The organism is Kocuria arenosa (assembly GCF_042879215.1).
In the GTDB taxonomy this organism is placed as follows: domain Bacteria; phylum Actinomycetota; class Actinomycetes; order Actinomycetales; family Micrococcaceae; genus Kocuria; species Kocuria arenosa.
Map to the genome: position 1 here is coordinate 169,601 of NZ_JBHZTA010000006.1, position 103,542 is coordinate 273,142.

Here is a 103,542-nt window from a genome sequence, read left to right on the forward strand (position 1 = left end):
TTCTGGCTCGTCAAGACCCTGATGCGCACCTCGCCCCTCGCGCTCATGACCGGTTCCCCCCTGACGACCTTCTACCTCCGGGCCATGGGCGCCAGGGTGGGCCGCAACGTGACGATCCTGACCACTCACCTGCCGGTCTGCACCGACATGCTCACGATCGGGGAGGGGACGGTGATCCGCAAGGACGTCTACGCCAACGGCTACCGGGCCCACGGCGGCGTCATCCAGATCGGTGCGGTGACGCTGGGCCGGGACGTGATCGTCGGCGAGGGCAGCGTCCTCGACGTCGACACGGCCATGGAAGACGGTTCCCAGCTGGGCCACCGTTCCACGCTGTACACCGGCCAGGTCGTGCCCGGGGGCGAGCACTGGCACGGTTCGCCGGGCAGGCGCACGGAGACGGACTTCGGCACGGTCGCCGCCGCGCCCTACCGCCCGGGGCGGCGCGCCGTGTATGCCGCGGCACAGCTCCTGGCCACGCTCGCGCTGGGCCGCGTCATGCTGGGACTGACGATGATCCTGGCCGTTCTGGCGTTTCCGCGCGTGGCCGCGCTCCTGGAATCGCATCCTGACGCGTTCACCAACTGGGTCTTCTACGCCGACGCCGTCGCCTTCGCCGGCGTCGGCGTCCTCGGCGGAACGATCGTGACTCTGCTCGTCACGACGACTGTGCCGCGGGTGCTCCAGCTCGCGCTGAAGCCCGACACGGTGTATCCGCTGTTCGGACTGCGGCACGCGGCAGAGCGAGCGGTGGAGAGACTGACCAACAGGCCCATGCTCGGGACACTGTTCGGCGACAGCTCGTACGTCGTGAACTACGTGCGGGCCCTCGGGTACGACCAGCCGCACGTCCAGCAGACCGGCTCGAACCTGGGCACGCTGTTCAAGCACGACAATCCGTACCTGTCGACGATCGGCACCGGCACGATGATCGCCGACGGGGTGTCGTTCATGAACACCGACTACTCGGCGACGTCGTTCACGGTCAGTCCGGTGGCGATCGGCGCGCACAGCTTCCTCGGCAACTTCGTGCTCTACCCGGCCGGGGCCAGGACCGGGGACAACTGTCTGCTCGCGACGAAGGTGATGGTCCCCGTCGACGGACCGGTGCGTCATGACGTGGGTCTGCTCGGATCACCGGCGTTCGAGATCCCCCGCTCGGTCCTGCGGGACGCCCCTCTCGAGGAGCATGCGGACCCAGCCCTCCTCCACCGGGCCCTCTCGGCCAAGAACAAGCACAACCTGCGCACGATGGCCCTCTTCCTGCTGGTGCGGTGGCTCAACGCCTCTCTGGCCATGGTGGTCGCGTTCGCCGCCCTCGAGGTGTCCGATCGGTTCGGTTTCCTCGCCTTCTCCGCGTCGTTCGTCGTGATGCTCCTGCTCGGTGTGCTGGTCCCCGTCGGCATCGAGCAGATCGTGACGCGGTCCCGGGCGCTCCGACCCCAGCTCTGCTCGATCTACAACCCCTACTTCTGGTGGCACGAGCGGTACTGGAAGCTGCAGATCGTGGCCTGGCGCATGACCATGCTCAACGGGACGCCGTTCAAGCCGCTGGTCTGGCGCCTGCTGGGCGTGCGGATCGGGAGCCGGGTCTTCGACGACGGCTGCTCCATCCCCGAGCGGAGCCTGGTGACCATCGGCTCCCGCTGCACGCTGAACATCGGCACCAACATCCAGTGCCATTCCCAGGAGGACGGAATGTTCAAGTCCGACCAGGACGTCATCGGTGACGACGTCACGCTCGGCGTCGCCGCACTCGTCCACTACGGTGCGACCGTCGAGGACGGCGTCGTCGTCGCCACGGACTCCTTCGTGATGAAGGGGACGACCCTCACCCGGGGCTCCCTGTGGGGCGGCAACCCGGCCGTCGAGGCCCGTGCCGTCACCACGTCCCCCGTCGCCCCGGAAAGGCCCATGTCATGACCACCACCCGTGCGCTCACCTGCCGGGCCGTCGCCGACCACTCGACGGATCCGGCCCGCGACCGTCCCGCCCGCCCGGGTACCGCACCGACGCAGATCCCCCGGTGGACGCAGGACCGCCGGCCGGGTCAGGCACAGGTCGAGGTGGAGGTGCCCGAGGACCTGCGCACCGCCGTGCGGTCCCTGGCCCAGGAATTGGAGGTGGCCCCGGGCTCGATCTGGCTGGCGGCCCACGCGAGGGTGCTCCAGGCCCTGTCGGGCGAACCGGAGATCACCACCGGCTGCACGGACACGACGGGCACCTGGCCGTGCCACCTCGCCCTGGGCCACCGGTCCTGGCGAGCCCTGGTCCGCGACGCGCACGCCCGGCAGGTCCAGGCCCGCGCCGAGCAGTCCGAGCGGGGGCAGGCTCCGCACCAGGAGGCTTCTGCGGGGTACGAGGTGGTCCTCGACACCCGCCACCACGCCGATTCCGAGCTGCCGGAGGGCGTCGTGCTCGGCGTCTCCCTCCAGCAGGTGACCGGGGGCGAGGTGCTCCGCCTGCGGTACCGACGGGACGTCCTCGACGCCGGTGCCGCCCTCAGGATCGCCGGATACCACCTGACCGCGCTCCGCCACCTGGTGACCGGCCCCGAGGCGGAGCCCGTGGACGCCGACCTGGTCGCTCCGGACGAGCGGCGCCTCCAGCTCGAGCAGCTGGCCGGGCCCGTGCGGCCCCGGCCCCGGAGACGCTTCCACGAGCTCTTCGAGGAGCGCGTCCGGCAGCATCCCGAGCGCCTCGCGGCCGTCCAGGACACGCGACAGTGGACGTACGCGGAGCTCAACGCCCGCGCCAACCAGCTCGCCCGAGCCCTGCTCGCGCGCGGACTGGAGGCGGAGGACGTCGTGGCGGTCGTCGCCGAGCGGGACCTGGAGTGGATGGCCGCCGTCATCGGCATCCTCAAGGCCGGAGGCGCCTACCTGCCGCTCGAACCGCACTTCCCCTCCGACCGGATCGCCAGGACGCTCACCCGAGCCGGGTGCCGGACCGTGCTGACCGAGGAGGGCAGTACCACCTCGCTGGACGGAGCGCTCGCCGGGATGCCGGCCGTGACGAAGCTCCTCGTCGAGGACGTCGAGGCCGAAGGACACGCCGCCCACGATATCGGCCTGGAGGTGCGTCCGGACCAGCTCGCCTACGTCTACTTCACCTCGGGCTCCACGGGTGAACCGAAGGGCGCGATGTGCGAGCACGACGGGATGCTGAACCACCTGTACGCCAAGATCGAGGACCTGGGGATCGGCCCCGGCGACGTCGTGGCCCAGAGCGCCCCCCAGTGCTTCGACATCTCCCTGTGGCAGCTGGTCTCGGCCCTGCTCGTCGGCGGCCGCACCCTCATCGTCGGCCAGGACCGGATCCTCGACGTCGAACGGTTCGTCGACACGGTGGAACAGGGCCAGGTCGCCGTCTTCCAGGTCGTCCCCTCGTACCTGGACGCGGTGGTGGCCTACCTGGAGAGCAGACCCCGCGCCCTGCCCCGTCTTCGCAGCGTCTCGGCGACCGGGGAGGCCCTGAAGCAGGAGCTGGTCCGCCGCTGGTTCGACGTGCTGCCCGACGTCACGCTCGTCAACGCCTACGGGCTGACGGAGACCTCGGACGACACGAACCACGAGGTGATGAGCGCGGCGCCGGCGGGCGATCACGTGCCACTGGGCCGGCCGGTCCCGAACGTCCGGATCCACATCCTCGACGAGCGGCAGCGGCTCGTGCCGCTCGGAGCACCCGGCGAGATCGCCTTCTCCGGAGTGTGCGTGGGCCGTGGGTACGTCAACGACCCGGAGCGGACGGCACAGGCGTACTCCACCGATCCCTACGTGGACGGCGCACGGCTCTACCGGGCGGGTGACTACGGTCGCTGGTCTCCGGACGGCAGACTGGAGTACCTGGGCCGGCGGGACAACCAGGTCAAGATCTCCGGGTTCCGCATCGAGATCGGCGACATCGAGAACGCCCTCCTGCGGGTTCCCGGAGTCCGCGACGGGGCGGTCGTCGTGGCGGAGCGACCGGACCGGGGCAAGCACCTGGTCGCCTTCTACCACGCGCCCGAGCCGCTGGACTCCGGCACGCTGCGCGAGCGCCTGGCGCGGTCGCTGCCCGGATACATGGTCCCGCAGGTGTTCCAGTGGCAGCCGGCCCTCCCGCTGACGGCCAACGGCAAGATCGACCGCAAGCGCCTCACCGCACTGGCTGCGGACGTCGAGCCCGAGGGCCGCTCGCTCGAGCCTCCGCGCACCCCCACCGAGCAGTGGCTGGCGGCGGCGTGGTCGCGCGTGCTCGCCGTGCCGGAGGACGGGATCGACCGTCGTGACCACTTCTTCGAGCGCGGCGGCACGTCGCTGACCGCTGTCAGGCTGGCCATCGCCCTGGATCGGAAGGTCTCGCTCAAGGACCTCCTCAGCCACCCGGTCCTCACCGACCTCGCCACGGAGCTGGACTCCAGGTCCGCCGCGGCCGGCTCACCCACCGCACCGTGATCCCACCGGAAGGAACCACCATGTCCGCCACATCCGCTCCTCCGGAGCTCGACGTCGACGCGCGCCCGGGTGCGCCGGCCACTGCCCTGGTCTCTCCACCGGGCGACCCGGTGTCCTGGGCCCAGCAGCACCGTGACGCGCTGCGGGCGACCGTCGCCCGGCACGGGGCCGTTCTCGTGCGCGGCCTCGGGCTGTCCCACCCCGAGCAGGTCGCGGCCGTCTTCCGGGCCGTCGGCTCCGAGCTGATGACCGAGCGGGAGGCCTTCGCCGCCCGCAGGTCCTACGAGCCGGGCGTGTACTCCTCCGCCACCTGGCCGGCGAACCAGCCCATGTGCATGCACCACGAGCTGAGCTACACGCTCCACGCCCCCGGACTGCTGCTCCTCGCCTGCCTCACCGCCCCGGCCGCCGGCGGCGTGACCGGTGTCGCGGACTCCCAGGCGGTGCTGCGCGCCCTTCCCGCGGACCTGGTCGCGCGATTCGAGCGCGACGGCTGGATGCTGATCCGCAGCTACAACGACGAGATCGGCGCCTCCGTCGCGGACGCCTTCGGCACGGACGACCGCGCAGCGGTCGAACGCTACTGCGCGGAGAACCGGATCGAGCTCGAGTGGCGGCCCGACGGCGGCCTGCGCACGCGTCAGCGCCGTGCCGCGATCGTCCGTCACCCCGTCACCGGGGAGCGCTGCTGGTTCAACCAGGTCGCCTTCCTCAGCGAGTGGACGATCGACCCGGAGGTCCGCGAGTACCTCATCGACATGTACGAGCACGACGGCCTCCCGTTCACGACGGCGTTCGGCAACGGCGACCCGATCGGCGAGGACGTCGTGGCCATGCTGAACGAGATCTACGAGGCGCACACGCTGCGCGAGCCATGGCGTGCCGGCGACCTGATGCTCGTGGACAACGTCCGGACGGCGCACAGCCGCGAGCCGTACGAGGGCGAACGGGAGATCCTCGTCGCCATGAGCGACCCGGTCCCGCTCCAGGGCGCGGCCCCGAAGGAGGAGGGACCATGGCACTGACAGCCAAGCCCGACACGGATCGGATGCAGGACGCCCCGGGTGGAGGGCCGGCCATCCCGTCCTTCGCGGTCGTCTCCGGCGCGGAGGTCGACCAGGCGCTGCAGGGACACCGGGCGGAGATCGTCGCGCTGGTGGAGGACACCTACCGGCTGCACGGCGCCGGACAGACGGTGAACCCGCCGTCGTACTTCCTGCGGTTCCCGGAGCGCCCGACAGGGCGGATCATCGCGCTGCCGGCCTCCCTGGGTGGGCCCGACGCCGTGGACGGACTGAAGTGGATCTCGAGTTTCCCCACCAACGTGGAGTACGGCATCCCGAGGGCCTCGGCCGTGCTGATCCTCAACGATCCCGACACGGGCTACCCCTTCGCCTGTCTGGAGAGCTCCATCATCAGTGCCTCCCGGACCGCCGCCTCCGCGGCCCTGGCGGCGGACTGGCTCAGCCGGAAGCGGGGCCGACCCACGCGGGTGGGCTTCTTCGGCGTCGGGCTCATCGCCCGCTTCGTCCACGCGTTCCTGGCGGACACGGGGTGGGACTTCGACGAGGTGGGGGTCTTCGACCTGCTGCCGGGCAGCTGCGAGGGCTTCCGCGGCTACCTCGAGCGTTCCGCGCCCGAGAGCACGGTCACCGTCCACGAGGACGCCGAGTCACTGGTCCGCTCGAGCGACCTGGTCGTGTTCGCGACCACGGCGGGAGAGCCGCACGTCACCGAGCCGTCGTGGTTCGAGCACCACCCGATCGTGCTCCACATCTCGCTGCGCGATCTCGGGCCCGAGGTGATCCTCGCCGCCACGAACATCGTCGACGACGTGGACCACTGCCTGAAGGCCCAGACGTCCGTGCACCTGACCGAGCAGCTCACGGGTTCGCGGGACTTCCTCGCCGGCACGCTGTACGACGTCATGACCGGGGCCGTGGAGGTGCCGGCGGACCGGCCGGTGGTCTTCTCGCCGTTCGGCCTGGGAGTGCTCGACCTCGCGGTGGGCAAGCACGTCTACGACACGGTCGCCGACACCGTCGGCCTGCACACGATCGACTCCTTCTTCCACGAAGTCCGTCGTTACGGGTGACGTCCGCTTCCCGGACGTCCACCGGCCGCGTCCGACCCAGCCGGTGGACGTCCGGAGGGGGCGTCGACGTCGAGTGCGTCCCTGACCTCACCGGCGTTCCAGGATGTGAGACGGGCCACCCGCCATGCGGATGGCCCGGCGTACTATCGGGATCTTGTCCCCGCCCACTGCTACGACCGAGGTTTCCCCATGTCCTCTTCGGTGACCGGGCAGGACGCCACCGGCGCGTCCTCCCCCTCGCTCCCCCTGTCCGACCGCGTGCCCCGCAGCCGGGTGATCCTGGCCTCCCTCGTGGGCACGACGATCGAGTTCTACGACTTCTACGTCTACGCCACCGCGGCCGTGGCCGTGTTCCCCGCCCTGTTCTTCACGGGCGAGGACGAGACGGCCAAGCTGCTGGCCTCCATGGCGACCTTCGCCGCGGCCTTCGTGGCCCGCCCGATCGGCTCCGTGATCTTCGGGCACTTCGGCGACCGGATCGGCCGCAAGGCCACCCTGATCGGCGCCCTGCTGACCATGGGCGTCGCCACGTTCCTCATCGGCCTGCTGCCCACCTACTACTCGATCGGCATCTGGGCCCCGCTCATCCTGACGATCCTGCGCTTCTGCCAGGGCCTGGGCCTGGGCGGCGAGTGGTCCGGCGCGGCCCTGCTGGCCACCGAGTACGCGGAGGAGGGCAAGCGGGCGCGCGCCGCCATGTGGCCGCAGCTCGGCGCCCCGTTCGGCTTCATCCTGGCCAACGGCTTCTTCCTGCTGCTGACCGTCGTGATGGGCTTCGTCTCGGTCGCCGAGCAGGGCGCCGACCACCCGTTCCTCACGTGGGGCTGGCGCGTGCCCTTCCTCGCCTCTGTGCTCATGGTGGTCGTCGGTCTGTACGTGCGGTTCAAGCTCGAGGAGACCCCGGTCTTCCAGAAGGCCCTGGACCAGGGCGAGAAGGTCCAGACCCCGCTCGTCGAGGCGTTCCGCGGCTCGTGGCTGCAGATGATCCAGGGCACGTTCATCATGCTGGCCACCTACATGCTCTTCTACCTGATGACCGCGTGGATCCTCTCCTACGGCATCGGCAGCCCGGCCAACGGCGGCCTCGGCATCCCCTACCGGGACTTCCTGGTGCTGCAGCTGCTGGCCGTGCTCCTGTTCGCCGCGATGGTGCCCGTCTCCGGATGGGTCGCCGACCGCTTCGGCCGGCGCAGCTCGCAGCTGGTGATCACCTCGGTGATCCTGCTCTTCGGGCTGAGCTTCGGGCTGCTCATGGACCCGGCCGCGGTCGGGACCGGGGAGGACGTCAGCACGGCCCGCGTGCTGTTCTTCCTCACGGTGGGCATGACCCTGATGGGCCTGACCTTCGGCTCGATGTCCGCGATCCTGCCCGAGCTGTTCCCCACGAACGTGCGCTACACCGGCTCCGGCGTCGCGTACAACACGGCCTCGATCCTCGGCGCCGCCATCACCCCGTACGTCGCCGTCACGCTCAACGCGAACTACGGCGTGGGCTCCGTGGGGCTCTACCTGGCGTTCGGCGCCGTGCTGACCCTCGTGGCGCTCTGGTTCTCCCCGGAGACCAAGGACGTCGACATGGAGAACGTCGTCACCCGCCGCTGACCCGTCTCCTCGGCACCGCACGCCAACGGCCGCATCCCCTTCCGGGATGCGGCCGTCCGCGTGCTCGGAGGACTCAGACGTGCACGTGCAGGCGCCGTGCCGCCTCCGAGATCGAGCCCGTGAGGGACGGGTAGATCGTGAAGGTGTCGGCGAGGTCGTCGACGTGCAGCTTGTGCGTGACGGCCAGGGAGATGGGGAAGATCAGCTCGGACGCGCGGGGGCCCACCACCACGCCGCCGATCACCGTGCCGGAGCCCTTGCGGGAGAAGATCTTCACGAAGCCGTCCTCGACCGCCATCATCTTGGCGCGCGGATTGGTGGACAGCTTCAGCATGATGGTGTCCGCCTGGTAGGTGCCGTCCTCGATGGCCTTCTCGCTCACGCCCACGGACGCGATCTCCGGCGAGGTGAAGATGTTGGAGGCCACCAGGTGGGTGCGCAGCGGCTTGACGGCGTCGCCCATGAGGTGCGCCACGGCGATCCGGCCCTGCATGGCCGCCACCGAGGCGAGCGGGAGCACGCCCGTGCAGTCGCCCACGGCGTAGATCCCCGGCACGGTGGTGCGGGAGACGCCGTCGACCCTGATGTGCCCGGACTCGGCGCGGGCCACCCCGACCTCCTCGAGGCCGAGGTCGTCGGTGGCCGGGATCGCGCCGACGGCGACGAGGCAGTGCGAGCCGGCGATCTTGCGCCCGTCGGAGAGCGTGGCGACCACCCCGTTGTCGGTGCGCTCGACGGAGTCGGCGCGGGAGCGGTTGAGCACGTTCATGCCGCGGCGCTCGAAGACGTTCTCGAGGACGGCCGCCGCGTCCTGGTCCTCGCCGGGCAGCACCTGGTCCCGGGAGGAGATCAGGGTGACCTCCGCCCCGAGGCCCCGGTAGGCCGAGGCGAACTCGGCGCCGGTGACGCCGGAGCCGACCACGATCATGTGCTCGGGGACCTCGGTGAGGTGGTAGACCTGCTTCCAGTTGAAGATCCGCTCCCCGTCCGGCTTCGCGGAGGGCAGCTCTCGCGGATAGGCCCCGACGGCGAGCAGCACGGCCTGCGCGTCCAGGGTGTACTCCAGCCCGTCGTCGGTGGTGACCTGCACGCTGGTGGGGCTGAGCAGCCGGCCGGTGCCCGCGATCACGCGCACCCCCACCCGCTCGAGCCCCCGCCTGATGTCCCGGGACTGGGTGGCCGCGAGGCGCAGGAGGCGGGTGTTGACCTTCTCCAGGTCCACGGCGAGGTCGTTGATCTCGTCGCCGTCCTTGCTGCCCCCGCGCACGTGCACCCCCAGGTCCGCGGCCTCGGCGAAGCGGGTCATCGCGTCGGCGGAGGCGATGAGCGTCTTGGAGGGCACCACGTCCGTCAGGACCGCGGAGCCGCCCAGGCCCTGGCGCTCGACGATGGTCACGTCCGCCCCGAGGCTGGCGGCGACCAGGGCGGCCTCGTAGCCGCCGGGACCGCCCCCGATGATGACGAGCTTCTGGATGGAGAATTCGCTGTGTGCAGTCACCCGGCCATTCTTGCAGAGGTGTCCGACGACGGGGTTCGCCACCACCCCGACGGCTGACCATGCGGTAGCTTGGGGCGGGTGGACACAGAGCACAGCGCCGACCGGGCCGACCCCTTCGAGCTGGCCCAGGAGGCCGCGGACGCCCTCCGCCGGGCCACCGGGGTCGACACGCACGAGATCGCCCTGACCCTCGGCTCCGGCTGGGGCCAGGCCGCCGAGCTGATCGGCGAGACCGTCGCCGAGATCCCGGCCGCGGAGATCCCCGGGTTCAGCCCCCCCGCCCTCGAGGGCCACGTCGGCACGCTGCGCTCCGTGCGCACCGCCGCGGGCCGGCACGCGCTGGTGATCGGCGCCCGCACCCACTACTACGAGGGCCGGGGCGTGCGCCCCGTGGTCCACGGCGTGCGCACCGCGGCCGCCGCGGGGGCACGCACCATGATCCTCACCAACGGCTGCGGCGGGCTGGACCCGTCCTGGGGCCCCGGCACCCCGGTGCTCATCAGCGATCACCTCAACCTCACGGGCCGGTCCCCGCTCGAGGGCGCCACGTTCGTGGACCTCACCGATCTGTACTCCCCGCGGCTGCGGGAGCTGGCCCGCGGGGTGGACCCCACCCTCGACGAGGGGGTCTACGCGCAGTTCCCCGGCCCGCACTACGAGACGCCGGCCGAGGTGCGGATGGCCGGGGTGCTGGGCGCCGACCTCGTCGGGATGTCCACCGCCCTGGAGGCCATCGCCGCCCGGCACGCGGGGATGGAGGTCTTCGGGATCTCCCTCGTCACCAACCAGGCGGCCGGGATCTCCGCGACCCCGCTATCCCACGAGGAGGTCCTCGAGGCCGGACGGGCCGCGGGCGCCCGGATCTCCGGACTGCTCGCCCGCATCGTCGCCCAGCTCTGACCGGCCCCGGGCCGGGACGGGATCCCGGCCCGGCACCCCGGCGCACCGGACACCCCCAGGAGACCGCGCCATGACCACCGACTCCCGCCCCGAGCCGCAGCTGCTCGACGCCGCGCGCGCGTGGGGGGCCGCCGACCCGGACCCCGTCACCCGCGCCGAGCTGGAAGCCCTCGTCGAGGCGGCCGCCACCGGCGACTCCGCCGCGCGGGCGGAGCTGGCCGACCGCTTCTCGGGCACCCTCCAGTTCGGCACCGCCGGGCTGCGGGCGGCCCTGGGCGCCGGACCGATGCGGATGAACCGGGTGGTGGTGCTGCGCGCCGCCGCGGGTCTGGCCGCCCACGTCCTGGCCGTGCAGACCCCGGCGGAGGACACCGCGGGCTCCGCCCGGCGCCCCCGCGCGGTGGTCGGCTACGACGCCCGGCACGGCTCCGCCGTCTTCGCCCGGGACACTGCCGCGGTGTTCACGGCCGCCGGCATCGAGACGCTGCTGATGCCCGCCCCGCTGCCCACCCCCGTCCTCGCCTGGGCGGTCCGGGCCCACGAGGCCGAGGTGGGCGTCATGGTCACGGCCAGCCACAACCCGCCGGCGGACAACGGCTACAAGGTCTACCTCGGCGGCCGGGCCGTGGAGCCGGAGGCCCGCGGCTGCCAGATCGTGGCCCCGCACGACCGGATGATCGCCGAGCGGATCGCGGCCGTCGGCCCCGTCGCGGACATCCCCCGGTCGCAGGACGGGTGGACCGTCCTGCCCGCCGACGTCGAGCAGGACTACCTCGACGCCGTCGTCCCCGCGGCCGCGGGCGCCGAGCGGAGCCTGCGGATCGTCCTCACCCCGTTGCACGGGGTGGGCGGGCGCACGACGACGGAGGCCCTGCGGCGGGCCGGTCTCGCCGACGTGCACGTGGTCCCGGAGCAGGCGGAGCCGGACCCGGACTTCCCCACCGTCGCGTTCCCCAACCCCGAGGAGCCCGGGGCCCTGGACCTGGCCCTGGCCACCGCCCGCGCCGTGGGCGCCGACCTCGTCCTGGCCAACGACCCCGATGCGGACCGGGTGGCCGTGGCCGTCCCGGTGCCCGGAGCCGGGGGCGACGCCGGGGGTACCGCGCAGGACTGGCGGATGCTGCGCGGCGACGAGGTCGGCGCGCTGCTCGGCCACGCCGCGGCGGGCCGGTGCGCGGACCGCGCCGGGGCCGTGTTCGCGAACTCCATCGTCTCCTCGCGCCTGCTGGGGCGGATCGCAGCCGCGGCGGGGATCGCGCACCAGGAGACGCTGACCGGTTTCAAATGGATCGCCCGCGTCCCCGGACTCGCGTTCGGCTACGAGGAGGCGCTGGGCTACTGCGTGGCGCCGGAGGTGGTCAAGGACAAGGACGGGATCAGCGCGGCCGTGGCGGTGGCGGTGCTCGCCGACGAGCTGCGCGCGCAGGGACGGACCCTGCTGGACGTGCTGGACGACCTCGCCGTGGCCCACGGGCTGTACGCGACCGACCAGCTGAGCATCCGGGTGGTGGACCTGGGCCGCATCCCGGTCATGGCGGCCGCCCTGCGGGACGCTCCTCCGGCGGCGCTGGGCGGCTCGGAGGTCGTCGAGGTCGCGGACCTCGCCGCCCCGGGGACCGGGCTGCCGCCCACCAAGGGCCTGCGCCTGCTCACCGCGGACGGCACCCGGGTGATCGTTCGCCCGTCCGGGACGGAGCCGAAGCTCAAGTGCTACCTCGAGGTGGTCGCCCCGGTGGCCGGCCGTGCTGCGCTGCCCGCCGCCCGCGCCGAGGCGCGGGAGCGGCTCGGGCGGATCCGCGCCGAGCTCGAGGCGGCGCTGGGGCTCTGACGCCGCAGACGACTGCGGCAGCGGCGCGGTCCTGACCGTGCGGGGCCTCCGACGTCGTCGGCTGCTACGGCCGGCCCCGTCCGCGCGGTGCGGACCAGGGGGCCGGCGGCCGCGCCTCGTCCCCGCCCCGGGCCATGACCCGCCGCGAGATGGCCCCGGTGGAGCGGGTGACCACCTTCTCCAGCGGGCCCTGGCCCAGGGCACGCTTCCACAGCAGGGCGAACACCGTGAACCCCACGATCTGCCCACAGGTCCAGACGGAGGGCGCGAGATCGTAGTACTCCGGCCAGAGGATCAGCAGGTGGGCCGTGTAGAGCGTGAACGTCATCGCGCCCGCCGCGGCGATGGGCGCGAGGACCCGGCCGGCCACGCGCTCCAGCAGCAGACAGATGCCGAGGACGGACAGCGCCAGGCCCACGTTGAGCGCCAGGAAGACCGGAGTGTTCGAGTGCGGCGTCGGGATGAGCAGCCACCACAGGGTGTCGGTCGGCAGTGCGGGGTCCCCGCCGAAGACCATCACCTCGTCGATCTCCGACTCGTCCATCCACGGCGTGCCCCGGGCGATCGCCTCGTAGCCGCCGAGCACTCGCAGCGCGATGACGGAGGCCGACCACACGAGCAGCGCGACGGCGGCCCCGACCGCCGCGAGCAGCGTCTGCACCTTCCGGCTCGTGAGGTCGGTGCGGCCCACGGCCAGGCCGGCCAGCAGGAACGCCATCCAGGGCAGAGCGGGGTAGACGCCGGTCAGCAGCAGCTGCGACAGGACGGTGCCCGGGTCGACGACCAGGTCGACGAGGCTGGGGTTCTCGTACTCGAGACCGGGCAGCACGTCGACGGACCACTGCATGAGGAAGGGTGCGACGAGCGCGAACAGCGCGGCGCACAGCAGGAGGGACCGCGTCCGCAGACGCAGGAAGGGCACGGCCAGCAGGAAGAGCATCCCGTAGTAGATGAGGATGTTGCTCACCGGCAGCTCGAGGAAGCCCAGGAGGAAGCCGACCAGCGCGATCAGCCCCGCCCGCCCTGCCAGCGCCCACCGGGAAGCCGTCATCCGCCGGCCCGTCCGGGGCGTGCGCCCGCCCGAGGAGAAGGCCAGGCTCACGCCGGCGAGCGTGGCGAACAGCGCGGCCGAGTGGCCCGCGAACAGGGTCCAGGACAGGTTCGCCTCGCCGGTCCGCTCGTCCCACGAGGGAAGCGTGTGCACGGCGACCATGCCGAACAGGGCCAGACCCCGGGCGGCGTCCACACCGATGAGGCGCCGGGTCGGCCGGGTGACTTCGGCGACGTCCTGTCCCGGTCCTCCGGTCACGGCCCCGGTGGCGGTGGCCGTCCCGGACGGCGGTGTGCGTTCTTCGGACATGTGGTTCCCCCAGGAATCGGTCGTTCAGTGCACCCGCGCCGAGGTCGGCCCCGTCCGCACCCCCGGTACGGCACCCGGTGCCCGCCCGGGCGTCGTGGTCGACCGCCGCGCGGAGCACTGGTGCACGCTCCAGCTTACTAGAGCAAACGCCCGGCAGGCCTCCGACCCGGGATTCGTGCCGGGCATCGGCCTAGGACTCGTCCTGGGAGTCCTCCGCCGCGGCGTCCAGGGCGCGTTCGAGGATGCGGGCGTACGGCAGCCCGAAGTGGTCCACGCCGTCCCGGTACCGGATCCGAGCGCGCTCGAAACCCTGCTCCTCGTACCACCGGTACCCGTTCCACGCCGCGGACAGGGCGTCGAAACGTGCCTGCGGGTCGTCCCCGTCGTCCTCCGTGCCCACGTCCCAGCGCAGTCGCAGGTCCTGGAGCTGCTCACGGGTGGGCTCCGCGGCGGGCGAGTCCGGGGCCTGTCCGCCGCCCATCATGATCGCGCCACCGCCCGGCACGAGGTCGATGTGGTCCGCCAGCAGCTTCTGGCTGATGAACTGGGCCCCGCCCGAGTACCCGGTCAGCCAGGTGCGGGAGCGGTCGATGTCGTACTCGGGCTCGAGGCGCTCCTCGACGAGCGCCAGGAACCACCGCGCGTTGAGGTCCCGCTCCTCCCACCAGGTGATCTCCCCCGCACGGTCGGGGGTCCGCGGGACCACCAGCAGCATGTTGTGCTCGCGCGCGACCTCCGCCAGGCAGGAGGCGGTGTACTGGGGGCTCTCGTACTCGAAGGCGCCGTCCCCGTGGAAGTGGTACACGACGCCCACCGGCCGGTCCCAGTCCAGGCCCTCGGCGAAGACGTGGTAGGAGCTGGTGATCCCGTCGTGCTCGTGGTCGAGCTGGAAGCGGTCCTGCCGCTCCGCCCCGGGGCCGAACACGCGGGCGTCCAGCACGGTCCCGTCCGTGGGCCCACCGGGCCCGCGTGCCGTCACGCGGACGCCGTCGAGACCGTAGCGGGCGCAGGAGACGGTCTCGGGGGCCTCGGCCTCCGGGGTCTCCTCGTCCCGGCCGAGCAGGAGGGACACGGTCGCGACGAGCAGGAGCACCAGCGCCAGGGCACCCGCCCCGAGCAGGCGCAGCCGTCGCCGTGCACGCCGGGACGTCTCGCCGCGGTGGCGGTGCCGGTGCGGCAGCCAGGACCACGGCCACCGGGGACCGCGCCGAGGGTGTTGTCGTGTCACCCGGTCATCTTACGGACGGGCTCCTGGGAGAACGCCGACGACGTGCCGTCAGCGGGGAAGGCCGACGAGCACCCGGCCGTCGCGCACCTCGGCCGGGTGCACCGGCAGCGCGGGGCCGTCCCCGGTGAGGCACCGCCCGGTCGCGAGGTCGTACACCTCCTTGTGCAGCGGCGAGGCGACCGTGACGGCCGGGCCGCGGGAGCCGAGGATGCCGCGGGCCATGACACAGGCCCCGGTCCGGGGGTCGCGGTGGTCGGCCGCGAGCACCGTGGTGGCGTCCACCCGGTACAGGGCCACCTGGCGGCCCGCCACCCGGGCGGCCTCGCCCCACAGGGGCTCGAGGTCCGCCAGGGCGCACACGTCGTGCCACGCCCTGCCGGCCGCCGGGATGGGGGTGTCCGCCGAGATCGTGGTCGTGGTGAGGGTCGTCGTCATGGGGGCCTCCTGCGGCTCGGGGGAACGTCGTGCTCGACGTTAGGCGCGGCCGGTGTCACGCGTGCTCCGGGGCGGTTTCGCGCCGGTCAAAGCTCGCTCACACGGGGCCGGGGCACCGGTGAGGGAAGCGAAAAGCGACCGGAACGGCGGGGCAACGGCAGGGCAATCCCGTCTTCCTAGAGTCGGGGGCAACGCCCCAGCCGCCCGCCAGCTCCCGGAGGTCCCCGTGCCGCGCTCCCCCTTCTCCTCGCAGTCCCCCCAGCACGTCGTCGTGGTCGGCGGCGGCCCCGCCGCCCACCGGTTCGCGGAGGCGGTGCTGTCCGCGGAGGACCACCACGTGCGCCTGACCGTGTTCGCCGACGAGCCGTGGGTCCCCTACGACCGCGTCCAGCTGTCCAAGGCGCTGACGGGCCCCGCCGGCGCCGTCGACCTGACCCTGGGCGGGGGCACCGTGTGGCAGGACCCTCGGGTGGATCTCCGCCTGGGCGTGAAGGCCCGGGAGATCGACCCCGCGGCCCGCACGGTCACCGCGGCGGACGGGACCGTGACCGGCTACGACGAGCTCGTCCTGGCCACCGGCTCCGACGCCGCCCGCCTGGACGTCCCCGGCGCCCACCACGCGTTCGTCTACCGCACCCTCGACGACGTCGCGGGCATCCGCGCCGAGGTCGAGCGGCTGCGCTCGCTCTACGGGCGCACCCCGCGCGGCGTGGTCATCGGCGGCGGCCTGCTGGGCCTCGAGGCCGCGGGCGGGCTCCAGGAGCTCGGCGCGGAGGCCACGGTGGTGCACTCCCGCAAGTGGCTGATGAACGCCCAGCTCGACGAGGGCGCCGGCCGCTCCCTCAACGCCCTCATCGCCGCGCGCGGCGTGCGCCTGCACCTGGGCGAGCGGCCCTCCGGCGTGGGGCTGCGCAAGTCCGACGGCGAGGTGTGCGCCGTCGAGTTCCGGGACTCCGCCGACCTCGAGGCGGACCTGGTCATCGTGGCCACCGGCATCCGGGCCCGGGACCGGCTGGCCTTCAACGCTGGCGTGGAGACCGCCCCGCGCGGCGGCGTGGTCATCGACGAGGCGTGCCGCACCTCCGCCGAGCGCGTGTGGGCCATCGGGGAGGTCGCCTCCTGGAACGGGGAGTGCCTCGGGCTCGTGGCTCCTGCGAACACCATGGCGGAGATCGTCGCGGACCGGCTGGCGGGCGGGCGCTCCACGTTCGACGGCTTCGACACCGCGACCAAGCTCAAGCTCTCCGGGGTGGACGTGGCGTCCTTCGGCGACGCCTACGGCGAGACCGAGGACTGCCTCGAGGTCGTCTACGCGGACCCCGCCCGCGGGATGTACCAGAAGGTCGTGGTGACCCAGGACGCGAGGACCTTGCTGGGCGGGGTGTTCGTGGGCGACGCCGAGCCGTACAACGCGCTGCGCCCGCTGCTGGGCCGCGAGCTGCCGGGCGAGCCCGGCGCCTACCTCTCCGCCTCCGGCGCGGACGCCCCCGCCGAGGACCTTCCCGACGACGCCGTCATCTGCTCCTGCAACAACGTGACGACCGGGGCCGTGCGGGAGCAGATCTCCTGCGGCGTGCACGAGATCGGCGAGCTCAAGACGTGCTCCCGGGCCGGCACGCAGTGCGGGTCCTGCCTGCCGATGCTCAAGAAGACCCTGGACCTGGAGCTGGCGAAGGCCGGCGTGGAGGTCTCCAGGGCGCTGTGCGAGCACTTCGAGCTCTCCCGCGCCGAGCTCTTCGAGGCCGTGCGCGCCCTCGACCTGTCCTCGTGGGACGAGGTGGTCGCCCGCTTCGGCACCGGGCTGGGCTGTGACATCTGCAAGCCCGTGGTCGCCTCCGTGCTCGCCTCGCAGCGCGACGAGTACGTGCTCGACGCCGGCCGGGGCGCCCTGCAGGACACCAACGACCGGGCGCTGGCCAACATGCAGAAGGACGGCACGTACTCCGTGGTCCCGCGCGTCCCGGCCGGGGAGATCACCCCGGAGAAGCTCATCGTGCTCGGCGAGGTGGCCCGCAGGTACGGGCTCTACACCAAGATCACCGGGGCCCTGCGCGTGGACATGTTCGGGGCCCGGCTCGAGCAGCTGCCGGAGATCTGGCGGGAGCTCGTGGACGCAGGCTTCGAGTCCGGTCAGGCCTACGGCAAGGCGCTGCGCAACGTGAAGTCCTGCGTGGGCTCCACGTGGTGCCGCTACGGGGTGCAGGATTCCGTGGGCATGGCCGTGCGGCTGGAGCTGCGCTACCGGGGGCTGCGCTCCCCCCACAAGTTCAAGATGGGCGTCTCCGGGTGCGCCCGCGAGTGCGCCGAGGCCCGCGGCAAGGACGTGGGCATCATCTCCACGACCGACGGCTGGAACCTCTACACCGGCGGCAACGGCGGCGCGAACCCGGCCCACGCCCAGCTGCTGGCCCAGGGCCTGGACGACGAGACCCTGGTCCGGTACATCGACCGATACCTCATGTATTACATCCGCACCGCGGACCGGATGCAGCGCACGGCCCGGTGGCAGGAGGAGCTCGACGGCGGGATCGACCACGCGCGCGCCGTCGTCGTCGAGGACTCCCTGGGCATCGGCGAGGAGCTCGAGGCCGCGATGGCCCGGCACGTGGACCGCTACGAGGACGAGTGGGCCGCGACGCTGAAGGACCCCGAGCGGCTGCGCCGCTTCCGCTCCTTCGTCAACGACGCCGCCCCGGACGACTCCCAGGACTACGTGCTGGAGCGCGGTCAGCGCCGCCCCGCGACCGACGCCGAGCGCGCCGCCGCCGAGGCCGGCGACGGCCCCGTGCTGCTGACCGGCCCGCGCATCCCGGTGCGCGAGGGCGCCGCGGCCCCCGGGTCCTGATCCGGCCCGGGACCGCCGGCGGGATGCGCCCGGGCCCGGATCGCGTTCCCGGAGGGAACCGGGCCGGAGGGGGCCGCAGCACCGGGGTTCACGTCCGTTGGTGCCACTGGAGCACGGTGCGGCGGGTGGCGTCCCCGCCGGCGCTGAGAACCCGCTCCAACGGCCCCTGGCCCAGTGCTCGTTGCCAGCCGACGGCGAACAGGACCGCCGCCCCCAGGTGGATGACGAACCCGATGACGGGGAGGTCGTACCGGACCTCGCAGGAGAGCGCCACCAGGTGGGCGGTGTACAGGCTCAGGGCCATCGCACCCATGGCCGACAGCCGCAGCACCCACCCCCCGGACGTCCGGGAGACCAGCATGAAGCTCCCCAGCACCAGCAGGGCCACGCCCAGGCCGGCGGCGATCGCCCACACGGTGTCGGTGGGCGGGGTGGTGACCGCAAGCCACCGAGCGGTGCCGGTGGGCCACGAGTCCGGGCCCCTCACCAGCACCTCCAGCTCGTCCGCGCCCGTCCCGCTGGTCGTCAGCACCCGGCCGTGCCCGCCGAAGGCGTAGGGCCCGAAGATGTCGGCGGTCCGGGCGAGGACGACCAGTCCCGCCCCCACCGCCAGCAGACGGACCTGGATCCCCGTGTCGCGCAGCTGCACCCGCCCCACCCCCAGCCCGACCAGCAGGCAGGTCATGTACGACAGGGCTGGGTAGGTGCCGGTCACCAGCAGCTGGGAGACCGTCCCACCCGGCTCGTCCACCACGTCGGCCCACGAGAGGTGGGAGGAGGAGTGTGCCGGGAGGACGTCCGTCAAGGCCGGCATCAGCAGCGGACCCACCATCCAGAAGACCGCCGCGCAGGCGAACAACGCCGTCGCGGACAGGTGCAGGAACGGGATGGCCAGCACGAAGAACACCCCGCAGTAGATCAGGATGTTGTCGGCCGGGGCGTCCTCGGGCATCAGCGCCCCGATCCCCAGACCCACCACGGCGATCAGCACCGCCCGCACGGCCACCCCCACCCGATCGGCAGCCAGCCATCTGCCCCGGTGCGGAAACCGCCCTCCGGAACCGAGCGCCAGTCCCACCCCGGCCAGCAGCGTGAACAGTACCGCCGACGCCTCCGAGAAGATGAGGTTCGTCCAGGTCGGTGCCTGGGTCCCGGGGTCGTGGTCGGGCAGGATCTGCACCGACATCAGCCCGACCAGCGCCAGCCCGCGGGCCGCGTCGATGCCCGCCCACCACCTCGGGGACCTGCCGGCACCGCCGGTCGCGTCGGCCGGGGCGAAGCTCTCCGTCCTGGACGTCCAACTCATGGTTCCCCCGACCTCCCGGACCCGCCCCGGCACTCCCAGGGTCCGGACCCGAGCCGCATCCGAGGTCCCAGCACTCCGGGACCGTTCCGGACTCAGGATCTCTGCTGCACCTGGCGCTCCCGTTGAGCGGACCTCAAGATTCCATGAAGGCCTGCGAGGCCCACCGTGCACGTCAGCGGGACATCCGCCGTGCTGAGGCAGATGGTGCAGAAACGGAAACACGGGGAAACACCGTGGTCACAGGACCGACCTACGCTCGGAGCATGACCGCCGCCCCCACCGCCCCCGCACCCGGTGAGCTCGGCACGCCCGGCGGGCTCGGCGAACTGACCGGGTTCCGCGTCGGCGTGACGGCCCACCGCCGCGCCACGGACTTCATCGCCGCCCTGGAGCGCCGCGGCGCGCAGGTGGTGCACGCGCCCGCCCTGATGATCTCGCCCGTGGCCGAGGACACCCGGGTGGTCGAGGACACCCGCACGCTGCTCGCCCACCGGCCCGAGATCGTCGTGGTGACCACGGCCTACGGGCTGCGCCGGTGGTTCGAGGCCGCCGACGCCGCGGGCCTCGGTGAGGACCTGCGGGACGCCTTCCGGGCCGCACGGGTCCTCACTCGCGGGGCGAAGGCCCGGGGCCAGGTGCTCTCCCTCGAGCTCGAGGACGCGGAGGTCTCCGAGGACGAGCGGACCTCCTCGGTGGTCGACCGGCTCCTGGCCGACGGGGTGACCGGCGCCCGCGTGGCCGTCCAGCTGCACGGGCTGACGGACCGGCTCCAGCTGGAGCGCCTGGTGGCCGCCGGGGCGCAGGTGGACACGGTCTCCCCCTACCGGTGGCTGTCCGCCGACGACGGCGAGCGCCTGCCCGCCCTGATCCGCGATGTGTGCGGACGCCGCCTGGACGTGCTGACGTTCACCGCCGCCCCGGCCGTGGACTCCCTGTTCAGCACCGCCCAGGAGCTGGGCTGCTACGACGACCTCGTGGATGCCCTGCGCACGGATGTCACGGCCGCCGCGGTGGGACCCGTGTGCGCCGGGCCCCTGCTGGAGGTCGGGGTGGAGCCGCTCGTCCCGGAGCGCTTCCGGCTCGGCGCCCTGGTCCGGGCGGTGTGCACCCACGCCGTCGAGGAGCGCACCCTGGTGGTGCCCACCCGGCACGGGACGCTGCGGCTGATGAGCACCGGCGCCGCTCTGGACGGCGCGTTCGTCCCGCTCTCCGACGCCCAGGTCGCGGTGCTGCGGGCGCTCGCGGCGCACCCCGGGGCGGTGGTCTCGCGGGGGCTGCTGCTGTCCGCGGTGCCCGGCCTCGAGACCGAGCACGCCCTGGAGATGGTGATCTCCCGGCTGCGCAGGATCCTGCCCGCTCCCCTGGTCGCCACCGTGATCAAGCGCGGTTACCGGCTGGACCGCTGAGCCACGGCCCGGCGGACCGGCCGGACCACCGCGTTCATCGCCCGCTCCAGCGGGCCCCTCCCGAAGGCCCGCTGCCAGGCGAGGGCGAACAGCACGGAGAGCACCAGGCTCGCGACCAGCCAGAGCATCGGGGCGGTGTGGAACACCTCGAAGGACAGGAGGACGAGGTGCGCCGTGTACAGGGTGAGGCTCATCGCCCCCAGCGCCGTCACGGGCAGCAGCCACGCGCTGTGCCGGCGGGCGAGGAGCAGGCACGTCCCGACGACGGCCAGGCTCACCCCGAGGCTCCACGCCACGGAGAACGGCGTGTTGACGTCCGGCGTGGTGAGCACGAGCCACCACGGCGAGGTCGTCGGCAGCCTCCCCTCGGGACCGTAGATCAGCACGCTCTCGAGCTGCGCCGCGGTGAGGTCCGGGTCGCTGAACAGCAGCCGCGTGTAGACGTCCCCGGCGTAGAGCAGCTGCCGCGAGACGAGCTTCGCGGTGACCGCGAGCGCCGCGCCCACCACGACCAGCCGGACCTGGACGTCGCGGCGGCGGAGGTTGAGCCGGCCGATGGCCAGGCCCGCCAGCAGGTAGGCCAGGTACGGCAGGGCGGGGTAGGTCCCCGTCAGGAGCAGCTGCCCGAGCACCGCGAGCGGTTCGGTGACCAGGGTGACGAAGGTCGGGTTGTACGAGGAGAACTCCGGCATCCAGTCCCCCGCGACGTGGAGCAGCAGCGGGCCGGCCACCAGGGCGACGGCCGCGCCGAGGAACAGGGCCCGGGGACCGAACCCCAGGACCGGCAGGGCGAGCACGAAGTACGCGGCGAAGTAGATCAGGATGTTGACCGCCGGGGGCTCCGGCGGCATGAGGTGGCCGATGAGCAGCCCGAGCACCAGGAGAAGCAGCGCGCGGACCGCGATGCCGGCCCGGGCGGCCGTCATCTCGCGGCCCCGGAACGGGCGGCGGCCGCCGGAGGTGAGTGCCAGCCCCGCGCCGGCCAGCAGGGCGAACAGGGCCGGGGAGTCACCGGGGAACAGGATCCACGTCACCGTGGGCCTGCCCGTGGCGGTGTAGGACATGGGCAGGATGTGCACGCACATGATGGCCACGAGCGCGAGTCCGCGGGCGGCGTCGAGACCCACCAGGCGTCTCGACGCACGTGGTGCGGCGCTGCGGGTCCCGGCCGCCGGGGGCCGGTTCTCGGTGGGGCGCTCCCTCATGGATGGTCGTCCTCTTCGTCGGGGCCGGCCCGCGGCGTCGGGCGGCGGGCGCGACCATCTTCGCACCCCGGGCCGCACCGGCCAACCGGAACGGGACGGTGACGGCGTCCACCCTTGTGCGGGAGCGCGCACCGCAGCGGTGGTCCTCCGGCGGTCGCCGGGTCGGGCGCCCGTCAGTCCGTGTGCAGGACGATGTTCTGCACGGCATCGGCCAGGACCCGGTAGCTGCGCAGCGGGTCCTCGCCGGTCGTCGAGCACCCGGTGTCCAGCTCGAAGGTGTTGTGGTGCAGGGGGCACATCACCACGCGCCGGTCGATCTGCCCGTCCGCGATCGGCCCGCCCCGGTGGGGGCAGATCGCGGACAGCGCCCGCAGCGTCCCGTCCCGCAGCCGGAACACGGCGATCTGCTCGCCGTCCACGGCGAAGGCCCGGCCCTCGCCGTGCGGGATCTGCTCCAGCGGCCCCAGGACGTGCTCCCGGGTGCCGGCGGCCCCGGCGGGGCCCGGCCTGACACTGTCCGGCTGGGCGCTCATCGGACCGGCACCTGCGGGCGGACCTCGAGCGGCAGCGAGGTGCGGAACTGTCCCGGGGTGAACGGGTCGTCGCGCTCCACCCAGGGGTCGCTGTACTCGTCGATCGAGGCCTGCATGGCCGCGTCGAGCCGCTCGCCGATCCCTTCGGCGTCGTCCACGACCACCGCACGGATGTGCTCCAGCCCCACCCGCGGGACGAAGGAGTATGTGCGCTCCAGCCAGTTGGCGTTCTCCCGGTAGTACTGCATGAACCGCCCGGCCAGCAGCTTGACCTGCTCCGGGTGGTCCACCGTGGCCAGGAGGTCGCCCTTGCGGATGTGCGCCCCGGCGGCCCCGCCCACGTAGATTTCCCAGCGCCCGCCCTCGACGGCCACCACCCCGACGTCCTTGACCAGTGACTCCGCGCAGTTGCGGGGACAGCCGGACACGGCCAGCTTCATCTTGGCCGGGGACTCGATGCCCTGGAACCGCTCCTCGATCTCGATGCCCAGCGTCGTAGAGTCGCCCGTGCCGAAGCGGCAGAACTCCTTGCCCACGCAGGTCTTGACCGTGCGGAAGCTCTTGCCGTACGCGTAGCCGGACGGCATGTCGAGGTCCGCCCACACCTTCGGCAGGTCCTCCTTGGGCACGCCGAGCAGGTCGATCCGCTGACCGCCGGTCAGCTTGATCATCGGGATGTCGTGCTTCTCCGCGACGTCCGCGATCCGGCGCAGCTGGTGCACGGACGTCACGCCGCCCTTCATCTGCGGGACCACGGAAAAGGTGCCGTCCCGCTGGATGTTGGCGTGCACCCGGTCGTTGATGAACCGGGCGTCGCGCTCGTCGACGTACTCGTCGGCCAGCATCATTTTCATGAGGGAGGCGAGACCCATCTTGGACTTCGCGTCGTCGGCCCGGTCCGGGACCAGCGCGGCGAAGACCTCCGACACGGAGCGCAGACCCTGCTCGCGGATGGCCGCCATCAGGGTCGGCTTGTCCATGGGGATGCCGGGCACGTACCAGTTCGCCGCCGGGTCCTCCTCGACGGCGCCGCCGGCCGCCCACTCGACCACCTGCCCGACCATCAGCTTGCACGAACCGCAGCCCTTCCCGGCGCGGGTCGCGTCCATGGCGCCGGCCACCGTGGTGCAGCCGCCCTCGACCGCGTCCACGAGGTCCTTCTTGCTGACGCCGTTGCAGTTGCAGACCTGGGCGTCGTCGTCGAGCTCCGCGACGCCAACCTCCTCGGTGGGGCCGCCGAGGTCGAAGAGCAGGGACGTGCGCTCCTCGGGCAGCGGCAGCCCGCGGTCGAAGGCCTGGGTCAGGAAGGCGACCTTCCGGCTGTCCCCGAGCAGCGTGGCGCCGATGATCTTCTCGTCCCGGATCACCACGGACTTGTAGACGCCGCGGCGGGGCTCGGAGAACATGACGTGCTCGTCCGTGTCCCGCTCCGGGCCCTGCACGCCCATCGACGCGACGTCGACCCCGGCCACCTTGAGCTTGGTCGCGGTCCGCGAGCCGTGGTACGCCGCCGAGGGGTTCCGGCCGGTCACCTGGTCGGCCAGCACCCCGGCCTGCTCCCACAGCGGCGCGACGAGACCGTACACCTGGCCGCGGTGCTGGACGCACTCGCCCACGGCGTAGATGCCGTCCACGTCCATGCCCTCCTCGTCGAGGACCCGCAGCTGGTCGTCGACGACGATGGCCCGCTCCACCGGCAGGCCGCTGGCGACGGCGACGTCGACGTTCGGCCGGATGCCGGCCGTCACGACGACCAGGTGGCAGGCGAGGTCCGGCGCGCCCTTGAGGCGGACCCCCTGCACCTTGTCGGTGCCGAGGACGTGGGTGGTGCGGCTGTTCAGGTGGACCCCGATACCCAGCGACTCGACGCTGCGCCGCAGGATCGCCCCCGCCTCGGGGCCCATCTGGGCGTTCATGAGGTGTCCGCCCGAGTGCACGACCTCGACCTGCAGGCCGTAGGCCTGCAGTCCGCGCGCCGCCTCGAGACCGAGCAGGCCGCCGCCGATCACCACGGCCTTCCGGTGGTGCTCGTGCTGGGCGTAGGAGACCATCTCGCGCGTGTCGTCAATGGTGCGGAAGGCGAAGACGCCGGGCAGGAGCGAGCCGTCCTCGGTGTGCAGCCCGTCGATGGGCGGCATGAAGGCCCGGCTGCCGGTGGCGATGATCAGCACGTCGTAGGGCGTCACCTGCCCGTCGTCGGAGTGGACCTCCTTCGCGAACCGGTCGATGCGCTCGGCCCGGACCCCCGCATGCAGGGTGATCTCGTTCTCCTCGTACCAGAGCATGGAGTTCAGGAAGATGTCCGCGTCGTCCTCCTCGCCGGAAAGGACGTGGCTGAGCATGATCCGGTTGTAGTTGCCGTACGGCTCGTCGCCGAACATGGTGATGTCGAACTGTGCGGCGCCACCGCGCTCGAGGATCTCCTCGACGGCGCGGGCCCCGGCCATGCCGTTGCCGATCACCACCAGGCGCCGGCGTGCTCCAGGGCGTCCGTCCGCGGGGACCGCCCGCTCGAGTGTGCTGCTCATCAGTGCTCCACCATCCCCAGGTCCACAACCACGCATCCGCTGACGCCGACCGGCGCGAGAAGCCCGAGCTCGATGCGGGACCCGCCGTCGATGTCCTCCACGACGCGCAGGGGGACGTTCACGTTGCCCTTGGCGGCCATCGGGAACCAGCGCATGGGCTTCCCGTCGCGCAGGAGGACGACGGTGACGAGCTCGGAGCACGTGTTGCCGCCCCGGAAGTACAGGGGCTGGTTGACCACACCGTCCGGGACGTCGTGCGCGAGGTCCTCGGAGATCGTGGCCGGCGCGTCCAGCCCGACGCCCTCGAACGGGTAGATGCCCTGCAGGAAGAGGTTCTTGGAGGTCACGGGGAATCCTTTCGCCGGTGTGCGCTGCACGCCGCCAGTCTGTGGTCGGGATGTTTCGGTGCGGGTGGCTGCCGGTTACGGTCCTGCAAAGCGCCTGACGGCAGGAGGCCCGGGGTCGTCACACGGCCACGCCGCGGTGGACCTCGATGATCCGGGCCACCGCGGCCTTGCAGCCGCCGCAGCCGGTGGAGGCCCGCGTGGCGCAGCTGACCTCCTCGACCGTCGCGGCGCCCTCCTCGACGACGTCCGTGATCCGGCCCATCGTGACGCCCGCGCAGTGGCAGACCGTCGACTCCGGGGTCATCTGGCTCTCCCCGCTCCCGGCGTCGGGCCCGTCGAGGCGCAGCAGGACGCTCGGGTCCTCGGGCACCGCTTCGCCGCGGTCGTACAGCAGCCCGATGCCCGCCGCGGAGCGGGGCAGGCCGAGCACGATGTAGCCCTCCAGCGTCCGGTCCGGGCCGAGCACGAGCTTCGCGTAGGTCCCGGCCCCACCGTCCGCCCACTGCACCACGGACCCGCCGTCCGGCCGGAACTCCCACGGCAGCCCGCCGACCGCCCCGGCGGCCGCGAGCTCCACCTGGTGCGCCTTGAGCCGCACCGCGCCGGCGGGCCCGCTGGTCAGCGGCGCGAGCACCGCCGTGCCGCCGTCGGCCACGGCCTCGAGCTCGGCGTGGAACCGGGCGGCCAGCCACTCCGCCTGCCGCCAGCCGGGACCGACGAGCCCGGACGGTCCCACGCCCTCCCGGCCCGGGCAGACCTGGCAGGACGGGTCCTTGCACAGCACCTCGGCGCAGTCCCCGATCGCGAACACCCGCTGCTCCACGTCGGCCTCGAGCTCGTGGTTGACCACCACTCCTCGAGCGGTGCGCAGACCGGCGCCCTCGGCGAGCTCGGTGCGGGCCGTGACCCCGATCGAGAGCAGCAGCAGCTCGCCGGGGACCTCGCGGCCGTCCTCCAGGAGGAGACCGCGGAAGCGCCGGTCCTCGTCCAGGAGCACCTCCCGCGCCTGGGTCCCGGACACCACCCCCACGCCAGCGTCCGCGAGCGCGCGGCCCAGCAGCGCACCACCGGCCGCGTCGAGGGAGCGGGTCATCACCCACGGGGCGTGGTGGACCACGGTCACGGGGCATCCGACCTCGCTCGCGGCGAGCGCGGCCTCGAGCCCGAGGACGCCGCCTCCCAGGACCACCACGCGGCCCCGCCGGTCGACGACTTCACGCACGGCCCGGGCGTCGCACAGGTCCCGCAGGGCCGTGACGCCGGCCGGGAGGTGCTCGTAGGCACGGGGATCGGGATTGATCCCGCGCAGCACGGGCAGGTTGGGGCGGGCGCCGGTGGCGAGGACCAGGCGGTCGTAGCCGAGCTCACGAGCCTCCCCCGTCGGTCCGCCCGTGAGGTGCAGGACACGGCGGGAGCGATCGATCCGGGTCACCTCCGTGCCGAGCAGGACGTCGATCCCGGACTGCGACAGCGACTCCGGGTCGGCCAGGCCCATCACGGCGAACTCGGTGCGGCCCATCGCGTGCTCGCCCACGAGCACCCGGTTGTAGGCGGGGTCGAGCTCCCCGCCGATCACGGTCAGCCGGATCGTGCCCGCGGCGGCGAGGTCGGCGACGTCGTCGACGAACCGCGCGGCCACGGGGCCGAAGCCGATCACGACCACGTGCTCGCCGGGCCGCATCGGGGTGCCGTGGGCACGGGTGGGACGGTGCACGGTCATCGGGTCGTCTCCTCGGGGTCGATCGCCCGGACGGTCACGGAGCCGGCCTTGAACTCGGGCATGGACGAGATCGGGTCCACGGCGTCCGAGGACACAAGCTTGTTGGCGGTCTGGTTCCCGGCGTAGTGGAAGGGCAGGAACACGGTGTCGGGACGGATGTCCGTGGTCAGCCGGGCGAGGGCCACGGCCTGGCTGCGGGCGCTCGTGAGCTCCACCGCGGCACCGTCGCGGATGCCGAGGGAGGCCGCCGTCGCGGGGTGGATCTGCATCATCGACTCGGGCCGGGCCTCGTGCAGCGAGTGCACGCGCCGGGTCTGGTTCCCGGACTGGTAGTGCTCCAGGTACCGGCCCGTCACGAGGGTCAGGGTCCCCGCCCGGTGCAGGGGCTCCCGGCGGTGCCCTCGCGGGCTCGGGTCCACGGCCCGGCCGGCGGCGCGCGTGCGCACGGGGACCAGCACGGCCCGGCCGTCCTCGTGGCCGAAGCGGTCGAGGAAGGCCCGGGGCGTGCCCGCGGAGCCGCCGGCGGGGTAGGGCCAGTAGCAGGCCTCATCGGCGTCCAGGGCGGCCCAGCTGATGCCCGAGTAGTCGGCCTTCCCGCCGGCGGAGGCGCGGCGCAGCTCCTCGAAGACCTCCTCCGGCTCGGGGCTGAACGTGCCGGGGGCCTCGAGCCGCCGGGCGAGCTCGGCCATGATCCACAGCTCGTCCCGGGCTCCGGGCGGCGGGTCCACCGCCCGGCGGCGGCGCAGCACCCGGCCCTCGAGGTTCGTCATGGTGCCCTCCTCCTCGGCCCACTGCAGGACGGGCAGGACGAGGTCGGCGAACTCGGCGGTCTCGGAGAAGAAGAAGTCGCAGACCACGAGGAAGTCCAGGGCCTGCAGGCCACGGGACACGGCGTCGGAGTCCGGGGCGCCGATCACCACGTTGGAGCCGTTGACCCACAGGCAGCGCACGCCGTGCCCGGTGCCCAGGGTGGTCAGCAGCTCCACGGCCGGGATCCCCGCGCCGGGCAGGTCCGTGGGGTCCACGCCCCACACGCCGGCCACGTGCTCGCGGGCGGCGGGGTCCGTGATCGTGCGGTAGCCGGGCAGCTGGTCCGCCTTCTGGCCGTGCTCGCGCCCGCCCTGTCCGTTGCCCTGCCCGGTGAGGGTGCCCCAGCCGGAGCCGGTGACGCCGGGCAGGCCGAGGAGCAGGGCGAGGTTGATCGCGGCCGTGGCGGTGTCCGTGCCGTCGACGTGCTGTTCGACGCCGCGCCCGGTGATGACGTAGGTCCCCCTGCGCTCGCGGGCCAGGAGGCGGGCGGCCCGGCGGATCCGCTCCGCCGGGACGCCGGTGACCTGTTCGACCCGCTCGGGCCACCACGCGTTGACGCTGGGCAGGAAGGAGTCGAGCCCGGTGGTGCGCCGCTCGAGGTACTCCCGGTCGGCGAGACCCTCGTGCAGGACCACGTGGGCCAGCCCCAGCAGCAGGACCAGGTCCGAACCGGGGGTGGGCTGCAGGTGCAGCCCGCCCCCGTCCTCGGTCATCCGCGCCGTGGCGGTGCGGCGGGGATCGACGACGACGAGGCCGCCGTGCCGCTGCGCGTGCTGCAGGTGCTGGACGAACGGCGGCATGGTCTCGGCGGGGTTGGTGCCCAGCAGCAGCACGGTGTGGGCGTCGTCGAGGTCCGTCACCGGGAACGGCAGGCCCCGGTCCATCCCCAGCGAGCGGTTCGCGGCGGCCGCCGCGGAGGACATGCAGAACCGGCCGTTGTAGTCGATCCTCGAGGTCCGCAGGGCCACCCGCGCGAACTTCCCCAGCTGGTAGGCCTTCTCGTTGGTCAGGCCCCCGCCGCCGAAGATCCCCACCCCGTCCCGGCCGTGGCGCTCCTGGGCGGCCCGGAACTCCCCCGCCATCCGGTCCAGGGCCGTTTCCCAGGAGACCTCCCGGAAGGCCCCGTCCGCTCCGCGCAGCAGCGGCGCCGTGAGCCGCGACGGGTGGGCCAGCAGCTCCGACGACGTCCAGCCCTTGCGGCACATCCCGCCCCGGTTCACCGGGAACTGCCGTCCCCGCACCTCCGGGAAGCCCTGCTCGGCAGCGGTGTCCGACTCCGTGTCCAGGGTCATCGCGCACTGCAGGGCGCAGTAGGGGCAGTGGGTCGCCGTCGTGCTCATGCGGGGAGATCCTCCTGGTGCCGTCCGGACGGGGTGGCGCGGGCTCAGATGTGGCTGTCGCCCATCTGGGTGCCCTTGCGCAGGTAGCAGAACCAGGTCGTGCCCAGGGCCACGAGGTAGAACGCCACGAAGCCGTAGAACGCGGCGCTGTAGGCGCCGGTGGTGCTGTTCGAGAGGTTGAGCGCCTGCGGGATCAGGAAGCCGCCGTACGCGCCGACCGCCCCGATCAGGCCGAGGGCCGCCGAGGCCCTGCGCTCGGTGGACACCGCGACGTCCTGCTGCTGCCGCAGCCCCAGCACCCGGTAGATCGAGGGGATCATCCGGTACGTGGAGCCGTTGCCCATGCCCGCCGCCGTGAACAGCAGCAGGAACAGGCCCAGGAACAGCCAGAAGTTCGCCAGGGGCAGGGTGAGCACCACGGCGAGCGCGAGCAGCGCCATCACCGCGAACACGGCGACCGTCATCGGGGCGCCGCCGAAGCGGTCCGCGAGCCGGCCGCCCCAGGGGCGGGAGACCGAGCCGACCAGGGGGCCGAGGAACGCGAGGGACAGGGCCGCGGCGCCCACGCTGAAGGACGAGAACTCGGGGAAGGTGTCGGCGATGAGCTTGGGGAACACGCTGGAGAAGCCGATGAAGGAGCCGAACGTGCCCACGTAGAGGAAGGACATGATCCAGAAGTGCGGCTCCTTGACCGTGGCCAGGGACCCTGCGACGTCCCCCTTGGCGTGGGAGAGGTTGTGCATGCACTTCTTCGCGCCCCAGGCGGCGAAGAGGATGAACGGCACCCAGATCCACCCGGCCACCGAGAGGCCGGTGGCGCCGAGGGCGACGAGCGAGACGGCGATCGGGACGACCAGCTGGGCCACGGCCGTGCCGAGGTTGCCGCCGGCCGCGTTGAGCCCGAGCGCCCAGCCCTTCTCCCGCACGGGATAGAAGAAGGTGATGTTGGCCATCGAGGAGGCGAAGTTGCCGCCGCCGAAGCCGGCGGAGGCGGCCAGCAGCAGCATCACCTCGAACGGGGTGTCCGGGTTGCCGACCGCCAGGGCCAGGCCCACCGTGGGGATCAGCAGCAGCAGGGCCGAGACGATGGTCCAGTTCCGCCCGCCGAACCGGCCCACCATGAAGGTGTACGGGATGCGCAGCGTGGCGCCCACGAGCGAGGGGATGGAGATCAGCCAGAAGATCTGGGAGTCGCTGAAGGTGAAGCCCGCGCCCGGCAGGAAGACCACGGTGATGGCCCAGAGCTGCCAGACGGCGAAGCCGAGGAACTCCGCGACGATGGACCACGTGAGGTTGGTGCGTGCGATCGGGCGGCCGGTGGACTCCCAGAACGCGGGGTCCTCGGGGCGGTAGCCGTCCAGCCAGCGGCCGGGCCGCTCGCGCAGCGCGAGCGGTGCGGGCGCGGTCGCCGCCGTCATGACGGGGTCGGGATGCAGTTCTGAGCTCACGGGTGACCTCCTGGGCGAGCGGGGCGGAGCACGGCGACGGCGGCGTGCGGTGCTCCCACGCTACGAACCCCGTGTTTCCGTGACCGACGGCAGGAGTAACGCCCCGATGCACTTTCACTCACACGACCTCGGCCCCCGTGTGAGGTGGCCCCGCCGCTGCGCCGAGTCCCCAGTCACCGGTGCCTCCACGCGGCGCGTCCCCAATTGCCGGCGCCCGTGGTGCGCCGAGTCCCCAGTCACCGGTGCCTCCACGCGGCGCGTCCCCAATTGTCGGCGCCTGTGGTGCGCCGAGTCCCCAGTCACCGGTGCCTCCACGCGTCGAGTCCCCAACCCGGTGGCAATCCCCCATGTCATTGCGTGGGGAATCGGCACCGGGTTGGGGACTCGGCGTCAGGTCAGGGGTCGGTGACCCGCTGGGAGATGCGCTTCGAGGTGCGGGCCACGAGCTTCTCGAGCGGTCCCTGGCCCACCGCGCGCTGCCACGCCACGGCCAGCAGGCCGAACGCGGCCACCTGCATCCAGAACCAGAACGCCGGGTGCAGGTCGTAGACCTCGGTGGCGAGGAACAGCAGGTGCAGGGTGTAGAGCGTGAACGTCATGGACCCGGCGGCCGCCAGCGGCGTGAGCGCCTTGCCGATCAGCCGGGCCAGGAGCAGGAACGCCCCGAGCGCGAACGCGGCCATGCCGAGGCTCAGGAGCAGCGCCACGGGCGTGTTGCTGTGCGGGGCGGGCACCATGAGCCACCACAGGGTGGTGGTCGGCAGGGACGGGTCCGGGCCGAAGACGAGGATCTCGTCGATCTGCGCCTCGGTCAGCCACGGCGTGGCCTCCCAGATCCGGTCGTAGACCCCGAGGGCCAGCAGCGCCGCCATGGACACGGTCCAGGAGAGCAGGGCCAGCGCCGCGCCGGCGCCCACGAGCCACAGCTGCACCCGCCGGCTCGTGAGGTTCATCCGGCCCAGGGCGATCCCCGCGCACAGGTAGGCCATGTACGGCAGCGCCGGGTAGGTGCCGGTCAGCAGCAGCTGGGAGAGCACGGTGACCGGCTCCGTGACGAGGTTCCACAGCGTGGGGTTGCCGTACACGTGCGCGGGCAGGACGTCCACGGCCCACTGCATGAGGAACGGGGCCAGCACGGTGAACGCCGCCGCGCTGATCAGCAGGTGCCGGATGCGCAGGCCCAGGAACGGGATGGCGAGCAGGAAGAACATCCCGTAGTAGATGAGGATGTTGTCCACCGGCGGGGCCACGAAGCCCACGAGGAACCCGACGAGGGCGATCACCGCGGCGCGGCCCACCAGCCCCGCCCGGTCCCCGGCCAGGCGCCGGCCGGTGTGCGGGGTTCGGCCCCCGGAGAGGAACGCGAGGCTCACTCCGGCCAGGGTCGCGAAGAGCGCGGCCGAGTGCCCGGCGAACAGGGACCAGCTCAGGGAGGCGCGCTCGTTCTCCGCGTCCCAGTAGGGCAGGGTGTGCACGGCGACCATCCCGAGCAGGGCGAAGCCCCGGGCGGCGTCCACGCCGACCAGCCGCCGCCGGGTGCGCCGGCCGGAGGCGCCGGGAACGTTGAGCACCGCGGTGCCCCCGCCACGCGTGGCGGCCGCGTGCTCAGCGCTCACGGGTCGTCCCTCCGGCGGGCACGGTTCCGAGAGCGTCGGCGGACACGGTCCCGAAGGCGTCTCCGGACACGGTCCCGAAGGCGTCTGCGGACACGGTCTCGGGAGCGCCGGCGGGCACGGTCTCGAAGGCGCCGGCGGGCAGCGGGTGGATCGGGTTGCCGCCCCAGGTGCTGCCGGCGGGCACGGTCTCCTGGGCCATGACCAGGGAGCCGGGGCCCACGGTGGCGCCGGCCTCCACGGTGGAGCCGGGCAGGACGAAGCTGTTGGGCCCCAGGGTGGAGCCCGCCTCCATCGACACGGGTTGGAGCCGCATGATGCGGTCGTGGAACAGGTGGGTCTGGAGCACGGTCCCGCGGTTGACGGACACGCCGCGGCCCAGGTGCACGAGGTCGAACTCGGGCAGCCACCAGGTCTCGCACCACACGCCGCGATCGATCCGGGCGCCCATGAGGCGGGCCCAGACGTTGAACACCGGGGAGCCGACGGCCAGCCGGATCAGTCCGGGCACGGCCAGGGACTCCGCGAAGGTGTCGGCGAGCTCGTTGCGCCACACGAAGGAGCTGAACAGCGGGCGCTCGCCCTCGCGGAAGCGGCCCATCAGGGCCCACTTGACCAGCACGGGGATCAGGGCGGCCACCACGCCGGCGGCCAGCACCACGGGCGTGGCCCACAGCAGGGCCGAGACGATGCCGTCGAGGCCTCCCCCGGCGCGCATGTACACGGTGGTGAGCACGAACACGATCGCGAGGTCGAGCCACGCGGTCACCATGAACGGCACGGCGCGCAGCGACTCGACGAGCGTGCGGGCCACGACCAGGCGCCGGCGGGGCCGGTAGGTGACGGCCTCGTCCGCGGTGTCGGTGACGCGGCTGATCGGCTCGGGCAGCCGGCCCAGCCAGGAGGTGCCGCGCTCGGCGTCGGCCGGGGCGGAGGAGAGCACGGCGACCAGGGAGTCCTCGGGGACGTCCCGGTCCGGGCCCACGATCGCGGAGTTGCCCACGAAGGAGCGCTCCCCCACGGTCGAGGGGCCCACGTGGATCCAGCCGAAGCCGATCCGGGCGGAGCTGACCATCGAGTGGTCGGCCATGAAGGAGCCGGACTCGAAGGTGGTGAGGTGCGGCAGGGTCTCCACGGTGGAGATCTCCACCTGGTTGCCCACGCGGGCGCCCAGCAGCCGCAGGAAGAACGGTGTGGCGATGGACGCGTAGACGGGGTAGGTGGAGACGAGGCTCTTCTGGAGCAGCACGCCCGTGAGCCACACGGCCCAGCCCACGGTCCCGTCGGCGGGGTGGTGGCCGGGACGGATCAGCAGGGCGAGCGCGCGCACGACGAGCACGATCAGGGCGAGGTAGACCAGGAAGGTGAGCACGGCGAAGACGGGCACCCACAGCGCCATGACGGGGAAGACGAGCTCGTAGAGCTCGAGCCCGCGCACCTGGGTGAAGACGATCAGCGCGCCGGGGATCACGGCCAGCACGGGCAGGATCCCCACCGTGCCGAGGCCCAGTGCGTACAGCAGCCCGGTCAGGAACCGGTTGCTGCGGCCGGGGGCCCACTCCAGCCAGGACTCCCCGGCGGCGCCCAGGTCCACGAGCGGGGAGCCGCCCTGCAGGCGGCCGGCGGGGACGGTGCCGGTGACGTGGGAGCCGGGGTCGACCTCCGCGCCGGCCTCGACCACCGCACCCGGGCTCAGGAGCGTGCGGGTGCCGACCCGGGCGATCTCGCCGACGGTCACGCCGCCGAGGTGGAGGACGTCGGCCTCGAGCCAGTAGCCGGAGAGGTCCACCTCGTGCTCGACGGCGGCGCCGTCGCCGATGCGGGCCATGCCGCTGACGGGAGGCATCGTGTCGAGGTGGGCGTGGTGCCCCACCCGGTTGCCGAGCAGCCGGAAGAGCAGCACCATCACGGGGGTGCCCATGAGGGGCTCGAACTTGTTGAAGATCAGGACCCGCTCGGCCATCCAGACCCGCAGGTGGGTCCAGGAGCCGCGGGCGTGGGCGCCGGGGCGCAGCCGGAGGGTCAGCAGCCGGATGACCAGGGCGGTGAACACCAGCCGGCCGGGCAGGGCGAAGAGCACGAGCCAGCCGACCACCAGCGGCAGCAGCGGCGGGTTCGGGACCCAGCCCGCGCCGAGCACGTTGAAGAGCAGCCAGACGACGATCGCGGCGCCGAGCACGTAGCGCAGCCCCGAGACGGCGTAGAGGCCCGCGAGGAAGGGGACCTGCACGAGGCCGTTCCAGCGGGGGACGTCCGCCACCCGGCGCTCGCGCGCGGCCTCCTGGGCGACGACGTCGACGGGCGCCAGCGCGGCCAGGTACTCGTGCATCCCGGCCAGCGTGGGGTGCCGGTAGATCTCGGCGATCGCGGCGTCCGGGTACGTGCGGCGGATCTCGGAGACGAGCTTGGCCACCGCCACGGACGTGCCGCCGAGGACGAAGAAGTCGCTGTCCTCGTCGATGGGCAGGGGGCCGAGCTGGTCGGCCCACAGGGCGGCGAGCCACTCGAGCTCGGCGTCGATCTGGGAGGCCTCCGCGGCGGCGCCGGCGGAGGGCAGCGGCCAGGGCAGGGCCTTGCGGTCCACCTTGCCGGAGGTCTTCAGGGGCAGCTCGTCCATCAGGGTCAGCGCGGGCACCATCTGGCCCGGCAGCCGGTCGGCGAGCAGGCGTCGGGCGTCGGCGAGGTCCACCGAGCCCGGGGCCTCGGCCACGAGGTAGCCCACGAGGACCTGGTTGCCGGCGGGGGTGGTGTGCACGGCGGCGGCACCGGCCTGCACGCCGGGCAGCCGCGACATCTGCTCGTCGATCTCGCCCATCTCCACACGCCGGCCGGAGATCTTGACCTGGTCGTCGGCGCGGCCCACGAAGACGATGCCCTCGGGGTCGGCGCGCACGAGGTCGCCGGAGCGGTAGGCCCGCTCCCAGCCCAGGGAGTCCATGGGCGCGAACTTCTCGGCGTCCTTGGCGGGGTCCAGGTAGCGTCCCAGCCCGACGCCGCCGATGATCAGCTCGCCCTCCTCGCCCCAGCGCACGGGGTTGCCGGAGGTGTCGACGATGGCCAGCTCCCACCCGGGCAGCGGCAGGCCGATGCGCACGGGCGGCTCGCCCGTGAGCACGGCACCGGTCGCGATGACCGTGGCCTCGGTGGGGCCGTAGGTGTTCCAGACCTCGCGGCCGGGGTGCACCAGGCGGGCGGCGAGCTCGTTGGGGCACGCCTCCCCGCCGAAGATGAGCAGGCGGATGCGGCTCAGCGCCTCCGCCGGCCACATCGACGCGAGCGTCGGCACCGTGGAGACGGCGGTGATGCCCCGCTCGACGAGCCACGGGCCGAGGTCGGTGCCTGAGCGCACGACGGCGCGCGGGGCCGGGACCAGGGCGGCGCCGGAGCGCCAGGCCAGCCACATCTCCTCGCACGAGGCGTCGAAGGCCACGGAGAGCCCCGCCATCACGCGGTCGCCCGGGCCCAGGGGGCGCCGGGGCAGGTAGAGATCGGCCTCGGCGTCCACGAGGGCGGCGGCCGAGCGGTGGCTGATCGCCACGCCCTTGGGCTTGCCGGTGGACCCGGACGTGAAGATGATCCAGGCGTCGTCGCCCGTGCCGGGCTGCCGGCAGTCCGCGCCCGCGCGGACGCCGCTGCGGGGCCGGAGGGACAGGCCGGTGCCGTAGACGGCGCACACCCCGGCCTCCTCCCAGACCGTGTCGGCCCGCTCGTCGGGGTCGTCGAAGTCGACCGGGACGTAGGCGGCGCCGGCGAAGATCGTGCCGAGCACGGCCACGTAGAGGTCCACGGTTCCGGAGGGGACGCGGATGCCCACGCGGTCCCCGCGGCCGATGTCGAGGTCCCACAGGCGCTGGGCCTGGGCCTCGACGCGCTCCAGGAACTCGGCGTAGCTGAGCACGGTGGTTTCGTCGTCGACGGCCACCGCGTCCGGGTGGCGCGAGACGGTGTCCATGACGATGTCCACGAGCGTGCGCGGGGCCGGCGCGGACGCGACGGGGAAGACGGCGCGGCCCGGGACCTGCGGCATGGGCTGCGTGTGCAGGGCGCGGTCGAGGACCTCGCTGTCCTCCATCGGATCCTGCTCCGGGTACCGGTCCTCGAGCAGGTGCCGACCGCCTCCCTGGCGGGTCGAGCCGCTGCGCGTGGTTGGGCGCACTGTCATTGATTCCCCCATCGACTTCACTGCCGCTGCGGATCTGCACAACGGCCGGTGCCGGCGGGAGGAACGGGCTCAGGGACCGGACGGACCGGCTGGAAGGCTCCCGGGAGCACGCGCGCGGATCAGCGCGGTGCCGAGAGTGATTGTTCGGCCGTGATGCCCCCGGCATCGGCCTTCCCCCTGAACCGGCTCCCCTGCCAGCTCTACTTACTGCACCGTACGGTCGGTGTTATTGCATGTGCAAGCCGAGAGGGAGGCGGCGGTCCGCTCCGGGAGCGCTCCCTCCCCCCGCTGGGCCGCGCCAATCCGCGGATCGATCGCTGACGAGGGACGACGACGAGAGATCAGTCACGTCCGGGTGCCGATGGCCCCGGCGAGGGGTCTGCCGGGAGGTCGGGCGAGAGCCCCGCCGCGGGCCCTGACGCGGACTCCCCGGCGGTCATCGCGGCGTCGAGCACCCGGGCCTCGGGCAGCTCGAAGTGGTCCACGCCCTCGCGGTAGCGCACGCTGGTCCGCGCCCAGCCGGCGTCCTCGTACCAGGCGCGCCCGGCCGCCGCCGCGGAGAGCGCGTCGAACGGTGCATAGGGGTCGGTGCCGTCGTCGTCGAGGCCCACGTCCCAGTGCAGGACCAGCTGCTCGAGCTGCTCGTCCGTCGGCTCCGAGGACCCGGTGGACGGCGCCCCGCCGCCGCCGGAGAGCACCGCGCCGCCGCCCGCCAGGAAGTCCGCGCGGTCCGCCAGCAGCTCGTAGCTGATGAACTCGGCGCCCCCGGAGTAGCCGTGCAGCCACGTGCGGGAGCGGTCGAGGTCGTACTCGGCGAAGATCCGCTGCTCGGCCAGGGCCACGAACCAGTCGGCGTTGCCGTCGAGGTCCTCCCACCACGTGGGCTCGCCCTGCCGGTCCGGGGTGCGGGGGGCCACGAGCACCGCGTTGTGCGAGCGCGCGACCTCCGCGAGGCACGAGACCTTGTGCTCCGGGTGGTGGTACTCGTAGGCCCCGTCCCCGTGCAGGCGGAAGACCACGCCGACCGGCTCGCTCCAGTCGATGCCGTCGGCGAAGACGTGGTAGCTGCTGGTCGTGCCGTCGTGCTCGAAGGCGACGTCGAGCCGGTCCGAAGGACCCTCCGCCCAGCGCAGCCCCCCTGTGAGCGCCGGGCCGGTGCTGAGCGGGCGGGCCGCGCCGCGCGGGGCGGTGCGCACGCCGTCGAGGCCGTAGGGGGCGCAGGAGACCTGCTCCTCCGGCCCCGGGGCCGGCGTCCACGACCACCGGACGGCGAGCGTCGCGGCGACCAGGGCCAGCAGGGCGCCGGTGAGAATGGCCACATCCACGACCCAGCGGGATCCGCGGCGCGGCGCGGCCTCGCCCGGATCCGCATGCGTTTTCACCCGTCCATCCTAGGCGGAAGCACGTGCAGCGGCCTCCTGCCGAATTTCGGTTTCGCAACCGTTCCCCCATAATCGGCCAGGACCGTTCGGGGGGACGGCGCCCCCCACTTCCTCCTTCCGTGGTCCGTCCACCGCACCAGAGGAGAAGATTCCGCGTGACCACCACCGCACGCCCTCGGGCCGAGCAGAGCCCTCCTGCGACCCAGGAGCAGCTGCAGTCCCAGCAGAAGCTGCGCCGCAGTCTCAAGCCGCGCCACCTGACCATGATCGCGATGGGCGGCGCCATCGGCACCGGCCTGTTCGTGGCCTCGGGCAACACCATCGCCACCGCCGGCCCCGGCGGGGCCCTGCTGGCCTACGTGGTCATCGGGTTCATGGTGTTCCTGCTCATGCAGTCCCTGGGCGAGATGGCCACCTACCTGCCCGTCTCCGGCGCCTTCGAGGAGTACTCCACCCGCTTCGTGAGCCCCTCCTTCGGCTTCGCCATCGGCTGGAACTACTGGTACAACTGGGCGATCACCGTCGCCGCCGAGCTCGTGGCCGCCGCGCTGATCATGCGCTACTGGTTCCCCGACGTGCCCTCGTGGATCTGGTCCGGGTCCTTCTTGGCGATCCTGTTCGCCCTCAACGCCCTGAGCGCCCGGGCCTACGGCGAGAGCGAGTTCTGGTTCTCCCTCGTGAAGGTCGTCACGATCGTGCTCTTCCTGGGGCTCGGCATCCTGATGATCGTCGGGGTCCTGGGCGGGGAGTCGCCCGGCTTCGAGAACTGGACCACCGGGGAGGCGCCCTTCGTGGGCGGCGGCCTCGGCATCCTGGCCATCTTCATGGTGGCCGGCTTCTCCTTCCAGGGCACCGAGCTCGTCGGTGTCGCCGCCGGCGAGGCGGAGAACCCGGAGAAGAACGTGCCCAAGGCCATCCGCACCGTGTTCGTGCGGATCCTGCTGTTCTACGTGGGCGCGATCACCGTGATCGGCTTCCTCATCCCCTACACCAGCCCCAACCTGCTCACGAGCGGCGTCGAGGACATCTCCATCTCCCCGTTCACCCTGGTCTTCCAGAACGCGGGCGTGCTGGCGGCGGCGTCGGTGATGAACGCGGTGATCCTCACCGCCATCCTCTCGGCCGGCAACTCCGGGCTCTACGCTTCCACCCGCATGCTCTGGGCCCTGGCCGAGGGCGGCAAGGCGCCGAAGTTCCTGGCGAAGGTCAACCGCCGCGGCGTGCCCATGAACGCGCTGATCGCCACCACCCTGGTGGGCGGGGCGTCCTTCCTCACCACGTTCATCGGGGACGGGGACGCCTACGTGTGGCTGGTCAGCGCCTCGGGGCTGGCCGGGTTCATCGTGTGGATGGGCATCGCCTGGAGCCACTACCGGTTCCGCAAGGCCTACACCGCCCAGGGCCACGACCTCGCGGACCTGCCCTATCGGGCACGGTTCTTCCCGCTCGGTCCCGTGGTGGCGCTCGTGCTGTGCGCCGTGGTGATCCTCGGGCAGAACTACCAGGCGTTCATCGGCGACATGGACCTCATGGCCGCCCTGACCGCCTACATCGGCCTGCCGCTGTTCCTGGCCCTGTGGTTCGGCCACAAGCTGGTCACCGGCTCGACGATGGTCCGCTACGAGGACGCCGACCTCACCCGCCCGCGCGACTGACCGCCCCGAGTCCCACGCTCCCGGATCCCCGCCGCCGAGTCCCCACAATCCGGGTGGCATTTCCGCCGGGTCCCCAGTGCCGTGGCATTTCCCCAAACTAAATCTGGGGATCTGCGATGGGACTGGGGACTCGGCGCAGAAGGGCGAGAGGAACTGGGGGCTCGGCGCACCACGTGGCCCGGACGAGTGCACCTGCACACCCGGCACACCCGGTGGGCTGGGCGGGCAGCGGGTCAGGCCACTGAGCGGTAGCGGGAGACCACCACGTCCACGAGCTCGGCGGGGACCTCGCCCTCCGGCACGGCCAGGGGGCCGGTGTCCACGTCCGCGCCGGCGGCCCGCGAGAGGTCCAGGAAGTAGCCGGGCGCCAGCAGGTAGTTGGCGACGACGACGCGCCCCCCGTCCGCCAGGCCGGCCCGGGCGCCGGACACCGCCTCGGCCACGCGGGGGCGAGCGGCGGCCAGGTAGGACACGGTCACGGGCCGAGCCAGCTCGCCGGCCAGCAGGTCCGCCACCGCGGCGCAGTCCGCCACCGCGCGGCGGTCCGAGGACCCGGCGGTGGCGAGCACCACGGCGTCGTGCTCCCCCAGCGGCGCCCCGGCGGCCGCGCACGCCTCGTGCACCCGCCGGGCGAGCAGCCGGGCCAGCGCCCGGTCCGGGCCCAGGGCGGCCGAGACCCGGTGGAGGTCGTCGGCGGCGACCGCCTCGGCCACGTCCACGTAGACGTGGTAGCCGGCGGAGAGCAGCAGCGGGACCACCACGGCGGGGCGCCCGGCGTACTGCTCGGTGCGCTCGGCCAGGTCGGGGGTCTGGACGTCCACCCACGTGGGCACCACCTCGACGTCCGGCAGCTCGGCGGCGACAGCGTCCACGAGTCGCTGCACGGCCGTGCGCCCGGCCGGGGAGCTGGTGCCGTGGGCGCAGGCGAGCAGGACGGGGGGCTCGGTTGTCGTCATGCATCCAGCCTACGATCGGGGCCCGGGCCGCGGCGCCGGCGTCACGCGGCGTCACGCGGGCAACCGTGCTGTAACACGCGTGCCTCATCCTGGTAGTGGTGGCCGGCCCGCCACGACCCCCGCTCGCCCCCTGGAGGACCGCATGCTGTTGACCGCCGACCTCACCGGAGTCCCGGTGCTCGTCCTCGGCGCCCCGGACGACACCCGGCGCGCCCGGCACCGCTACGAGGCGGCCGGTGCGGCCGTCCGCTCCGTGACCAGGCCGGATCTGCTCGGCCCGGCGGACCTCGCGGGCGTCGCGCTCGCCGTGGTCGTCGGCCCGGCGGCACCGCGCTGGCGCGAGGCCCTGGACGCGGCCGGCGCCCGCGTGCCCGTGGTGCAGGAGCCCGCCGCCCGCACCGGCGGCCGCGTGACGCTGGTCGGCGGCGGTCCCGGCGCCGACGACCTGCTCACCGTGCGCGCCGTGGCGGCCCTGCAGGACGCCGACGTCGTCTTCGTCGACCGGCTCGCCCCCGCGGGCGCGGTGGCGGCAGCCGCCCCGGGCGCCGAGATCGTCCCGGTGGGCAAGACCCCCGGCCACCACCCGGTCCCGCAGGCGAAGATCCAGGACCTCATGGTCGAGCACGCCCTGGCCGGCCGCTCGGTCGTCCGGCTCAAGGGCGGGGACCCCTACGTCTTCGGCCGCGGCGCCGAGGAGCTCGCCGCGTGCGCCGCCCACGGCATCCCCGTGGACGTGGTCCCGGGCATCACCAGCGCGGTCTCGGTGCCGGGCGCGGCCGGGATCCCGGTGACCTTCCGCGAGGTGTCCCGGATGTTTACGGTCGCCTCCGGGCACGTGCCGTTCTCCGAGGCGGAGCTCGCCCACTTCGCCGGACTCGGCGCCGGCGGCGGCACCCTCGTGGTGCTCATGGGCGTGGCGACCCTCCCCCACCTCGTGGCCGGCCTGGTCCGGGCCGGCGCCGATCCCAGGACCCCGCTCGCTGTCGTGGAACGCGGGTTCACCGACCGGCAGCGCTCCACGATCACCACGCTCGCGACCGCGGTCGCGGACACCGCGGCGGCAGGCTGCGGCTCGCCCGCCGTCGTCGTCGTCGGCCCCGTGGTCCGCCTGGCCACCGCCGAGCGGGACGCGTTCCTCGCGGAGGTGACCGCCCATGGCTGCTGAGGACCTGCCCCTGGCCGGGCGGGTGGTGGGCGTGACCGCGCACCGCCGCTCCGAGGACCAGATCGCGGCCCTCGAGCGCCGCGGGGCCCGCGTGCTGCACGCCCCCGCACTGCGCGTGGAGCCGGTCGGCGAGGACGCCGGTCTCGCCGCCGCCTCCCGGGCGATGTTCGAGGCCCGCCCGGACCTGGTGCTGCTGACCACGGGCTACGGTCTGCGCCGCTGGCACGACGCCGCCGTGGCCCAGGGCTTCGACGCGGACCTGCTGCTGTGCCTGCGCGAGGCCGCCGTCTACGTGCGCGGGCCCAAGGGACGGGGCGCGGTGCGCGGTCTGGGCCTCGAGGACGCCGGGATGTCCGCGGACGAGACCACCGCAGGGCTCGTGGACCTCGTCCTGGCCGAGCACGGCGGGGACCTCACCGGGCGCACGATCGGCCTGCAGCTGCACGGGATCGCCGACGTGGTCCAGCGCCGCCGGCTCACCGACGCCGGGGCCCGCGTGCTCACCGTGACCCCCTACCGGTGGGCCTCCGCCGACGACGCCGGGCAGGTGCCGGTGCTCGTGCGCGAGGCCGCCGCCGGGCGGGTGGACGCCGTGACGTTCACCGCCGCCCCCGCCGTGGACGCGCTGTTCAGCACGGCCGAGGAGCTGGGGCTGCACGAGGAGCTGCTGGCGGCGTTCCGCGGTGGGATGCTCGCCGCGACCGTGGGGCCGGTGACGGCCGCGCCGCTGCTGGAGCTCGGGATCGAGCCGCTCGTGCCCGAGCGGTTCCGGATGGGCGCGATGCTCAAGCAGCTCACGGACGCCCTGACCGGCGCGCAGTCCGACGACGACGGGCGGTAGCCGCACCCACTGCGGCCGCAACCGGTGACCGTGTGGAGGTGCAGGCGTGCCGCGGCAGGAGCACGCGGCGGGGACGACGCACCCAGCGGCAAACGCGTGTCGGCTCGGAGGGCGCGGGACGATTGCGGGGGCGCGCCAGGACGGGGGTCAGGGGAACCGGGGGTATCCCGACGCACCCCTGCGACCGCTCGGCAACCACCGGTGGACGCAGGTAAGGCAAACCTCAGTTCGCCATGACATTGAATGTAGCAGACCGACACAGATTAGCGAACACTTTCCTGATGTAATGGTGACGAAACGGTCACGGTTCACGGATCGGCGGTGCCTCCGGGACCTCCACGGGACCGTCCACAGTGCCTTCCGCCGGGTCTTCCGACGGTGGCCGGTAGGCTGGGCGCGACCCGCCCGAACGTCGAAAGGCCGCCCGTGACCACCCCCCAGCTCGCCCCCTACGTCGACCACACGCTGCTCAAGCCGGAGGCGTCCCGCGAGCAGATCGCCACCCTGTGCGCGGAGGCCAAGCAGTACGGCTTCGCCTCGGTGTGCACCAACCCGGTGTGGACCGGCTTCGTGCGGGAGCAGCTGGCGGGCAGCGACGTGCTGACCTGCGCGGTGGTCGGCTTCCCGCTGGGCGCGTCCGCCACGGAGGTCAAAGCGTTCGAGACCGCCACGGCCGTGGCCGCCGGGGCCGACGAGATCGACATGGTCATCGACATCGCCGCCGCCCGCGCCGGCGAGCGCGAGCGGGTCGAGGAGGACGTCCGGGCCGTCGCCGAGGCGGCCCACCAGGGCGGGGCCCGGCTCAAGGTGATCATCGAGACGTGCCTGCTCACCGACGAGCAGAAGGTCCTGGCCTGCGAGGCCGCCGTGGCCGCCGGCGCGGACTACGTGAAGACCTCCACGGGCTTCTCGACGGCCGGGGCCACCGTGGAGGACGTCCGGCTGATGCGGGAGACCGTGGGCCCGGAGATCGGCGTCAAGGCCTCCGGCGGAATCCGCACCCGTGAGGACGCCCTGGCGATGATCGAGGCCGGTGCCTCCCGGATCGGCGCCAGCAGCGGTCCCGCACTCCTCGACTGAGCCCGCCGCGCCCTCCGTGGGCTTACCCCTGCCCAGCTATAGCTGTCCGCCGCAGCCCCAGACATGCCGCACCTTCGTCTGGACTTCATTCCTGCGCGCAGAGCCCCGTAGCCCGGCAAGTCGGAGGCCTTCGTGGCGCATCTGCCACCAACATGGATTTGCATCCACTCCCGAGGTGCAGAGGAACTAGGCACACGCGTCCGCAGTGACTGCTTCGGCTAGTCAGGACGACAGCCCCTCGGTCATGTCTGCAATACACCGTCACGAAAGTGACCACACTTCACAGTCGCGCATAGCCAATTAGGGGACACCGAGGGGTCACCGTGTCCACAATTTGACCCACGTTTCGAGGCCAGTCGACGCCCTGGCCGCCCCGCCCTCCCCCCCAATCCAGTCATTGGCGATCCCAAATACATACTTCTGAATTGGCTGCCGCCAATGTGTCGCCAGGTGCCGGCCTATGACTACAAGCGCAGATACTGCATGCTCTCAGCAGGTTGGTTCTTCCGGGGGGACGGGCCAACCGACTCGCGAACGCGAGTCGGTAATGCTTCAAGGGGGCTAGCAATGAGTGTGTTAGAAAGATCCGTCATGCCTAAAGGCAAATTCATCGACACGCATATACGCGGGCTCACTGAGTTACCTGACATTCGCGAAAAATATCTCGAGCAAGATGCGTGATTCAAGCATGGAGCAGGCCGGAACTTCCGAGACACGCACTGCGGAGTTCCCCGGTGCCAGCTAGGACTCGGACCGACAAGATTGAAAGTCGACTTCCGGATATATTCTTGCACTATAGCATTCGGACACCTGAATTAAATAGCTCATATTGAATCCAGGGCTTTGGTGCGACGCCAATATTGCCGCTGAAGTTGATTCAGGCCAGCATTCTGGGTTACCCGCCTGCGGCAGTCACCGTTTGTTCATGGGTGAACAGAAGGCTACATCAGCACACCGTACGTTGCCTCTCGCGGGACAGCAATCGCCGCTCAAGAAAACTGGCAATGACGGCATGGGCGGGCAGTTCATGGATATCCGCAACTTTCAGCATGACGCGTTCCACTGCTTGCCGCGAAACATAAAAAGCATCATGAGCACCCGCTTCGCCATTACCTTCATGTCCTTTTCCTGAAAGGAGCCGATGATGGAAACCACAGACCAAGTGACCATCCCACTCATTGCGGTGCACACGGTCGACACTGGCACCTTTGCCTCGGTGCAGCCACGTTCGGCGGTGGATCTCGAAATCATAGTTCCCGCCTACAACGAAGCGGACCGAATCTCGAGCACATTGCTCCAGACTGTCGAATATTTGGAAACTCAGCCTTGGAGTTCCCGGGTTGTCGTCGTGGACAATGGGAGCTCAGACGACACCGGCAGTGTGGTCAGACGGTTTTCCCTCGATAGATCGGGGAGTGTTCCCATCATGGTCATAGGTTGCGGACGCCCCGGGAAAGGCGCGGCGGTTCGCCGAGGCATCCTGAGCGGCACGTCCGCATTCACCGGCTTTTTTGATGCGGACATGGCCACGCCGGTGGAGACTTTGAGCGTGGCCATGGGGCACTTGAAGCAGGGCGCCGCCGCGGTGATTGCTTCGCGGCATTGCCCTGGTTCCACTTTCGTCCGCCACCAGCCTTTGGGTCGACGCATAGGTGGGATGGCTTTTCGCGCGCTTACTCGATCGATGGTTCGAGAAATTCACGACACTCAGTGCGGATTCAAGTTCTTCGACCGCAGTGCAATTAACCAGGCCTTGGTCCAGTGCCGAACAACTGGTTTCGCATTTGACGTCGAACTGTTGCATCGAATGCAGTGCGAAGGAGGCCAGATTGTCGAGGTGCCCGTTGCTTGGACCGACAGCCCTTCATCGACGTTCCGACCTCTTCGGGATGGAGCAGCCAGTTTCGGCGCCGTTTTCCAGATGTACAAAGGATAGGCAGACAAATGTATTTGACATCGGTCGATGGTCTACGGGGCAAGCGAGTGCTGGTGCTCAACTGGCGGGACACGGAGCACCCGCTGGCAGGCGGCGCCGAAAGGTACATGCACGAGATTTCGCGTCGATGGGTCGCAGAGGGCGTTGATGTCACCTGGTTCACCGGCAGAGGCGATGTCCAAGGGTCCTCGGACAACATCGACGGGGTGAAGATCTTCCGCATGGGCGGGGCTTTGAGCCTGTACCCGCTGGCCGCGCTGAAGCTGGTAGGTCGTCGGGGAGACTTCGATGCCATTGTCGACTGTCAGAACGGCATTCCCTTTTTCTCACCGATGTTCGCGGGTACAGGCATTCCAGTCGTACAAGTCGTCCACCACGTGCATCAGGACCAGTTCAGTACGCGGTTCTCGGCGCCGATGGCTGCCGTCGGCAGGTTCTTGGAGGGCCCTGCCGCCCGATGGGTGTATGGAGAACGGCCGCTTGCAGCGGTATCTCCGTCCACACGGCGTGAGTTGCGCCGACAGCTGCGGTTTCCCGGACCGATCTTCGTCGTTCCGAATGGAACCGTGGACGTGCCAGAAACGGTCGGTCCGCGTGACCCGGATCCCACGATCACCGTCGTCACACGGTTGGTACCGCACAAGCGGGTCGATCTTTTGCTTGGACACCTTGCCGTGGCTGCGCAAAAGGTGCCCCGCCTCCGGGTCAACATTGTCGGGGATGGCCCTGACAGGGCACGACTGCAGCAGATCGCCGTGGATTTGGGGCTCCACTCGACTGTTAAATTCCACGGGTATCAGCCCAACTCGACTCGTGATCAGCTCCTGAACGGGTCGTGGCTGACGGCGATCACATCGGCCGCCGAGGGCTGGGGACTGTCAGTGATTGAGACTGCGGCGTGGGGCGTCCCCTGTCTGGCCTTGCGCGTTCCCGGGGTGCGGGATTCCGTCGTCGATGGTGAGACCGGATGGCTTGTCGACGATTCCAGGCAGTTTGGCGAGACCCTCGTCGAGAAACTTCGAGTGCTGTCTGATGAGAACTACGCGCGGGAAGTGGCCGAGGCGTGCCAGGCATGGGCTCGTTGCTTTGACTGGGATCGTAGCGCTTCCCTTCTTGCCGGAGTCGTGCAGGAAGCGGCTCTCCGAATCGACTGGTCTCTGGCGAAGAGCCGCGGCAGCCGGACGGATCTGTCCACCATGGCCAAGTTCGCAGTGCCCGCGGGCATGGATCTGCGTGCGAAGCTACGGCCCACCGACGAAGCAATCTTCGACGGCAATCGGGCAACTGTTCTCTTCAACGGGTGTGACGAGTTCGACACGGCGCAAGTGTTGGCGTCCATGGGCGTCGTAGACGCCGAGCTTCGCCCGGTCGAGACCAGCGATCTCCTGGCTGGACCGGCCGGGCGACGTTCGCACCGGCATTCTATCGATCATGGAGCAACGGAAATTCAATGACGTCATCAACCCTTCTTGGGGACGGCTGGGGATCGGCGACGTACTCGACAATCGCAGGAGACAAAGACGTCGTCGTCCCCGCGTCCGAAGCGGCGACGAAGTGCGCGACTGGCCATCCTGCGGCTGACACAGCAGTAATTTCCGAGAACAACGGACTGCTTTCCGTCTCGGCCGCCTTGGTGGGCGTGCTCAGCTACGCCTGTACGTTGCTGATGGTGAACAGTCTCGGCTCGGCTGATTACAGCGACTTCGCTGCGGCACAGATGCTGCTGGGCATTGCTGGCACCATTGCTGCAGCGCTGGTGCCCCTGCCTCTCTCGCATGCTGTTGCAACGAATCCCATCGGGTCACAAGCCAGGCGTGAAGGTCTGGCCTTTGCGCTACTGGTGTCGGTTATTGTCGGAACTGCTGCGGCAGTGATTGCCGGCACCCTGACGGCTGCCTTCGCATCACTGCCCATGGCCCTGGCTGTCGGGTTCGCCGCTTTGTTGTTTTTCGTGGTGTCTGCGTCTCAAGGCTGGCTTCAGGGCGAACTACGATTCAAGTGGTATGCCGTAGTGGCGGTGGCGGAAGTTGCGCTTCGGCTGGTCTTCAGCTTGATGGTCGTTGCCTTCGCTTGGGGCTCCACTGGCGCAGTGCTGGGGTTCGCACTCGGCGCTCTGGTGCTGTTGGTCGTTCCGCTGTCCTTCTATCGAGACCTCCGTCTTCTTCCGGCAATCGTCAAACAGCGGTGGCGCTGGTTGGAGACCGGAGACATAGCCATAGTCCTCTGCGTCGTTTCCGCGCTGGTCGGATTCGATGTCGTCGTCATCCCATTTCTCGATGACGGCTCGGATGCTGCGGCCGGGTTCCAAGCCCTCGCGACCATCGCCAAAGGACCGGTGTACATCGCCGCCGGAACAGCATTAGTGGCCTTCCCACTGCTTCGCAGCGCGACCGCGGACACTGACAGCATCGTCGCCCATGCACTCCGCGCGTTTGGTGGCCTAGCACTGCCCGCTGCCGCAGTGATTGCCACCGTTCCACCAACGTTGATGGCTCTTGTCCTGCCACAGAGATATCACTCCGCGCTGGACATGCTGCCCTGGCTGGCGGCCGCAGGTCTCGGCTACGCCGCAATCTCAGTGCTGGCCACTATTCTGCTTGGTCTACGCTGCTACCGGCGTTGCCAACTCGGCCTTGTAGCGACGGCATTGCTGATCTTGGCTGGCATTTTTGTTGGCTGGCACCTCGGCAGTGTGACAGGACTAGCAATCGGATCCGCAATCGGATCGTTGCTCGCCGCAGCAGTTCTGATAGCCATTTCGCTGCCCAGGCTACCCTCCTCCATGATCAGGATGACGCTCAAGGCAGTCATTGCCGTTGCAGCCCTCGCTGCACTTTTCACACTTGCCGCCAGCGTACCTGTCCTATGGCTCCTGGTCGCAGCAATGACCGGCCTTCTCGTTCTCACCCTGCAAAGGTGGGAACGAGGCAATGTGCTCCCAACCCTTGGCGATCTGGTCACGCGTCGCGAAGTCCTGCAGAATCTGCGCCACTCCTCGGCTGCCATCGCGATCGCCGGATTTGTAATTTCCACGTCCGCGGCGATAGGCATACGTGCAGTTGGTCTGGGTCGTTCCTTTGAACTCCAAGGAGACGAGCTACTTTACGCAGAGCTCGGCCGCTCCGTTAGCTTCGGCCAATTGCCCAATTTGGAATTACAAACATTGCCTGATGGCCCATTTTTTCTTCATCCCCCCGGGTTTTTCCTGATTGAGGGAATTGCAATCAAAACGCTCGGATTGTCAGGTAATACATTTGATCTCGTGTATGATCTCCGATGGTTGAACGCCATCATCGGCGCACTGTCGGTGGGACTGGGATTCCTATTAATACGCAAACTCACAAATACGTCAGTTGCCAGTGTCTCCGCGGTTGTGCTCGCATTCGAACCGTTTGTGTTACGCAACCACAGCCGCGTCTACATCGAAACCCTTGGCACCGCAATGGTCCTTGTCGGACTTCTGATTATCGTGTCCCTTATGCTACGTCAGTCCGACCGCATTTTTCCCCTGGGCACCGTATGCGGCGGTCTGGTTCTAGGGTATGGAGTTTTGACCAAAGACGTTTTCGTACTTTTCACAGTCGCACCTATAATTCTCGCTGTAATGTGGAAACAGACACTTCGTCCGCTCCAGGCCATCATTCTACTAATGTCGTCGGCCGCACCGTACGTCTTCTATCTTGTGGTTCTAGCTGCAAACAACGTGTTATTCGACTGGCTGTTGCAGAAAACCAATGGACTTCGACGGATGCTGGGCTTCGAACAAAGCACCGGATTCAATGCCGAAGGTGCCCCTAGCCTAGTGGGCCGCATGATCGACCAGATCACATCCTTCGGCACAAGCTATATCCTCCTGGGATTGGGACCTATCACAGCACTATATGTTTGCCGTAGCGCGCGCCCCGAACGGCGGCTGATTGGCCTCGCGGGAGTCGTTATGGGTTTTTTTGGTCTCTACAGCGCAGCATTTGGTACTTTCGAGGAACAGTACGGCTACCCGGTAATGATTGCCGGCATTCTTAGCATGTCAGTTTTCGCATTAGAGGTTTGTGAACGCAATAAAAACTTTATAAAAATGGTGACTGTAGCCGGCACCCTATTCGCAGTCGTGGTCGTATTGTTTGGGCTTCGAGCTGAGACCACTTCCGACGATGGCTATGCAAGATTTCGGCAATGGATGCCGTCCAATCTTCCGGCCAACGCCTCGGTAAGCGTCACCAATGTCACTGCCGAATTGGCGTTCGCAGACGATTCGCGTTTTGGCGCATGGCCGTCGCCGGAACTCATGGACCAGAACAACGTCGATTACATTTTGACGCACTCATTGCTTACGTTGCAGGGGTATGGCTACGCCAGCCCTGAAATGCTCGAGTGGCTAACTTATACAGCCACCGAGGTGGTCACCTTCGAAGGGCCCACGAACGGCGCCACAACGCTTTGGCGTGTCGACGAGAATGAGCTGCGGGAGGCTGCCGATGCGAGCATCGCCCCGCCAACTGAAAACTTCTATCTGGAAAGAGCTGGATAGACACATGACCAGTTTTTTTCGTCCGCTCCGCCAGCGACGTCTGAGCCGGAATATTGCCATCGTTGTCGGAGCAGTTCTACTAGTTACACTCGACCAGAACTCGACAGGAACGGTCGGACCGAAGTTAACATTTGGTGTGCTGGATTCTACCTGTGCCGCGGATCGTGTTGGCGCGTTGAGTCGAGCTGGAGTGGAATTGGCGCAAATGGACGTTCTTTGGGATCAACTCGAACCAATTCCCGGCCAAGTCGATCGGGAGTACGCCGACGATTTGGCCGCGGCTATTACCACTTGCCAAGACGCCGGAATCAAAGTCATATTGGGGCTGGGACTACAATACGCGCCTGAATGGGTGAGAGATTTGCCGAACGGCACATATTGGAACCAAGCTGGTGATCCTCATACCGGACAGGTGCCCAACATAGTGTTCAGCAAATACGTACGTCAAGCATTCGAGCAACACGCCGCCAACGTTCTAAGGATCGCCCCTCCCGCATCCATTCATGCCATCCGACTCGGTACGAGTGAAGGTGGAGAGCTTGGCTATCCTCTGGGCAAAAAACGCGCCGAACACTCAGTCCCTAACTTTTGGGCCTTCAATGAGGCTAATCCAGCGGTAAACAATGTTCCGCCCGACGTGGGCCAAGCCCCGCTTCCTGGATGGAGACCGGGAGACGGCACTTGGCGCGGGCAGGCAGTGACACCAGCTCAAATGAGGTCCTGGTTTGGCTGGTACTCCGAGGCGCCGGTAGCTGCCGTACTCTGGCAGGCGAATGTGCTCCGAGGACTCGGATTTTCAGGAAATTTCCATGTGCCGCTCGCCGGCGGGGGCGCATACCCCTCACAACTGCAGAAGGCCATCGCCTCTGAATTGGTCAACATAGAGGATCCAGACGGGAGCCTCGAAAGAGGTCTTTACTATCCGGACCAGCTGAGGGCCTTATCGAAAGGGGAGCACAAAGATGCTCTTATAGCGGACGTGACCGGCTTGGATGACGTGACTGCCGTTCAGGCAAGGTCCCGAACGCCAGCAACGGACTCTTGCAGCCCGGTCGACCATCTCATCGACTTGACTACGAATCCGGACGCAGAGCGCTGGTCCTCGTCGCGATGGACCATTGCCAATGCCCGAAAATTCGGCTTGAAGGTCATCGGGGAAAATCCGGGATCACCTCATGCCTCAAATACCGGCGGGCATTCGGAATCGGATGACTTGCAGGATCAAATGAAACATGCGCCTCGCTATGCGGCGGAATGCGGACTTTCGATGTTTCTGTGGGCTTTTGAGGACAATCTATTCAGTGAGCCGCAACACCCGCGGCTCGATGACTACCGAAAAAGCATCTCTACCTATCAATGAATCGCGCGGACAACGCGAACCCATAGCCGGCTATTTCTATACCCGGGAGTTTTAGGAGACACACCATGTCGGCGTCCAATAGCTACACATCATCGGTACCCGAGTCAACAGACCGGCGGCCTCAATGTGCGCACAACGGAACGGGCCAGATGCGAGTGCTGCACTTGGGATTTGAGGATCCTCGGATGCCCAGCGCAGGTGGGGGCTCTGTAAGAACTCATGAAATTAACAAGCGTCTTGCGGCAGAGGGCCACCACATTACCGTGCTGACAACAACCTACCCGGGCGCTGTCGAACGTTGGCAGGACGGTGTGCGCTATGTCCCCGTCGGATTCGGTGCGGGTCGTACACGCCTCGCGCGATTGCTCGGTTACATCGGTCGACTTCCCTGCGAGGTGCGTCGCCGACGTGGTGAATGCGATCTGGTTGTCGAAGACTTCTTTGCGCCTTTTTCTACCATGGCGGCCCCTCTTTGGACAAGCAAGCCCACTGTTGGAATGGTTCAGTGGCTGGATGCTGAGGAAAAGTGGCACCAGTACAAACTCCCCTTCCATCTCGTGGAACGGGCCGGAGTAAGGTCCCACAAACGACTGGTTACGGTGTCGCGCGGGACTGCAGAGGCCCTCCGCGAGCTTAATCACAGTGCTCATATCGATATTATTAGTAACGGACTGGACCCGCGAGCCCTGGAGGTGGAGCCGAGGCTCGGGAACGACGTTGTTTTCATTGGGCGGCTGGATATTCTGGACAAAGGAATTGATCTGCTGCTGGACGCTTGGGAAGGCGCCCACGAGAACGTTGACGGTGATTTGGTCATCATTGGATCAGGCCCGGACGAGAGCAAAGTATTGAGAATGGTCCGAGACAAAGGGCTCAACAAGCGGGTCCGATTCACGGGCTGGATGGAGGGTGCAGAGAAGTTCGAGTTACTTGGCAACGCACGATTGGTCGTCATAGCTTCACGAAAGGAGTCCTTTGGCCTCGTTGCGATTGAAGCTTCGGCAACGGGCACGCCGGTCATCGCCTTCGATATCCCTGGCCTGCGGGAGGTAGTGCCGCCTGGATCCGGTTGGCTTGTCAGGCCCTTTGATGCGACCGCACTGTCGACTGAAATCGCATTGCGTTACAACCGGACGGAGGATTTGGAGGAGGCCAGACAAGCGGGCCGAAACTTCGCATCGCGCTTCGACTGGGAAACTTCAGCTGTCAGGCAGGCGGCGGCCTACCGAGCGGCGATAAACCAATAGCACATCAATCCTAAGTTCCTCTCAATTTTATGGCGTTCCTTGCCCAAGCGCATTCCATTAGGCGTTAGGAGCTGTTCATCGAGACCGAACGGCATAAAGGACGCAGCCGGTTCGATGACACACCTAAGCAATTAGCAGTTGTATTCTTTGCGATTGGGTTTCACATTTTTAAAGGGACCTGGACAGGGGTTTCTACTTGAACGATTTTTATCGTCAACAGCATGACTTTCAGTCCACCGTGTCGAGCGCACGGGTAGCGGCTTCTCCGTGCATACTAACGACTCAACGATGGATGGGAACATAGTGAATCGGCAAGTGGTAACCGTGATTGCCATGTTGATTACTTTGAGCGATGAGTTCTGAGAAAATGTTTCAAGATCGCGTTAAAATGCATTGTCATATAACAGGGCCTCAAGCCCGCAATTGTCGCAAAAGTAAATTCATAGTTGGCCATTTTTGGACCATTTTGTAGTATGCCTAGAAATCTCGCGACTAGTGCCCTTAGAGTTGAGTTTGCAACAAGCTCAGTCGTTGCGTTCGCCAAGGGCCGGAGTGACTGCCGGGCGGCAAGATCCGGTGTGGTCGTTGACGAAAACTATTGCTGATTGCATAGAGCGCATGAGAAGCAAGAGCGTGTCAGGGCAGTGACAAAGTCGGGAGTACGTCTCTTGCGTAGGGGGCTGGAAGTTCATTTGGTTCTGGTGGAGGGAAAAATGCCAGATTGAATATCACGCGAATACCGTCCACTTTTCGAGTGAAGGCGAACATGCCGACTCCGCTGCCACAGAAAGGATGCGCACTGCCGTTGCGAGCGATCGACCTTAGGCTTACTTTCTGTCTTGAGATCGATTCAATGGTGGTTCGACCGGTTTCCGGTGATCACGCGTCGGTCATCAAAGAGCTGGCAATTCACTCGTCCACGTTGCAGGATTGCGTTTCACAGATTGGTACGTGTCAGATTTGGCAAGATCATGGGTCTTCACGACGTGATGTGAAGCCCGTTCATACCTTGCTTCTCTGGCTTTTTGAAGCCCTTTGAAGTCATTTCGGCTTCCAAACGGTTCACTTAATATTGGAAGTTTGTGCAGAGAGTAGGAATTCACTCGTGATGGAAAACCATTCTGGCGCCAGGAAAGTTTTGGTCCCCTCCCAGCCGACTTATCTGGCATGGCCCGGATATTTTGCAAGACTCATCCAGGCCGACCAGCTAGTCCTTATGGACGACGTTCAATTCGTCAAGCACGGATGGCAAAACCGTAACCATATTTGGGATTCTGTTGATGGGCGACGCATGCTGACCATTCCTGTGCGAATGAAGGGACGATTTGGACAGTTGATCGAAGATGTTGAAATCGCCGCCTCGGGATGGGAACGCAAGCACTTGAGTCAAATCACTCACGCTTATCCTAAGCTCGGTCAACGAGGCGAGGCTGGCGAACAGGTACTGCAGTACTATGGGCACACCTTTAGTCACCTTCGCGAGGCGAACGAGGCCTTTATCGACATGGTTATCCGCCTGCTGCGCTTGGAGGTTAAGGTGATAAGAAGCAGTTCTTTGAACGTTACAGGCCAGAAGACAGATCGTCTTCTCGACTTATGTGCGAAAACTGGATGCAATGTGATGCGGGTTGGCCCTGGCGCACTAGAATATTTGGACCTTCCGTTGATAGAGAATTCAGGAGTGGAACTAGAAATTGTCCGCACCGCATCCGGCGAATCAGATGCGGACACTGAAGTCGACCTCAGCAGGCTCTCGATTGTAGACACCTTGCTCCGGCACGGCTCCAATAGCCGCACGATGCTCGAACGCAAATACTGGTTCGACAAAGTTCTCGCGCCGCCCATGCTGGAGCGCGCGATTTAGCGGCGACGGTTGCATATAATTTTGGCGAATTGTACTGACGTGGTTCGATCAACCAGTGGTGAATAATGGAAAGATAAGTTTTTTAGGAGCTTCACTTCCGACACTTGTTCATTTTTCAGCCCAGCCATGAATATTTGGCCGGATACTCATGTTAAGTTTGATCACCACATTCGCGGTGCCAGATTAAGCGGTTGCGGAGTATTGCTCATCATTTTCACGAGCTTGCCTCGGGGGTGGCTGGGCGGCTTCGCGGTGGTTTGCGTTTTCTTCGACGCTGGATGTAGTTCGTGTCGGCCTCCACGTCGTAACCCCCGCGATCATGGGTGGTCATCCCAACGCTGGAACATTGACTAGATACGGAGTCGTCATGGGCCACGATCGTAAACATTCCCTTCGGGAAGCGGGGTCGCCGGCTTGTTGCTCCGATGGCACCCTCAATCGGTTTCTTTCTCCGCTGTGCTTGATTGCAGCTTTGGGTTGGCCTGTCATGCTCCTACCTTCACATGCCTTTGGTTTGTGGAATGCCTATCCCATCGTCCAGGTGCATGCCCTTCCCATGGTGGGGATCTTTATAATGGTTCTGTGCATCGTCTGTGCCGGAGTCGTGCTGCACCGCGCTTCCGCTACATGCGCTCTGCGTAGGACGGCTCTCACAGTGATGATTATTGTTCTCAGCACCGCTGTACTAGTCGAAGGGGCGGTGTTCTATCGCGCGGGAGGCTTTCTGTCGGCCGGATCCGCCGCGGTGGCGATCGGCAAAGGCGATCTGACGGTGCTTTCCTTCAATGCTCGAGACACCTCTGCGTCGGACCTGGCCCAGGTCACTGTGGAGACCACGGCTGATGCCGTGTTATTGGTGGAAACCAGCAGAGATGTCGCAGTAGAGCTGGTTCAGCGCTTGCATTGGCGGGGTATTCAGAGTCAGCTGTTTATGGGTAGCGGATCTTCCCTAGCAGGGGAGGAAGAGGTCGCGATCATCGTGACCGAACAGCTGGGGATATATCATGAGTCACCCGGCCCATCCTTGGCGTTTGGGGCGGTCACGGTGCAACCAGTCAGTAACACTCGCGCAGACACGGAGCCTCTCTGGTCCGAACGACCCGTTCTCAGCGCTGTGCATCCTCCGGCACCGCTCCCTGGAAAGGTGCCGGCATCCGTCTGGACGCAGCAACTGCAAGCGGCCGTTGCTCCTTGCCGACAGCAGGCCGCAATAGTTGGCGGGGACTTCAATGCATCCTCGACGCAGATTGCACAGGTGATGGGCCGTGATTGCATCCACGCCGGCACGCATCTGGGCAGGGGTTCGGTTGGCACTTGGCCTACGGTTGTGCCGTCTCCTCTTGGAGCAAGCATTGATCACCAGCTCGCAGATGGAAACCTCTGGGAACCCGTCCGCATCAGCTTCATGGACGTCGGCCGATCGGATCATCGCGCCGTGACTGTTTCCTATCGGGCCATCAACTCATGACCAACGGCCATTGAGGGTCTGCTCCCACCGAAATATCAACCGCCAATTGATTAAACCTGATCTGCCCGCAAGTTGGGCTATGCCGATTGCAGCTATATTGCGGCGCCGCGGAGTCCACTCACGAGCCGGGCTCGAGCCGAACCCCTTAGAATGAATCCGACTCCTTGCGGCTGCGCGACCGGCCGCTCCCACCGTCAGAAGGATTGGATCCATGGCCAACCGAGCCCAGTCGTCCACCAGCACCTCGGCGGACGCGACGCCCAGCGGCCGCAGCGGCGCCACCGTGCGTTCCCACTCGGGCCAGGGACGCACGGTCAACAACCTCGTGTTCCTCGTGGTCTGCATGGCCATCATGATCGGCAGCTTCATCGCCTTCGCCAGCTACCCCAACAGCCCGCTGATCTGGTTCATCGGCCTCGGCCTCTACACTCTGGCCCTGCTCATCCCGGTGACCATCCTGCACAACAGCACCGCCAAGAAGGCCGAGGGCGGGCGCACCCTGGCCATGGACGTCCCGCCGACCACGGAGGTCGCCGGCGAGCCCACCACCGCGGCGAGCTTCCCGGACGCTCCCCGCGACATCGGCACCCGGGACGCCCAGGTCCGCGCGGAGCACAAGGACGACGCCCTGGGCAGGGCCACCCAGTAGTCCATCCCGTACGGCGACCGACGGCCCCCTCCCGCACTCGCGGGCGGGGGCCGTCGCGGTTCCCGTGGGGCGGCCGCGCGGAACGTCCGGGGCCGCACGGGTGGGGTGGGGTCGGCGCGGGGCCGCCCGTCGTTGTCGTCCGGAGGTGGCCACGCGGAACGTCCGAGGCGTCGGTCCGTGGGACTAGACTGGACGCGAATGCTTCGCGGCCGCCCGTGACCGGCCGCCTCCCACCGCCAGAAGGGTTAGATCCATGGCCAACAGAGCCCAGTCGTCCACCAGCACCTCGGCGGACGCGTCGACCGGCCGCAGCGGTGGCGCCACCGTTCGCTCGCACTCGGGCCAGGGACGCACGGTCAACAACCTCGTGTTCCTCACGGTCTGCATGGCCATCATGATCGGCAGCTTCATCGCCTTCGCCAGCTACCCCAACAGCCCGCTGATCTGGTTCATCGGCCTCGGCCTCTACACCCTGGCCCTGCTCATCCCGGTGACCATCCTGCACAACAGCACCGCCAAGAAATCCGTGGGCGGGCGCGCCGTGGCCATGGACGTCCCCTCGTCCACCGAGGTGCCCCGGATGGGCAGGGGCGGCACCGCCGCCGAGTTCGACGACGGTCCCCGGGACATCCGTGAGCGCGACACCCACACCGCTGCCGTCCACCACGACGACAAGTACGGCAAGGCCACCGAGTAGGACCGTATCGGCCGGACCCCAGCTGACCGGGGTCCGGCGGCGACAGGTCCAGCGACGGCGCCGACGGATCGGACCGCAAAGGTCCCCTCCCGCAGCGGGAGGGGACCTTTTCCGTGCCCGGTGGACCGGGGCGGCTGCCGCGCTCTCGAGTCAGGCGGTGGCGGGCTCCTTGGCGAAGACCGCCTCGACCACGCCGCGCGCCCAGGCGAGCACCGCGCCGTCCACGAGGTCCTTGCCGCCGATCCGCTCGGTCTTGGGCTTGGGGATCAGCACCTGGAAGGTGTCGGTTCCGGGCACCGCCTTGACCTGGGCGCCCGGGTAGAGGCGGGTGAGCCGCATCTGCCGGGACTCGGGGAGGTCGGCCGGGGCGAAGCGGACCATGTTGCCCTGCGCCGCGACGTCGGTGAGGCCGGCGGCGCGGGCGGCCACCCGGAACCGGGCGACCTCGAGCAGGTTCTGCACCGGTTCGGGCACCTCGCCGTAGCGGTCGACGAGCTCGTCGGCGACCTCCTGGATCGCCTCCTCCGTGGCGGCGTTGGCGAGGTTGCGGTAGGCCTCCAGGCGCAGCCGCTCCCCTGGAACGTAGTCGTGCGGCAGGTAGGCGTTGACCGGCAGCTCGATCTTCATCTCGGTGGGCCGCTCGTCCTCCTCGCCGCGGTACTCGGCGACGGCCTCGCCGACCAGGCGCAGGTACATGTCGAAGCCCACCCCGGCGATGTGCCCGGACTGCTCCCCGCCCAGCAGGTTGCCGGCGCCGCGGATCTCGAGGTCCTTGACGGCCAGCTGCATGCCGGCGCCGAGCTCGTTGTGGGCGGCGACGGCCTTGAGCCGCTCCAGCGCCGTCTCGGAGAGCGGCTTCTCGGCCTGGTACAGGAAGTAGGCGTAGGCCCGCTCCCGGCCGCGGCCCACGCGACCGCGCAGCTGGTGGAGCTGCGAGAGGCCGTAGCGGTCCGCGCCGTCGACGATCAGGGTGTTGGCGTTGGCGATGTCCAGGCCGGTCTCCACGATCGTGGTGCAGACCAGGACGTCGAACTTCTTCTCCCAGAAGTCCACGATGATCTGCTCCAGCCGGGACTCGGACATCTGCCCGTGCGCCACGGCGATCCGCGCCTCGGGCACGAGCTCGGCGATCTCCTTGGCCTTGCGCTCGATCGAGGACACCCGGTTGTGGATGTAGAAGACCTGGCCCTCGCGCATCAGCTCGCGCCGGACGGCGGCGGAGACCTGCTTGTCGGTGTAGGCGCCCACGTAGGTGAGCACGGGGTGGCGCTCCTCCGGCGGGGTGGCCAGGGTGGAGGTCTCCCGGATCCCGGTCAGGGACATCTCGAGGGTGCGCGGGATCGGGGTCGCGGACATCGCCAGCACGTCCACGTTGGTGCGCATCGCCTTGAGCTTCTCCTTGTGCTCCACGCCGAAGCGCTGCTCCTCGTCGATGACCACGAGGCCGAGGTCCTTGAACTGGACCTCCTTGGACAGCAGCCGGTGGGTGCCGATCACCACGTCGATCGACCCGTCCTTGAGCCCGGCGAGCGTCTCCTTGGTCTCCTTGGCGGACTGGAACCGGGAGAGCGCGGCCAGGCGCACCGGGAAGCCGGAGAAGCGTTCGGTGAACGTCTCGGCGTGCTGCTGGGCGAGCAGCGTGGTGGGCACGAGGACGGCGGCCTGCTTGCCGTCCTGCACGGCCTTGAACGCCGCGCGCACCGCCACCTCGGTCTTGCCGTAGCCCACGTCCCCGGAGATCAGTCGGTCCATGGGGACCTCCCGCTCCATGTCCGCCTTGACCTCGTCGATGGTGGTCAGCTGGTCCGGCGTCTCGATGTAGGGGAAGGCCTCCTCGAGCTCGCGCTGCCACGGGGTGTCCTCCGCGAAGGCGTGCCCGCGGGAGGCCATCCGCGCCGAGTACAGGCGGATCAGCTCGTTGGCGATGTCCCGGACGGCCCGCTTCGCGGCGCGCTTGGTCTTGTTCCAGTCCGTCCCGCCCATCTTGGACAGCGTGGGCGCTTCACCGCCCACGTAGTTGGTGACCTGGTCGAGCTGGTCGGTGGGCACGAACAGGCGGTCCCGCGGGCCATTGCGCTTGGAGGGGGCGTACTCGAGCACCAGGTACTCGCGCACGGGCTTCGGCTGGCCGGGCTTGATCATCGCGCCGGCGATGGGCCGCTGGATGAGCTCCACGAACTGGCCGATGCCGTGCTGCTCGTGCACCACGAAGTCGCCCTGGCTCAGCGCCAGGGGGTCCACGGCGTTGCGCTTGCGCCGCACCGGGAGCTTGCGCATGTCCTTGGTGGTGTACGGGCTGGCCTTGCCCAGCAGGTCCGCCTCGGTGAGCAGCACGATCCGCGGCCCGTCCAGGGCGAAGCCCTTGCCGGCCACGGCCGTGGTGAGCTCCACGATCCCGGGCCGCGGCTCCTCGGCGAGGGTCTCGCGGCGGGCGGCGGGGATCCCGGCCTCGTGCAGCAGCTCCGCGATCCGGGCCAGCGGGCCCGGGCCCTCGGTGACGGCGACGACGCGCCAGCCGTCGGCCACCCGGCCCTGCAGAAACTCGAGCATGGCCTCGACGTCCCCGTGGAAGCCGAGCGGGTCCCGGGCGGCCACGGTGAGGGTGTCGGCGTCCGAGTCGATCAGCGCGATGTCCTCCGCGGCGGTGTCCGCGTCCACGTCCTGGCCGGCCACCGCGTTGACGTTGAGCGCGGTCACGGCCCACCAGCCGAGGCCGGTCTCCAGCGCAGTGGCCCGGGCCTCGGCGAGGGTCTGGAAGGACCCGGAGGCCAGGGTGCGGCCCTCGCCGTCGTCGTTCCGCACGACGTGCTCTGCGGAGGTGATGTCGATGGGCGCGGACTGCCCGTCCGAGGCGGACTCCCACGCGGCGAGGAGGAACTCCTCGTTGGTGGCCACGAGGTCGTGGGCGCGGGTGCGGACCTTCTCCGGCTCCATGACCACCACGAGCGAGCCGGGCGGGAGCAGGGACAGCATGGGCACCAGGCCGTCCACCAGCAGGGGCGCGAGGGACTCCATGCCCTCCACATAGATGCCGCCGGCGATCCGCTCGAGCATCGACTCCGCGCCGGGCAGGGTGTTCTTGAGCTTCGCGGCCCGGGACATCACGGACGGGGTGATGAGCACCTCCCGGCACGGCGGGGCCACGAGCCGCTCCGGGTGGTCCCCGGTGGTCAGGGTGCGCTGGTCGGCCACGGCGAACCAGCGCAGCTCGTCGACCTCGTCGCCGAAAAACTCGATGCGGACCGGGTGGTCCTCGACCGGGGAGAAGACGTCGATGATCCCGCCGCGAACGGCGAACTCCCCGCGCCGGGTGACCATGTCCACCCGGGCGTAGGCGGCCTCGGCGAGCGCGGTCACGGCGGCGTCGAAGTCGAGCTCCTCGCCCCGGGCGAAGCGCACCGGGGCCATGTCCCCCAAGCCTTCGACGACGGGCTGGAGCACGGAGCGGACCGGGGCCGTCACCACCCGCAGCGGGCGCTCGGTGTCCTTGCCTGCCAGCCGACGCAGCACGTCGAGGCGGCGGCCCACGGTGTCCGAGCGGGGCGAGAGCCGCTCGTGCGGCAGGGTCTCCCACGCCGGGAACTCCGCGACCTCCTCGGCCGGCAGGTACGCACCCAGGGCCGCGGCGAGGTCCTCGGACTCGCGGCCGGTCGCGGTCACGGCCAGCAGCACCGGGGGGCGGAAGTCGGCCGGGGCCGGGGCGTCGTCGAGGGCGCCGCGCAGCTGGGCCGTGAGCACCGCGCGCATCCCGTCCGGGGCGCTGATCACGGTCTCGGCGCTGCGCTCCCCCGGCGGCAGGCCGGCCTGGGTGCGGAGATTGGCGAAGGAGCGTTCCGCCCCGAGGGCGGCGAGCAGTCCGGACAAGGTCATGGGTGAGCAGTCTCCTGGGACGCTGAGTGAGGTGCTGGTGGAGCACAGAGGCTGTCGGAGCCAACGTTCGCGGGTCCCAGCTTACTCCCGGGCCCCGACAGGGCACCCAGCTAACCCAGCTTGCTCAGTGGGGCCTGCCGGTCAGAGGTCACCGATCGCGGAGCCGAGCAGGCGGACCGGCTCGAAGGCCTCCGCACTAGTGTGCTTGGCCTGCGCCCCGCGGAACGCGGCCATCCCGCGGACACGCCCGGGAGTCATGTAGGGCTTGCCGGCCTGGTCCCGGTGGGAGAGCACGGCCTCGACCTTGACTTCTAAATAACCGTCGATGTCCACGAACACGGACGGGTCGAAGTCGCGGGTCACCGACGGGGACTCGTAGCACAGGATCGAGTGGTGGGCCCGGGCGGCGCGCAGGGTGGCCTGGTGCACCGCGTAGTGGTCCTGGTGCTGGTCGTGGGCGGAGTGGGTGAAGATCACGTCCGGCTCGAACTCCCGGATCGCGGCCTCGATGGCCCGGACCATGTCGTTGCTGGCCGTCTCCAGCTCGGTGTCCGGGAAGTCGTGCACCCGCAGCCCCGTGAGGCCGAGGAACGAGGCACCGCGCTGGGCCTCGGCCGAGCGCAAGCTCTCGTTGCCGCCGACCTCCCCCGAGCTCATCACCAGGCCGCGGACCTCGTGACCGGCGTCGACCAGCTTGGCCAGGGTCGCCCCGCAGGCGAGTTCGAGGTCGTCCGGGTGCGCCCCCACGGCCAGAACCCTCCGTCTCTGTGCCAGAAGCACGGAGGGTAGACGGCGTTCACTAACCAGAAAACCGAAGGCCGCAGTCGCGGCCAAGGTTGCCACAGCGATTAGGTCGCGCCATAGCAAGCCGGGCATGGACGCCGCGCACCATAGGTTGAGCACAAGTAGTACTGAGTAGACGACGATCGCCGCCTGACGCAGCGGCCGGACACTGCGGATGCGCCGCTTATACGATACATAGCGATCATTGGGAAGGACGTAGACGAGCACCGCAAGGCTCAACAGTGCGCCCGACACTGACAACAACATGCTTCCCCCGAAAAACCGTCAAGTTGGCGAACAGACGTCCTGTCAACTGGTCATGCGTCACATCGCCCTGGATACGCTCGACGCCTTTTCGATCCGCATCGCCCTCTGCATCTCATCAGGAAGTGGCACCGTGGCGCTACTGGTCAAAGGATCCCACTCGGCAACTGATCGATCAATGATCACAACTGGTAACAAACTTCTCAACTGCAAATCAAGCGTCCGTCCCCGCCAAAGGTTCGACGATATTCGCTCATGCCTGCCGTCGCGCCGTGCATGCAGCTCCCCTGTCTGGGCTGACGAGGCGAACCCTAGGATGGAGTACACCCATATCCCGCCAGAGAGGAACTACCCATGACCGTCACCGCCTCCACCACCGTTCCAGCTCCCCTTGACCAGGTAGTGGTGACCTTCATCGACGAGGAGTTCATCCGGCACGTGACCCACCGCGCCGGTGCCACCCTGGAGTCGGTGGAGGTCATCGGGGACGTCGAGGCCCAGTTCGCCGTGACCACGGTCCGCAACATGGCCGCCGACCGGTTGCCGGAAATGGCCCGGAAGTTCGTAGGCTCCTCCGTGCAGCTCACCCAGGTGGACACCTACCACACCGCCGACGCCGACGGCATCCGGGTGGTGCGCACCGAGATCTCTGTGGGCGCGCTGCCGGTCTCCGGCTCCGCGACCCAGACCCTCACCCCGCAGGGCGAGTCCACCGACGTGCACGTGCACTGCGTGGTCAAGGCCAACATCCCGTTCGTGGGCAAGATGGTCGCCGAGGCCGCCGAGCCGTTCATCGGCAAGGCCCTGTCCCTGCAGTCCCAGGAGGCCGAGGCCTGGCTCGCGAGCCGCTGACGCCGCTGCGCCCACGGCACAGGCCCGTCCTTGAGGTGTTCGCGTTCTATCGAGGCTCCGCGCTCAATCGCACCGCTCTGACGAGCAGGAGCGTCATGGTCAGCAGCTTCACCGTGATCCGCACCAGCGCCGCGACCTCGCCCCAGGGGCCGTCGAAAAGCCCGGGGCGCAGGGCGCCCAACAGGACGTAGCCCACGGCGACGAGCACGAACGGCACCACGGTGGCCAGCAGCGCCCAAGACTGGAAGCGGGCCGTCGGCGCGCTCGCACGATGCAGCCGGATCAGCCCGCCCACCAGCACGAGTCCGGACACCGCCCAGAAGACGAGTCCGCCGAGCTCCTGGGCGGCGGTTGCGCCCAGCGAGGGCACCACCCGGTCCAGGCTGAGGCGGGCGCCCACCCGCTCGTGGATGCGGAAGAGGTCGTCGGCGATCAGCAGCAGGAAGACACCGCCCCACGCGGCCAGCACGCGGTGTGCCGCATCGCGCAGGCCCAGACGAAGGAGAAGTACTGCGGCGGCGCCGAGCTGGAGCAGCCCGAACAGCTCCATCAGCGAGCCGTCAGTTCCACCGTTCCAGAGCGCGCCCGAGCGGAAAGGTCGAAACGAGCTGCCGTCCGGGTCCAGCGCGAAGCCGCCGCGGTGGATGACGTGGGCGATCAGCATCAGCGCGTTGACCACCATGGCCGCACCTGCGATCCGCACAGGCCAGGGCACTGCGAGCTCCCGCGCCCACAGCTCGCGGGCGAGCGTCACCGGGCGTGGAACTTCTGCTGCGCCTCGAGCAGCCCGTTCTCGACGAGGTGCTCGACCGCGTCGGCGGCGTCGTCGAGCAGGAAGGGCAGCTCCTTGCCCTCGGTCGAGGAGAACGGCTTGAGCACGTAGGAGGCGGCGTCCATCCGACCGGGCGGACGGCCCACGCCCACGCGCACCCGGTAGTAGTCCTTGGTGGAAAGGGCCTTGGACATGTCCCGCAGGCCGTTGTGCCCGCCCTCTCCCCCGCCGATCTTGAGCTTGAGGGCGGCGAAGGGGATGTCGATCTCATCGTGCACGGCGATGACCCGCTCGGCCGGGATGTCGTAGAACCTGGCGAGCCCGGCCACGGGCCCGCCGGAGAGGTTCATGTAGGTCATGGGCTTGGCCAGCACCACCCGTGGCCCGCCGGGGCGCAACCGGGACTCGAGGACCTGGGCGCGGGCCTTGTGCACCTTGAACGCGCCGCCGAGGCGGGAGGCGAGCTCGTCGAGGACCATCTGCCCCACGTTGTGCCGGGTCCGGGCGTACTCGGGGCCGGGGTTGCCCAGTCCCACGACCAGCCATGCGTCGGACATCGGTGCCTCCATCGAAGTTGGGAAGAGTGCGGTCATGCGAAGTGCGGGGCGGCCGTAGCCGCCCCGCACTTCGGAGAATCGGTTGAGCGGTGAGGCTCAGGCCTCGTTCTCGGGGACGACGTCGCCCTCGGGGGTCTCGTCCTCGCCGCCGGCGGACTCCTCGCCGAGGTCCTGGGCCTGGGGCTCGGAGACGTTGATGACCAGCAGCTCCGGGTCGGAGACCATGGTCACGCCCTCGGGCAGGCGGACGTCGGCGGCGTAGACGTGGTCGCCCACGCCGTGGCCGTCGAGGTTGATGGTGACGGCGTCGGGCACGTTCAGGGCGTCGGCCTCGACCGTGAGGGTGTTCTCCTCGACGTTGTGCACGGCGGTCTGGTCGACCTCGCCGATGACGTGGACGGGGATCTCGACCTCGACCTTCTCACCGCGGCGCACGGCGAGCAGGTCCACGTGCAGGATCTCCGGGCGGGTGGCGTGGCGCTGGATGTCCTTGACCATGACCAGCTGGGTGGCGCCCTCGACGTCGAGCTCGAGCACGGCGTTGGAGTGGCGCACGGCGAGCATGGTCTCGTGGCCGGGGATGACCACGTGCTGCGGCTCGGCGCCGTGGCCGTAGACCACCGCGGGGATCTGGTTGTTGTTGCGGATGCGGCGGGCGTAGCCCTTGCCGAAGTCGCTGCGCGTGGTGGCGGGGATGCGGATGGTGTCAGCCATGGGAACTCCTCGAAGTCGGGTCTGTTGTCTGAATGGCCAGGCGATACCGGCCGCAGACCCTCCCCCGCGTTCTGGACGCTGTGCGGCACGCCTTGCCGGGCGCCGCACCGGTGGGGGCGGGAACGTTCAACCAGCCGTCGTCGATCACGGGACCCGCAGGGTCCCCTCGCCTTGGCAACCGGACAAGGCTAGCACGGCGGACAGGACCGCACCGGCCCGGATGGACGGTCCGGGCCCCGGCGAGGAGTCCACTCAGGCACCCGCGCCGGTGACCGCGTCACGCCGAACGGCCTTGGTCGCCAGCAGGTAGGCGAGGATCCACGGCTCGACGACGTACCGATGGCCCAGCCGCCGCGGCTGGGTCACCAATCGGTAGGCCCACTCGAGACCCATGGGTCCGAGCCACCGCGGCGGCGGCTTCTGGATGCCGGCGTACTCGTCGATCCCGCCGCCGACGGCGGCGTAGATCGCGGTGGGCAGCTCATCCCAGCGCCGGCTCAGGAACTCCTCCTGCAGCGGCATGCCCAGGCCCACGATGACGAAGTCCGGCCGGAACTCCTGGAGGGACCGGACGATGTGGTCCTCGAGCACGGGGTTCCAGCCCTCCCCGGGCCAGCCCTCGATCCGCCCAGCGGGCGCGTCCCGCCGGAGCATGTCCACAGTACGGGCGTTGCCCTCAGGAGTTGCGCCGACGACGGCGACGCGCCGCACCGGGCTGCGCCCCATCAGGTCGGGCAGCCAGTCCAGGGTGCCCAGGCGGTGCCGCTTGGCGCTGAGATCGCGCCCGGACCGCCACTTGGCCAGCTTCAGGACGGGGAAGCCGTCCGTCAGCACCACATCGGCCTTCTCGTAGAAGGCGCGGAAGGTCGGGTTGACCTCCCACGTGTAGAGACTGTGCAGGTTGTGGGCGAGGACGGCGGCCTTGCGCCGCTCCAGCCACGTGGCCGAGATCCACCGGTGCAGCTCCTCGGCGTCCATGGGCGTCACCCGGACACCGCTGACCGGGATCTCGATCGGGCCCGTGCTCTGGGCACGGGTCTGGTACTTCAACATGCGAACTCCCCCTGTGCTGCGCCTCTGCGGCGCCTCGCTCCCCCGCCGGGACCAGAGACCGGGCCGGCGTCTTCGCAGGACGTACCGTCCGTGGCGCCGCAGGATCCCCCCGGATCCCGCCGGCGGACCGGCACCCCCTGCAGCGCACGTCCCACGACCACCAGCCCTGGCGATCCACGAACATGCACCTGCATTTACGCTAGCAAAGACAGTGGAGCATCGACCCCCTCGGAACTGTCCCCTGTTAAGCACCTGTTTGCATCGATGTGCACTTGTAAAGTCATCGATGGGGGCCGGAACCACGCCGGGGGGCGTAGGAGGAGTGTTCCGGCCCCCGCACACTCGGGGGGAGTGACCAACGTGCTGAAGAAGAACATGTCCGTGCGCCCTGCCGCCTGGCGGGAGACCCACATCAGCAGCCTGCGCCGCGTGGACGCGGCGGCCCTGGCCGTGACGCTCGTGCTGACGCAGCTGGTGCGCTTCGGCTTCGAGCAGGAGGCGCTGGTGACCGACCAGCTCACCGTGCCGTACTGGCTGGTGGGCACCCTGCTCGGCGGGGCCTGGTGGGGCTGGCTGGAACTGCGGGGCGCCCGCGACGTCCGACTGATCGGCTACGCCGTCGAGGAGAACCGCCAGGTGGTCTCCGCCACGCTGGTGCTCTTCGGCGCCCTGGCGATCCTGTCCTACGTGCTCAACGTGCCGATGGCCCGCAGCTACGTGGTGATCGCCCTGCCGCTGGGCACGATCCTGCTGCTCGCAGGACGCGGCCTGGTGCGGCGGGGGCTGACCCGCCGCCGGCTGGCCGGCGAGGCGATGTCCCGGACCCTGGTGGTCGGGCGTGTGCCGGGGGTCGTGGAGATGCTCAAGTCCCTGCAGCAGAACCCTGCCGCGGGCTTCGACCCGGTGGCGGTCTACGCGCCGTCGTCGTCCCGGGTGCTGCCGCACCACCTGGCCCGGGTGCCGGTGCCCGAAAACATGCTGCCGGCCGGGGAGAAGCCGAGCGTGGAAGGCATCGTGGCCGCGTGCCACGCCCACCGCATCGAGACCCTGGTGATGGCCGCGAGCGCGCCGCTGAGCTCGGAGGAGGTCCGGCACCTGAGCTGGTACCTGGCCGACGAGCGGATCCGCCTGGTGCTGGACACCGGGCTCACCGACATCGCCGGCCCGCGCATCCACACCCAGCAGATGGCCGGGCTGCCGCTGATCCACGTCTCCACCCCGCGACTGAGCCGTTCCCGGCGGATGCTCAAGCGCCTGGTCGACATCGCCGGCGCGGTCACCGCACTGGTGGCCCTCTCCCCCGTCATGCTGGTGCTCGCCATGATCGTGAAAACGCACGACGGCGGGCCCGTGCTCTTCGCCCAGGAGCGGACCGGACTGGACGGCTCCACGTTCAGGATGCTGAAGTTCCGCTCCATGTACACCGACGCCGAGGAGCGCAAGGCCGAGCTGATGGCCGCCAACGATGCCAAGGGCGGGGTGCTGTTCTTCATGGCGAACGACCCCCGGGTCACCACCCCGGGCCGGTGGATGCGCAAGTACAGCCTCGACGAGCTGCCGCAGTTCCTCAACGTCCTCAAGGGCGAGATGTCGCTGGTGGGCCCGCGCCCGCCGCTGCCCTCCGAGGTCGCCCAGTACGAGAAGCACGTCCACCGCCGGCTGCGGGTCAAGCCGGGCATCACGGGGCTGTGGCAGGTCTCGGGCCGCGACGACCTGGACTGGGAGCAGGCCGTGCGCCTGGACCTCTACTACGTGGAGAACTGGTCCCCGGTCCAGGACTTCGTGATCCTGCTGCGCACCGTCAAGGCCGTGGTCGCCAAAGAGGGCGCGCACTGAAAGGTCGCCGGCAAGCCGGCCCGGTCCGGGTGAGCGCGTCGTCCCCACGCCGTGAAGGACGCCGGCACTCAGCCACGGCAACCCCGCCTATTCGTTCCACCGCAGACGTTCCTCGACCGGCGGCGAGCCGGTCTCGCAGCTCACCGCCCGCTCGCCCGCACCTGGCGCGAGGCAGAGATCGGCACCCGGGCCGCCGTCGTTGTTGTTGTGGCCGCCCCCGCCGTCGAGGTAGTCGTCGTCGACGCCACCGGCCAGGCGGTCGTCCCCGGCATCACCCAGCACGATGTCCACGCCGCGACCGCCCTCCAGGAAGTCGAAGGTCGGGCCACCGACCAGGACGTCGTCACCGGGTCCGCCACGGAGCCACCCGAACCCGTTGCCCCCGAAGATCTGGTCGTTGCCGTCCTCACCGTGCATGAAGTCGGGGCCTCCCTGGCCCTCCAGCCGGTCACGGTCCGCACCGCCCCAGACGACATCGACCCCGGCGCCGGCGCAGACCACGTCGGTGCCGTCACGGGCGTAGATGATGTCGTCGCCGCCGAAGCCGATGATGACGTCGGCGGCGTCCGTGCCGATCAGCACGTCGTCGCCGGCGGTCCCGGCGATGGTGGCCTCCGCACCGAAACAGAGCTCTTGAGCATGGGCCGGCGCCGCGCCCGCCAGGCAGGCGCCGGCGCTCAGCAGCACAGCGGAGACCGAAGCAGCCAGACGCTGATGGACCGTGGTTTTCATGGCGACCTCCTGCAGGGCCATGATCACCGCGACGACGTGACGGCGGTGTGACTACTCTTCCGTCGCCACGTCATTCGCGGGGCCCTCAGGACTTCTCGGACCCGCGGGCTGGGCCCGCGGGCGGAGACACCTGCCGCCCGCGGACGGTGCCGCCACGGCCCGACATTGACTACCGTGGGACGTGGGAACGAGCGCAGGGAGTGGACGCATGGCCGATCATCCGCAGTTGCAGACTACGGTGCTGGACGCGACGGACGTCCGGGAGCTGGCCGAGTTCTACCGGGAGCTGCTGGGCCTGCAGTACCGACCCGGGGACGAGCCCCCGGCGCACGGATCTGCCGACGATCACGACTGGCTGGTCCTCACTAACGCGCAGGGAGCACGACAACTGGCGTTCCAGGCCGTCCCCGTTCTGCCCCGGGTGACGTGGCCCGACCCTTCGGGGGTCGCGCAGCAGCTGCACCTGGACCTGACCGTCCCGGACCAGGAAGCGCTCGAGCTCCAGAGGGCACGAGCCCTCGAGCTCGGAGCCGAGCTGCTACTCGATCGCGCGGACGACCCGGAGGAACCGCTGTACGTGTTCGCCGATCCCGCCGGCCACCCGTTCTGCATCTTCGTCGCGTAGGCCCGCACAGAACTCCACCGCACAGCCCAGGCCGCACGGGTGCCGCACGCCGACGCGACAAGCACCGTCAGAGGCCGGGACGAGGAGCGTTCCTGGCGAGGGAGATCGCGGCGGCGGCCGCGAGGACCTCGTCGCGGTCGACGAACGGCACCCGGCTCCCCCGCGGGCCGATCTCCATCCACCACTCGTGCCCCCGGCCGTTGAGCACCACCGTGCCGTCCGGCCCGGCCGTCTCCAGGGCGAACCGGATGGCCTCCCGCCGGGTCGGCAGCTCGCGGACCTCGGGCACGGGCAGACCGGCCGATCGACGTGCGGCCACGGCGGAGCGGACTCCCCGCATCACCGCGGCGCGGATGGCTGCCGGGTCCTCCGACCGGGGGTTGTCGTCCGTCACCAGGACCACGTCGGCGCCGGACTCCACGGCCGCCACTCCGGCGGGTTCCCGCTTGCTGGGGTCGCGGTCCCCGCCGGAGCTCGCGGTCACCACGAGCCGCCCGGAAGTGCGCGCCCGCAGCGCGGCCGCCGAGGACGCGAGCGCGTCCGGGGTGTGGGCGAAGTCGACGACGACGCGGGGCCACCCCGGGCCGAGGTCGACGTGCTCCATCCGGCCCGGCACGCTCATCGGCCCGTCGAGCGCGGCCGCCACCTCAAAAGGAGGGACCCCGAGCTCGAGCAGCACGAGCGCGGCCACCGCGGTGTCGGTCCGGTTGTGCTCCCCGGGCAAGGGTGTGCGCAGCGCGAGGCTGCCGGCCGGGCCTCGTAGGAAGAAGGCGTCCTCGCCCCGCTCTCCCACGACGTGCCACGGCGCGTCCACCCCGGGATCGTTGGCCAGGCTCACCACGGGCACCCCGCGGCGGCCGGCCAGATCGCGGAGGCGGCGCCCGCCGTCGTCGTCGACCACGACCACCGCCCGGGACGCGAACCCGGGGGTGAAGAGACGAGCCTTGGCGGCGAAGTAGGACGCCATGTCCCCGTGGTAGTCCAGGTGCTCGTGAGAGAGATTGGTGAAGGCGACCACGTCGTAGTGGATGCCGTCCACCCGGTGCTGGTCCAGGGCGTGGCTGCTGACCTCCATGACGCACGCGTCGTTGCCCGCGTTCCGCATCTGCGCCAGCAGCTCCTGCAGCCGCGGAGCGGCGGGGGTGGTGACCACGCTGCGCAGGCGCCGGTCGCCCACCACGGTCTCCGGAGAGCTCAGCAGACCGGGGCGGCGGCCCAGGCGGAGCAGTGCCGCCTCGAGAAAATAGGCGGTGGTGGTCTTTCCGTTCGTGCCCGTGATCCCCAGCATCGTCAGGTCCCCGGCCGGGTGGCCGTGCAACCGGGCGGCCACCGGGCCCAGCGCGGCCCGCGGTTCGTCGACGACGACCACGGGCACTCTGATGCCCTGCTCCAGAAGCTGCGCACCCTGGCGGTCGGTGAGCACCGCGACCGCACCGGCACGGACCGCCGCCGCGGCGTGCTGGACGCCGTGGCCCCGACCGCCCTGCAGGGCGACGAAGAGGTCGCCCGGGCCGGCCTCGCGGTGGTCCTCCACCACCCGGCGCACCACCGGGTCAACAAGGACGTCTCCCGCAGCGATCGTCCCCCCGATGTCGTGCACCAGCTCGGCGAGGAGCACCGGTCCGGGCGACGACCGCCTGCCCCGCGCTCGCTCAGGAGGATTCACCGTTCCAGCGTATCCGCGCCCGGAAAGAAGTCAGCACACGTATGAATACACGCACGGTTGCCGCGTCAACAGCAATGCCTGTGTGGCCCCAGACACATCTTGGAAATCCGTACTGGACAATGGTCTACACCGAACCACTCTCCGCATAGGAACAAGGGCGTGACAATAGACTTTTGTCCGGTCCGATGGGGACCATGTGGGGACAGAATCGGCCCCCCACTAGGACTGTCACCCGGATACGCTCGGAGTACCCGAAGATCCGTACCCCTCGACGGACGAAAGAGAATCCGATGCGCACCACCCCCCTCGCCACCGACGTCCAGCACTACCTCGAGTCCTGCTCCCCCGCAGGCCTCACCCTCCTGGAGCTCGACATCGTCGAGGACGTCGCCGAACTCACCCTGGCCTTCACCCCCGAGGCCCTCGACCGCGTGCTGCGCATCCAGCTGCGCACGGCCGGCACCCCGAGCGACTGGGCCTGCCCGAAGGCGTCCATGGAGGTCGGCACCCCCACCTGGGCCTACGCCCTGGACCTGGCGTATCTCTTCAACGAGCACTACTTCGGCCACGTGCTCCTCGAGCGTCACGAGGCCGCCCTGGGCGAGATCCTCGCCACCCACGGTTACGAGGGCACGCCCGTCGTGTTCCGCCCGGCCTACGCCCCCAACTGCCTGGCGCTGAACCTCCGCCGCCTCAAGGCCGAGCACCTCCGCACCGCCGGCCACGCCGACTCACACGCTCGCGCCGCCTGAGCCGCACGCCCAAGGGCACCACAGTCCCCCGATTGGGGGACACGAGACGGCACCGTCCGCGTCGGGGCAGACTTCCCCGCCCGACGCCGTGACCCCCGTCACCACTAGGCACAATGCTGTTCCGCGAGTTCCCGGCGCAATCAAGTGCACGTGCAAACACCTTTCGTCATAGAGCCAGTTTCATCGATTTGCGCCACTAAACTGGCGACAAGTGCAATGCAGCGCGCGGTCCACCGTCTCCCCCACGGGCTGGGAAGAGACAACCCCAGGTGGCCGCGTGCTTTTTCGGGGAGGGAGCACCAGCATGCTCAAGGCCAACGAGATCAGCCGAGCGGACGACCACCAGCGTCCGCAGCTCAACGCCACCCGCACCACCGTTCGCGACGCCGCGTCCCCATCCGGCTGGCGATCCACCTACCTGACCCGCATGCGCTGGGCCGACGGCCTGGCGCTGATCGTCACCCTCCTCGGCGCTCACCTGCTCCGGTTCCAGCTGGAGAACGCCGGCCTGCACCTCGGCGGGGACTTCTCGGTCCCCTACTGGATCGTCGGTGTCGCCCTGGCCCTGGTCTGGTGGATGCACCTCGGCGCCCGCGGCGCCCGGGACGTCCGGCTCATCGGCCACGGCCTCGAGGAGACCCGGCAGGTGGTGCACTCGAGCCTCGTGCTGTTCGGCGCCATCGCGATCATCTCCTTCGGCTTCGACCTCCCCACGGCACGCAGCTATGTTTTGCTCGCCCTCCCCCTGGGACTGGGCTTCCTGATCCTCGGGCGCTTCATCGTGCGGGATGGACTGGTGAAGGACCGGTACCGGGGCGAGGCGCTGTCCAGGACCATGGTGGTGGGCCGGCTGGCCGGCACGTGCGACCTCATCAAGTCCCTGCGCCAGCACCCGACCTCCGGGCTCGACGCGGCCGCCATCTACGTCCCCGAGACCCGCAAGCCGGTCCCCGCCGAGCTGCAGCGCATGAACCTTCCCCCCAATGCACTGGCCCCGGGTGAGCGTCCCACGGTCGAGGGCATCGTCGACGCCTGCTACGAGCGCGACATCGAGACCGTCGTCCTGTCCTCCAACGTCCCCCTGGGCACCACTGAGATCCGCCACCTCAGCTGGCAGCTCGCCGACGCCCACATCCGCCTGGTCATGGACACCGGACTCACTGACATCGCGGGCCCCCGCATCCACATGCAACAGGTGGCTGGGCTTCCCCTCATCCACGTGGCCACCCCCAAGCTGAGCCGCAGCCGTGCCATGACGAAGCGCCTCATGGACATCCTCGGCTCGGGCGCCGCACTGCTCGTCCTCTCCCCCGTCCTGCTCGCCCTGACGCTGATTGTCAAGACCCACGACAAGGGCCCCGCCCTCTTCGCCCAGGAGCGCATCGGCCAGGACGGCTCGCGGTTCAAGATGCTGAAGTTCCGCAGCATGCGCACCGACGCCGAGGAAGTCCTGCAGCGCCTCAAGGAGCAGAACGAGGGCGCCGGCCTGCTGTTCAAGATGAAGGACGACCCCCGCGTCACCGCCCCCGGCAAGTGGATGCGCCGCTACAGCCTGGACGAGCTCCCTCAGTTCCTCAACGTTCTCAGGGGCGAGATGTCCCTGGTCGGTCCCCGCCCCCCGCTCCCCGCCGAGGTGGAGCAGTACGAGGACTACGTCCACCGCCGGCTGCGCGTGAAGCCCGGTATCACCGGTTTATGGCAGGTCTCCGGGAGGTCGAACTTGGACTGGGAACAGTCGGTTCGCCTTGACCTCTACTACGTGGAGAACTGGTCACCTGTACAAGACATGCTGATCCTGATTCGCACGTTTAAGGCCGTGGTCGCCAAGGAAGGTGCCTACTAAACAATCATTCCATGTCAGGATATTTACATACATTTTCGATGAGGCGGAGCAAACCCACCCACGGGCATTCGCTGTGAACTGCGAGAAAGACCGGCTAAGGTCGCGCCACAGCCACTAATAATAGTTAAATTAAGATGCGAACGAAGACTTCAGACCGATGGGTTAGAGGTTTGAATGCATGTAGCGAAGGCGCCCCAGAAAACCACGTACAACGCTAACTTTCGTGGCTGGAGGATTGCTTAGCAGATTCTGGCCTGCGATCTAGTTTTCCATAACACGCTAATTTAGAGTTCCATCGCGCACTAATGTGACTAAGCGCCTTTTAATTACGGGAAGGGTTTTCATTGCTCAGCCATGATGCCTACATGAAACGTAAGTATTTTGATGAACTTAATGGCCTAAGGGCCATTTCAGTGCTTTTAGTCTTCACTGTTCATCTGGAACCCAACTTTTGGCACCGACTGCATGGAGGCACAGGGGTTTCAATTTTTTTCGTCCTCAGTGGATACCTCATTACTACATTAGCCCTCCGTGAGGAAACGAAGGCCGGCAAAATCGATCTTAAGGCATTCTATTTGCGCCGCCTGTTCCGCATTTACCCGGTGTATTTTGCAGTCCTGGCTGCGTACTGCATTCTGTTACTAGTCGTCGGCTTGCAGGCTGATAAACGAGAAGTGTTCCTGGACAATCTTCCGTTCTATTTGTTCTTTTTCCCCGAAAGACCCATCATGCTATTTGGCCAAGCCACGGAGGTGCCGTTTTCAATCGCATGGTCGTTAGGCATTGAGGAAAAGTTCTACCTATTTTGGCCACTGCTCGGGTTTGTTATTTTATCCCGTCGCTTTCGGGCCAGAATGTTGTTCTTGGTCTTTTTTGTTGTTGCCTTCACCGTCACGGCTGTGCTCGGTGACGTTTCCATCATCTTACAACCTTACGCATTAATAGCTTTGGGTTGCATTATTGCCATGCTCCTCAATCACCCTTCTTGGTATAACCGGCTCAAAATTCTTGGGCACAGCCGGATCCTTTTGGCGACGACTCTAATCCTGGCGACGCTCCAAGTCTCCACCAATCAAATACTTCCCCAAGGGTCGCTTTACATACCATTTGGACTGCTTGTAGCCGTCATGCTGACCGGTGTCGTCACGACCACAAGTCCTAGTGTCGCATGGCTGGGCTCGCGACCCATGATGTTCCTAGGGCAAATTTCTTACGCTTTTTACCTTACTCACGGATTTGCCATTAATGCCGTTGAGCTGGCTTTGCCCTCTGGCGGTCCCGTTCTTGCAGGTCTGACGGCCGCGGCGGCTCTGGGGGTTGCCATTCTAACCGCCTGGCTAATGCGTTTGATAGTTGAGGAGCCAATGATAAAAATTGGCAAGACTTATCTGGGGCGTCGTAGCGCCGCTGTTGCCAGACCCACTTCAGGCTTCGGTGTTTGAGCCGTAAGACACACTGGCACAATCTGCCACTACGCAAAGTGGGCCTTTTGCAAATGCAATTGCATGTAGACCTTGGTCGTGTCGTCATCTTTCCGAAACCCTGGGACTTGGAACCAGTAGTTTGGAAGTGTGAGATGTTCGAGGGGCCTTCGCATTGTCTCGTGCGCGTCGCTAACGGCGGTTTCTGAATACCCCAGGAATGCTCGATGATTCTTCCCATCCGGTGGTTGTGGTCGCTGTAGCGGCCGTGGGGTGCCGGTAATCGTGCGGCGCAGGGTGTCGGCGCGGACTTGGTGGGCGCAGCTGGCAGTCGTTCCCATCGGAGTTGAAGACCATGGAGTGGTGCAGGAGCCGGTCGAGCAGGGCCGCGGCGACGGTGGTGTCACCCTGGATCTCGCCCCAGAAGCCCCGTTACCTTCTTCGTGACCCGTCCATCCAGCAGGATGGAGGGGTGCTGTGTCAACGCCGAGTGAATATTGACCCCTTATCGCCGACCGAAATCTGACCCCTCCTCGGTGGTGTAGCGGCGGGTGCGGTAGGAGGCTCCGTCCATGGTGAGCACGTGGGCGTGGTGGATGAAGCGGTCGATGGTGGCCGCGGCGATCACGTCGTCGCCGAGGGTGTGGCCCCACTGGGAGAAGGCCAGGTTCGAGGTCACGATGACCGATCCGTGCTCGTAGCGGTTGGCGATGAGCTGGAAGAAGAGATTGGCGGCCTCGGCTTCGAAGGGGATGTAGCCGACCTCGTCGATGATCAGCACCCGGTAGCGGCGCAGCCGGCGCAATTCCTTCTCCAGGGTGCCGGTGTTGTGGGCGGCGAGCAGGCGGGTGATCCATCCGGTGGCGGTGTCGAAGAACACCGGGTAGGAGTGGTTGGCCGCGCAGATACCCAGGGCGATCGCCAGGTGGGTCTTGCCGGTCCCTGGGGGCCCGAGCAGCACGACGTTTTCGGTCCGGGGCACGAAGGTCGTGGTCGCCAGGTGCGCCAGCAGCTCGTTCTCCCGGGCGGCCAGCACGCTGGGGTCGAAGTCCTCGAGGGTCTTCATCTGCGGGAAGTGGGCCCCGGCGATCCGCAGCCGGTCGGTTGCCGTTGGCGGTACGGGTGGCGACCTGCCGGCCCAGCACCGCGGCCAGGTACTGCTCGTAGGACCAGTGCTCGGTGCGGGCCTGGGCGGCCAGGGGGCCGGCCAGCTCGGCGATCTGCGGGGTCTTCATCGCCCGGCACAGGTAGCCGATCTCCTTGGCCGGGTCGGTGGTCGGGTTCATGAGGCTCTCCTGATCAGTTGGTCGTAGACGGCCAGATCCCGGGTGGGCACGGCGAACTCCCTAGGCCCTGCGGCCCGGGTCGGGCGCTGCTGGTAGGCCGCACGAGCTGCGGCGGCCGCGGCCACGTGCACCGGGTCGGTGACGGTGCCGGTGCCGGCCCACAGCCGGGAGTGGCAGGCCACCTCGCGCCCGGCGGTGGTGGCGGTAACGGTGTGGTGATCGGCGCGCACGTTCACGATCCGCCCGATCGCCTCTGGGTGGATGGAGTAGTCGACCCCGGCCAGGCGCAGGTGATAGTCCCGTCCCAGCCGGGTCGTGCTGCTCAGGCCCGTGGCCGGGGCCACCGGCGGCAGCACCCCCATCGCGGCCTGATCGGCATCGAGCACCTCGATCGGGCGGGCGCCCACGGCGCGCACCTTCCGCCGGTTGACCACCTCGTCCAGCCAGTCCTGCAGCTGAGTGTTGAAGTCGGCCGGGGAGGTGAACGTGCGTCCGGGCAGGAACGAGGTGCGCTGGTAGCCGTGGGCGCGCTCGACCATGCCCTTGGTCTCGGGGTCGTAGGGGCGGGCCTGCCAGATCCGGGTACCCAAGGTCCCGGCGAAAGCGGTCGTGGCCGGGGCCAGGCGCCGGTGGGCGCCGAGGCCGGCCTCGTTGTCCCACAGCAGCATCTTCGGCACCGCCCCCAGATCCCCGAGCAGCACGCGCATGCCCTCGAGGATGTCCCCGCCGGCCCGCGAGGGGAGCATCACCGCCATCAGGAACCTGGAGTGCGCGCAGATCATGCTCAGCACCGGGAAGGACCGGGCCACCCCGTGCTCGTCGGGCACCACCGGCGGCGGGAACCACAGGTCGCACTGGATCACCTCCCCAGCACCCCAGCGCACCCGGTCCACCGGATCCGGTGGGGCGTAGCGCGGCCGCAGCTGGGCGACCTTGGCCCGCAGCACCGAGGGCGAGTGCTCCCACCCGATGCGCTGGCCGATCACCGACGCCGGCATCGTTGGGAACTCCCGCAACAGGGCCTCGATCCCCGGCACGAACGGGTCCACGATCGAGCCGGTCGGAGCGCGTTCGTACCTCGGCGGGACATCGCTGGCGATCGTTGCCCGTACCGTGTTCCTGGCCAACCCCAGCTGCCGCGCAATCGCCTTGATCGGCATGCCCTCCGCCCGGTGCAACCGGCGGATCTCGGCCCAGTTCTCCACACTGATCGCTCCCTCAGCATCACCGCCGAGGGGGTCAATTTTCGCTCGGCGCCCGAGGGTCAGTATTCAGACGGCATCGACACTGCTGACCGGCCGGTCCTCGGCATGATCGTTTGCCCCCAGTCACCCATGATCCGGGGGTGTTGTCACCGAGGACCGGTCCGGTGATCGCGGATCTCTAGTTTAGGCAGGGCCGCTGGTTCAGGGCCTTCGTAACGTGGGTGCCGAGCGCCACCACCCTCGGGCCGGCCAGCATGCTCGTGCGGCACTGGATGAGAAGGGGCTCAGCCATGTCAGAGCAGCCACTGCCGGGGGTGTTCGTCGGCAAGTCCGACCACCAGCCGGTGGCCGTGACCGCCGCAGGGAAGACCGTCTACGACAAGGCCTTGCCCAACGACGAGACCCGGCTGCGGCCATCATGGAACGCGGTCTAACACGCCCGCCCCGCACAGGGACGCCAGCTCATCGCCAAGATCCTCGGCTCGTTCCCGACCTGACCAGATTCGGAAATGGCCCGGCTAAGACGGACCCTGCGCCGGTGGGAGTTCGCGATCTTGGCCCACTTCGATACTGCTGGGGCATCGACCGGCTTCACGGAATCGATCAACGGGCTGACCGAGACGATGCGCCAGGTCGCCCCCGCATCACGCAACATCCACAATTATCACCTACAAGCCCTGCTCGCGGCTGGCGGCCACCAGCCCTGGCGACAGGTCCCTACGCACACCTAAATGTGAAGGACTCCGTCTCCTGGTCTTACCAACGTCGCGCCACAATAGGCCCGCAGCTAGCAGGAGCACGCTACAAGCAATGGGGCCAAAAAACGCTTCAGTAAATAACGAGGCTCCAGACCATACCGCAATGAGAACCATCGTCGCCTCACCACCTTTAGAAGCTAAAACTAAAATTAGAACAACAAAACCTAAAATAGCCAAAAAGCCCGACTGGAAAGCAAGCGTTCCCCACGAACTTTCGCTACCTGATCCCAACCACACTTCTCGACTTATCTCGGGGTTATACAACCGGTAAAAATTGCCACCAGAACCAATCCCCATGCCAAACGGCGCGGAAACCAGACCTTTAAAACCGGAAATAAGACCCGCCATATGAATGCTTGTACTCTCACCACCACTAACTCCAATGGGGTTCGACCACACGCCGGCTAGATAGCCAGTGCCCTTAACAACAGTTCCATACAACAGGGTGGCCAGGAAAGACATTATCCAAGCGGAGATAACTGCCACACCGGACCGTCCAGTTAAATATCGAGTAAATAACCAAATGACACACACGATAGCAAACATCAAAAGGGCATTTTTCGTTGCCGCTAACAGCAATGCCACTGATGCCCCTGAAAAACACAATACCCAAGCGAGTGTCTCCGCCCGATAACGCAAGAAATAACGGATAACGATAAGCACCACTAAAACTGAGGCAGCAATATATCCGGCATTAACAGGCTCGAAAAGGATACCGCCGGTTCTAGAAAACGATACCCCAAAAAGGGAAGTCGATTCGGCCAGTGAATTCAATCCACCTATAGACGAGACGGAGAATGCATTTCGCCAACTGAGAGTTCCCATGATCAATTCACCCATAGCACCGATAAAAAGCCAGAATGATGCGAACTTAAGCAAAACGAAAACAAACTCAATGCGCATGCAGTACGAAAAACGTTCCGCCGCGACGATTCCTACAAGGACGATGAGGAACGGCGCCACAAAATTGCGCATGTTGGCCAGCATAGATAAAGATAAGTCGGAAACATTCAGCAACAAAGAAGAGAAGTATATGACCGCGCCCACGCCGATCCACGGACTATTCCTGACAAGCCGAGCAATGCTGGCACCCATCAAACTTACCGCCGCGATGAGGGAAAGGGTTTTGGCCTCGGTGACCACGAACGGAATATCGTCCGCCTGCCCCGAGTGCCAGAAACCTGCCATTACATTCTGCAAGAGAACCAAACTAAGCCAATAAAGCACATAACACCTTGGATCCACAAGGTACGTGACTAAGGTGAGAACAACCACCAGTAAACATGTCTGAACGGCAGCAATGGTGGAATTTCCAGAATGTGAAAATAGAATGGGAATTCCGTAAGTCATGGCCGCTGACGCAAAGGTCCACACTATGGAGACTGCGCCCACACCAATATCTCGGGTGTCGCGCCTCAAGGTATTGGACAAAGTGGCTCCTACAGACATAATCTGGACCGCCTATGGCTTAAGGGATAGCACGTTACGTTCGGCCAGCAGCTTCACATCTGTCAGTGCTTGGTCCCAGTCTCCCTGTCGTCCCAAGACCGCTTCAATTGCGGCGACGACCTCTGTACCGAAACCCGGAGTCGGTTCGACAAATCCGGGCATCCAAGGGAAGTAGGCGTACAACCCCTCCACTTTTCCGTGCGAGCCAAGAGTTATGACGGGCCGGCGACTCGAGAGAGACATGACCGCCAGGTGCATGCGGCCTGTAACAACCAGGTCAGACTCTCCAACGAGCCATTTGACTTCCCGGGGCGTAAGTTGCTGCGCCACCAGATAAATGGTCTCCAGACCCAACTGATCAGTGAGCCGCTCACACTCCGACAAGTCATCACCAGTTGACCTAAAGACATGCGGCAACAAAACAACAAAGTAGTTCTGACGCGTCAGGGCGGATACTATTTGCCTGTATTCGGGAAGCTGATCGAAGCGCCTGCCAATGAGGCCACTCATGTTTACGACGGCGATCCGACGGCCAAGGACACGACCTCGCTCTATGGCCAGCCTTACGTCGTTGTTAACGTGGGTACCGGTAAGAGCAAAAACTATGTCAGCCGTCTGTTGCACATTCGAAATACCGTCGCGATTCATCCGTTCGGCTGAGACGGGATCGCGGGCGTTCACCACCGCGCCCAAATCGGCTGCTAAACGCAGGGCCAGCACAGCAGTTTTCCGAGCGCTCCCCGACCAACTGCAGCCGACAAGCACGGATGGCTTACCCAGCTCACGGGCGAGGCAAAGAGTGCTTACCCGGGCAACTGTAGCTCCCGCATTATATAGACCATCCATCAGGTCGGCACCCAAAACACTGACGGACGTAGCCGCCTTGATCAACTTTGTCATTCGCCACACAGCTGGAATGCGCACGAGAGGCGGCAGATAAATAAACGCTCGGCCTGACTTAACGATTACTCGATTTTGATGCTCAGCTGGGATCGAAATCGCGTCCGCACTCGATAGCAAGATGGTAACTTTGCCATCGACAGTTTGCAAAAACGCCTCCACTAATGCTTGATCCCCAATGTTCCCACCACCCGTTGGGGCAACAAGAATATGCCCAGTTTGAGAGCCCTCGGGGCAAGCAGAGAATCGTCTACTTATCCGACCGATAATCCGATCACCGTGCAATACGCCTAACCGGTAAAGAGACGACGAAGTGAAATAGTCGTAAAGTCTAGAGTCCCGGAAACCGCGCAGGGCTTGACTCGTCAAGTTCATTAATTTATCCCCGTCTCTTCGGAGTTCTCGGTCTTCAACGTCAAGATTTCACGTAGCGCTCGTTTCGGCGAACGAGCGATTCTGTGGTCGCTCGTACCAAAACCAAATGCCACTAGCACGACGATGTCTTCGTTTCCACCTATAGCTGCTTCATTACGAAGTCGATCACTATCTCGATTATTCCGAGACCAGTTGAGCATGCATGATTGAACACCCAATGCATGTAAGGCCCAAACGAAGGTCATGGCGAATAGACCACCATCCACCCACCGTTGGTGCCGTTCATGGACGCCCGTAAAGAGACGGGTGTCGACAGTGACAACGGCTACGGCGGGTACAGTTTTGGCAAATCCAGCGTTGCCATTCTGGTGCCGAAGAATTCGTTGAACGTCATGTCTGTCTGTGAAGACGTGAAGTCGGCCAGCTTGCCTGTTACAAACCGAGGGCGTTGTTTGGGCTAGACCTGCGGCCCTTTCTATAACATCCCGACCAACGGGACGAGAGGTGTCAAAATTCCTGACACTGTGCCGGCTTGAGAAAAACATATCAGCGGACAAGTTCTCCCCGGGGCGAGCCGAGAGATTATGGGCGGGCGCTATAGCATCGTCCACTCGCGCATGGTCATTCCACGCTTTTAGCGCCTTCAACGCCGTTTCCGAGTGCTCTAATGCCGGTGAATGTGGACTTCGTTTTTGTAGCTCAGGCAGTAAAGCCTCGATACGGGCCTCGACTCGGCTCCCGAAAGGGCGTTTTGGTTCTACTAGAGTTAGCCCTTTTTCAATTCTATGATAATCTTTGGTAAGTTGCGCCTCGATGGAGTTACTATTTGATCGTCGCGTTACCGCGCCGTCTCTCGACGTACTGTATTTGAGATACCTCAGGGCATCTTGTGAAAACTCCCGAACGGCCAGCAGCGGTTCTATTAAAGTGTTAGCCACAGGCACGGCCTTAGCGCGAATCGACTCTTTTGTCGTCTTGAAGTTAGCCAACGGATTTGGTCTCCTTTGCGTCATTAACCAGTTCCTTTTTCTCGCGTTTGGGTGTGGGAATTTTCGATCGTTTATGCCAAGTTAGGAGTACTATCCATTCCATAATGGTCCTAACCACTTCCCCAACAGCCAGACCTATTTGGGAGCCAGCTGCTGACCATTCGTGGGCACCTAGGATCACCAAGCCTAACGTTAGCGGTGCCGTCCAAATTTTGAATCGAACGGACCAGCGAACATTCCCAGAAGCTTTGAGAGCAAGCATCGCCACGGTGGCGGATCCAAGAGCAAGTGTCGCCGCAGCGGCGTAGGGAAAAATTTCCAAAGTAATTGTCGTGGAATTACCGAGGAGACTTTCGATGTACTTTCTAGGCATTATTGAGATTACAAGCCAACATGCAAGCACTGCTGCTACTTGTGCGGCTGTAAGAACAACGGTTATCGTAATTACTTTCTGTTGCCGTCCACTACGTGCGTAGCGAGCCATTTGCGGACCCAAGGCTACGCTGGCACCTCGCATTATGAGGAGTATTGGAACTAGCAAGACTTGAGAACCACGTATTGCCCCGGATGCTTCCGGTCCCGACAGAAATGCAACTATGAATACTGCAGAATTCGCCACCGCGTTAGCCACGAAAAAATCGGAAAAATATAGGCGACTTTGCTTAGACTGAGAAATGAACCAATTATGCGCTACTTTTGGTGATGCATTAAATCCTATTAGTATTGTTCCCAGCAAAGCCGCCGCCCACGCCGAAAGCACCCAGATTAGTAGCAGCACATTTAGCGATTCAGGTGACCTTGGCATGAATAACCCCGCGGCGAGACTTATTATGAATATCCCGTCTACCAGTAATCCGCGGCCTTGCCAATTCAAACTGGAAAGAATGAAGCGATTGTTGTCCTGCGCGACAAATGCGGGAAGTCCGGTTGCCAAGATTGACAATGGAACGGTTAAGTCCGGCAAGAAAATACTCGAAATAGCAAGTAGGGCAGCTACAAGAGATGCTAAGTACAGTGCACCTGCCTGAGCCCCTTGTCGGTACTTTATTCTGTCTTGGTCTGGCCTATGTGAGTGGTCGTATGTCAACAATTCCCCGGTAACTGCCCGAATAGACCCGACGAGGATGATCCAAGTGGCCACTACGATAGAGAAATACCCGAACTCAGTAGAAGTCGTCACACGCGCCACGGCTATGGACAACACCACTGTCGCGACACTCGCTAGAGCTTGAGAACTGATCGCGGCGAGGACTCTAGTCACTTGTCGCCTCGAACACAGCTGTTTTCCGACGAGTGAAGAGGTGATTCCATAGAGAATTTAGAACAATCGGCACGAAGACCATGCCTCGAATCAAATACCGATGGGCGAGCCTTTTTGGCTCTTGAAGGAGTCTGTGCGTCCACTCGAGCCCTAGCCCCTGCAACCATTGAGGCGCTCGCACGACCGATCCCGCGGCAAAGTCTACGGCCGCGCCTACGCCAACGTAGACTGCGTTTGGCAATTGATCTTGCCATGTCAGGTACCAGGCTTCTTGTTTAGGTGAACCCAGACATACGAAGACGATATCCGGGTTCGCGTCATGAAGCGCGGATATGACGCTGAGGCTTCTTTTGTCATCACACGACGAAAGCATCGGAAATGGTATGTCCAAGACGTCGGCCTGCGGATATGCAGCCCTCAAATTCGTAACAGCTTTCCTTAGTGTGTCGTCCCTTCCCCCGGTGATTGCTATTTTCTTGCCAACGAACATTGCATTCTTGCACACAGCGGGTAGCAGGTCTGCGCCGGTAATTCTATGCACTTCCGTTGCGCCCATCGCACGGGCGATGGCCACCAGGGGGGCTCCATCTAGAGTAATAAGGGATGCTTTATCGTAGGCACTCCTAAGCTCAGCGTCTTTGGTTAGATTGATGGTTTGGTCAACATTGCAGGTTATGACCAGATGGCTTACACCATCATTACTTAAATCCCTAAGTGCGGACAACAGTTTTTCAAAGGTTCCGTTAAAGACCGTGTTAGAACCAATTCGAAAAATGTTCTTTTCAGATACGGACAAAGTCAGGTCTCTTGCCGGGATTGAAGTCACGTTGGCCTCGATGAATCTCTGGGCCGCGCCTCTGTCTCTTTGCGCTGGAAGTCACCGTATTATTTTCGGTACGAAAGGATGAATTCCATATGTGCCTATAGGGCTTTGATGAAAGAGGTTGAGGTCGGCGATATAACGGGGGGGGTGGGGGGTGCCTTGGGGGGTCTACCGGCTGGTGACTGCCGCAATGTGATGCCACGTCCACCAGCCCTCGTATCGTTGGCCAGGCTACATGCCCGGACGTGAGCCTGGCCGTTTATGACCCGCGTGTCTAGGCGTTCGGTAGCCTGCGGGGCCGGCGGCCGGGCGACCAGTTCATCGGGACCGCGGCACAAGAGGGGCTGCCATCAGCTTGCAGTCGTGACCAACCTGCCACCCCATGTTCATCGATTCCGTTGTTAGACCTTCCACCATGTGGCGAGGGTCACTTCATTGGTCCCCACCATGTCGCTCGACCGCAGGGGCGGGTTAGCGGGGGACTGCGCCGAGGTCAAGGGGCGAGTGCCGTGCTTGAACTTCGGTGATGTCGTTTCTTGGTCCCCGTGCGTTCAAGATGCCAGCTGTTGGGTGGCGTACCTGCCAACTGGTCGTCTTCGGCTTCGGCGTCGACTCTTCCCATGCAGTCGTTGGAGACGCGCACCAGGGTGGCGAACGATTGGAGCCGCTGGCACGCCACCACTGCTCCTCTCGCATGCCGCCGTCAGCGAGTCCTTGACTCTCAGTGGCCGGAGACACAGGTATAGTCTGCGACACGACTGGCGGAGCTGCCTGGGGTCGATATTGAAGGTCGGCAGCAGTGCGACCTATTTTTGGGTCCTTGGGCGCGCATTCTCCAGAATTCCCCCCAGCAGACCATAAGGAGTACCTGTGGACCACACGGACGTCCACTCGGATAAGCGTGGCCTGGACGCACGTAACGGCCTCAGGCTGATGAAGTCACACTGGAAAGCGATAACGACATTTTTTGTACTCGGCGCGCTTTTAACATTGACATGGTCTCTGCTTCAGCCTAAGACTTACGAGACGACTGCTTCTGGAATAGTTCTAACAAATGGAACAGCAGACATTGCCAGCGTTCTAGCCGGGGATAACGTGGCTAAATCCAAAGCGGCAACTTATGAATCTTTGGCTCGGTCAAGACCCGTTGCCGTAGCTGTGATCGATGAAATGGATCTGACGGCAACACCGGAGGAGCTCCTTCCGGATATTTCGGCAGTCAATCCCACGGATTCTGTTCAGGTCGACGTTACAGTCCGGTCTACTTCTGCCGCACAATCGGCCGAGATGGCTGACGCTTGGGTCCAAGCCCTAAGTGAGAAGGTCGAAGAGCTTGAGTCGGGTAGCCAAAGCGACGAAGACGCAGCATCCGTCACTCTGCAACCTTTGAGTGAAGCTCCCGTACCCGTGGAGCCGGCCTCGCCCAAGACTGTTCTCAATGTTTTGCTTGGCTCCTTCATAGGAGTTTTTTTGGGTCTCCTGTACGCCTTCGCCCGCTACAAGATGGACCGCCGCATCAAGTCCGTCGAGGAGATCCGGGACGGCTTCGGCGTCGCCGTGCTCGGCGTCATCCCCACCGACGACCGGCTGGCCGACCACCGCGAGATCGTCGAGACCGGCTTCTCCGCCGGGCGCGGTCACCACGAGTTCTCCGAGGCCCTGCGCGAGCTCCGCACCAACCTCAGCTTCGTCTCCGTGGACAACCCGCCGAAGATGATCGTGGTCACCTCCTCCCTGCCGGGTGAGGGCAAGTCCTCGATCACGGCGAACCTGGCGGTGGCCATCGCCTCGACCGGGCGCAACGTCGTCGTCGTGGACGGCGACCTCCGCCGACCGGTGATCACCGACCTGTTCGGCCTCGTGCCCGGCGTGGGCGTCACCGACGTGCTGACCGGGCAGGTGCAGGTGGACGAGGTCCTCCAGACCTACGACAAGTTCCCGAACCTCCAGGTGCTCGGCGCCGGCCGGACCGCCCCGAACCCCACGGAGCTGCTGTCCTCGAAGGCCATGCACGCCATGCTCGAGACCCTCGCCGAGGATGCCCTGGTCCTGGTGGACGCTCCCCCGTTGCTGCCGGTCACCGACGCCGCGCTGCTCACCGCCTCCGCCGACGGCGCCATCATCGTGGCCACCGCGCAGCGGACCACCACCGACGAGCTGTCCAAGGCGCTGGGGAACCTGCACCAGGTGCGCGGCAACCTGCTCGGCGTGGTGCTCAACCGGGTGCCCACCACCGGTGCGGACGCCGGCTATTACGGCTACTACGGCAAGTCCTACTACGCGAACTCTGACGAGCAGCCGGCACCGGGAACCGGTGCGCAGCCGGTCGTCGCCGCACCGGTCGGCACGCAGCAGCCGTGGGGCACCGAGATCCGCTCAGTGAGTACTGCCGCCCAGCAGCCGTCCCTTCCCCGGACGCCGCAGGAGCCCACGGCTCCGTCGGCCGAGGACGCGGCCCCCGCGCCGACGCGCGCGGCGCAGGCGGACGCCGATGTTGCTTCCACGCACGAGAGCTTCGGCCTCGAGGCGTGGAACCGGTCCGGCTCGTCCAGCGGATCCACGGCCACCGGGCACTGAGCCCGGCCGGTCTCCGGCCACGCCGTCCACGGGGCGCCTTCCTGCGGGAAGGCGCCCCGAACTGCATGCCAGGGTCGACGACGCCCGCCGGCACCCACCGTGGAATTGGCCCGTCGTCCGTGGCGCGGCAACCGCGCTCCCTGCTCTTGAAGGCGCCCTGCCGCCTCACTACCGTTGAACCTGGACGGTGGGAGCAACCATGGTACGGATCGTCGGTGGGCATGGGCGGGAGTCGATCCGCCCTGCGGTGGGCAGGAACCGTCATGAACGCCGCTGACTCCTCGATCGTCCACCCCATCACCGTCGGAAGCCCGGAGTTCCTGGCCGATCTCGACTCCCACTACGCGTGGTTGCGGGACAACGCCCCGGTCTACAAGGGGCGGATGGCGTACATGGGCGAGCAGGACCTGTGGATGGTTTCGCGCTACGCCGACTGCCGAGCGCTGCTGACCGACGCTCGGTTCCTGCGCTCCCCCGGTGGGCGAGGCCCGGCGTTCCTGGACCAGTTCCCCGACTCCGTGCAGGAACCGATGCGGCTGCTGACCACCTCGAGCATGATCCTGATGGACGATCCCGCGCACCGACGGCTGCGTGGACTGGTGGCCAAGTCCTTCACCCCGCGGGCGATCGCCGGCCTCGGCGACAGGGTGCGGGAGCTGGCCCACAGTCTGCTCGACCGGCTCGAACCGGCCGGCGAGATGGAGCTCCGCGAGCAGTTCGCCCTGCCCATCCCCACGACGGTGATCAACGAGATGGTCGGTGTTCCGCTCGCCGACCGGGACCGGTTCCAGCAGGGCGTGCAGGCCCTCATCGCCGGCATGACCGCGCTCGGCCAGGACAGCTGGTCCCGGGACGTGAACGCGCTGACCGACCTCGTCCGTGCACTGATCGAGCACAAGCGCTCCGCACCCGGCGAGGACATCCTGACCGGACTGATCCACGTGGAGGAGGAAGGCGACCGCCTCAGCGACGACGAGCTGACCGCGATGGTGTTCCTGCTGGTCACGGCCGGCTACGAAACGACCTACAACCTGATCACCAATGCGGTCCTCACCCTGCTGGACCACCCGCAGGAGCTCGAGAGGCTGCGCGCCGCACCCGACGACGACGGGCTCTGGCGCGGCGCCGTCGACGAGCTGCTGCGCTACAGCAGCCCCATCGGCGGCACCGAGCCGGTCACCGCCGTCACGGACGTCACCTGGCACGGCACCACCATCCCGGCCGGGGCCTCCGTCGTGCCGCTGCTGCACGCCGCGAACCGCGACCCCCGCGAGTTTCCCGACCCGGACCGGTTCGACATCGACCGCCACCCCAACAATCACCTCGCGTTCGGCCACGGCGTGCACTTCTGCCTCGGCGCGAACCTGGCCCGCCTGGAGACCCGCATCGCCCTGGGCGTCCTCGTCCAGCGCAATCCCGGACTGCGTCTGGCCGTGGACCGCTCGGAGCTCGAGGTCGAGCCCCTGCCCCTCTGGCTGCGTTACCGTGCCCTGCCCGTGCACCTGGGCTGAGAGGACGACATGGGTATTCGCGCCGACCGCAGCGTGTGCATCGGCTCCGGCAACTGCGTGCTCGTCGCCGCTGACCTCTTCGACCAGGACGAGGACGCCGTCGTCGTCCTGCTCACCGACACGCCCTCGGCCGCGCAGGAGGATTCGGCTCGTGAATCGGTCGACAGGTGCCCGTCCGGAGCTCTGAGCGTGGTCGAGGACTGAACGGCCTGTCGTTTTCGCCCGGACCCGGATGCCCCCGGTCCCGATCCGCCGGACGTACTGCTCAGGACATCTTCTCCTGGGCGGTGGACGCCTGTCCTTCGCCGGCGACCGCGTCGACGACTTCTGCGGCGAGGGCCACCAGGCCCGCGGAGACCTCGCGGATGACGTGCTCCGCCTCGGCCCACGGGGGCTGGAAGCTGTGGGCGCACTCGATCGTGAAGCCCAGCACCCGGGGGCGTGACGGGTCGGTGAAGTGCCGGCTGTAGGCGTAGTCGTCGCTGGTCCCGGAGGTCGGATACAGCCCCCCGAAGGACGGCACCACCGGGTACACGTCGCCGCGCACCTGCCGGATCGCGTCGCTCATCACGGTCCCCAGGGCGACCTCGGCGTCGAGGTCCGCGGCGGGGAGGTGCTCGCGGTAGGCGGTGTCGTCGGGGATCCCCCTCAGCCCGTCGAAGGCGGGGTTGCGGAAGTTCTGCGGCGGGTCCGTGATTTGGTGCTCGTCGCTGCCCCAGTTGTGCAGGATGACCGGGACGAAGCTGTGCACGTCGACGTGCCAGCGGATCCCGGGCCGGGTGTCCAGCAGGTACACCACATTGCGGGTCTCCGGCTCCGAGGCGGCCGATGGCCCGCGGTAGACCTGACGGGGATCGCAGGGATCCGCGGAGGTCGCCACCTCGGCCCCGGGATGGAATGCCGTGGTGTGGTCCCAGAGGAAGTCGAAGTTGCGGTTGACGTCCACCCCCGTGCAGAGGCCGCCGGCCGGGTGAGGACGCCGGTTCCCCCGCCACATCGGTTCCACGGTCTGGCTGTGGTGCCGCCCGTCCGGATTCACGCACGCGAAGACGTAGAGGTTGGTGCTCTCCAGCACCTGCCGCACCCGGGCAGCAGGGACGTGGTGGTTTCCGTAGACCAGGCCGGTGCCGAGGGTGCCCGCCTCCAGCAGGTCGGCGGCCAGGGACACGAGGGCGTCCGGCGGCACCCACTCCCGGGCGTGGACGCCGCCCAGCAGCAGCACCCCGGGCGCGTCCGGGTCGGCCCCGATGCGCAGGCAGCGGGTGCGGCGGCCCTCGTGGGTGGGGTGCGGGAGGTCGATGAGCTCCGTGAGCTCGATGTACTCGGCGGCCAGGGACTGCAGGGCCGTCTCGATCTCGTCGACATTGAGATAGGCCATGATGATCAGCGCGTCTCCCCGAGGCCCCGCACGGGGGCCAGATCCGTGCCGCGGACGGTCTGCCCGCCGCGGGTGACATCCCCGCCGCTGAACCGGTTGCCGGTGCCGACCTCGGCCTGGCGTTCCCGGCCGACGGCGGTGGCGTTCTCCCGGACCTCCAACTGCACCCGGCCGGCGGCGCGCAAGCTCCGGGCGGTCGCGAGCCGGTCCTCCGGCAGGTAGGCGTCCACGACCCAGCCGTCGGCCTCCCGCCGCGGTGTCGCCCGGCAGCCCAGATCCGCACCGGTCTCCCGGGCGAAGACCCGTAGATCCTCCAGCTCGGCCGCGCGGACCTCCATGTGGATCAGCGGGGGCAGATCGGGATCGTTGCTCATGACATCCTCCTCACCGGCGCGGGAAGCAGCTTCTCTGCCACCCGCACTGGGTCCGGGCAGCGCCGAGGGGCCAGGGGCGCGATGATCTCGCCCCGCGGCCGACGCCGCGCCTGCGTCTCCGTACCGGACATCCAATCACCAGGGCGTGACTACCGCGTTATCGGTTCGCCTCGAGGCGGTGGGACAGGCTTCCGCCCCCAAGGACGGTCGCGCCCCGTACCGAGTTCACTGCCCAGCGGCCTCCGGGTCGGTCAGCTCCGCGATCATGATGAGGTTCCCGCACGTGTCGTCGAGCACCGCGGTGGTGACCGGGCCCATCGGCGTCGGCTCCTGCACGAAGTGCACGCCCAGGGCGGTGAGGCGCTCGTGCTCGGCCCGCACGTCCTCGACGCCGAAGCTGTTGAACGGGATGCCGTCGGCCACCAGGGCCGCCTTAAACGGGTGGACGGCCGGGTGCTCGGAGGGCTCCAACAGCAGCTGCACCCCGTCCGGGGCCTGGGGCGAGACCACCGTCAGCCAGCGGTAGGGCCCGGTCGGCACGTCGACCTTGAGCTGGAAGCCGAGCTTGTCGGTGTAGAACTCCAGGGCCTTCTGCTGGTCGTCCACGAAGACGGAGGCGTACGTGATGATCATGGCGTGTCCTTCGGCGGGGGCGGCAGCGAGTCCATCCACTGCCGCGCGTCGGTGAGCGGGGAGGTGTCCAGGTGGTGCACCGTGGTGCGCCCCTGGACCGTGGTGGTCACCAGGCCGGCCTCGCGCAGCACGGCCAGATGCTTGGTCACGGCCTGGCGGGTCATGGCCAGGCCGTGGTCGTTGATGAGCCGCACTGTGAGCTCGAAGAGGCTCTGGCGATCCCGCGCGGCGAGCTCCTCGAGGAGGATCCGCCGCGCGGGATGGGCCAGGGCCTGGAACACGATGTCCACGTACTAAGAATAGGCAACCTATTGGTTGCCAGTCAAGGGTCCGAAGTTGTTCGCCATCGCCGTCTCCATCGACATGGGACCCTCCGGATTCTCGCCGTTGGTGATGGGCATACACCAGTGCCTGCGCGCAGGACATCGTTGCCATGAAACCCACCGTTCAGGTTGTCCACAGTGCCGCGCCGTATGCGGAAGGCTTGCAATCGTAACCTGGACAAAAGTTTGGTGGAGTGCCGATCCAGTCCGTAACGTCTGCAACTACCCCCCTGTAACTTGAAGGAGACCACTCATGTTCAGGATTCGTAGCGTGATCGCCGTCGCAGCGCCACTGCTCCTCACGGGAGCACTGGCAGCACCTCCGGCGCATGCGGACCACACGCGCCAGCACACGTGTGAGCAAGCTGGCGGAGTCTTTACGGCCGGTTCGACTCAGAACCTGGACCGCTGTGTCGTCACGACATCGACCTCTGTCACTGGACCGTTCGGGAGGCCGACGAACACGAACAGCGAACCGCGGCCCGACGGCACGAGCTCGATCTTCTTCGACGGTCCCACGACTCCCACCGGCGAAACCACGACTGACTCCCAGGAGCGCAATGTCGGCGATCAGACCAACGTCGAGACGGTCGTTGCCGGAACGCCCACCACGGCCGAGCGCACCGAGCGTGGCGCACCGACCAGCACCGCGGCTCCCGGCACGGTCAACTGTGAGCGGGTCAACAACGACAACGGCAGGAGGTCGGTCGAGCGGTGTGAGCGCGCGGTCGTCACCACCACGACGACTCCCACCACCGTGGTCACGACGGTGACTACCCCGCGGACCGAGCGCACGGTCGCGACGCAAGCGCGCGAAGAGTGCATCACGACGACGCAGCAAACCAGCTTCGTGCGCACGACGACGCAAGGTCAGGTCCGAGACGAGACAATCACATACCAACAGCGCACGATCACCACAACCACCACGACCACCAACAGGTACGCGAACAACACCACCGGTCCGTTGGTGCCCGTCGTCTTTGCGGGGGGCGCGCCGAATCCGCGCGTCCAAACCCAGACCACACCGGCCGAGCCGCTCGTGGAGACGAGGACTGTTCCGGTCCAACCCAGCATGACCACGGAGACGCTGCCCGGTGACCCGATCGTAGGCGAACCTGTGTGCGCGCCCACTACTCCCGTCGTGACGCCGAGCGAGCGTGAGCTCGAGCCCCTCGTCGTTGAGACCCGCCGCCCCGGGGAGCCGATCGTCGAGACCTCCACGCGTGGCACCGGTCAGACCTGCTACAACAACCCCTCCAACGCGGAACAGCGCCGCAACACCTGCTCGTAGCGCTCCTGCGAAGGCCCGACAGCGAAGGCAGCACGCAGGGCGGGGGACGCCGAGCGCCCCCCGCCCTGGCTCAGGGGACAAGTCATCACCGCGGAGCTGATCCGCCTCTGGACCTGGCGGTGGCCTCCGGAGCCGATGGTGCTGGCGGGCTCACCGGGCGCCGGTCACGGCCGGGTGCCGACCGCCACCAGGTACTCGATCTCGAACCGCGCCCGATCGGGCGTCCCCCGGTTCCACTCGTCGCAGAGCTGGTCGAGCGCCTCGTCGAACTCCGCGGCGCGGCCCTCCCGCTCCGCGTTCGCACGGGTGGCGATGGTCGGACCGTAGTTGGCCTTGAAGTGCTCGCCGAAGTCACGGGCGCTCTGGAACGCCGTGACGTCAAGGACGTCCCGAACGAACCGGTGGAACTCCACCCGTCCGCCGAAGAGTCCCCGCAGGTGCTCCTCGCTCCCCCACAGCGGCGGGGGCTGCACGCCCGGAGGCGGGGTCGGGGCGAAGGGCTTCATCGTGCGGAAGAGCTCGCCCACCATCCCTTCGGGCGTCCAGCTCAGCAGCGCGACGGTGCCTCCGGGGCGGACCACGCGGACCAGTTCGTCGGCCGTCTGCTGGTGGTGGGGGGCGAACATCGCGCCGATCGAGGACATCACCACGTCGTAGGAGGCGTCCTCGAACGGGAGGTGCTCGGCGTCGGCCTCGACCCACTCGAGGTCGAGTCCGGCGACCGCGGCGCGCTGCCGGCCGCTGGCCAGCAGTTCAGGGGTCAGGTCGCTGGCGGTGACGCGGGCACCCGTGGCGGCCGCGGGGAGGGAGGCGTTGCCGTTGCCGGCGCCGACGTCGAGGACACGCTGTCCGGCGCCGATGCCCGCGGCCTGGACGAGGCGCGGGCCGAGCGGGAGCAGGAACGTGTCCACCATGGTCGGGTAGTCGCCCGAGGCCCAGACGGCGCGGTGCTTGGCCTTGAGCTGCTGGTCTGCCGTCTGGTTGGTGCTGATCTGGCTCATGACGGGGTCTCCTGGTCGATGGGTCGGGCGCCTCGGGTCGAGGCCTGCTGCTGGAGTGCTGTTCAGCTGCGCCATGCGTCCCAGCATCCGCCGATCGGCAGGACGGAACATCGGGAGAACGCCCTATTCGTGCCCTATCTCGGGTTCATGTCCCCGGTCCCTTCCCACCGCGTGCGCCACCGCCTCCGCCCGGTTGTGCACGCCCAGCTTCATCAGGATCCGGCTCACGTGGTGCCCGGCGGTCTTCTCGCTGATCCGCAGGGCTCTCGCGATCCGTGCGTTGGACATCCCGAGGGCGATGAGGTCGAGCACCTCGTGCTCCCGGGACGTCAGGTCTCCCCCGCTCCTCGGCCGGGGGCCGGTGCCGCTCCCGAGCTCGCGCAGGAGCTGGGCCGCGGCGTCCAGCTCCCGGGACGCGCCGAGGGCGCGGAAGGCGCTCTGGGCGGCCAGCGCCTCGTCCCGCGCCAGCTCGAGCGAGGTGTTCGCCACGGAGCGGGCCAGTTCAAGCCGGGCCAGAGCCGCGTCCAGCGGCATCGCCAGGGCGCCGAAGGCGCGCAGCGCGCGCCGGGCGCGCTCGGCGGCCGCGCCCCGGTCGCCGCCGGCCAGGGCGCACCGTGCCCCGGCCAGATCCGCGCGCCCCGAGCCGAGACGCATCCCGGACTCCACGGCGAGCCGGTCGAGCTGCTCGGTGGCCGCTTCTGCGGCCCGGAGGTCGCCGGCGGCCAGGTAGGCATCGACGAGGGCCGCCAGGAGCTGCGCGGTGCGCACCGCGTGGCCCTCCGTCTCGGACAGGCCGCGCTCGAGCAGGGCGACCGCGACCTGCGGTCGTCCCTCGGCGGTGTGGAGCAGGGCCAGGGACCGCAACGACGACGGGTGCTCCTCGCGCCCGGACAGGACCTGTTCCGCGTCCCGCAGCCGGCCCTGGTGGATCCGCAGCTCGGCCAGGGAGGCCAGCGCCGGGACGCTGAGCTCCGGGATGGAGCGGTCGAGGGCCGCCACGGCGGACTCCAGCGCGACCTCGGCCTCGGACCAGTGGCCCGTGGCGAGCAGCACGTCGGCGTGCACGGTCCGGCAGACTCCCATGAGCGGGGCCGCACGGTGGGCCTGTGCGAAGGCCTCGACGTGCTCGCACCATTCCCTGGCCCGCTCCCACTCCTCCGCCTCGGCACAGGCCGTGACCAGGTGGCAGTAGGCCGAGCCCACGGTGTGGATGTTGCGGACCCGTCCCGCCGTGGCCGCAACCATGGCTTCCTCGAGCAGGCGCATGCCCGGCTCCCGGTGGCCGGCGGCCAGTTCCGCCCGGCCGAGGAGGCTCAGCGCGAGGACCTCGAGGTCCTCGGCGCCGGTCTCCCGGCCGATGCGCAGCGCCCGTTCCGCCTGTCGCGCCTGTTCCTCGACGGACGTCGCGTGCTCGGCCCGCCCGATCGCCACCCATCCGTGCCCGGTGCTCACGGGAGTGCCCTCGACCACCCGCTCGGCCCGGGCGAGCCAGCCCCGCGCCGCGGACGGGCGGCCGGCGATCATGTGCTGGTCGGACACCCAGACCGCCACCCGGGCGGCGTCGTCGGCACACCGCTCTGCCGCGTACGCGGTGGAGGCCCGTTCGCGCCACTGGATGCCCTGCGCGACCTGACCCTGGAATCACAGGGCGAGTCCCAGGCCCTCGGCGGCCTCCGCGTTCCCGGCGGATCCGTCGCCGTCCAGGACGCGCTCGAAGGCCTGGCGCGCGCCGGCCCAGTCGGACCGTTCGAGCGCCTCCGTGCCCGCGTGGATCAGATCGCCCACCTGCGGCGACTCCATGCGAGCAGTATCCCACCGCGCCCGCCGCGTGGACAGGACACCGTGATCTGCTCACAGCAGACGACTCGCCCGTCGGCGCCCGGACGGACCTAGCATGGGTCCATGAAGGACGTGATCCGCCCCACATCTGTCTCGTCGCCGGACTACCTCCCGGTGCCCGCGCCGCGGGAGAGTGCCGCGCCGCGAGCGCCCGTGGACCCGCTGTGGCGGTCGGTGCTGGGGATGTTCCTGCGCCGCCACCGCCTGGCGCAGGGACTGACGCTGGCGCAGGTGGCCCGCACGTCCGGGGTCTCCACGCAGTACCTCTCCGAGATCGAGCGCGGGGTGAAGGACCCCTCGTCGGAGATCATCGCCGCGGTGGTCGGTGCCCTGGGGCTGAACCTGGTCGACCTCACCGAGGGGACCACCGGCGTGCTGCTCGACAGCGCCCCGGCCGCCCGTGCCGTCCCGGGCGGACCGGTCTGCCTGGCCGGTCCGGTGGCCCTGGCCGTCTGAGCGCTCGCCCTGACACCCGCCGGTTTCACCGGGCCCGGACCTCCCGCGGGGTCACCACCCGGTCCGCCACCCCGTAGCGCACCGCCTCCTCGGCGGTGAGCACGAGGTCCCGGTCGGTGTCCTCCCGCACCTGCTGCGGGCTGCGCCCGGTGTGCCGGGCGAGCACCTGCTCCAGCTGCGCCCGGGTGCGGGCGATCTCCTCGGCCTCGAGGATGAGGTCCGGGATGGTGCCCTGGCCCTGCGCGGCCGGCTGGTGCAGCACCACCCGGGCGTGGGGCAGCACCGAGCGGCGCCCGGGGGCGCCGGCGGCCAGCAGCACCGCGGCGGCCGAGGCCGCCTGCCCCACGCACGTGGTCTCCACCGGGGCGCCCACATGCTGCATGGCGTCGTAGACGGCCAGCATCGCCGTGGTCGACCCGCCCGGGGAGTTGATGTAGAAGCCGATCGGCTGGTCGGAGCCGTAGGAGTCCAGGTAGAGCAGCTGGGCGATCAGGACGTTCGCGACCCCGTCGTCGATCTCCGTGCCGAGGTAGACGATGCGCTCCACCAGCAGCCGGCTGAAGACGTCCATGCTGCGCTCGCCGTTCGGCGTGCGTTCGACGACGTAGGGCACCGGGTAGCTGCTCACGACCCCACCCCCGCGGCGGCCGTGGTGGCGGAGCGGGGCCGCACGTCGTCGAGCCCGGCGATGACCCGGTCCACGAAGCCGTAGGCGAGGGCCTCCTCGGCGGTGAACCAGCGGTCCCGCTGGGAGTCGGCCACGATCCGCTCGAGCGGCTGCCCGGTGTGCTCGGCGATGAGCCCGAGCACGGTGTCCCGGGTGTGGCGCAGGTCCTCGGCCTGGATGGCGATGTCCACGGCGGTGCCGCCGATCCCGGCCGAGCCCTGGTGCAGCAGGATCCGGGCGTGCGGCAGGGCGCTGCGCTTGCCCGGGGTGCCGGCCGAGAGCAGGAACTGCCCGGCGCTGCAGGCGAGCCCCATGGCGAGGGTGGACACGTCGTTGGGGATGATCCGCATGACGTCCATGATCGCGAGCATGGCCGGGACGGAGCCGCCCGGGGAGTTGATCCAGAGGCTGATGTCCCGCCGCGGGTCCTGGGCGGAGAGCAGCAGCAGCTGCGTGCACAGCCGGTTGCCGGTGGCCTGGTCCAGCTCGGCGCCCAGCACGATGATGCGCTGCTCCAGCAGCCGGGAGGCGAGCTCGTCGTCGATCGGGGTTCTCGGTGGTGCGGTGGTGGTGTTCATGGGCCCAGCGTGGACCCGGACCCTCTTGAGCGGAACCCGTTTCTGCTGTGCGCGGCTCTGCCCTGAGCGGCTCTGCCGTCAGCTGTGCTGTCAGCTCCGCTGAATCCTCGAGCGGCGGCCGGGCCGCACGTATGCTCGGAACCGGTCGGATCGAACCGGGCAGCCTCGTCGGGAATCCTGACGTCGGCGCCCCAGGGATGGAGACACGATGAGCACACCCCCGCACCAGGACCCGCAGTCCCCCGCGACGTCTTCCGCGCCGCACGTGGCCGACAGCCACGACCTGATCCGCGTCCAAGGCGCGCGGGAGAACAACCTGCGGGACATCAGCGTAGAGCTGCCGAAGCGCCGACTCACGGTGTTCACCGGCATCTCCGGCTCCGGGAAGAGCTCCCTGGTGTTCGGCACCATCGCCGCGGAGTCCCAGCGGCTGATCAACGAGACCTACAGCACCTTCGTGCAGGGCTTCATGCCCACCCAGGCCCGGCCCGACGTCGACGTCCTCGACGGCCTCACCACCGCGATCATCGTGGACCAGGAGCGGATGGGCGCCAACGCCCGCTCCACCGTGGGCACCGCCACCGACGCCGACGCGATGCTGCGAATCCTCTTCAGCAGGCTCGGGCAGCCGCACATCGGCACGGCCAAGGCGTTCTCCTTCAACGTCGCCTCGATCAGCGGGGCCGGCGCGGTCACCATGGAGCGCGGCGGGAAGACCATCAAGGAACGGCGCAGCTTCTCCATCACCGGCGGCATGTGCCCGCGCTGCGAGGGCATGGGCTCCGTCAACGACTTCGACCTCACCCAGCTCTACGACGCGTCCAAGTCCCTCAACAAGGGCGCGCTCACGGTCCCCGGCTACAGCGCGGACGGCTGGTACGGCCGGATCTTCGGCGGCTCCGGCTTCCTCGACCCGGACAAGCCGATCCGCGACTACTCCGAGACCGAGCTGCACGACCTGCTCCACAAGGAGCCGACCAAGATCAAGGTCGACAACATCAACCTGACCTACGAGGGGCTGATCCCCCGGATCCAGAAGTCCTTCCTGTCCAAGGACGTGGCCGCGCTGCAACCCCACATCCGCGCCTTCGTGGAGCGGGCCGTGACGTTCACCGCCTGCCCCGAGTGCGGCGGCACCCGGCTCAGCGCGGCGGCCCGGTCCTCGAAGATCCGCGGGATCAGCATCGCCGACGCCTGCGCCATGCAGATCAGCGACCTCGCCGCGTGGGTGCGGGAGCTGGACGAGCCGTCCGTGGCGCCCCTGCTCACGGCCCTGGGCGAGACCCTCGACTCCTTCGTGGAGATCGGGCTCGGCTACCTCTCCCTCAGCCGGTCCTCCGGCACGCTCTCGGGCGGCGAGGCCCAGCGCACCAAGATGATCCGCCACCTCGGCTCCTCGCTCACCGACGTCACGTACGTCTTCGACGAGCCGACCATCGGGCTGCACCCGCACGACATCGAGCGGATGAACAACCTCCTGCTGCAGTTGCGGGACAAGGGCAACACCGTGCTGGTGGTGGAGCACAAGCCGGAGACCATCGCGATCGCCGACCACGTGGTCGACCTCGGCCCCGGCGCCGGCACGGCCGGCGGGACCGTCTGCTACGAGGGCACCGTGAAGGGTCTGCGCACCGGAGGCACCCTCACCGGGCGGCACCTGGACGACCGCGCCGCCCTCAAGTCCTCGGTGCGCACGCCCACCGGGGTGCTGGAGGTGCGCGGCGCCGACACCCACAACCTCCGGTCCGTGGACGTCGACATCCCGCTCGGCGTGCTCACGGTGCTGACCGGGGTGGCCGGCTCCGGCAAGAGCTCGCTGGTCTCCGGCTCGGTGCTCGGCCGGGAGGGCGTGGTGTCGATCGACCAGGGCGCCATCCGCGGCTCCCGCCGCAGCAACCCGGCGACGTACACGGGGCTGCTGGACCCGATCCGCAAGGCCTTCGCCAAGGCCAACGGCGTGAAGCCGGCGCTGTTCAGCGCCAACTCCGAGGGCGCCTGTCCCGCCTGCAACGGCAACGGCGTCATCTACACCGACCTGGTGATGATGGCCGGCGTGGCCACCACGTGCGAGGAGTGCGAGGGCAAGCGGTTCCAGGCCGCGGTGCTCGAGTACACCTTCGGCGGGCGCAACATCGCCGAGGTGCTCGCGATGCCGGTCGAGCAGGCCGAGGAGTTCTTCGGCGCCGGCGACGCCCGGACCCCGGCCGCGCACGCCATCCTCGACCGGCTCGCCGACGTGGGACTGGGCTACCTCAGCCTCGGCCAGCCGCTCACCACGCTCTCCGGCGGGGAGCGGCAACGGCTCAAGCTGGCCACCCACCTGGGCAAGAAGGGCGGCGTCTACGTCCTCGACGAGCCCACCACCGGCCTGCACCTCGCCGACGTCCAGCAGCTGCTGGGCCTGCTCGACCGGCTGGTCGACTCCGGCAAGTCGGTGATCGTCATCGAGCACCACCAGGCGGTCATGGCCCACGCGGACCGGATCATCGACCTCGGCCCCGGCGCCGGCCACGACGGCGGCCGGATCGTCTTCGAGGGCACCCCCGCCGAGCTCGTCGCCGCCCGCTCGACCCTCACGGGCGAGCACCTCGCGGCGTACGTCGGAGCCTGAGCGGAGCACCCCCGCGCAGTCAGCGCAGCTTCGCCACGGCGCGGCGATACGCGGTCCAGGCCGTGGTGGAGGAATCGATTCTCCAGTCGCGCTCCTTGCTCTCGTGGAACCAGATGACCGCCCGCACGTCTCCCTGTCGGTTCAGGTAGTCGAAGAGCTGGGTGATCCAGTCGGCCTTGGAGTGCCCGGGCACGTGCCCTTCGGCTGACGCCGTCTCCGTCACCACGATCGGCAACCGGGTCCCCAGTCCGCGGAGCTCTGCCAGGCCGGGGTCGAAGAGCTCCGCGGGCGTGGTCCAGGACAGCGGAGGGTTCGGGAACCCCCAGTTGTAGCCGTCGATGCCCAGGACGTCGACCACGTCGTCCCCGGGAAAGAAGTCGGCAAGCCGTGCACCGTCCGCGCCGGGTCCGGGGGCCGGGATGTTGGGCGCCCAGCACCAGCGGACATTGGCGGCCCCGGCCGCGGCGAACCTGTCGTGGACGTGGCGCCAGGCGCGGACGTACTGATCGGCGGTGTTGCCCTGGACGCCTGCCCCCCACGGGTACCAGGTGCCGTTCATCTCATGGGCGAACCGCAGGACGACGTCGTGGCCCCACGAGGCGAGCGCCTCCGCCCAGGTGCCGATGCGGTGATCGTGGTCCCCGGCCGGCATCCGGGCCAGCGCGAAGGCCGGCTGGTGCGAGGCGCTCGCGGGCGCCGTGTCCATGGGCGGGGCGTACCAGGGCTCCCAGGTGAGGACAGGGGTGGCCCCCTGGGCCCGCACGGCCTCGAGGGCGCCCAACGGAGGGGTCTCGTGGGTCCAATCCCGGAAGAGCAGCATCCACTGCGGCGCCACACCGATCATCGTGGTGAAGGCCGGTCCGTCCTGCGGGCCGTGGGGCAGGAAGACCCCGTGCTCCAGCGGGCGAGTGCGGTGGTGGGGAGGGAAGGTCTCGATGGTGGTCCTTTCCGCGCAGGCGGTCACCAGGGCCGCCGTTGCCGCGGCGGCGAGGACGGAACGGCGGGTCGGACGGGCCGCATGATGCCGGACGCCTGGCAGACCCTGCCCGTGGGACCCTGACCCGTCCACGGTGCAGGCGCCGTCAACGGGCGTCGGAACGCGCAGGTTCTTCCTCCGGGACGAACCCGTCGTAGCGCACAGCCTTGATCAGCACGCTCAGCACCACGAGGTCGAACACCACCCACGCCACGTTGACGAGGGTGCCGATCGGCTCGTTCAACCCCACCGCCAGACGGACGGTGCCGATGACCGCCGCCGCGGCGAGCAGGCCCATGGCGACCAGCTGGGGCCGGATGAGATGCCAATCGCGGCTGCTGCCTTCCTTCACCTTCGGGGTGACGGCGAAACCGAGCGGGCGGCCGAACCACACGTTGCGCGCTGCCGTGGTGCACGCCTTGATCCAGGTGGGGAACAGGGCCAGGCTGTACTGCTGTCCCCGCCAGGTCTTGGCCCCCCGCCCGGCCACCGCGAACAGGACCTGGTTGACGATCATGAAGGGGATGAACCGGACGAAGAAGTCCGTGCTGAGACTGGCGACGGGCAGGACGCCGAACAGCAGGTAGATGATCGGCGCCGCGATGTAGACCACTGCCGCGAAGCCGGACAGGTAGCTCCACATGGTGGCGAAGTACATCAGGCGCTGGGTCCACTTCAGGCCCCGCTTGGACAGCGGGTTCTCCCGCAGCAGCACCTGGATGGTGCCCTGCGCCCAGCGCAGGCGCTGGGTGAGCATGGTCTTGAGGTCCTCCGGGGCCAGCCCCAGCGCCAGGATCTCGTGGTGGTACACGCTGCGCCAGCCCAGGGCGTGCATCCGCATGGCGGTCGCCATGTCCTCGGTCACCGAGATCGTCGCCAGCGGCATGACCGGCTGCGCCTCGTCGCCGCGTTCCACGGAGATGGCGTCGAGCACCGCCTGCACGGACTCGAGCGCCCCGAGCGGGGACCACTCCCGGGCGGAGAGCTGCGCGACCGCCTCCTCGACCTCCTCTGGGGACAGGTGCCCGTGGCCGCTGTCCAGGCCCATCGCGGAGATCTCCGCCAGGTCCGCCTGCAGCGCGGAGACGTCCGCGGCGACGAGTTCCTGGACGGCGTCGTCGACCGCGCGGCGCAGTTCGTAGGTGATCTCGCTGAAGGACCGCCCGGCCTTCAGATCCGTCTGGGCCTTCCGGGTGGCCTGCTCCACCTCGTCGAGCAGCCGGACGACCACCGGGTCGGCCGCCTGCGCGGACCGGCGTGCCTTCCGCACCGCCGAGCCGGAGCCCCTGAGCGCATTGCGGATGTTGCGCTCGACCTCCTCCACGTAGCCGACCAGGCCCAGCTGCATCAGCGCCTCGCGGCGCAGGATCGCGTTGGAGCCGCAGAAGAAGGCGGCGTTCCAGCCGTCCTTGCCCTGCTGCAGCGGACCGTAGAACAGGGGCGCCTGGCTGCCCAGCGGATCGTCCTCGGGGACGTTGACGAAGTACTGCGGGGTCTGGACCAGGGAGACCTTGCGGTTGTTGAAGTAGCCGAGGGTCCGATCCAGGATCTCGGGCTCCGGGACCTGGTCGGCGTCGAGGATGAGCATGAACTCGCCCTGGGTGAGCATCAGGGCGTTGTTGAGGTTGCCGGCCTTCGCGTGGCGGGGCCGGTCCTTCCACTCCGCGCTGCGGGTGAGGTAGCCGATGCCGTGGGACTCGGCCAGCTCCTGCAGCTCCTCGCGCGCCCCGTCGTCGAGGATCCACGTGGCGTGCGGATACCGGATGCGGTGGGCGGCGAGGGCGGTGTCCATCACCATGTCCAGCGGCTCGTTGTACGTGGTGATGAAGACGTCCACGGTCAGTCCCGGCGGGGCCTGCGGGGGCGTGCGCTCCTTGAGCCGCCACATCGTCAGGCCGAACAGCATCACGTCGATCAAGCTGTAGGTCTCGGCCAGCACCAGCGGCACCGCGATCCACCACGCCGACCAGTTCAGCGACTCCATCCACCGCCACCCCACGTAGTTCACCCCGAGAATGACGGTCAGCACGACCAGCAGGCGGATCCAGAAACGGTGCACATCATCTCCTTGTCGGTGTTCTGCGGCGAGGTCGCACCCGCCCGTGGGCACCCAGCTTAGTGTTGTGCACGGCAGTCATTGCTGAGCAGCCCCTTCCCCCTGGCTGCTCCGGGAGTGCGCCGACGGGCGCCCACCGCTGATGTCACGACCGGGGACACCTCCGGAGGAAAGGAACGCTGTTGGAATTCACCGTGGAGCACACACCGGGCTACACCCGGATCGCCGGCACCGGCCGGTTGAACATGGTGCGGGCACCGAAGCTGCGAGAGGTCGTGGCCGTGGTGGTCGCCGCCGGCCACCACCACGTCGTCCTCGACATGGCGGGGGTGGAGTTCGTGGACTCCTCCGGCCTCGGCGCCCTGATCGGCTGCCTCAAGCTCACCCGCCAGGCCGGCGGCGACCTGCGCATCGCCGCCGTGAACGACCAGGTGCGCATGGTGCTGAAGCTGACCGGCATGGACCGGGTGCTGACCCCCTACGGCTCCGCACAGGAAGCCTTCCCCGATGCCTGAGCGCCTGGCCCGGCGGTCCCGCCGGGGGCCGGCGAGGGCGGAGACCGTCGAGGCGGTGCACGACGACCTCGACAGTCTGTGGGCCGAGGCGGATTTCGTGCCGGAGGTCGACCGGATGGCTTTCACCTTGGCAGTGGTCGAAGCGGCGGCCAACGTTGTCGACCACGCCATCCCCGCCGCCGAGGCAGCCTTGGAGCTCGAGGTCGACGTCACTGCCGCACCGTGCCGGCTCCAGGCGAAGGTCTACGAGGTCGGTGCCGCGCCCGTCGTCCTGGACCGTGGAGCCGCTCCCGCGGTGGAGGAACTGGAGGAGTCCGGCCGCGGCATGGCGCTGATCCAGGCTCTGGTGAGCACGGTGGTGTTCGAACGCCACGGCGACACCAACGTCTGGGAACTGCGCCGGGAGTACCACCGGGACCAGCCGTAGCCCCCCCCCCCCCCCCCCCCCCCCCCCCCCCCCCCCCCCCCCCCCCCCCCCCCCCCCCCCCCCCCCCCCC

Annotated in this window: 80 protein-coding genes and 2 pseudogenes (1 of these 82 running past the window's edge); 39 read left to right on the forward strand and 43 right to left on the reverse strand. The window is 68.3% G+C overall.

Annotation, left to right across the window (positions count from 1 at the left end; all coding sequences use genetic code 11):
* From ACFYE3_RS12025 to ACFYE3_RS12045, 5 genes are all read left to right on the forward strand, one after another.
* Window positions 1–1,923 carry the 3' portion of a Pls/PosA family non-ribosomal peptide synthetase gene (locus tag ACFYE3_RS12025; protein ID WP_387609392.1) on the forward strand. It extends 936 nt beyond the left edge of the window, so only the last 1,923 of its 2,859 coding nucleotides appear in the window; its start codon lies beyond the left edge, outside the window; it ends in the stop codon at window positions 1,921–1,923.
* Window positions 1,920–4,436 (forward strand): non-ribosomal peptide synthetase, encoded by a 2,517-nt coding sequence (locus ACFYE3_RS12030; RefSeq protein WP_387609393.1) that lies wholly within the window; start codon window positions 1,920–1,922, stop codon window positions 4,434–4,436. The genes ACFYE3_RS12025 and ACFYE3_RS12030 overlap by 4 nt, the downstream gene beginning before the upstream one ends.
* 20 nt (window positions 4,437–4,456) lie before the next feature.
* A complete protein-coding gene (locus ACFYE3_RS12035; RefSeq protein ID WP_387609395.1) occupies window positions 4,457–5,461 on the forward strand; it encodes a TauD/TfdA family dioxygenase in 1,005 nt (334 codons plus the stop codon).
* On the forward strand, window positions 5,452–6,531 hold the full coding sequence (gene sbnB, locus ACFYE3_RS12040; protein WP_387609397.1) for a 2,3-diaminopropionate biosynthesis protein SbnB: 1,080 nt from the start codon (window positions 5,452–5,454) through the stop codon (window positions 6,529–6,531). Before ACFYE3_RS12035 ends, sbnB begins: the two co-directional genes overlap by 10 nt.
* A 189-nt stretch (window positions 6,532–6,720) precedes the next feature.
* Window positions 6,721–8,133, forward strand: coding sequence for an MFS transporter (locus ACFYE3_RS12045; protein WP_387609398.1), 1,413 nt, complete (start codon window positions 6,721–6,723; stop codon window positions 8,131–8,133).
* 73 nt (window positions 8,134–8,206) lie between these two features.
* Here ACFYE3_RS12045 and ACFYE3_RS12050 read toward each other — a convergent pair whose 3' ends face one another.
* A complete protein-coding gene (locus ACFYE3_RS12050) occupies window positions 8,207–9,631 on the reverse strand; it encodes an NAD(P)H-quinone dehydrogenase (RefSeq protein ID WP_387609400.1) in 1,425 nt (474 codons plus the stop codon).
* Window positions 9,632–9,709: 78 nt separating this feature from the next.
* Between ACFYE3_RS12050 and ACFYE3_RS12055 the strand changes: the two genes are divergently transcribed.
* Both ACFYE3_RS12055 and ACFYE3_RS12060 read left to right on the forward strand, forming a co-directional pair.
* On the forward strand, window positions 9,710–10,531 hold the full coding sequence (locus ACFYE3_RS12055) for a purine-nucleoside phosphorylase (RefSeq protein WP_387609402.1): 822 nt from the start codon (window positions 9,710–9,712) through the stop codon (window positions 10,529–10,531).
* A 70-nt stretch (window positions 10,532–10,601) separates the two neighbouring features.
* On the forward strand, window positions 10,602–12,359 hold the full coding sequence (locus ACFYE3_RS12060; protein ID WP_387609404.1) for a phospho-sugar mutase: 1,758 nt from the start codon (window positions 10,602–10,604) through the stop codon (window positions 12,357–12,359).
* 64 nt (window positions 12,360–12,423) lie between these two features.
* Here ACFYE3_RS12060 and ACFYE3_RS12065 read toward each other — a convergent pair whose 3' ends face one another.
* From ACFYE3_RS12065 to nirD, 3 genes are all read right to left on the reverse strand, one after another.
* Window positions 12,424–13,719, reverse strand: coding sequence for a heparan-alpha-glucosaminide N-acetyltransferase domain-containing protein (locus ACFYE3_RS12065; RefSeq protein WP_387609406.1), 1,296 nt, complete (start codon window positions 13,717–13,719; stop codon window positions 12,424–12,426).
* Between the two features lie 190 nt (window positions 13,720–13,909).
* Window positions 13,910–14,947, reverse strand: a complete 1,038-nt coding sequence (locus ACFYE3_RS12070; RefSeq protein WP_387609408.1) for a hypothetical protein — start codon at window positions 14,945–14,947, stop codon at window positions 13,910–13,912.
* A 48-nt stretch (window positions 14,948–14,995) separates the two neighbouring features.
* Window positions 14,996–15,382, reverse strand: coding sequence for a nitrite reductase small subunit NirD (gene nirD / locus ACFYE3_RS12075; RefSeq protein ID WP_387609410.1), 387 nt, complete (start codon window positions 15,380–15,382; stop codon window positions 14,996–14,998).
* Between the two features lie 226 nt (window positions 15,383–15,608).
* Between nirD and nirB (ACFYE3_RS12080) the strand changes: the two genes are divergently transcribed.
* A complete protein-coding gene (nirB, locus tag ACFYE3_RS12080) occupies window positions 15,609–18,227 on the forward strand; it encodes a nitrite reductase large subunit NirB (protein ID WP_387609412.1) in 2,619 nt (872 codons plus the stop codon).
* An 88-nt stretch (window positions 18,228–18,315) separates the two neighbouring features.
* Here the strand turns inward: nirB (ACFYE3_RS12080) and ACFYE3_RS12085 are convergent, their stop codons facing one another.
* Window positions 18,316–19,533, reverse strand: a complete 1,218-nt coding sequence (locus ACFYE3_RS12085; protein WP_387609414.1) for a heparan-alpha-glucosaminide N-acetyltransferase domain-containing protein — start codon at window positions 19,531–19,533, stop codon at window positions 18,316–18,318.
* A gap of 263 nt (window positions 19,534–19,796) precedes the next feature.
* Between ACFYE3_RS12085 and ACFYE3_RS12090 the strand changes: the two genes are divergently transcribed.
* A complete protein-coding gene (locus tag ACFYE3_RS12090) occupies window positions 19,797–20,939 on the forward strand; it encodes a uroporphyrinogen-III synthase (protein ID WP_387609416.1) in 1,143 nt (380 codons plus the stop codon).
* Here the strand turns inward: ACFYE3_RS12090 and ACFYE3_RS12095 are convergent.
* The 10 genes from ACFYE3_RS12095 to ACFYE3_RS12140 form a co-directional block, all read right to left on the reverse strand.
* Window positions 20,921–22,144, reverse strand: a complete 1,224-nt coding sequence (locus ACFYE3_RS12095) for a heparan-alpha-glucosaminide N-acetyltransferase domain-containing protein (protein ID WP_387609419.1) — start codon at window positions 22,142–22,144, stop codon at window positions 20,921–20,923. The two genes, ACFYE3_RS12090 and ACFYE3_RS12095, sit on opposite strands and share 19 nt — an antisense overlap.
* Window positions 22,145–22,317: 173 nt before the next feature.
* Window positions 22,318–22,677 carry a Rieske (2Fe-2S) protein gene (locus ACFYE3_RS12100; protein ID WP_387609421.1) on the reverse strand — a complete coding sequence of 120 codons (360 nt, stop codon included), beginning with the start codon at window positions 22,675–22,677 and terminating at the stop codon, window positions 22,318–22,320.
* Window positions 22,674–25,205, reverse strand: a complete 2,532-nt coding sequence (gene nirB, locus ACFYE3_RS12105) for a nitrite reductase large subunit NirB (RefSeq protein WP_387609424.1) — start codon at window positions 25,203–25,205, stop codon at window positions 22,674–22,676. The genes ACFYE3_RS12100 and nirB (ACFYE3_RS12105) overlap by 4 nt, the downstream gene beginning before the upstream one ends.
* Window positions 25,205–25,552 carry a molybdopterin oxidoreductase gene (locus ACFYE3_RS12110; protein ID WP_387609427.1) on the reverse strand — a complete coding sequence of 116 codons (348 nt, stop codon included), beginning with the start codon at window positions 25,550–25,552 and terminating at the stop codon, window positions 25,205–25,207. The genes nirB (ACFYE3_RS12105) and ACFYE3_RS12110 overlap by 1 nt, the downstream gene beginning before the upstream one ends.
* Window positions 25,553–25,670: 118 nt before the next feature.
* On the reverse strand, window positions 25,671–27,272 hold the full coding sequence (locus tag ACFYE3_RS12115; RefSeq protein ID WP_387609430.1) for an FAD-dependent oxidoreductase: 1,602 nt from the start codon (window positions 27,270–27,272) through the stop codon (window positions 25,671–25,673).
* Window positions 27,269–29,422 carry a molybdopterin oxidoreductase family protein gene (locus ACFYE3_RS12120; protein WP_387609432.1) on the reverse strand — a complete coding sequence of 718 codons (2,154 nt, stop codon included), beginning with the start codon at window positions 29,420–29,422 and terminating at the stop codon, window positions 27,269–27,271. Before ACFYE3_RS12120 ends, ACFYE3_RS12115 begins: the two co-directional genes overlap by 4 nt.
* 44 nt (window positions 29,423–29,466) lie before the next feature.
* Complete coding sequence (locus ACFYE3_RS12125) at window positions 29,467–30,840, reverse strand: MFS transporter (RefSeq protein ID WP_387609560.1); 1,374 nt, start codon at window positions 30,838–30,840, stop codon at window positions 29,467–29,469.
* A 425-nt stretch (window positions 30,841–31,265) separates the two neighbouring features.
* Window positions 31,266–32,486 (reverse strand): heparan-alpha-glucosaminide N-acetyltransferase domain-containing protein, encoded by a 1,221-nt coding sequence (locus ACFYE3_RS12130; RefSeq protein WP_387609435.1) that lies wholly within the window; start codon window positions 32,484–32,486, stop codon window positions 31,266–31,268.
* Window positions 32,476–36,555, reverse strand: coding sequence for a Pls/PosA family non-ribosomal peptide synthetase (locus ACFYE3_RS12135; RefSeq protein WP_387609562.1), 4,080 nt, complete (start codon window positions 36,553–36,555; stop codon window positions 32,476–32,478). The genes ACFYE3_RS12130 and ACFYE3_RS12135 overlap by 11 nt, the downstream gene beginning before the upstream one ends.
* A 431-nt stretch (window positions 36,556–36,986) precedes the next feature.
* Window positions 36,987–38,027, reverse strand: coding sequence for a hypothetical protein (locus tag ACFYE3_RS12140; protein ID WP_387609437.1), 1,041 nt, complete (start codon window positions 38,025–38,027; stop codon window positions 36,987–36,989).
* A 155-nt stretch (window positions 38,028–38,182) separates the two neighbouring features.
* Here ACFYE3_RS12140 and ACFYE3_RS12145 point away from each other — a divergent pair, with 155 nt between their 5' ends.
* Window positions 38,183–39,682 (forward strand): amino acid permease, encoded by a 1,500-nt coding sequence (locus tag ACFYE3_RS12145; protein WP_387609440.1) that lies wholly within the window; start codon window positions 38,183–38,185, stop codon window positions 39,680–39,682.
* 233 nt (window positions 39,683–39,915) lie between these two features.
* Here the strand turns inward: ACFYE3_RS12145 and ACFYE3_RS12150 are convergent, their stop codons facing one another.
* A complete protein-coding gene (locus ACFYE3_RS12150) occupies window positions 39,916–40,638 on the reverse strand; it encodes a sirohydrochlorin chelatase (protein ID WP_387609442.1) in 723 nt (240 codons plus the stop codon).
* Between the two features lie 142 nt (window positions 40,639–40,780).
* Between ACFYE3_RS12150 and cobA the strand changes: the two genes are divergently transcribed.
* The 13 genes from cobA (at window position 40,781) to ACFYE3_RS12215 (ending at window position 57,473) form a co-directional block, all read left to right on the forward strand.
* Window positions 40,781–41,803, forward strand: coding sequence for a uroporphyrinogen-III C-methyltransferase (gene cobA / locus ACFYE3_RS12155; protein ID WP_387609445.1), 1,023 nt, complete (start codon window positions 40,781–40,783; stop codon window positions 41,801–41,803).
* Complete coding sequence (locus ACFYE3_RS12160; RefSeq protein ID WP_387609448.1) at window positions 41,793–42,644, forward strand: uroporphyrinogen-III synthase; 852 nt, start codon at window positions 41,793–41,795, stop codon at window positions 42,642–42,644. Before cobA ends, ACFYE3_RS12160 begins: the two co-directional genes overlap by 11 nt.
* A gap of 426 nt (window positions 42,645–43,070) precedes the next feature.
* Window positions 43,071–43,724, forward strand: coding sequence for a deoxyribose-phosphate aldolase (gene deoC / locus ACFYE3_RS12165; RefSeq protein ID WP_387609449.1), 654 nt, complete (start codon window positions 43,071–43,073; stop codon window positions 43,722–43,724).
* Window positions 43,725–44,649: 925 nt separating this feature from the next.
* Window positions 44,650–44,856 carry a hypothetical protein gene (locus tag ACFYE3_RS12170; protein ID WP_387609451.1) on the forward strand — a complete coding sequence of 69 codons (207 nt, stop codon included), beginning with the start codon at window positions 44,650–44,652 and terminating at the stop codon, window positions 44,854–44,856.
* A gap of 9 nt (window positions 44,857–44,865) precedes the next feature.
* Window positions 44,866–45,660: a glycosyltransferase gene (locus ACFYE3_RS12175; protein WP_387609452.1), complete on the forward strand. Its 795-nt coding sequence runs from the start codon at window positions 44,866–44,868 to the stop codon at window positions 45,658–45,660.
* Between the two features lie 8 nt (window positions 45,661–45,668).
* Window positions 45,669–47,114, forward strand: coding sequence for a glycosyltransferase family 4 protein (locus ACFYE3_RS12180; RefSeq protein WP_387609455.1), 1,446 nt, complete (start codon window positions 45,669–45,671; stop codon window positions 47,112–47,114).
* Window positions 47,111–50,188, forward strand: coding sequence for a hypothetical protein (locus ACFYE3_RS12185; RefSeq protein ID WP_387609457.1), 3,078 nt, complete (start codon window positions 47,111–47,113; stop codon window positions 50,186–50,188). The genes ACFYE3_RS12180 and ACFYE3_RS12185 overlap by 4 nt, the downstream gene beginning before the upstream one ends.
* 4 nt (window positions 50,189–50,192) lie before the next feature.
* The gene (locus tag ACFYE3_RS12190) at window positions 50,193–51,548 is read left to right on the forward strand and encodes a hypothetical protein (protein ID WP_387609459.1); all 1,356 of its coding nucleotides are present in this window, start codon (window positions 50,193–50,195) and stop codon (window positions 51,546–51,548) included.
* 185 nt (window positions 51,549–51,733) lie between these two features.
* The gene (locus ACFYE3_RS12195; RefSeq protein ID WP_387609461.1) at window positions 51,734–52,795 is read left to right on the forward strand and encodes a glycosyltransferase family 4 protein; all 1,062 of its coding nucleotides are present in this window, start codon (window positions 51,734–51,736) and stop codon (window positions 52,793–52,795) included.
* Between the two features lie 1,108 nt (window positions 52,796–53,903).
* Window positions 53,904–54,659, forward strand: a complete 756-nt coding sequence (locus ACFYE3_RS12200; RefSeq protein ID WP_387609564.1) for a WbqC family protein — start codon at window positions 53,904–53,906, stop codon at window positions 54,657–54,659.
* Window positions 54,660–55,026: 367 nt separating this feature from the next.
* Complete coding sequence (locus ACFYE3_RS12205; RefSeq protein WP_387609464.1) at window positions 55,027–56,127, forward strand: endonuclease/exonuclease/phosphatase family protein; 1,101 nt, start codon at window positions 55,027–55,029, stop codon at window positions 56,125–56,127.
* Window positions 56,128–56,338: 211 nt separating this feature from the next.
* Window positions 56,339–56,776 carry a hypothetical protein gene (locus ACFYE3_RS12210; RefSeq protein ID WP_387609466.1) on the forward strand — a complete coding sequence of 146 codons (438 nt, stop codon included), beginning with the start codon at window positions 56,339–56,341 and terminating at the stop codon, window positions 56,774–56,776.
* Window positions 56,777–57,029: 253 nt separating this feature from the next.
* Entirely contained in the window at window positions 57,030–57,473 is a 444-nt protein-coding gene (locus tag ACFYE3_RS12215) for a hypothetical protein (RefSeq protein ID WP_387609467.1), read from the forward strand.
* Window positions 57,474–57,623: 150 nt separating this feature from the next.
* On the opposite strand, the gene mfd is transcribed toward ACFYE3_RS12215, so the two are convergent.
* Entirely contained in the window at window positions 57,624–61,343 is a 3,720-nt protein-coding gene (mfd, locus tag ACFYE3_RS12220) for a transcription-repair coupling factor (RefSeq protein WP_387609469.1), read from the reverse strand.
* Between the two features lie 141 nt (window positions 61,344–61,484).
* Entirely contained in the window at window positions 61,485–62,090 is a 606-nt protein-coding gene (locus ACFYE3_RS12225; protein WP_387609471.1) for a PIG-L deacetylase family protein, read from the reverse strand.
* A 654-nt stretch (window positions 62,091–62,744) separates the two neighbouring features.
* Here ACFYE3_RS12225 and ACFYE3_RS12230 point away from each other — a divergent pair.
* Window positions 62,745–63,242, forward strand: coding sequence for a DUF2505 domain-containing protein (locus ACFYE3_RS12230; protein ID WP_387609474.1), 498 nt, complete (start codon window positions 62,745–62,747; stop codon window positions 63,240–63,242).
* Window positions 63,243–63,288: 46 nt separating this feature from the next.
* Here ACFYE3_RS12230 and ACFYE3_RS12235 read toward each other — a convergent pair whose 3' ends face one another.
* The 4 genes from ACFYE3_RS12235 to ACFYE3_RS12250 form a co-directional block, all read right to left on the reverse strand.
* Window positions 63,289–63,996, reverse strand: a complete 708-nt coding sequence (locus ACFYE3_RS12235) for a hypothetical protein (protein WP_387609475.1) — start codon at window positions 63,994–63,996, stop codon at window positions 63,289–63,291.
* Window positions 63,993–64,571: an aminoacyl-tRNA hydrolase gene (gene pth / locus ACFYE3_RS12240; protein ID WP_387609478.1), complete on the reverse strand. Its 579-nt coding sequence runs from the start codon at window positions 64,569–64,571 to the stop codon at window positions 63,993–63,995. Before pth ends, ACFYE3_RS12235 begins: the two co-directional genes overlap by 4 nt.
* A 96-nt stretch (window positions 64,572–64,667) precedes the next feature.
* Window positions 64,668–65,285: a 50S ribosomal protein L25/general stress protein Ctc gene (locus ACFYE3_RS12245; RefSeq protein ID WP_387609480.1), complete on the reverse strand. Its 618-nt coding sequence runs from the start codon at window positions 65,283–65,285 to the stop codon at window positions 64,668–64,670.
* 252 nt (window positions 65,286–65,537) lie between these two features.
* On the reverse strand, window positions 65,538–66,338 hold the full coding sequence (locus ACFYE3_RS12250) for a WecB/TagA/CpsF family glycosyltransferase (RefSeq protein WP_387609481.1): 801 nt from the start codon (window positions 66,336–66,338) through the stop codon (window positions 65,538–65,540).
* Between the two features lie 351 nt (window positions 66,339–66,689).
* Between ACFYE3_RS12250 and ACFYE3_RS12255 the strand changes: the two genes are divergently transcribed.
* Window positions 66,690–68,174 (forward strand): sugar transferase, encoded by a 1,485-nt coding sequence (locus ACFYE3_RS12255; RefSeq protein WP_387609483.1) that lies wholly within the window; start codon window positions 66,690–66,692, stop codon window positions 68,172–68,174.
* A gap of 87 nt (window positions 68,175–68,261) precedes the next feature.
* Here ACFYE3_RS12255 and ACFYE3_RS12260 read toward each other — a convergent pair whose 3' ends face one another.
* Window positions 68,262–68,927 (reverse strand): calcium-binding protein, encoded by a 666-nt coding sequence (locus ACFYE3_RS12260; protein ID WP_387609485.1) that lies wholly within the window; start codon window positions 68,925–68,927, stop codon window positions 68,262–68,264.
* A 187-nt stretch (window positions 68,928–69,114) separates the two neighbouring features.
* Between ACFYE3_RS12260 and ACFYE3_RS12265 the strand changes: the two genes are divergently transcribed.
* Entirely contained in the window at window positions 69,115–69,531 is a 417-nt protein-coding gene (locus ACFYE3_RS12265) for a VOC family protein (protein ID WP_387609487.1), read from the forward strand.
* A 67-nt stretch (window positions 69,532–69,598) separates the two neighbouring features.
* On the opposite strand, the gene ACFYE3_RS12270 is transcribed toward ACFYE3_RS12265, so the two are convergent.
* Window positions 69,599–71,149 carry a Mur ligase family protein gene (locus ACFYE3_RS12270; protein WP_387609490.1) on the reverse strand — a complete coding sequence of 517 codons (1,551 nt, stop codon included), beginning with the start codon at window positions 71,147–71,149 and terminating at the stop codon, window positions 69,599–69,601.
* 338 nt (window positions 71,150–71,487) lie between these two features.
* Here ACFYE3_RS12270 and ACFYE3_RS12275 point away from each other — a divergent pair, with 338 nt between their 5' ends.
* The 3 genes from ACFYE3_RS12275 (at window position 71,488) to ACFYE3_RS12285 (ending at window position 75,234) form a co-directional block, all read left to right on the forward strand.
* On the forward strand, window positions 71,488–71,949 hold the full coding sequence (locus ACFYE3_RS12275) for a hypothetical protein (RefSeq protein WP_387609493.1): 462 nt from the start codon (window positions 71,488–71,490) through the stop codon (window positions 71,947–71,949).
* A 304-nt stretch (window positions 71,950–72,253) separates the two neighbouring features.
* On the forward strand, window positions 72,254–73,792 hold the full coding sequence (locus ACFYE3_RS12280; protein ID WP_387609495.1) for a sugar transferase: 1,539 nt from the start codon (window positions 72,254–72,256) through the stop codon (window positions 73,790–73,792).
* Between the two features lie 365 nt (window positions 73,793–74,157).
* Window positions 74,158–75,234 (forward strand): acyltransferase family protein, encoded by a 1,077-nt coding sequence (locus ACFYE3_RS12285; RefSeq protein ID WP_387609496.1) that lies wholly within the window; start codon window positions 74,158–74,160, stop codon window positions 75,232–75,234.
* A 171-nt stretch (window positions 75,235–75,405) separates the two neighbouring features.
* Here the strand turns inward: ACFYE3_RS12285 and ACFYE3_RS12290 are convergent, their stop codons facing one another.
* The 3 genes and pseudogenes from ACFYE3_RS12290 to istA all read right to left on the reverse strand — a co-directional run bounded on the left by ACFYE3_RS12290 (window position 75,406) and on the right by istA (window position 77,704).
* Window positions 75,406–75,627 carry an ATP-binding protein gene (locus ACFYE3_RS12290; RefSeq protein ID WP_387609565.1) on the reverse strand — a complete coding sequence of 74 codons (222 nt, stop codon included), beginning with the start codon at window positions 75,625–75,627 and terminating at the stop codon, window positions 75,406–75,408.
* 91 nt (window positions 75,628–75,718) lie between these two features.
* Window positions 75,719–76,499: pseudogene (gene istB / locus ACFYE3_RS12295) on the reverse strand (IS21-like element helper ATPase IstB).
* Window positions 76,496–77,704 (reverse strand): IS21 family transposase, encoded by a 1,209-nt coding sequence (gene istA, locus ACFYE3_RS12300; RefSeq protein ID WP_387609502.1) that lies wholly within the window; start codon window positions 77,702–77,704, stop codon window positions 76,496–76,498. The pseudogene istB and the gene istA overlap by 4 nt, the downstream one beginning before the upstream one ends.
* 290 nt (window positions 77,705–77,994) lie before the next feature.
* Between istA and ACFYE3_RS12305 the strand changes: the two are divergent.
* Window positions 77,995–78,117, forward strand: a pseudogene (locus ACFYE3_RS12305) (IS110 family transposase); the annotation flags it as partial.
* 96 nt (window positions 78,118–78,213) lie between these two features.
* Window positions 78,214–78,435, forward strand: coding sequence for a transposase (locus tag ACFYE3_RS12310; protein ID WP_387609505.1), 222 nt, complete (start codon window positions 78,214–78,216; stop codon window positions 78,433–78,435).
* Here ACFYE3_RS12310 and ACFYE3_RS12315 read toward each other — a convergent pair.
* The 5 genes from ACFYE3_RS12315 to ACFYE3_RS12335 all read right to left on the reverse strand — a co-directional run bounded on the left by ACFYE3_RS12315 (window position 78,373) and on the right by ACFYE3_RS12335 (window position 84,262).
* Window positions 78,373–79,893, reverse strand: a complete 1,521-nt coding sequence (locus ACFYE3_RS12315; RefSeq protein ID WP_387806119.1) for a hypothetical protein — start codon at window positions 79,891–79,893, stop codon at window positions 78,373–78,375. The two genes, ACFYE3_RS12310 and ACFYE3_RS12315, sit on opposite strands and share 63 nt — an antisense overlap.
* Before the next feature lie 30 nt (window positions 79,894–79,923).
* A complete protein-coding gene (locus ACFYE3_RS12320; RefSeq protein WP_387609509.1) occupies window positions 79,924–81,186 on the reverse strand; it encodes a polysaccharide pyruvyl transferase family protein in 1,263 nt (420 codons plus the stop codon).
* Window positions 81,186–82,199 (reverse strand): nitroreductase family protein, encoded by a 1,014-nt coding sequence (locus ACFYE3_RS12325; protein WP_387609511.1) that lies wholly within the window; start codon window positions 82,197–82,199, stop codon window positions 81,186–81,188. Before ACFYE3_RS12325 ends, ACFYE3_RS12320 begins: the two co-directional genes overlap by 1 nt.
* Entirely contained in the window at window positions 82,168–83,316 is a 1,149-nt protein-coding gene (locus ACFYE3_RS12330) for a hypothetical protein (RefSeq protein WP_387806122.1), read from the reverse strand. Before ACFYE3_RS12330 ends, ACFYE3_RS12325 begins: the two co-directional genes overlap by 32 nt.
* Window positions 83,317–83,428: 112 nt before the next feature.
* Window positions 83,429–84,262, reverse strand: a complete 834-nt coding sequence (locus ACFYE3_RS12335; RefSeq protein ID WP_387609513.1) for a WecB/TagA/CpsF family glycosyltransferase — start codon at window positions 84,260–84,262, stop codon at window positions 83,429–83,431.
* Window positions 84,263–85,729: 1,467 nt separating this feature from the next.
* Between ACFYE3_RS12335 and ACFYE3_RS12340 the strand changes: the two genes are divergently transcribed.
* The 3 genes from ACFYE3_RS12340 (at window position 85,730) to ACFYE3_RS12350 (ending at window position 88,551) form a co-directional block, all read left to right on the forward strand.
* Window positions 85,730–86,836 (forward strand): CpsD/CapB family tyrosine-protein kinase, encoded by a 1,107-nt coding sequence (locus ACFYE3_RS12340; protein ID WP_387609514.1) that lies wholly within the window; start codon window positions 85,730–85,732, stop codon window positions 86,834–86,836.
* A gap of 263 nt (window positions 86,837–87,099) precedes the next feature.
* Window positions 87,100–88,347: a cytochrome P450 family protein gene (locus ACFYE3_RS12345; protein ID WP_387609517.1), complete on the forward strand. Its 1,248-nt coding sequence runs from the start codon at window positions 87,100–87,102 to the stop codon at window positions 88,345–88,347.
* Window positions 88,348–88,356: 9 nt separating this feature from the next.
* Window positions 88,357–88,551 (forward strand): ferredoxin, encoded by a 195-nt coding sequence (locus ACFYE3_RS12350; RefSeq protein WP_387609518.1) that lies wholly within the window; start codon window positions 88,357–88,359, stop codon window positions 88,549–88,551.
* A gap of 61 nt (window positions 88,552–88,612) precedes the next feature.
* On the opposite strand, the gene ACFYE3_RS12355 is transcribed toward ACFYE3_RS12350, so the two are convergent.
* The 4 genes from ACFYE3_RS12355 to ACFYE3_RS12370 all read right to left on the reverse strand — a co-directional run bounded on the left by ACFYE3_RS12355 (window position 88,613) and on the right by ACFYE3_RS12370 (window position 91,022).
* A complete protein-coding gene (locus tag ACFYE3_RS12355) occupies window positions 88,613–89,725 on the reverse strand; it encodes a M14 family metallopeptidase (protein ID WP_387609519.1) in 1,113 nt (370 codons plus the stop codon).
* Between the two features lie 5 nt (window positions 89,726–89,730).
* Window positions 89,731–90,099 carry a hypothetical protein gene (locus ACFYE3_RS12360; protein WP_387609521.1) on the reverse strand — a complete coding sequence of 123 codons (369 nt, stop codon included), beginning with the start codon at window positions 90,097–90,099 and terminating at the stop codon, window positions 89,731–89,733.
* Window positions 90,100–90,324: 225 nt separating this feature from the next.
* Window positions 90,325–90,732, reverse strand: a complete 408-nt coding sequence (locus tag ACFYE3_RS12365) for a VOC family protein (RefSeq protein ID WP_387609523.1) — start codon at window positions 90,730–90,732, stop codon at window positions 90,325–90,327.
* On the reverse strand, window positions 90,729–91,022 hold the full coding sequence (locus ACFYE3_RS12370; protein WP_387609525.1) for an ArsR/SmtB family transcription factor: 294 nt from the start codon (window positions 91,020–91,022) through the stop codon (window positions 90,729–90,731). Before ACFYE3_RS12370 ends, ACFYE3_RS12365 begins: the two co-directional genes overlap by 4 nt.
* A gap of 304 nt (window positions 91,023–91,326) precedes the next feature.
* On the opposite strand from ACFYE3_RS12370, the gene ACFYE3_RS12375 reads away from it, so the two are divergent.
* Entirely contained in the window at window positions 91,327–92,346 is a 1,020-nt protein-coding gene (locus ACFYE3_RS12375; protein ID WP_387609527.1) for a hypothetical protein, read from the forward strand.
* A 164-nt stretch (window positions 92,347–92,510) separates the two neighbouring features.
* On the opposite strand, the gene ACFYE3_RS12380 is transcribed toward ACFYE3_RS12375, so the two are convergent.
* From ACFYE3_RS12380 to ACFYE3_RS12390, 3 genes are all read right to left on the reverse strand, one after another.
* Complete coding sequence (locus ACFYE3_RS12380; protein WP_387609529.1) at window positions 92,511–93,347, reverse strand: class I SAM-dependent methyltransferase; 837 nt, start codon at window positions 93,345–93,347, stop codon at window positions 92,511–92,513.
* Between the two features lie 123 nt (window positions 93,348–93,470).
* A complete protein-coding gene (locus ACFYE3_RS12385) occupies window positions 93,471–94,886 on the reverse strand; it encodes a helix-turn-helix transcriptional regulator (protein WP_387609531.1) in 1,416 nt (471 codons plus the stop codon).
* 102 nt (window positions 94,887–94,988) lie between these two features.
* Window positions 94,989–95,147 (reverse strand): hypothetical protein, encoded by a 159-nt coding sequence (locus tag ACFYE3_RS12390; protein WP_387609533.1) that lies wholly within the window; start codon window positions 95,145–95,147, stop codon window positions 94,989–94,991.
* Between the two features lie 102 nt (window positions 95,148–95,249).
* Here ACFYE3_RS12390 and ACFYE3_RS12395 point away from each other — a divergent pair, with 102 nt between their 5' ends.
* The gene (locus ACFYE3_RS12395; RefSeq protein WP_387609534.1) at window positions 95,250–95,642 is read left to right on the forward strand and encodes a helix-turn-helix domain-containing protein; all 393 of its coding nucleotides are present in this window, start codon (window positions 95,250–95,252) and stop codon (window positions 95,640–95,642) included.
* 25 nt (window positions 95,643–95,667) lie between these two features.
* On the opposite strand, the gene ACFYE3_RS12400 is transcribed toward ACFYE3_RS12395, so the two are convergent.
* Together ACFYE3_RS12400 and ACFYE3_RS12405 are read right to left on the reverse strand one after the other, a co-directional pair.
* Entirely contained in the window at window positions 95,668–96,270 is a 603-nt protein-coding gene (locus tag ACFYE3_RS12400) for a ClpP family protease (RefSeq protein ID WP_387609536.1), read from the reverse strand.
* Entirely contained in the window at window positions 96,267–96,887 is a 621-nt protein-coding gene (locus ACFYE3_RS12405) for a ClpP family protease (protein ID WP_017832348.1), read from the reverse strand. Before ACFYE3_RS12405 ends, ACFYE3_RS12400 begins: the two co-directional genes overlap by 4 nt.
* 208 nt (window positions 96,888–97,095) lie before the next feature.
* Here ACFYE3_RS12405 and ACFYE3_RS12410 point away from each other — a divergent pair, with 208 nt between their 5' ends.
* Entirely contained in the window at window positions 97,096–99,498 is a 2,403-nt protein-coding gene (locus ACFYE3_RS12410) for an ATP-binding cassette domain-containing protein (RefSeq protein ID WP_387609539.1), read from the forward strand.
* Between the two features lie 19 nt (window positions 99,499–99,517).
* Here the strand turns inward: ACFYE3_RS12410 and ACFYE3_RS12415 are convergent, their stop codons facing one another.
* Both ACFYE3_RS12415 and ACFYE3_RS12420 read right to left on the reverse strand, forming a co-directional pair.
* Window positions 99,518–100,462, reverse strand: coding sequence for a glycoside hydrolase family 26 protein (locus ACFYE3_RS12415; protein WP_387609541.1), 945 nt, complete (start codon window positions 100,460–100,462; stop codon window positions 99,518–99,520).
* 118 nt (window positions 100,463–100,580) lie between these two features.
* Window positions 100,581–102,533, reverse strand: a complete 1,953-nt coding sequence (locus tag ACFYE3_RS12420) for a glycosyltransferase (RefSeq protein WP_387609542.1) — start codon at window positions 102,531–102,533, stop codon at window positions 100,581–100,583.
* Between the two features lie 179 nt (window positions 102,534–102,712).
* Between ACFYE3_RS12420 and ACFYE3_RS12425 the strand changes: the two genes are divergently transcribed.
* Window positions 102,713–103,045: an STAS domain-containing protein gene (locus tag ACFYE3_RS12425; protein ID WP_387609544.1), complete on the forward strand. Its 333-nt coding sequence runs from the start codon at window positions 102,713–102,715 to the stop codon at window positions 103,043–103,045.
* Window positions 103,038–103,472 (forward strand): ATP-binding protein, encoded by a 435-nt coding sequence (locus ACFYE3_RS12430; protein WP_387609546.1) that lies wholly within the window; start codon window positions 103,038–103,040, stop codon window positions 103,470–103,472. The genes ACFYE3_RS12425 and ACFYE3_RS12430 overlap by 8 nt, the downstream gene beginning before the upstream one ends.
* The last annotated feature ends 70 nt before the right edge of the window (window positions 103,473–103,542 follow it).

What these genes read in the sequence shown, in the direction of transcription:
- ACFYE3_RS12395 (WP_387609534.1), top strand. Translation starts at nt 95,250, where the DNA reads ATGAAGGACGTGATCCGCCCCACATCTGTCTCGTCGCCGGACTACCTC.
- ACFYE3_RS12195 (WP_387609461.1), top strand. Translation starts at nt 51,734, where the DNA reads ATGCCCAGCGCAGGTGGGGGCTCTGTAAGAACTCATGAAATTAACAAG.
- ACFYE3_RS12250 (WP_387609481.1), bottom strand. Translation starts at nt 66,338, where the DNA reads ATGTTGAAGTACCAGACCCGTGCCCAGAGCACGGGCCCGATCGAGATC.
- ACFYE3_RS12160 (WP_387609448.1), top strand. Translation starts at nt 41,793, where the DNA reads ATGGCTGCTGAGGACCTGCCCCTGGCCGGGCGGGTGGTGGGCGTGACC.
- ACFYE3_RS12045 (WP_387609398.1), top strand. Translation starts at nt 6,721, where the DNA reads ATGTCCTCTTCGGTGACCGGGCAGGACGCCACCGGCGCGTCCTCCCCC.
- ACFYE3_RS12355 (WP_387609519.1), bottom strand. Translation starts at nt 89,725, where the DNA reads ATGGCCTATCTCAATGTCGACGAGATCGAGACGGCCCTGCAGTCCCTG.
- ACFYE3_RS12360 (WP_387609521.1), bottom strand. Translation starts at nt 90,099, where the DNA reads ATGAGCAACGATCCCGATCTGCCCCCGCTGATCCACATGGAGGTCCGC.
- ACFYE3_RS12170 (WP_387609451.1), top strand. Translation starts at nt 44,650, where the DNA reads ATGGGTGAACAGAAGGCTACATCAGCACACCGTACGTTGCCTCTCGCG.
- ACFYE3_RS12365 (WP_387609523.1), bottom strand. Translation starts at nt 90,732, where the DNA reads ATGATCATCACGTACGCCTCCGTCTTCGTGGACGACCAGCAGAAGGCC.
- ACFYE3_RS12120 (WP_387609432.1), bottom strand. Translation starts at nt 29,422, where the DNA reads ATGAGCACGACGGCGACCCACTGCCCCTACTGCGCCCTGCAGTGCGCG.
- ACFYE3_RS12065 (WP_387609406.1), bottom strand. Translation starts at nt 13,719, where the DNA reads ATGTCCGAAGAACGCACACCGCCGTCCGGGACGGCCACCGCCACCGGG.
- ACFYE3_RS12325 (WP_387609511.1), bottom strand. Translation starts at nt 82,199, where the DNA reads ATGACGCAAAGGAGACCAAATCCGTTGGCTAACTTCAAGACGACAAAA.
- sbnB (WP_387609397.1), top strand. Translation starts at nt 5,452, where the DNA reads ATGGCACTGACAGCCAAGCCCGACACGGATCGGATGCAGGACGCCCCG.
- ACFYE3_RS12095 (WP_387609419.1), bottom strand. Translation starts at nt 22,144, where the DNA reads ATGAGGGAGCGCCCCACCGAGAACCGGCCCCCGGCGGCCGGGACCCGC.
- mfd (WP_387609469.1), bottom strand. Translation starts at nt 61,343, where the DNA reads ATGACCTTGTCCGGACTGCTCGCCGCCCTCGGGGCGGAACGCTCCTTC.
- ACFYE3_RS12030 (WP_387609393.1), top strand. Translation starts at nt 1,920, where the DNA reads ATGACCACCACCCGTGCGCTCACCTGCCGGGCCGTCGCCGACCACTCG.
- ACFYE3_RS12230 (WP_387609474.1), top strand. Translation starts at nt 62,745, where the DNA reads ATGACCGTCACCGCCTCCACCACCGTTCCAGCTCCCCTTGACCAGGTA.
- ACFYE3_RS12205 (WP_387609464.1), top strand. Translation starts at nt 55,027, where the DNA reads ATGGGCCACGATCGTAAACATTCCCTTCGGGAAGCGGGGTCGCCGGCT.
- ACFYE3_RS12430 (WP_387609546.1), top strand. Translation starts at nt 103,038, where the DNA reads ATGCCTGAGCGCCTGGCCCGGCGGTCCCGCCGGGGGCCGGCGAGGGCG.
- ACFYE3_RS12280 (WP_387609495.1), top strand. Translation starts at nt 72,254, where the DNA reads ATGCTCAAGGCCAACGAGATCAGCCGAGCGGACGACCACCAGCGTCCG.
- ACFYE3_RS12210 (WP_387609466.1), top strand. Translation starts at nt 56,339, where the DNA reads ATGGCCAACCGAGCCCAGTCGTCCACCAGCACCTCGGCGGACGCGACG.
- ACFYE3_RS12350 (WP_387609518.1), top strand. Translation starts at nt 88,357, where the DNA reads ATGGGTATTCGCGCCGACCGCAGCGTGTGCATCGGCTCCGGCAACTGC.
- ACFYE3_RS12405 (WP_017832348.1), bottom strand. Translation starts at nt 96,887, where the DNA reads ATGAACACCACCACCGCACCACCGAGAACCCCGATCGACGACGAGCTC.
- ACFYE3_RS12150 (WP_387609442.1), bottom strand. Translation starts at nt 40,638, where the DNA reads ATGACGACAACCGAGCCCCCCGTCCTGCTCGCCTGCGCCCACGGCACC.
- ACFYE3_RS12390 (WP_387609533.1), bottom strand. Translation starts at nt 95,147, where the DNA reads ATGGAGTCGCCGCAGGTGGGCGATCTGATCCACGCGGGCACGGAGGCG.
- ACFYE3_RS12215 (WP_387609467.1), top strand. Translation starts at nt 57,030, where the DNA reads ATGGCCAACAGAGCCCAGTCGTCCACCAGCACCTCGGCGGACGCGTCG.
- ACFYE3_RS12180 (WP_387609455.1), top strand. Translation starts at nt 45,669, where the DNA reads ATGTATTTGACATCGGTCGATGGTCTACGGGGCAAGCGAGTGCTGGTG.
- ACFYE3_RS12185 (WP_387609457.1), top strand. Translation starts at nt 47,111, where the DNA reads ATGACGTCATCAACCCTTCTTGGGGACGGCTGGGGATCGGCGACGTAC.
- ACFYE3_RS12090 (WP_387609416.1), top strand. Translation starts at nt 19,797, where the DNA reads ATGACCGCCGCCCCCACCGCCCCCGCACCCGGTGAGCTCGGCACGCCC.
- ACFYE3_RS12285 (WP_387609496.1), top strand. Translation starts at nt 74,158, where the DNA reads ATGAAACGTAAGTATTTTGATGAACTTAATGGCCTAAGGGCCATTTCA.
- nirB (WP_387609424.1), bottom strand. Translation starts at nt 25,205, where the DNA reads ATGAGCAGCACACTCGAGCGGGCGGTCCCCGCGGACGGACGCCCTGGA.
- ACFYE3_RS12275 (WP_387609493.1), top strand. Translation starts at nt 71,488, where the DNA reads ATGCGCACCACCCCCCTCGCCACCGACGTCCAGCACTACCTCGAGTCC.
- ACFYE3_RS12310 (WP_387609505.1), top strand. Translation starts at nt 78,214, where the DNA reads ATGGCCCGGCTAAGACGGACCCTGCGCCGGTGGGAGTTCGCGATCTTG.
- ACFYE3_RS12035 (WP_387609395.1), top strand. Translation starts at nt 4,457, where the DNA reads ATGTCCGCCACATCCGCTCCTCCGGAGCTCGACGTCGACGCGCGCCCG.
- pth (WP_387609478.1), bottom strand. Translation starts at nt 64,571, where the DNA reads ATGTCCGACGCATGGCTGGTCGTGGGACTGGGCAACCCCGGCCCCGAG.
- ACFYE3_RS12380 (WP_387609529.1), bottom strand. Translation starts at nt 93,347, where the DNA reads ATGAGCCAGATCAGCACCAACCAGACGGCAGACCAGCAGCTCAAGGCC.
- ACFYE3_RS12100 (WP_387609421.1), bottom strand. Translation starts at nt 22,677, where the DNA reads ATGAGCGCCCAGCCGGACAGTGTCAGGCCGGGCCCCGCCGGGGCCGCC.
- ACFYE3_RS12060 (WP_387609404.1), top strand. Translation starts at nt 10,602, where the DNA reads ATGACCACCGACTCCCGCCCCGAGCCGCAGCTGCTCGACGCCGCGCGC.
- ACFYE3_RS12345 (WP_387609517.1), top strand. Translation starts at nt 87,100, where the DNA reads ATGAACGCCGCTGACTCCTCGATCGTCCACCCCATCACCGTCGGAAGC.
- ACFYE3_RS12245 (WP_387609480.1), bottom strand. Translation starts at nt 65,285, where the DNA reads ATGGCTGACACCATCCGCATCCCCGCCACCACGCGCAGCGACTTCGGC.
- ACFYE3_RS12265 (WP_387609487.1), top strand. Translation starts at nt 69,115, where the DNA reads ATGGCCGATCATCCGCAGTTGCAGACTACGGTGCTGGACGCGACGGAC.
- ACFYE3_RS12125 (WP_387609560.1), bottom strand. Translation starts at nt 30,840, where the DNA reads ATGACGGCGGCGACCGCGCCCGCACCGCTCGCGCTGCGCGAGCGGCCC.
- ACFYE3_RS12175 (WP_387609452.1), top strand. Translation starts at nt 44,866, where the DNA reads ATGATGGAAACCACAGACCAAGTGACCATCCCACTCATTGCGGTGCAC.
- ACFYE3_RS12190 (WP_387609459.1), top strand. Translation starts at nt 50,193, where the DNA reads ATGACCAGTTTTTTTCGTCCGCTCCGCCAGCGACGTCTGAGCCGGAAT.
- ACFYE3_RS12260 (WP_387609485.1), bottom strand. Translation starts at nt 68,927, where the DNA reads ATGGCCCTGCAGGAGGTCGCCATGAAAACCACGGTCCATCAGCGTCTG.
- ACFYE3_RS12320 (WP_387609509.1), bottom strand. Translation starts at nt 81,186, where the DNA reads ATGAACTTGACGAGTCAAGCCCTGCGCGGTTTCCGGGACTCTAGACTT.
- ACFYE3_RS12115 (WP_387609430.1), bottom strand. Translation starts at nt 27,272, where the DNA reads ATGACCGTGCACCGTCCCACCCGTGCCCACGGCACCCCGATGCGGCCC.
- ACFYE3_RS12410 (WP_387609539.1), top strand. Translation starts at nt 97,096, where the DNA reads ATGAGCACACCCCCGCACCAGGACCCGCAGTCCCCCGCGACGTCTTCC.
- cobA (WP_387609445.1), top strand. Translation starts at nt 40,781, where the DNA reads ATGCTGTTGACCGCCGACCTCACCGGAGTCCCGGTGCTCGTCCTCGGC.
- ACFYE3_RS12135 (WP_387609562.1), bottom strand. Translation starts at nt 36,555, where the DNA reads ATGGAGGACAGCGAGGTCCTCGACCGCGCCCTGCACACGCAGCCCATG.
- ACFYE3_RS12085 (WP_387609414.1), bottom strand. Translation starts at nt 19,533, where the DNA reads ATGAGTTGGACGTCCAGGACGGAGAGCTTCGCCCCGGCCGACGCGACC.
- ACFYE3_RS12200 (WP_387609564.1), top strand. Translation starts at nt 53,904, where the DNA reads ATGGAAAACCATTCTGGCGCCAGGAAAGTTTTGGTCCCCTCCCAGCCG.
- nirD (WP_387609410.1), bottom strand. Translation starts at nt 15,382, where the DNA reads ATGACGACGACCCTCACCACGACCACGATCTCGGCGGACACCCCCATC.